The sequence below is a fragment of the Halorussus aquaticus genome (assembly GCF_024218795.1).
Taxonomy (GTDB): Archaea; Halobacteriota; Halobacteria; order Halobacteriales; family Haladaptataceae; genus Halorussus; species Halorussus aquaticus.
The window spans coordinates 112,740-224,373 of record NZ_CP100401.1 but is presented as its reverse complement, the minus strand read 5'-3'; the positions used below and the strand labels follow the sequence as shown (position 1 = coordinate 224,373).

At 66.5% G+C, this 111,634-nt stretch carries 110 protein-coding genes (2 of these 110 only partly in view); 41 read left to right on the top strand and 69 right to left on the bottom strand.

The window, feature by feature from the left end; genetic code table 11:
- Positions 1-434: the 3' portion of a 20S proteasome subunit A/B gene (locus NGM06_RS19535; protein WP_254270085.1), read on the top strand. 109 nt of this gene lie to the left of the window's left edge; only the last 434 of its 543 coding nucleotides appear in the window; its start codon lies beyond the left edge, outside the window; it ends in the stop codon at positions 432-434.
- A 104-nt stretch (positions 435-538) separates the two neighbouring features.
- Positions 539-775 (top strand): Rdx family protein, encoded by a 237-nt coding sequence (locus NGM06_RS19530; RefSeq protein WP_254270084.1) that lies wholly within the window; start codon positions 539-541, stop codon positions 773-775.
- Between the two features lie 18 nt (positions 776-793).
- Here NGM06_RS19530 and NGM06_RS19525 read toward each other — a convergent pair whose 3' ends face one another.
- Positions 794-1,615 carry a hypothetical protein gene (locus NGM06_RS19525; protein ID WP_254270083.1) on the bottom strand — a complete coding sequence of 274 codons (822 nt, stop codon included), beginning with the start codon at positions 1,613-1,615 and terminating at the stop codon, positions 794-796.
- 348 nt (positions 1,616-1,963) lie between these two features.
- On the opposite strand from NGM06_RS19525, the gene NGM06_RS19520 reads away from it, so the two are divergent.
- Positions 1,964-3,136: a tubulin/FtsZ family protein gene (locus tag NGM06_RS19520; RefSeq protein ID WP_254270082.1), complete on the top strand. Its 1,173-nt coding sequence runs from the start codon at positions 1,964-1,966 to the stop codon at positions 3,134-3,136.
- Between the two features lie 102 nt (positions 3,137-3,238).
- On the opposite strand, the gene NGM06_RS19515 is transcribed toward NGM06_RS19520, so the two are convergent.
- From NGM06_RS19515 to NGM06_RS19500, 4 genes are all read right to left on the bottom strand, one after another.
- Positions 3,239-4,903 carry a glycosyltransferase family 39 protein gene (locus NGM06_RS19515; protein ID WP_254270081.1) on the bottom strand — a complete coding sequence of 555 codons (1,665 nt, stop codon included), beginning with the start codon at positions 4,901-4,903 and terminating at the stop codon, positions 3,239-3,241.
- Positions 4,904-5,143: 240 nt separating this feature from the next.
- The gene (locus NGM06_RS19510; protein ID WP_254270080.1) at positions 5,144-6,409 is read right to left on the bottom strand and encodes an ABC transporter permease; all 1,266 of its coding nucleotides are present in this window, start codon (positions 6,407-6,409) and stop codon (positions 5,144-5,146) included.
- A 170-nt stretch (positions 6,410-6,579) separates the two neighbouring features.
- Positions 6,580-8,211 carry a potassium channel family protein gene (locus tag NGM06_RS19505; RefSeq protein ID WP_254270439.1) on the bottom strand — a complete coding sequence of 544 codons (1,632 nt, stop codon included), beginning with the start codon at positions 8,209-8,211 and terminating at the stop codon, positions 6,580-6,582.
- Positions 8,212-8,298: 87 nt separating this feature from the next.
- Positions 8,299-8,868, bottom strand: coding sequence for a GbsR/MarR family transcriptional regulator (locus NGM06_RS19500; protein ID WP_254270438.1), 570 nt, complete (start codon positions 8,866-8,868; stop codon positions 8,299-8,301).
- Positions 8,869-8,930: 62 nt separating this feature from the next.
- Here NGM06_RS19500 and NGM06_RS19495 point away from each other — a divergent pair, with 62 nt between their 5' ends.
- From NGM06_RS19495 to thiC, 4 genes are all read left to right on the top strand, one after another.
- Positions 8,931-9,722, top strand: a complete 792-nt coding sequence (locus NGM06_RS19495; RefSeq protein WP_254270437.1) for an ABC transporter ATP-binding protein — start codon at positions 8,931-8,933, stop codon at positions 9,720-9,722.
- Positions 9,715-10,503 (top strand): hypothetical protein, encoded by a 789-nt coding sequence (locus NGM06_RS19490; protein WP_254270436.1) that lies wholly within the window; start codon positions 9,715-9,717, stop codon positions 10,501-10,503. The genes NGM06_RS19495 and NGM06_RS19490 overlap by 8 nt, the downstream gene beginning before the upstream one ends.
- Positions 10,494-11,252: an ABC transporter permease gene (locus NGM06_RS19485; RefSeq protein ID WP_254270435.1), complete on the top strand. Its 759-nt coding sequence runs from the start codon at positions 10,494-10,496 to the stop codon at positions 11,250-11,252. The genes NGM06_RS19490 and NGM06_RS19485 overlap by 10 nt, the downstream gene beginning before the upstream one ends.
- Before the next feature lie 119 nt (positions 11,253-11,371).
- Positions 11,372-12,853, top strand: coding sequence for a phosphomethylpyrimidine synthase ThiC (gene thiC, locus NGM06_RS19480; protein ID WP_254270434.1), 1,482 nt, complete (start codon positions 11,372-11,374; stop codon positions 12,851-12,853).
- Between the two features lie 76 nt (positions 12,854-12,929).
- Here the strand turns inward: thiC and NGM06_RS19475 are convergent, their stop codons facing one another.
- From NGM06_RS19475 to NGM06_RS19465, 3 genes are all read right to left on the bottom strand, one after another.
- Entirely contained in the window at positions 12,930-13,535 is a 606-nt protein-coding gene (locus tag NGM06_RS19475) for a hypothetical protein (protein ID WP_254270433.1), read from the bottom strand.
- An 85-nt stretch (positions 13,536-13,620) separates the two neighbouring features.
- Positions 13,621-13,929, bottom strand: a complete 309-nt coding sequence (locus NGM06_RS19470) for a nucleoside triphosphate pyrophosphohydrolase (RefSeq protein ID WP_254270432.1) — start codon at positions 13,927-13,929, stop codon at positions 13,621-13,623.
- Between the two features lie 39 nt (positions 13,930-13,968).
- Positions 13,969-14,250 carry a winged helix-turn-helix transcriptional regulator gene (locus NGM06_RS19465; RefSeq protein WP_254270431.1) on the bottom strand — a complete coding sequence of 94 codons (282 nt, stop codon included), beginning with the start codon at positions 14,248-14,250 and terminating at the stop codon, positions 13,969-13,971.
- A gap of 182 nt (positions 14,251-14,432) precedes the next feature.
- Here NGM06_RS19465 and NGM06_RS19460 point away from each other — a divergent pair, with 182 nt between their 5' ends.
- From NGM06_RS19460 to NGM06_RS19445, 4 genes are all read left to right on the top strand, one after another.
- A complete protein-coding gene (locus NGM06_RS19460; protein ID WP_254270430.1) occupies positions 14,433-15,227 on the top strand; it encodes a creatininase family protein in 795 nt (264 codons plus the stop codon).
- A 64-nt stretch (positions 15,228-15,291) separates the two neighbouring features.
- Positions 15,292-15,573, top strand: a complete 282-nt coding sequence (locus NGM06_RS19455) for a hypothetical protein (protein ID WP_254270429.1) — start codon at positions 15,292-15,294, stop codon at positions 15,571-15,573.
- Between the two features lie 47 nt (positions 15,574-15,620).
- Positions 15,621-16,016: a hypothetical protein gene (locus NGM06_RS19450; RefSeq protein ID WP_254270428.1), complete on the top strand. Its 396-nt coding sequence runs from the start codon at positions 15,621-15,623 to the stop codon at positions 16,014-16,016.
- A gap of 154 nt (positions 16,017-16,170) precedes the next feature.
- Positions 16,171-16,953, top strand: a complete 783-nt coding sequence (locus NGM06_RS19445; RefSeq protein WP_254270427.1) for an SDR family NAD(P)-dependent oxidoreductase — start codon at positions 16,171-16,173, stop codon at positions 16,951-16,953.
- Between the two features lie 29 nt (positions 16,954-16,982).
- Here NGM06_RS19445 and NGM06_RS19440 read toward each other — a convergent pair whose 3' ends face one another.
- The 3 genes from NGM06_RS19440 to NGM06_RS19430 form a co-directional block, all read right to left on the bottom strand.
- The gene (locus NGM06_RS19440; RefSeq protein ID WP_254270426.1) at positions 16,983-17,729 is read right to left on the bottom strand and encodes a DUF7504 family protein; all 747 of its coding nucleotides are present in this window, start codon (positions 17,727-17,729) and stop codon (positions 16,983-16,985) included.
- 79 nt (positions 17,730-17,808) lie between these two features.
- Positions 17,809-18,471: an O-methyltransferase gene (locus NGM06_RS19435; RefSeq protein ID WP_254270425.1), complete on the bottom strand. Its 663-nt coding sequence runs from the start codon at positions 18,469-18,471 to the stop codon at positions 17,809-17,811.
- A 120-nt stretch (positions 18,472-18,591) separates the two neighbouring features.
- The gene (locus NGM06_RS19430; protein ID WP_254270424.1) at positions 18,592-19,167 is read right to left on the bottom strand and encodes a DUF7282 domain-containing protein; all 576 of its coding nucleotides are present in this window, start codon (positions 19,165-19,167) and stop codon (positions 18,592-18,594) included.
- 261 nt (positions 19,168-19,428) lie between these two features.
- Between NGM06_RS19430 and radA the strand changes: the two genes are divergently transcribed.
- Entirely contained in the window at positions 19,429-20,442 is a 1,014-nt protein-coding gene (gene radA, locus NGM06_RS19425; protein ID WP_254270423.1) for a DNA repair and recombination protein RadA, read from the top strand.
- Positions 20,443-20,467: 25 nt separating this feature from the next.
- Here radA and NGM06_RS19420 read toward each other — a convergent pair whose 3' ends face one another.
- The gene (locus NGM06_RS19420) at positions 20,468-20,815 is read right to left on the bottom strand and encodes a hypothetical protein (RefSeq protein ID WP_254270422.1); all 348 of its coding nucleotides are present in this window, start codon (positions 20,813-20,815) and stop codon (positions 20,468-20,470) included.
- A 74-nt stretch (positions 20,816-20,889) separates the two neighbouring features.
- Between NGM06_RS19420 and NGM06_RS19415 the strand changes: the two genes are divergently transcribed.
- The gene (locus NGM06_RS19415) at positions 20,890-21,162 is read left to right on the top strand and encodes a hypothetical protein (RefSeq protein WP_254270421.1); all 273 of its coding nucleotides are present in this window, start codon (positions 20,890-20,892) and stop codon (positions 21,160-21,162) included.
- 9 nt (positions 21,163-21,171) lie between these two features.
- On the opposite strand, the gene NGM06_RS19410 is transcribed toward NGM06_RS19415, so the two are convergent.
- The 4 genes from NGM06_RS19410 to NGM06_RS19395 form a co-directional block, all read right to left on the bottom strand.
- The gene (locus NGM06_RS19410; protein WP_254270420.1) at positions 21,172-22,422 is read right to left on the bottom strand and encodes a Zn-dependent hydrolase; all 1,251 of its coding nucleotides are present in this window, start codon (positions 22,420-22,422) and stop codon (positions 21,172-21,174) included.
- A gap of 71 nt (positions 22,423-22,493) precedes the next feature.
- Entirely contained in the window at positions 22,494-23,573 is a 1,080-nt protein-coding gene (locus NGM06_RS19405) for a CNNM domain-containing protein (RefSeq protein ID WP_254270419.1), read from the bottom strand.
- Between the two features lie 90 nt (positions 23,574-23,663).
- The gene (locus NGM06_RS19400) at positions 23,664-23,969 is read right to left on the bottom strand and encodes a HalOD1 output domain-containing protein (RefSeq protein ID WP_254270418.1); all 306 of its coding nucleotides are present in this window, start codon (positions 23,967-23,969) and stop codon (positions 23,664-23,666) included.
- 197 nt (positions 23,970-24,166) lie between these two features.
- Positions 24,167-24,661: a DUF7344 domain-containing protein gene (locus tag NGM06_RS19395; RefSeq protein ID WP_254270417.1), complete on the bottom strand. Its 495-nt coding sequence runs from the start codon at positions 24,659-24,661 to the stop codon at positions 24,167-24,169.
- Positions 24,662-24,912: 251 nt separating this feature from the next.
- Between NGM06_RS19395 and NGM06_RS19390 the strand changes: the two genes are divergently transcribed.
- A complete protein-coding gene (locus NGM06_RS19390) occupies positions 24,913-26,292 on the top strand; it encodes a tryptophanase (protein ID WP_254270416.1) in 1,380 nt (459 codons plus the stop codon).
- Positions 26,293-26,366: 74 nt separating this feature from the next.
- Here the strand turns inward: NGM06_RS19390 and NGM06_RS19385 are convergent, their stop codons facing one another.
- Positions 26,367-26,645, bottom strand: coding sequence for a DUF7553 family protein (locus NGM06_RS19385; protein WP_254270415.1), 279 nt, complete (start codon positions 26,643-26,645; stop codon positions 26,367-26,369).
- A 117-nt stretch (positions 26,646-26,762) separates the two neighbouring features.
- Between NGM06_RS19385 and NGM06_RS19380 the strand changes: the two genes are divergently transcribed.
- Complete coding sequence (locus NGM06_RS19380; protein WP_254270414.1) at positions 26,763-26,918, top strand: hypothetical protein; 156 nt, start codon at positions 26,763-26,765, stop codon at positions 26,916-26,918.
- Between the two features lie 31 nt (positions 26,919-26,949).
- On the opposite strand, the gene NGM06_RS19375 is transcribed toward NGM06_RS19380, so the two are convergent.
- The 9 genes from NGM06_RS19375 to NGM06_RS19335 all read right to left on the bottom strand — a co-directional run bounded on the left by NGM06_RS19375 (position 26,950) and on the right by NGM06_RS19335 (position 38,252).
- The gene (locus tag NGM06_RS19375) at positions 26,950-29,277 is read right to left on the bottom strand and encodes a pentapeptide repeat-containing protein (protein WP_254270413.1); all 2,328 of its coding nucleotides are present in this window, start codon (positions 29,275-29,277) and stop codon (positions 26,950-26,952) included.
- 146 nt (positions 29,278-29,423) lie between these two features.
- On the bottom strand, positions 29,424-30,380 hold the full coding sequence (locus NGM06_RS19370; RefSeq protein WP_254270412.1) for a DUF8108 domain-containing protein: 957 nt from the start codon (positions 30,378-30,380) through the stop codon (positions 29,424-29,426).
- On the bottom strand, positions 30,373-30,987 hold the full coding sequence (locus tag NGM06_RS19365) for a DUF2617 family protein (protein WP_254270411.1): 615 nt from the start codon (positions 30,985-30,987) through the stop codon (positions 30,373-30,375). The genes NGM06_RS19370 and NGM06_RS19365 overlap by 8 nt, the downstream gene beginning before the upstream one ends.
- 32 nt (positions 30,988-31,019) lie before the next feature.
- The gene (locus NGM06_RS19360) at positions 31,020-32,789 is read right to left on the bottom strand and encodes a spermidine synthase (protein WP_254270410.1); all 1,770 of its coding nucleotides are present in this window, start codon (positions 32,787-32,789) and stop codon (positions 31,020-31,022) included.
- A 20-nt stretch (positions 32,790-32,809) separates the two neighbouring features.
- Complete coding sequence (locus NGM06_RS19355; protein WP_254270409.1) at positions 32,810-33,499, bottom strand: hypothetical protein; 690 nt, start codon at positions 33,497-33,499, stop codon at positions 32,810-32,812.
- A gap of 114 nt (positions 33,500-33,613) precedes the next feature.
- Positions 33,614-34,312: a hypothetical protein gene (locus NGM06_RS19350; protein ID WP_254270408.1), complete on the bottom strand. Its 699-nt coding sequence runs from the start codon at positions 34,310-34,312 to the stop codon at positions 33,614-33,616.
- 122 nt (positions 34,313-34,434) lie between these two features.
- On the bottom strand, positions 34,435-35,604 hold the full coding sequence (locus NGM06_RS19345; RefSeq protein WP_254270407.1) for an SDR family oxidoreductase: 1,170 nt from the start codon (positions 35,602-35,604) through the stop codon (positions 34,435-34,437).
- A 1-nt stretch (position 35,605) separates the two neighbouring features.
- Positions 35,606-37,180, bottom strand: coding sequence for a succinic semialdehyde dehydrogenase (locus NGM06_RS19340; protein WP_254270406.1), 1,575 nt, complete (start codon positions 37,178-37,180; stop codon positions 35,606-35,608).
- 97 nt (positions 37,181-37,277) lie between these two features.
- Positions 37,278-38,252, bottom strand: coding sequence for an aldo/keto reductase (locus NGM06_RS19335; RefSeq protein ID WP_254270405.1), 975 nt, complete (start codon positions 38,250-38,252; stop codon positions 37,278-37,280).
- A gap of 221 nt (positions 38,253-38,473) precedes the next feature.
- Between NGM06_RS19335 and NGM06_RS19330 the strand changes: the two genes are divergently transcribed.
- Genes NGM06_RS19330 through NGM06_RS19320 form a run of 3 tightly spaced genes read left to right on the top strand, consistent with a single transcriptional unit; the run spans position 38,474 to position 40,992 of the window.
- On the top strand, positions 38,474-38,752 hold the full coding sequence (locus tag NGM06_RS19330; protein ID WP_254270404.1) for a DUF8044 family membrane protein: 279 nt from the start codon (positions 38,474-38,476) through the stop codon (positions 38,750-38,752).
- Positions 38,749-39,948, top strand: a complete 1,200-nt coding sequence (locus NGM06_RS19325) for a DUF4350 domain-containing protein (RefSeq protein ID WP_254270403.1) — start codon at positions 38,749-38,751, stop codon at positions 39,946-39,948. Before NGM06_RS19330 ends, NGM06_RS19325 begins: the two co-directional genes overlap by 4 nt.
- A gap of 51 nt (positions 39,949-39,999) precedes the next feature.
- Entirely contained in the window at positions 40,000-40,992 is a 993-nt protein-coding gene (locus NGM06_RS19320) for an AAA family ATPase (RefSeq protein WP_254270402.1), read from the top strand.
- Between the two features lie 56 nt (positions 40,993-41,048).
- On the opposite strand, the gene NGM06_RS19315 is transcribed toward NGM06_RS19320, so the two are convergent.
- Genes NGM06_RS19315 through NGM06_RS19305 form a run of 3 tightly spaced genes read right to left on the bottom strand, consistent with a single transcriptional unit; the run spans position 41,049 to position 43,948 of the window.
- Positions 41,049-42,005, bottom strand: a complete 957-nt coding sequence (locus NGM06_RS19315) for a DUF7982 domain-containing protein (protein ID WP_254270401.1) — start codon at positions 42,003-42,005, stop codon at positions 41,049-41,051.
- A complete protein-coding gene (locus tag NGM06_RS19310) occupies positions 42,002-42,490 on the bottom strand; it encodes a DUF8163 family membrane protein (protein ID WP_254270400.1) in 489 nt (162 codons plus the stop codon). The genes NGM06_RS19315 and NGM06_RS19310 overlap by 4 nt, the downstream gene beginning before the upstream one ends.
- 9 nt (positions 42,491-42,499) lie before the next feature.
- On the bottom strand, positions 42,500-43,948 hold the full coding sequence (locus NGM06_RS19305) for a DUF58 domain-containing protein (protein ID WP_254270399.1): 1,449 nt from the start codon (positions 43,946-43,948) through the stop codon (positions 42,500-42,502).
- Between the two features lie 417 nt (positions 43,949-44,365).
- Here NGM06_RS19305 and NGM06_RS19300 point away from each other — a divergent pair, with 417 nt between their 5' ends.
- Positions 44,366-46,558 carry a hypothetical protein gene (locus tag NGM06_RS19300; RefSeq protein WP_254270398.1) on the top strand — a complete coding sequence of 731 codons (2,193 nt, stop codon included), beginning with the start codon at positions 44,366-44,368 and terminating at the stop codon, positions 46,556-46,558.
- Between the two features lie 2 nt (positions 46,559-46,560).
- Positions 46,561-47,685 (top strand): DUF1616 domain-containing protein, encoded by a 1,125-nt coding sequence (locus NGM06_RS19295; RefSeq protein ID WP_254270397.1) that lies wholly within the window; start codon positions 46,561-46,563, stop codon positions 47,683-47,685.
- 12 nt (positions 47,686-47,697) lie between these two features.
- On the opposite strand, the gene NGM06_RS19290 is transcribed toward NGM06_RS19295, so the two are convergent.
- The 3 genes from NGM06_RS19290 to NGM06_RS19280 form a co-directional block, all read right to left on the bottom strand.
- Complete coding sequence (locus NGM06_RS19290) at positions 47,698-49,041, bottom strand: aminotransferase class III-fold pyridoxal phosphate-dependent enzyme (RefSeq protein ID WP_254270396.1); 1,344 nt, start codon at positions 49,039-49,041, stop codon at positions 47,698-47,700.
- 48 nt (positions 49,042-49,089) lie between these two features.
- Entirely contained in the window at positions 49,090-49,833 is a 744-nt protein-coding gene (locus tag NGM06_RS19285; RefSeq protein ID WP_254270395.1) for a cytidylyltransferase domain-containing protein, read from the bottom strand.
- A 98-nt stretch (positions 49,834-49,931) separates the two neighbouring features.
- Positions 49,932-50,948 carry a Gfo/Idh/MocA family protein gene (locus tag NGM06_RS19280; RefSeq protein WP_254270394.1) on the bottom strand — a complete coding sequence of 339 codons (1,017 nt, stop codon included), beginning with the start codon at positions 50,946-50,948 and terminating at the stop codon, positions 49,932-49,934.
- Positions 50,949-51,252: 304 nt separating this feature from the next.
- Between NGM06_RS19280 and NGM06_RS19275 the strand changes: the two genes are divergently transcribed.
- On the top strand, positions 51,253-52,185 hold the full coding sequence (locus NGM06_RS19275) for a hypothetical protein (RefSeq protein ID WP_254270393.1): 933 nt from the start codon (positions 51,253-51,255) through the stop codon (positions 52,183-52,185).
- A gap of 43 nt (positions 52,186-52,228) precedes the next feature.
- Here the strand turns inward: NGM06_RS19275 and NGM06_RS19270 are convergent, their stop codons facing one another.
- On the bottom strand, positions 52,229-52,921 hold the full coding sequence (locus NGM06_RS19270) for a class I SAM-dependent methyltransferase (RefSeq protein ID WP_254270392.1): 693 nt from the start codon (positions 52,919-52,921) through the stop codon (positions 52,229-52,231).
- 280 nt (positions 52,922-53,201) lie between these two features.
- Here NGM06_RS19270 and NGM06_RS19265 point away from each other — a divergent pair, with 280 nt between their 5' ends.
- The gene (locus tag NGM06_RS19265) at positions 53,202-54,284 is read left to right on the top strand and encodes a GNAT family N-acetyltransferase (protein WP_254270391.1); all 1,083 of its coding nucleotides are present in this window, start codon (positions 53,202-53,204) and stop codon (positions 54,282-54,284) included.
- Positions 54,285-54,350: 66 nt separating this feature from the next.
- On the opposite strand, the gene NGM06_RS19260 is transcribed toward NGM06_RS19265, so the two are convergent.
- Entirely contained in the window at positions 54,351-55,367 is a 1,017-nt protein-coding gene (locus tag NGM06_RS19260; protein WP_254270390.1) for an SDR family NAD(P)-dependent oxidoreductase, read from the bottom strand.
- Between the two features lie 228 nt (positions 55,368-55,595).
- Here NGM06_RS19260 and NGM06_RS19255 point away from each other — a divergent pair, with 228 nt between their 5' ends.
- Genes NGM06_RS19255 through NGM06_RS19245 form a run of 3 tightly spaced genes read left to right on the top strand, consistent with a single transcriptional unit; the run spans position 55,596 to position 58,828 of the window.
- On the top strand, positions 55,596-56,549 hold the full coding sequence (locus NGM06_RS19255) for a dTDP-glucose 4,6-dehydratase (RefSeq protein ID WP_254270389.1): 954 nt from the start codon (positions 55,596-55,598) through the stop codon (positions 56,547-56,549).
- Positions 56,546-57,733 carry a DegT/DnrJ/EryC1/StrS family aminotransferase gene (locus NGM06_RS19250; protein WP_254270388.1) on the top strand — a complete coding sequence of 396 codons (1,188 nt, stop codon included), beginning with the start codon at positions 56,546-56,548 and terminating at the stop codon, positions 57,731-57,733. The genes NGM06_RS19255 and NGM06_RS19250 overlap by 4 nt, the downstream gene beginning before the upstream one ends.
- Before the next feature lie 45 nt (positions 57,734-57,778).
- Positions 57,779-58,828, top strand: coding sequence for an N-acetylneuraminate synthase family protein (locus NGM06_RS19245; protein ID WP_254270387.1), 1,050 nt, complete (start codon positions 57,779-57,781; stop codon positions 58,826-58,828).
- 9 nt (positions 58,829-58,837) lie between these two features.
- Here NGM06_RS19245 and NGM06_RS19240 read toward each other — a convergent pair whose 3' ends face one another.
- From NGM06_RS19240 to NGM06_RS19230, 3 genes are all read right to left on the bottom strand, one after another.
- Positions 58,838-59,857 (bottom strand): PseG/SpsG family protein, encoded by a 1,020-nt coding sequence (locus NGM06_RS19240; protein WP_254270386.1) that lies wholly within the window; start codon positions 59,855-59,857, stop codon positions 58,838-58,840.
- A gap of 2 nt (positions 59,858-59,859) precedes the next feature.
- A complete protein-coding gene (locus NGM06_RS19235; protein WP_254270385.1) occupies positions 59,860-61,242 on the bottom strand; it encodes a DUF4910 domain-containing protein in 1,383 nt (460 codons plus the stop codon).
- Positions 61,243-61,322: 80 nt separating this feature from the next.
- Positions 61,323-62,414 carry a polysialyltransferase family glycosyltransferase gene (locus NGM06_RS19230; protein ID WP_254270384.1) on the bottom strand — a complete coding sequence of 364 codons (1,092 nt, stop codon included), beginning with the start codon at positions 62,412-62,414 and terminating at the stop codon, positions 61,323-61,325.
- Between the two features lie 613 nt (positions 62,415-63,027).
- On the opposite strand from NGM06_RS19230, the gene NGM06_RS19225 reads away from it, so the two are divergent.
- Positions 63,028-64,329: a glycosyltransferase family 2 protein gene (locus tag NGM06_RS19225; RefSeq protein ID WP_254270383.1), complete on the top strand. Its 1,302-nt coding sequence runs from the start codon at positions 63,028-63,030 to the stop codon at positions 64,327-64,329.
- On the opposite strand, the gene NGM06_RS19220 is transcribed toward NGM06_RS19225, so the two are convergent.
- Positions 64,295-66,145, bottom strand: a complete 1,851-nt coding sequence (locus NGM06_RS19220; protein ID WP_254270382.1) for a hypothetical protein — start codon at positions 66,143-66,145, stop codon at positions 64,295-64,297. The genes NGM06_RS19225 and NGM06_RS19220 overlap by 35 nt on opposite strands.
- 545 nt (positions 66,146-66,690) lie before the next feature.
- Here NGM06_RS19220 and NGM06_RS19215 point away from each other — a divergent pair.
- On the top strand, positions 66,691-68,433 hold the full coding sequence (locus NGM06_RS19215; RefSeq protein WP_254270381.1) for a glucosamine inositolphosphorylceramide transferase family protein: 1,743 nt from the start codon (positions 66,691-66,693) through the stop codon (positions 68,431-68,433).
- 28 nt (positions 68,434-68,461) lie between these two features.
- On the opposite strand, the gene NGM06_RS19210 is transcribed toward NGM06_RS19215, so the two are convergent.
- The 8 genes from NGM06_RS19210 to NGM06_RS19175 form a co-directional block, all read right to left on the bottom strand.
- Entirely contained in the window at positions 68,462-69,667 is a 1,206-nt protein-coding gene (locus NGM06_RS19210) for a glycosyltransferase (RefSeq protein ID WP_254270380.1), read from the bottom strand.
- A 44-nt stretch (positions 69,668-69,711) separates the two neighbouring features.
- A complete protein-coding gene (locus NGM06_RS19205) occupies positions 69,712-71,022 on the bottom strand; it encodes a glycosyltransferase family 2 protein (protein ID WP_254270379.1) in 1,311 nt (436 codons plus the stop codon).
- Positions 71,023-71,147: 125 nt separating this feature from the next.
- A complete protein-coding gene (locus NGM06_RS19200; protein ID WP_254270378.1) occupies positions 71,148-72,380 on the bottom strand; it encodes a polysaccharide lyase in 1,233 nt (410 codons plus the stop codon).
- Positions 72,381-72,493: 113 nt separating this feature from the next.
- Positions 72,494-74,290, bottom strand: coding sequence for an ABC transporter ATP-binding protein (locus NGM06_RS19195; RefSeq protein WP_254270377.1), 1,797 nt, complete (start codon positions 74,288-74,290; stop codon positions 72,494-72,496).
- A 162-nt stretch (positions 74,291-74,452) separates the two neighbouring features.
- Positions 74,453-75,724 (bottom strand): CDP-glycerol glycerophosphotransferase family protein, encoded by a 1,272-nt coding sequence (locus NGM06_RS19190; RefSeq protein ID WP_254270376.1) that lies wholly within the window; start codon positions 75,722-75,724, stop codon positions 74,453-74,455.
- Between the two features lie 9 nt (positions 75,725-75,733).
- Positions 75,734-76,489: an NTP transferase domain-containing protein gene (locus NGM06_RS19185; RefSeq protein WP_256568011.1), complete on the bottom strand. Its 756-nt coding sequence runs from the start codon at positions 76,487-76,489 to the stop codon at positions 75,734-75,736.
- A gap of 241 nt (positions 76,490-76,730) precedes the next feature.
- A complete protein-coding gene (locus NGM06_RS19180; protein ID WP_254270374.1) occupies positions 76,731-78,074 on the bottom strand; it encodes a glycosyltransferase family 4 protein in 1,344 nt (447 codons plus the stop codon).
- Entirely contained in the window at positions 78,071-79,045 is a 975-nt protein-coding gene (locus NGM06_RS19175; protein WP_254270373.1) for a hypothetical protein, read from the bottom strand. Before NGM06_RS19175 ends, NGM06_RS19180 begins: the two co-directional genes overlap by 4 nt.
- A gap of 148 nt (positions 79,046-79,193) precedes the next feature.
- Between NGM06_RS19175 and NGM06_RS19170 the strand changes: the two genes are divergently transcribed.
- Positions 79,194-80,684, top strand: coding sequence for a polysaccharide lyase (locus NGM06_RS19170; protein ID WP_254270372.1), 1,491 nt, complete (start codon positions 79,194-79,196; stop codon positions 80,682-80,684).
- Here NGM06_RS19170 and NGM06_RS19165 read toward each other — a convergent pair.
- The 5 genes from NGM06_RS19165 to NGM06_RS19145 all read right to left on the bottom strand — a co-directional run bounded on the left by NGM06_RS19165 (position 80,681) and on the right by NGM06_RS19145 (position 85,276).
- A complete protein-coding gene (locus tag NGM06_RS19165) occupies positions 80,681-81,331 on the bottom strand; it encodes an SIMPL domain-containing protein (RefSeq protein WP_254270371.1) in 651 nt (216 codons plus the stop codon). The two genes, NGM06_RS19170 and NGM06_RS19165, sit on opposite strands and share 4 nt — an antisense overlap.
- A 52-nt stretch (positions 81,332-81,383) precedes the next feature.
- Positions 81,384-82,595 (bottom strand): ABC transporter permease, encoded by a 1,212-nt coding sequence (locus NGM06_RS19160; RefSeq protein WP_254270370.1) that lies wholly within the window; start codon positions 82,593-82,595, stop codon positions 81,384-81,386.
- 99 nt (positions 82,596-82,694) lie between these two features.
- Positions 82,695-83,933 carry an ABC transporter permease gene (locus NGM06_RS19155; protein WP_254270369.1) on the bottom strand — a complete coding sequence of 413 codons (1,239 nt, stop codon included), beginning with the start codon at positions 83,931-83,933 and terminating at the stop codon, positions 82,695-82,697.
- Positions 83,934-83,992: 59 nt separating this feature from the next.
- Positions 83,993-84,751, bottom strand: coding sequence for an ABC transporter ATP-binding protein (locus tag NGM06_RS19150; RefSeq protein ID WP_254270368.1), 759 nt, complete (start codon positions 84,749-84,751; stop codon positions 83,993-83,995).
- 207 nt (positions 84,752-84,958) lie between these two features.
- Entirely contained in the window at positions 84,959-85,276 is a 318-nt protein-coding gene (locus tag NGM06_RS19145; RefSeq protein WP_254270367.1) for a HalOD1 output domain-containing protein, read from the bottom strand.
- A 332-nt stretch (positions 85,277-85,608) separates the two neighbouring features.
- Between NGM06_RS19145 and NGM06_RS19140 the strand changes: the two genes are divergently transcribed.
- Positions 85,609-87,345 (top strand): alpha-amylase family protein, encoded by a 1,737-nt coding sequence (locus tag NGM06_RS19140; protein WP_254270366.1) that lies wholly within the window; start codon positions 85,609-85,611, stop codon positions 87,343-87,345.
- A 102-nt stretch (positions 87,346-87,447) separates the two neighbouring features.
- Here the strand turns inward: NGM06_RS19140 and NGM06_RS19135 are convergent, their stop codons facing one another.
- Positions 87,448-87,837 carry a DUF4112 domain-containing protein gene (locus NGM06_RS19135; protein ID WP_254270365.1) on the bottom strand — a complete coding sequence of 130 codons (390 nt, stop codon included), beginning with the start codon at positions 87,835-87,837 and terminating at the stop codon, positions 87,448-87,450.
- Between the two features lie 165 nt (positions 87,838-88,002).
- On the opposite strand from NGM06_RS19135, the gene NGM06_RS19130 reads away from it, so the two are divergent.
- Positions 88,003-89,460 carry a sulfatase gene (locus NGM06_RS19130; RefSeq protein WP_254270364.1) on the top strand — a complete coding sequence of 486 codons (1,458 nt, stop codon included), beginning with the start codon at positions 88,003-88,005 and terminating at the stop codon, positions 89,458-89,460.
- Between the two features lie 141 nt (positions 89,461-89,601).
- On the opposite strand, the gene NGM06_RS19125 is transcribed toward NGM06_RS19130, so the two are convergent.
- Positions 89,602-91,410 carry a DUF7282 domain-containing protein gene (locus NGM06_RS19125; protein ID WP_254270363.1) on the bottom strand — a complete coding sequence of 603 codons (1,809 nt, stop codon included), beginning with the start codon at positions 91,408-91,410 and terminating at the stop codon, positions 89,602-89,604.
- Between the two features lie 171 nt (positions 91,411-91,581).
- Positions 91,582-92,139, bottom strand: a complete 558-nt coding sequence (locus NGM06_RS19120; RefSeq protein ID WP_254270362.1) for a metal-dependent hydrolase — start codon at positions 92,137-92,139, stop codon at positions 91,582-91,584.
- A 211-nt stretch (positions 92,140-92,350) separates the two neighbouring features.
- Between NGM06_RS19120 and aglF the strand changes: the two genes are divergently transcribed.
- Positions 92,351-93,106, top strand: coding sequence for a UTP--glucose-1-phosphate uridylyltransferase AglF (gene aglF, locus NGM06_RS19115; RefSeq protein WP_254270445.1), 756 nt, complete (start codon positions 92,351-92,353; stop codon positions 93,104-93,106).
- A gap of 39 nt (positions 93,107-93,145) precedes the next feature.
- On the opposite strand, the gene NGM06_RS24195 is transcribed toward aglF, so the two are convergent.
- Entirely contained in the window at positions 93,146-93,277 is a 132-nt protein-coding gene (locus NGM06_RS24195) for a hypothetical protein (RefSeq protein ID WP_256568010.1), read from the bottom strand.
- 140 nt (positions 93,278-93,417) lie between these two features.
- Here NGM06_RS24195 and NGM06_RS19110 point away from each other — a divergent pair, with 140 nt between their 5' ends.
- Entirely contained in the window at positions 93,418-94,116 is a 699-nt protein-coding gene (locus NGM06_RS19110) for a hypothetical protein (protein ID WP_254270361.1), read from the top strand.
- A gap of 20 nt (positions 94,117-94,136) precedes the next feature.
- Here NGM06_RS19110 and NGM06_RS19105 read toward each other — a convergent pair whose 3' ends face one another.
- Together NGM06_RS19105 and NGM06_RS19100 are read right to left on the bottom strand one after the other, a co-directional pair.
- Positions 94,137-94,703 carry a D-lyxose/D-mannose family sugar isomerase gene (locus NGM06_RS19105; RefSeq protein ID WP_303659016.1) on the bottom strand — a complete coding sequence of 189 codons (567 nt, stop codon included), beginning with the start codon at positions 94,701-94,703 and terminating at the stop codon, positions 94,137-94,139.
- Positions 94,704-94,748: 45 nt separating this feature from the next.
- Positions 94,749-95,072 carry a HalOD1 output domain-containing protein gene (locus tag NGM06_RS19100; protein ID WP_254270360.1) on the bottom strand — a complete coding sequence of 108 codons (324 nt, stop codon included), beginning with the start codon at positions 95,070-95,072 and terminating at the stop codon, positions 94,749-94,751.
- A gap of 179 nt (positions 95,073-95,251) precedes the next feature.
- Between NGM06_RS19100 and NGM06_RS19095 the strand changes: the two genes are divergently transcribed.
- The 4 genes from NGM06_RS19095 to NGM06_RS19080 all read left to right on the top strand — a co-directional run bounded on the left by NGM06_RS19095 (position 95,252) and on the right by NGM06_RS19080 (position 97,840).
- Positions 95,252-95,422 carry a hypothetical protein gene (locus NGM06_RS19095; protein ID WP_254270359.1) on the top strand — a complete coding sequence of 57 codons (171 nt, stop codon included), beginning with the start codon at positions 95,252-95,254 and terminating at the stop codon, positions 95,420-95,422.
- 259 nt (positions 95,423-95,681) lie between these two features.
- Positions 95,682-95,870, top strand: a complete 189-nt coding sequence (locus NGM06_RS19090; RefSeq protein ID WP_254270358.1) for a hypothetical protein — start codon at positions 95,682-95,684, stop codon at positions 95,868-95,870.
- Between the two features lie 63 nt (positions 95,871-95,933).
- Positions 95,934-96,557, top strand: coding sequence for a phosphoribosyltransferase (locus NGM06_RS19085; RefSeq protein ID WP_254270357.1), 624 nt, complete (start codon positions 95,934-95,936; stop codon positions 96,555-96,557).
- 284 nt (positions 96,558-96,841) lie between these two features.
- Positions 96,842-97,840: a transcription initiation factor IIB gene (locus tag NGM06_RS19080; RefSeq protein WP_254270356.1), complete on the top strand. Its 999-nt coding sequence runs from the start codon at positions 96,842-96,844 to the stop codon at positions 97,838-97,840.
- Positions 97,841-97,901: 61 nt separating this feature from the next.
- Here the strand turns inward: NGM06_RS19080 and NGM06_RS19075 are convergent, their stop codons facing one another.
- Positions 97,902-99,437: a PAS domain-containing sensor histidine kinase gene (locus NGM06_RS19075; protein ID WP_254270355.1), complete on the bottom strand. Its 1,536-nt coding sequence runs from the start codon at positions 99,435-99,437 to the stop codon at positions 97,902-97,904.
- A 190-nt stretch (positions 99,438-99,627) separates the two neighbouring features.
- On the opposite strand from NGM06_RS19075, the gene NGM06_RS19070 reads away from it, so the two are divergent.
- Both NGM06_RS19070 and NGM06_RS19065 read left to right on the top strand, forming a co-directional pair.
- Positions 99,628-100,230, top strand: coding sequence for a DJ-1/PfpI family protein (locus NGM06_RS19070; protein WP_254270354.1), 603 nt, complete (start codon positions 99,628-99,630; stop codon positions 100,228-100,230).
- Between the two features lie 74 nt (positions 100,231-100,304).
- The gene (locus NGM06_RS19065) at positions 100,305-100,700 is read left to right on the top strand and encodes a DUF2267 domain-containing protein (protein WP_254270353.1); all 396 of its coding nucleotides are present in this window, start codon (positions 100,305-100,307) and stop codon (positions 100,698-100,700) included.
- Between the two features lie 23 nt (positions 100,701-100,723).
- Here the strand turns inward: NGM06_RS19065 and NGM06_RS19060 are convergent, their stop codons facing one another.
- From NGM06_RS19060 to NGM06_RS19035, 6 genes are all read right to left on the bottom strand, one after another.
- Positions 100,724-102,094: an MFS transporter gene (locus NGM06_RS19060; RefSeq protein WP_254270352.1), complete on the bottom strand. Its 1,371-nt coding sequence runs from the start codon at positions 102,092-102,094 to the stop codon at positions 100,724-100,726.
- Between the two features lie 117 nt (positions 102,095-102,211).
- Positions 102,212-103,270, bottom strand: a complete 1,059-nt coding sequence (locus NGM06_RS19055) for an iron transporter (protein ID WP_254270351.1) — start codon at positions 103,268-103,270, stop codon at positions 102,212-102,214.
- A 74-nt stretch (positions 103,271-103,344) separates the two neighbouring features.
- On the bottom strand, positions 103,345-103,581 hold the full coding sequence (locus tag NGM06_RS19050) for a DUF7542 family protein (protein WP_254270350.1): 237 nt from the start codon (positions 103,579-103,581) through the stop codon (positions 103,345-103,347).
- 106 nt (positions 103,582-103,687) lie between these two features.
- Positions 103,688-104,419: a fumarylacetoacetate hydrolase family protein gene (locus NGM06_RS19045; protein WP_254270349.1), complete on the bottom strand. Its 732-nt coding sequence runs from the start codon at positions 104,417-104,419 to the stop codon at positions 103,688-103,690.
- A 119-nt stretch (positions 104,420-104,538) separates the two neighbouring features.
- Positions 104,539-105,264: a ferritin-like domain-containing protein gene (locus NGM06_RS19040; RefSeq protein WP_254270348.1), complete on the bottom strand. Its 726-nt coding sequence runs from the start codon at positions 105,262-105,264 to the stop codon at positions 104,539-104,541.
- A 310-nt stretch (positions 105,265-105,574) separates the two neighbouring features.
- Positions 105,575-106,930 (bottom strand): DUF7405 family protein, encoded by a 1,356-nt coding sequence (locus tag NGM06_RS19035; RefSeq protein ID WP_254270347.1) that lies wholly within the window; start codon positions 106,928-106,930, stop codon positions 105,575-105,577.
- Positions 106,931-107,129: 199 nt separating this feature from the next.
- Between NGM06_RS19035 and NGM06_RS19030 the strand changes: the two genes are divergently transcribed.
- A complete protein-coding gene (locus tag NGM06_RS19030; protein WP_254270346.1) occupies positions 107,130-107,816 on the top strand; it encodes a helix-turn-helix domain-containing protein in 687 nt (228 codons plus the stop codon).
- Positions 107,817-107,891: 75 nt separating this feature from the next.
- On the opposite strand, the gene NGM06_RS19025 is transcribed toward NGM06_RS19030, so the two are convergent.
- The 3 genes from NGM06_RS19025 to NGM06_RS19015 all read right to left on the bottom strand — a co-directional run bounded on the left by NGM06_RS19025 (position 107,892) and on the right by NGM06_RS19015 (position 109,088).
- A complete protein-coding gene (locus tag NGM06_RS19025) occupies positions 107,892-108,404 on the bottom strand; it encodes a winged helix-turn-helix transcriptional regulator (protein ID WP_254270345.1) in 513 nt (170 codons plus the stop codon).
- Complete coding sequence (locus tag NGM06_RS19020) at positions 108,401-108,805, bottom strand: DUF7471 family protein (protein WP_254270344.1); 405 nt, start codon at positions 108,803-108,805, stop codon at positions 108,401-108,403. The genes NGM06_RS19025 and NGM06_RS19020 overlap by 4 nt, the downstream gene beginning before the upstream one ends.
- A 142-nt stretch (positions 108,806-108,947) precedes the next feature.
- A complete protein-coding gene (locus NGM06_RS19015; protein ID WP_163522741.1) occupies positions 108,948-109,088 on the bottom strand; it encodes a hypothetical protein in 141 nt (46 codons plus the stop codon).
- Between the two features lie 260 nt (positions 109,089-109,348).
- On the opposite strand from NGM06_RS19015, the gene NGM06_RS19010 reads away from it, so the two are divergent.
- Positions 109,349-110,410, top strand: coding sequence for an MBL fold metallo-hydrolase (locus NGM06_RS19010; protein ID WP_254270343.1), 1,062 nt, complete (start codon positions 109,349-109,351; stop codon positions 110,408-110,410).
- A gap of 66 nt (positions 110,411-110,476) precedes the next feature.
- Positions 110,477-111,031 carry an FAD-dependent oxidoreductase gene (locus NGM06_RS19005; RefSeq protein WP_254270342.1) on the top strand — a complete coding sequence of 185 codons (555 nt, stop codon included), beginning with the start codon at positions 110,477-110,479 and terminating at the stop codon, positions 111,029-111,031.
- Between the two features lie 23 nt (positions 111,032-111,054).
- Here the strand turns inward: NGM06_RS19005 and NGM06_RS19000 are convergent, their stop codons facing one another.
- Positions 111,055-111,465: a DUF8048 family protein gene (locus NGM06_RS19000; RefSeq protein WP_254270341.1), complete on the bottom strand. Its 411-nt coding sequence runs from the start codon at positions 111,463-111,465 to the stop codon at positions 111,055-111,057.
- Positions 111,466-111,515: 50 nt separating this feature from the next.
- Positions 111,516-111,634 carry the end of a DUF2238 domain-containing protein gene (locus tag NGM06_RS18995; protein ID WP_254270340.1) on the bottom strand. The gene runs 1,201 nt beyond the window's last position, so the window shows 119 of its 1,320 coding nt (coding positions 1,202-1,320); its start codon lies off the right edge, out of view; the stop codon is at positions 111,516-111,518.

The following is a 111,634-nucleotide window of genomic DNA, read 5'->3' as shown; positions in this document are numbered from 1 at the left end:
ACTTCGGCGCGGTCGGCGCGGCGGCGGTCAGCGAGACCGGTGGTATCGACGAGTTCCGGCGCCGACTCGACTCCGAGGTCCGGTCCCACGAGACCGAGCAGGGCGACCCGATGGGTATCGACCGGTTCGCCAGCGTCGCCAGCGACGTGGCCGCCGCGGAGGGCGTCGAGGCCATCGTCGCCGCCAGCGAGGACGGAACACCCCGCGTCCGGGGAATCGGTAGCGACGGCGGCGTCGTCACCGACGCCGCAGTCGCGTTCGGGTCCGGCGCGCAGTTGGCACTCGGCGTTCTAGAGGGTCGCGAGGACCGTCTCAGTGCGGACGAGGCCGAGGAACTGGCGCGCGAGGCGGTCGAGACCGCGGCCGACCGCGACACCGACACCGGCGCGGAGATAGACACCTATCGACTGTCCGGCGACGCGGATTCGGCGTGAACCAGTGGCGCACGACGTGAATCCGACGTAGCCAGCGGGCGCTCGACGCGGTCGTCCCCTCACACGTCTCTTTAAGTCACCTCGATTCGTATCGCCGAACGACCATGACGGACGTCGAAATCGAGTACTGCGTCCCCTGCGGGATGCTCGACCGGGCACAGGACGTACAGCACGCGCTTCTCAGCGAGTACGGCGAGCGACTCGACTCGGTGGCGCTGGTGACGGGCGACAGCGGCGTGTTCGAGGTCCGCGCCGACGGCGAACAGGTGTTCGACAAGGACGAGGACGAGTTCGACGTGGACGCCATCGTGGAGTCTGTGGGCCAGCACGCGTCGGCGTAGTCGAACCGCCGAGACTGATTATCTCGTCTCGTTCGTCGTCCCGTTAGCCACTGCTTTCTCGTACCAGTCCGGGCGCTCGACCGTCGTGTTCCCGAGTCGAGTGAGGCGTACCGTCCGCGAGACGACGGCGGGCCGGTCCTCGAACGTCGTCCGGTAGGTCTGCTGGAGCGTCCGGACGACCCCCTGCGAGTCCACGATGGCGACGAGGCTGTACGACCCTCCGTACACAGACGCCAACTCCGGTCTCGGTTGTTCGGTCGAGACGACGCGGAACAGCGCGGTTCCGTCGCGCTCGAACCGCTCGACGACGGTGGTGTTCGTCGCGGCGAATGCGCTGTACAACAGTTCCCACTGGGTGTCCGGTTCGAACGGCGCACGCTCGCGACTGACTTCCCGATAGGTCGGTTCGCCGCCCCGAACCTGTCGGGCGGTCACCGCGCGGGTCTCGTTCGCCCACGTCGCGAGTTCGTACCGGCCGATTCCGAGCGGTCGGGTGGCGTTGCTCTGCGTCTGGGAGGTCACCGCGTAGAACGATTCTCCGCCCGACGAGACCCGCGTCGTCGTGATTCCCTGACTCAGCACGGTTCCGTTCGGTCGGCGGAACGCGTACGACGTCGCCACTGTGTAGGAGGTGTTACCGAGCGCCTCCCGGTGGGCGTCCGCGAGCGCGAGCGGGTCCGTCACGCCGTCCGCCGAGAGACCCGGCGGGTACTCGGTCGCGCCGTCCTGTGCGAACGACTGCGATTGCGGCGTGCCCGACGTGACCGTCGCTACCGACGAGACCGGCGGTGCGCTGCCCACCATCCCGAGGACGAACAGGACGAGGAACGTTCGCTTCATGGCTCCCAGTCCACTGACGTTCTTGAAGGATATCTAACTACCCCTTTCCGTCAGTATCTCCGGCTCTAAGTTCCGCCTCCCGAGAGGCGGAAACGCTGCTGTCGGTGCGGAGCGACTCTCGGTGTCCGTTTCGTGGGTCGTCCGACGACTGGTCGTTACGCCCGCCCTGAGACCGCCGGTTGTCGGCCGGGAGACAAAACCGTGCTGAGGATTTATCAACGTCCCCGTGGTCTACCTCGCCGGGGGTTACGGAATGTCTCACAATCAGCACCGGGCGTCTCTCGGAGTTACAGGCGTCGATGACGCCGACGACAGGCACCGATTGAACGCCGTCACGGAGGGGTCACGATGAAACTCGCGATGATCGGTTTCGGACAGGCGGGCGGGAAGATAGTGGACAAGTTCATCGAGTACGACCAGCGCACCGGCAGTCAGGCCGTGCGGTCGGCCGTGGCGGTCAACACCGCGAAGGCCGACCTCGTGGGTCTGGACTACGTGCCCGAGGAGAATCAGGTCCTCATCGGGCAGTCCCGCGTGAAGGGCCACGGCGTCGGCGCGGACAACGAACTCGGCGCGGAGATCGCCGAGGAGGACATCGACGAGGTACAGGGCGCGGTGGACAACGTCCCCATCCACGACATCGACGCCTTCCTCATCGTCGCCGGGATGGGCGGCGGGACGGGGTCGGGCGGCGCGCCGGTCCTCGCGAAGTATCTCAAGCGCATCTACACCGAACCGGTCTACGGTCTCGGTATCCTGCCGGGCCGTGACGAGGGCGGCATCTACACCCTGAACGCCGCGCGGTCGTTCCAGACGTTCGTCCGCGAGGTGGACAACCTGTTGGTGTTCGACAACGACGCGTGGCGCGAGTCCGGCGAGAGCGTCGGGTCGGGCTACGACCGCATCAACGAGGAGATAGTCCGGCGGTTCGGCATCCTCTTCGGCGCGGGCGAGGTCTCGCGGGGCGACGAAGTGGGCGAGAGCGTCGTGGACTCCAGCGAGATAATCAACACGCTCGACACCGGCGGCGTCTCCACGGTCGGGTACGCCGCCGAGGAGGTGGACAACCCGTCGGGCGGCCTGCTCTCGCGGTTCAAGAGCGACGGCACCGAGGACGTGGACTCGACCCACGCGACCAACCGAATCACGAGTCTGGTCCGGAAGGCGGCGCTGGGGCGGTTGACCCTGCCCTGCGAAATCGACAGCGCCGAGCGCTCGCTGCTGGTCGCCAGCGGCCCGCCAGAGTACCTGAACCGGAAGGGCGTCGAGAAGGGCCGCAAGTGGCTGGAGAACCAGACCGGGTCGATGGAAGTCCGGGGCGGGGACTACCCGACCGGCGACGCCGAACAGGTCGCTGGCGTCGTCCTGCTGTCTGGCGTCTCGCAGGTCCCCCGCGTCGAGGAGTTACAGGACGTCGCCGTCGAGACCCAAGACAACATCGACGAGATTCGGTCCGAGAGCCAGCAGAACACCACCGACCTCATCGAGGACGACGACGGCGAGTTGGACCCGCTGTTCTGAGACGCCTTCGTCTCGGTTCGTCGGTTGCTGTCGTTTCCCTACGTTCTGTCGGTCCGTTCGGTTTCGCCGCGTGTCGCAGGACCCGTCGTTTCACAGGTCCGGTTACCGGCCACCGGAGTTCTCACCGTCGCTGTTACCGGATTTCCTCCCGGGGCCCGTCCCGGTCTGGCTCTCGCCCTGCTCGCCGCCCATCACCTCGAAGACGATGACGCCGTCGTTCTCGAAGACGGTGCGGTACTTGGGCGAGAGGTGCATCGACATCGCCAGTTTGCTGGTGCGCTGGTACTGCATCCCGCGCACCGTGAACGTCCCCTTCGGCAGGTAGATGTAGTCCGGACTCACCCCGGCCTCGGAGAGGGTCTGGGACATGCAGTGGGCGCTGTTGCACGAGGAGATGTCTCGGAAGAGGTTCAACTGGCGGTTGTACGGTTCGTGGCCCTTCCACTCGACGCCCCACGGCCCTACCAGCATCGTTCGGTGGGTCTGCTGGGGGAACCACTCGGCGGCGTCGCCCTGCACGACGAACGTGGCGCTCGGGTCGGTGTTCGTCTCCACCCACTCCATCGCCTCCACGTCGTCGTGGGTGATGAACTGCGGGAGCGAGGGACTCCCGGCGTGGGCGTCCACGTCGCCAGTCGCGTACATCGCACCTCCGGCGAGACCGACGGTGGCTATCAACACGAGCGCGGCGGTGACGAACCCCCGTCTACCGACCGCGAGTGGCGTCTCGCGCTTCAGCCACGGGCCGACTCCTTCGAGTAGGAAGACGGCGATGATGAAGGCCCCGACGGTGACCGAGAGTCGCGGCTTGCCGAACGCCAGCATCACCGTGACGAACCAGACCGGGAGGAAGTACCGGCGCTCCTTCAGGAGGTACGCGATGCCGAACAACGGGACGACGGCCCACAACTGGCCGACCAGCGCGCCGTGGACGTCGAACTCCACGAGCGCCTGCAGCGACTGGATGCCGCCGCCGATGCCGCCGTGAGTGCCCGCCGCGCTCGTGAACACGTCCACGCCGTGGTAGGACATCACCTGTATCCACCACGGAGCGGCCAGCGTGATGCCGCCCACGCCGACCACCGCACCGCGGAGGAGACCCCACGCCGTTCGGTCGAACGCGAGGAACAGCAGGAAGTACGACAGCGCGAAGAACGCGGTGTAGAGGGGATGAGTGAGGACGGTGAGCGTGAACAGCGCGAGCGAGGGGACGACCCATCGCTGGTCCCGGTCGCGGTAGAGACGGAGTCCCGCGTAGATGCCCGTCAGCGCGAACAGGAAGGCTGGCGCGCGGACGATTCCCCCGGCCGAGATGTGCCACTGGAGCACGGGCGGACTCACCGCCGCGAGGAGACTGGTCAGCGCGGCCTCGGGTCGCGACCCGAGCAGGTCTCGGGCCAGCAGGTAGAGCGGAACGAGGTAGAGCATGGTCACCAGTCCCGGCAGCACCCGCGTGATGGTGATGGGGTCGAGTCCCGTGAGGTCCCGGATGGCCGCCACCGCGTAGAACATCAGCGGCGGGTACGCGAAGGGGACGCCGCCGTCCGTGTAGTAGGGAATCGTCTTCGGGAGCGCGTACCCCGCCTCGGAGATGCGCTCGGCGACGAGGAGGTAGAGTCCCGCCCCGAACGACGGGTAGGGGTGCGAACGCAGATAGACAGTGAACAGGACCGCCGTCGCGAGGAGCGCGGGCGAGAGCCAGAGCAACTCCCGTTTGTACTTCTGGGTGCGTACCGTCGTCTTCTGTGCGAGGTTCTGTTCCGTCATAGCGGTCTCCTGCGCTCAAAACGAGCGCACTCGGTCTCGTCTGCGGTTCGCGTCGGTCGCCCTTTGTTATCCAGTGGCTACTCCGTCCCCCGTCCCGAGTCGCGCGGACCCCGGCGTCGTTACGTCGCGGAAATCGTCGTTTACGGTCGCTGGTTACCGAACACAGTACGAAACGAGAGTTACATCTTTCGGCCGGACCGGGCGTTTCGTCGCGACGCCCGCGAGTTCCGAACGCTGCCTTCACTCGTACCTGAGCGCGTCGATGGGGTCGGTGTGGGCGGCGTCCCACGCCGGGTAGAGTCCCGCGAGGACTCCGACCACGACGCCCACGGCGACCGATGCCACGAACCAAATCGGCTGGAACGCCAGCGGGAGGCCGATGGCCTGCGCCCCGGCGTACCCGCCCGCGATACCGACGACCGCACCGAGCGCCGACCCCAGCACCCCGAGCATGACCGCCTCGACGAGGAACAACTGGAGCACGTCGCGGTTCTGCGCGCCGACCGCTTTCATGATACCGATTTCGCGGGTTCGTTCGGTCACGCTCACCAGCATGATGTTTGCGATGCCGATGGATCCCACGATGAGCGAGATGACCGCGATGCCCGTGATGTAGGCGGTGAAGGTACTGGTCAACTGCTTTATCTGGCCGATGATCTGGCCCTGCGTCGTCACCTCGAACTGGTAGGACTGGGACTTGAGTTGGCGGGCGTCGGACTGCTCGCCGAGGAAGTTGAACACCCGACCCTGCACCGCATCGACCTGTCCCGGCGACTCGGCTTTGACGAGTATCCGCCCGTAGACCAACTGGCGAGCGCGGAGGTTCGGACTCACGACCGTTCGCTCGTAGTAGGGCTGGGTGGGCGCGTATATCTTCGGTTGCGCCTCGCCCTGACCGAATCCGAGGACGCTGCCCCCGCTCTGGGTCTCGACGATGCCGACGACCGTGGCGTTCAGTTTCTCGTCGTTGGCCGCTCGCGTGAACGTGACGTTGTCGCCGACGGTGACGTTGCCGGCGAACATCTCGCTGGCCGGTCGGTTGAGTACCACCTCGCGTTCCCCCATCCGATACGGTCGTCCCGCAACGAACGAGATGTTCCGCACCCGGAAGTAGCCCGGCGACGACACCGTAATCCACTGTCTGCCCACGGTCGAGTTGTTGTACGTGACGGAGGAAGCGGCGATGCCGCTCTCGGGCGCGGCGAGTTCGACGCCCTCCAGTTGCCGTATCTGCTGGACGTCGTACTGGGTGAAGACGACCGACCCGCCGCCGCCCCCGAGCGACGGAAGCCTGCTGTCGCCCGGCGACTGGGCGGTCACGTACATCGTCGCTGCGTTGCCCCCCGCGACGGTACTGATGATGTCCTGCTGGAGACTCGCCCCGAGCGTCACGAACGTGATGACCGCCGCGACGCCGATGATGACTCCGAGCGTGGTCAGTGTCGAGCGAAGCTTGTGCTCGCGGATGTTGCGCCAACTGATTCGTGCCCCTTCGATGACGTTCATCGTGTTCCCCGGTCCCCCGTGTGGGTTCTCCGCTGGCCCGAGTACGTCGGCGAGAGACAAAAACCCCCGAACCGAAACGGGGCGTTACCGTCGGTAGGACCGGCCAAGCGCCGAGAGCGCAACTGTTCCGAACCGACTGCCGGGGAGCGCACCGCCGACCCGGGGGCGTCTCAGTTCGCCAGCGTCGTGAACCGACCGACGCTCTCGTCGGTCCCCGCGACGATGACGTCGTCGCCCCGCCGGAAGCGGAAGTCCGGTCCCAGTTCGGTGACCACCCGCCCGTCGCGTTCGACCGCCACGACCGTACACCCGGTCCGGGCGCGGATGTCGGTCTCCGCGAGGCTCTGGCCGACGAACTCCGTGGCGGTCGTCCGGACGATTTCGACCTGTTTGTCCATCGAGATGACCTCCTCGCGCTCCAGAATCGTGGACGCGAGCATCCGGCCCGAGACGGTGGCCAGCGCCAGCACGTAGTCGGCCCCGGCCCGATAGAGTTTGTTGACGTTTCCGGTCTCCTCGGCCCGAGCCAACACCTCGATGTCGGGGTTCAGGTCGCGCGCCACCAGCGTCCCGAACCCGGTCAGCGTGTCGTCGGCGACGGTGAACACCACCGTTCGGGCCTGTTCGATGCCCGCCTTCTCCAGCGTCTCGGGGTTGGTCGTGTCGCCCTGCACGTCGACGCCGGGTTTGTCCGCGACGTCCACCACGGTGTAGGAGATGTTCGCCGCGGCGAGCGCGTCGGTGACGGTCGAACCGACCTCGCCGTGACCGACGACGAGGACCGTGCCCCGTCGGGGACTCCGCGCGGTCGAACTCGCGAGGTCGTTGAGGCGTTCGAGTTGGACCTCTCGGCCCGCGACCAGCAGGACCGTTCCGGAGACGAGTTCGGTGTCGGGCGACGGCGGCGTCTCGAACTCCCCCCGAATCCACGCCCCGATGACGTTCGCCCCCGAGCGCTCCCGGATACCGCTCTCGGCGAGGGTGTGCCCGGCGAGTTCGCTCCCGCGCTGGACCGAGAGTTCAGCGATTTCGAAGTCCGAGCCGATTTCGACCGCGTCGCCGAGTTCCGTCGAGACGGCGGTGGTAATCTTGTCGGCCAGACTCTCGCCGACCAGTCGTCGCGGCGAGAGGACCTCGTCCACGCCCGCGAGTTCGTGGTAGGCCTCGTGGTCGGGTTCCTCGACGACGCTGACGATGCGCACGTCTTCGGCGGCCTCCCGCGCCGTCAGGACGATACTCACGTCCACCTCGTCACCGGCGTCGGCGACGAGCGCGGTGGCTCCGTCGAGGTTCACCCCTTCCAGCGTCTCGACCGACTCGGGGTCGCCGTGGACGACCGAGTAGCCCGACTCGTAGAGGTCTAACGCAGTCGCGCGGTCGGGTTCCACGACGACGTACTCGACGTCCCACGACTCCAACTCGGAGATGAGCGTCTCGGCCCGAGGGGTGTGCGTGCAGATGACGACGTGGTCGCTGAGGTCCTCGGCCGTCGTCGGGAGCGTGGTCGAGAGCGCGTCCTCGAACAGCGGGACGACGAACACCGGCAGGGCCGCGAAGATGAGGACCACGCCGGTCAGGTCCATGAGCATCACGAACAGGTTCATCTCGGGGGTCTCCCACGGCGCGTCAGACCCGTACCCGGTCGTGGTGAACGTCTCCACGACGACCTGCATGGACTGGTAGAACGGTTGGGTGTGGCCCTCGTAGACGGCCATCCCGTAGTCGTAAATCAGCGCGTACCCGACGAAGACGGCGACGAGCGTCGAGACGTAGTAGAGCGTTCGGCGCTTCCACGTTTCCATCGGGTGATGATTTTCGGGGGACGGTGTAATGGATTGGGGTTAGCGTCCGCCGCCCGCTTCGCCACGGTGAACTCATTGCGTGCGGCCCTACTCCCCGGACCGAAGGCGGCCGAACAGGTCCGTGATTCGGTCGAGCGACGAACTCGTCAGAACGGTAAGCGCCCTGTCGGCCTTCTCGTAGACGCCCTGCAACTTCTCGACTTTCTGCAAGTCGCGCTCGGCGCGCTCGGAGTCGGCGTCCCGAAGCGTCTCGGCCGCCTCGTCGAGCGCCCGCGTCATGATTCGGACCTCGCTCCGGACCTCCTGATTGAGCAACTGCTGGAAGACGTGCCAGAGGTCTGTCTCGGCCTCGTAGTAGGCCTTCTTCCCTTCCCCGGGTATCGACCGCCGGTGGACGAAGTGGTAGCGCTCCATCGCGGACGTCGCGGTGCTGACCGTGGACTTGGCGTAGTCGCTCTCGTCGGCGAGGCGGTCTAGCGACAGCGGTTCGTCGGCGAAGTAGAGCAGGCCGTAGAGTCGTCCGTAACTCGGCTTGATGCCGTACACCTCCGCCGCGCGGGCCATCGCCTCGATTACCTCCTCTCGGGCGCGTCGAACGGCCGGTTCGTCGGCGTCCTCGGTGGGTTCGTCTGCGGAACCCGCGTCAGGTTCGGTCATTATGGTCGCCCGAACATACGCCACCGAAACTAATAAATCGTGTTATACGGAATATTCGGTATATGGCGAATATAGAAAACAGGCGTCGAAACGACGCGACCGACGGGGCCGCCCTCGGCGACGAACTCGTCGTTCGCGGTCGGAACGTGACGAAGACGTACGACTCGCCGCTCCCGTTCACGCGCTCGGTCGAAGTGCTCCGTGGCGCGGACCTCGACGTTCGACGGGGCGAAATCGTCGGTATCGTCGGCGAGAACGGGAGCGGGAAGTCCACGCTGATGAAGATTCTCGTCGGTGCGCTCGACCCCGACGACGGCGAGGTCGTCGTGGACGGCGTGGCCGGATGGTGCCCGCAGGAACCGCTGCTGTACGACCGACTCACCGTGGCCGAGACGTTCCGGTTGTTCGGGACCGCCTACGGGATGACCGACGACGAGATTCGGGACGCCCGGGACCGTCTGGCCGACCGACTGGGCTTCGAGGAGTTCCTCGACTACCGCATCGACCAACTCAGCGGCGGTAACAGGCAGAAGGTCAACCTGAGCGTCGCGATACTGGCCGACCCGGACGTCCTGTTTCTGGACGAACCGTACACCGGGTTCGACTGGCAGACCTACCTCGCGTTCTGGGAGTTGACCGAGGAACTGACCGACCGCGGCGTCGCCATCGCGGTCATCTCGCACTTCGTGAGCGAGCGCGAGCGGTTCGACCGCATCCTCGAACTCGAAGACGGCCGACTGACCGACGTGACCGACGCCGACCTCGCGGACCGCCCGACCGACGACCCCCGGGACCCCGGCAGTTCCGGCGGGGACGCCGACCCGGCCGCGCGGGAGGTCGGGACCGATGCCTGAGAGTGCGAGACGACGGACCCCAGCGAACGGCGAACGACGAGCGGGGCGACTCCGACGCCTCCGAGTGGGCGTGAGTTCCCACGTCCGCGCGTTCGTTCGCACGCCCCTGAACGTCGCCCTGCTGGTCGTCCTCCCGGTCGTGGTCGTGGAGGGCTACGGGACGGCGATGGCGGCCTTCCCCCAGTTCCCGCACCTCGACGGCGGGACGATGGCCGAGATGGGCCGGGTCAACGGCGCTATCTACGCCGCCGCGTTCCTCGCCGGAATTCTCGGTCTGTTCCAGATGCTCGGGGCGGTGCAGGCCGACGAGCGACTCGGCGTCTGCGGCTACGACCGCGCCGAACTGTTCGCCTCGCGGTTGGTCGCGGTGGTCCTCGGGAGCGCACTGGTCGCGGGCGTCACCACTGCGGTCCTCTGGTGGCGCGTCGAACCCGAGGCCCCGCTCGCCGCGTTCGGCGCGCTGACGCTCGCGGCGCTGCTGTACGGACTGGTCGGCATGCTCGTGGGCGCGGTCCTGCCGCGAGCGCTCGAAGGGTCGCTCGTCCTCGTCTTCCTCGTGGACTTCGACGACTTCCTCTCCAGCGGCCTGCTCGACGTGGACTCACCCTTCCTCGTACTCTTGCCGCTCCACTATCCTCACGACCTGTTCCGGGCGGCGGTGTTCGACGGGACGGTGCCCATCGGGGACGCGCTCGCGGGGACCGCCTACCTCGGCGTCGCGTTCGCGGCGGCGCTGGTCGTCTACGCCCGCGTGACCGGCGACGGGGGTGTATGGGCGTGAGCCGAATCGGTCGGCGAGGTCCCACCGTCACGGCGTTCGAGATGGGCCTCCGCGAGTACGCCCGGACGCCGGTCTTGCTCGCGCTGCTGGTCTTCCTCCCGGCGTACTTCGTCGGCGTCCTCGTCTTCCTCATGCCCGATTCCCCGGTTCCCGTCGAAGTCGCCGGGAACGGGACCGTCACGCTCCCGTCATCGCAACTCTACGGCATCCTGCTCGTCCCGCTGATGTGCGCGCTCGTCGGCGGCATCGCGGGACTCTTCCTGACGCTGACCGCCCGCGACGCGGACGGTCGTCTCGCGGTCGCGGGCTACCGACCGGCCCACTTACTGCTCGCCCGTGTCGGCCTGCTCTCGGTCGCCGCGGCGGTCGCGGCCGCGGTCTCGCTCGCGGTTCTCTCCGTCGAGGTAGTCCCCGACCGACTAGGGTGGTTCGCCGTCGCGTCGGTGCTGGGGGGACTCACCTACGGACTCCTCGGAGCGCTCGCCGGACTCGTCTTCTCGCGGTTGGCGGGGGTCTACCTCTTGCTGTTCGCGCCGATGGTGGACGTGTTCTTCTTCCAGAACCCGATGGTCTCGGACCCCCACTGGCTCGCGTCGTATCTCCCCGGGCACTACGCGACGGCGGTCGCCGTGGACGCCGGACTCTCGGCGTCCGTCGCGCTCGAACCGCTCGGCAAGGCGATTCTCTACCTCGGTGCCGCGGGCGTCGTCACCGCCGTCGCGTACTACCGGACGATACGACTCGGGTAGTCGAATCCCCGCGTTCGACTCGGTCTATTTCGCGTACGACTCTCCGTTCGGTACGACCGACCCCTGCCGCAACGTCCCGACCGCGGAATTTATTACTAAGTAGTACAACCTAGTAATCCATGACGCAACTCCAGCGTGCCCGCGAGGGAACGGTCACCGACGCGATGGAACGAGTCGCCGAACGCGAACAGGTGGACCCGGAGTTCGTCCGTCAGCAGGTCGCCGACGGACGGGCGGTGATTCCGGCCAACGTCGAGCACGACCGACTCGACCCGATGATTATCGGGCGCGAGTTCGCCACGAAGGTCAACGCCAACATCGGTAACAGCGAGACCGACAGCGGTGTCGAGGAGGAGTTGGAGAAGTTGCACGCCGCGGTCCACTACGGCGCGGACACCGTGATGGACCTCAGCACCGGCGGGGACCTCGACCGGATTCGGACGGCCAACGTCGAACACTCGCCGGTCCCCCTCGGAACCGTACCGATTTACGAGGCGGTCAAGCGGGCCGAGAGCGTCGCGGACATCACACACGAACTCCTGCTCGACGTCGTCGAGAAGCAGGCGGCGCAGGGCGTCGATTACCAGACGATACACGCCGGAATCCTGATGGAACACCTGCCGCTGACCGACGGTCGCAAGACCGGCATCGTCTCGCGCGGCGGGTCCATCCTCGCCCAGTGGATGGAGGAGAACGGGATGCAGAACCCCCTCTACGCCAAGTTCGAGGACATCTGCGAAATCTTCGCGGAGTACGACGTGACGTTCAGTCTCGGCGACGGTCTCCGACCCGGGTGTCTGGCCGACGCGGGCGACGACGCCCAGTTCGCGGAGTTGGAGACGCTCGGCGAACTCACCAGTATCGCACACGACCACGGCGTGCAGGTGATGGTCGAGGGACCGGGTCACGTCCCGATGGACCAGATTTCGGGGCAGGTCGAGCGCCAGCAGGAGGTCTGCGACGGCGCGCCCTTCTACGTCCTCGGTCCCCTCGTGACCGACGTGGCACCGGGCTACGACCACATCACGAGCGCCATCGGGGCGACCGAAGCGGCCCGCGCGGGGGCCGCGATGCTCTGTTACGTCACGCCGAAGGAACACCTCGGACTCCCCGACGCCGAGGACGTTCGCGACGGACTCGCGGCCTACCGCATCGCGGCCCACGCCGCCGACGTGGCGAACGGACGCGAGGGCGCCCGCGACTGGGACGACGCCCTCTCGGAGGCCCGGTACGACTTCGACTGGCGACGCCAGTTCGACCTCGCGCTCGACCCCGAGCGCGCCCGGTCGTACCATGACCAGACGCTCCCCGGCGACAACTACAAGGAGGCGCGGTTCTGTTCGATGTGCGGCGCGGAGTTCTGCTCGATGCGCATCGACCAAGACGTTCGAGAATCACGCCGTGATTCTCGAAGCAGTCAGACGAAGTCTGACCCGCCTCGCGACGCAGACGGCGAGATGAGCGAGATAGCCGAGGAGACCGACGTGGAGGCCTCGGCCGCCGCGGAGGTCAACCGACCGCCGGTCGGTACTCACGAGGTCGACGGCGCGCCGCTGGAGGACGTGGACCTCGACCGCGAGTACCCCCCGGCGGACGACTGACGGGGCGTTCGAGCGACGTCTCTCCCGCGAACTGGGTCCTCCGACACCCGCGACCGCAAAAAAGAGAACGGCGGAGTCAGGGGTCCGTACACTGGTAGTACGAACAGCACGACGCCTGCGTCGCGACGCGGTCACCCTCGTACGTGATGGCACTCGATGCGTAACACGACCCGTCGGCCTCGGGCGGACAGGCGTACTGACTGCAACTCTGGGTCGTCGCGGTGTCCTCGGCGTCGAGCGTTCCGACCTCGGGGTTGAACACGGTCACCGAGTCACCGTCGTCGAGGAGGGCGTACGACTCGCCCGTCCCCGGTTCGACCGATATCGTGAGCGTCCCCCGCGCGACCTCAGTCACGGCGACGAGTTTGTCCGGTTGAACGTCGGCCTCCACGAACGCCGTCCCCGATTCACCCCGTAGCGGGGCGTGGGGCGATGCCGGGCGGTCGGTCGGGAGTTCGGTGACGTCGGGGGCGTCGAGGACGCCCTCTTCGGAGAGCAACGTCAGTAAGTCGCCACCGTACGATTCGAGCAACTGCTCGGACTCGTCGCGCCGCGCCGGACGACCGGGTCTCTCGGCGTCGGCCGCGGCGGCGCTTCCGGCGGCGAGACCGGTCGTCGCGCCCGCCACCGCGACTCGCTTCAGGAGCGAACGTCGGTCGATGGTCGTGTCGTTTGGTTTCATGGACGGCACCCCGATATCTATAGTTGATAAATTAATATTTTTAGCCTAAAATTTTAGGTCGGATGGGGATGTGCTCTGCCGGAATTCACTCGACACGCTCTAAAACCACGCCGTCGTCGAAGCGTCCGCGTTCCTCGGCCTTCTCCTCAAGGAGGCGCTCCAGTTCTTCCCTGTCGGACTCGGTCGCGTCTCGAATCGCCGCGACGACCTCCAGCACGTCGGCGAGTTCCTCCGGGTCGCCGTCCTCGCGGAACTCCTCGGCCTCCTCACAGAGTTTCTCGCGGAGGCGGCGTCGGTACTCCTCGCCGTCGGCGACGTGGGTCACGGGCGTCTCGTCGTTCTCTCGGACGACCTCGGGAATCCGGTCGCGGACGAGTTTGTCGTGCTCGGTCACGACGCGACGGTGCGCACGGCAGCACTGAAGTCGTTTCGGTCAGACCGCCTCGGCGCTCTCGGGACCGGCCTCTCCGGCCTGCAGACACTCCTGCACCGAGTCGGTGAGGGTGTAGAGTTGCTTGCGAGCGTCGGGGATGTAGACGCGCTCCTCGATGACGCCTTGCTCCTTGAGTCGCTTGATGGAACTGCGGACCGTTCGGGGCGAGAGGCGAGTCCGGTCGCTGATCTGTTGCTGAGTCAGGGCCTCGTCGTTGTACTCGAGTACCTTCACGACCAGTTTCGCGCTCGGCGGGGCGTCGTCGTCGAGACAATCAGTCATCGTGTTCGTAGCGTCGTACGCCAAGGGATTATACGTTTCCTAACCCCGGTGAAACGAGGTTACTGCTGGGTAACTGCCGGGTGTCCCGCAGTGCTAAATCCCACGAAACGGCGGTGAGAACCCGGCGGATACGTCGTACGAAGCGGGCAAGAACTTTACCCGCTCGCGCCCGGCCTACCGACATGTACCTCGCCGACCAGACGTGGCCGGAGTTGAGCGACTACGTGGCCGAGGAGTCGTTGGCGCTCGTGCCGCTGGGTTCGACCGAACAGCACGGACCGCACCTCCCGCTCTCCACCGACCACACGATTGCGGAGGGTCTCGCACGCGAAACCGCCGACCGAACCGGCTACCTCTGCACGCCGACCGTGAACGTCGGGGTCAGTCCCCACCACAAGCAGTTCCACGGAACGATGTGGGTAGACCCGCCGGAGTTCCGCGACTACGTCGAGAGTTTCTCCAGAAACCTCGCGTACCACGGCATCGACCGCATCGTCTTCGTCAACGCTCACGGCGGCAACCAGACCCACCTCCGGGAGGTCGGCCGCCGCCTCCGCGAAGACGAGGTGGCCTACGCCGTGGAGTGGATGTGGGACGAGTCAATCACCGACCTCGTGGACGACCTCTTCGCGGTCAACGGACCCCACGGCGGCCCGAAGGAGACTGCGATGATGATGCACCTCGACCCCGAGAACGTGCGGACGGACGAACTCGAAGCGGCGCGTGACGGCGGCGCGTCCGACTGGCCGCTCGACGACGCGTTCGTCCACGGCGCGCGCAACTTCTACGACGCCATCGACAACACCGACAACGGCGTCCTCGGCGACCAGACCGACGCGACTCCCGAGAAGGGCCGAAAGCTCTTCGAGGCCGCGAGCGACCAGTTGGCCCAACTGGCGGAGTGGCTGGACGACCGGCGATTCGAGGACCTGATGGCGAAACCCCACGTCGAACCGCGACCCGGCAGTCGCCGGTAGCGTCGTCCCCGAACCTCGACGGACGGCCCGAATTCCTAACCGGTCGCCTCTCTTACGGCCGGGCATGAGCAGGTACACGGCGGCCGACGACCCGGACGACGACGTGGACGACACCGAGCGAATCCGTATCGACGAGAGCGACGCCACCGACGACCGAGTCCGAACCGACGAACGCGCCACCGCCGACGAGGAGTCGGGCGACGGGTTCTGGGACCTCGGGGTCGCCGCGGCGCTCGCGGTGGTCGGAGTGGCGCTCGTCCTCTTCCCCGAACCCGCGACCACGGTCACGGGATTCCTACTGCTGGCGTTCGCGGTCGGTCTCGTCGTCCTCGACGCGCTGACGTGAATCGGTCGGCCACAGGCCATAACCCTGTCACGACCCTCTTTTTGGACATGGCGAACGACCCGTACACGGACGACGAGTACGACGACACGTACAGAGAAGTCCACGGCGACGAACCGACGCGTGACGAGTACACCGACGACGGCGCGACCGACGACACGTTCTTCCCGTCGGGCGTCGGCGGGTCGCTCTACCCCACCGGGTGGGGCGTCTGGCCCGGCGGCGACACCGTGGACGCCGACTACGACGGGACCGAGGGCGAGTACGACGGGCAGACCGCCCGCGCCAACGACGACGAAGGTAGCTGGTGGGACGAGGGACTCATCGGCGCGCTCCTGTTGGTGGGCGTCGTGCTGTTCCTCTTTCCCGAACCCGCGACGTCCGCCATCGGTATCGGTCTCGTCACTATCGGCGTGATAGCGTGGCTCATCGACTGGGCGATGTGAGTTTGATCGACTGGCCGATGTGAGATAGCCGCGAGCGGCGCAGCGGTGTGGCGCTGCGACGGTGCGGCAGTGCGGCGCGACGGTGCAGTGGGGTGGCGGTGCGGCGTCGTGGGCCAACGCGATTACGGTCCTTCGCTCCGACCGTGGAGACGATATGGGAACGCTGAACCCCGACTTCTCCGATTCGACGGTTATCGTCACGGGCGCGAGTGCGGGCATCGGCCGAGCGGTCGCGCTCGCGTTCGGCGAGGCGGGCGCGACCGTCGTCGTCGCCGACGTGCGTGAGGACCCGAAGGCCGACGGCGAATCGGTCCCGACCCACGAGCGAATCCGCGACGCGGGTGGCGACGCCGAGTACGTCGAGACCGACGTCTCAGACCCCGACCAGATTCGGACCCTGATAGCGGCGGCCCGCGAGTTCGGTGGTGTGGACGTGATGGTGAACAACGCCGGGGTCTACACCAAGCGCCGGTTCCGCGAGGTCACGCTCGAGGAGTTCGAGGAGGTCCACGCTGTCAACGCGCGAGGCACCTTCTTCGGGACGCAGATCGCCGCGAACGACATGATAGACCGCGGCGACCCCGGCGTCGTCATCAACACCTCCTCGGACACGCAGGGCCGGGCGGCGTGGGACCACTCTCACTACGCCGCGACCAAGGGCGCGATTCGAATGATAACGCGGAGCGCGGCCCTCGAACTCGCCGCCGAGGACGTGCGGGTCAACGCCGTCGCGCCCGGTCCCGTCGCCACCGAAATCCGCGAGGGGTGGTCCGAGGAGGCCGAGGAGATGGCCCCGACGGGCGAGACGCCCGACCTCCCCCTGCGAGCGGCCGACCCGGAGGAGTTGGCCGGAGCCTACCTCTTTCTGGCGAGCGACGCGGCGTCGTACGTGACCGGTGAGACAGTCTGGGTGGACGGCGGCGGCCACGTCTCCTGACCGACCGGATTCGAGGTGCGACGTCCGAGCTACAACCGGACCCAGTCGGTGGTCAGGTCGCGGCTCGGGACGTGCCACCGCTGTTGGGCGTCGTGGCGCCGGGTCGCCGCGTCCCCCGACCGAATTTCGATGACCGCGTCCACGTCGGCAGCGAGTGCTTGCGCGCGCTCGCCGTCGTAGTCGTCCTCCAAGAGATAGTGGGCCATCGCGTCGTGGTCGCGGACCGAATCACCGACCGTCCGGAGACACCGCCGGACCACCCCCCGACCGTGGTGGTCGAACAGCGTTCCGAGCGAGTCGATACCGACGCGTAACTCCGCGGGACGGAGACCGTCGGCGTCGCGCGCGAACTCCTCGATGGCCTCGACGAGCGCGGACTGAAGACCGTCGAGTCGAGGGTCTGTGACCCGGGTCTCTGGAATCGACGCCTTCGCGGAGTCGGTCGAACGCGTGGCCGACGTAATCGACCGCGGCGCGTCGGCGTGATTGACGATTTTCGTCGTCTCGGACACCGGTCGCGGAGTCGTCTCCGGGTCGGGGAGACGGTCGGCGATGCTCCGCGCCTCCGCGTCGGTCACCGCCAACAGTCGGTACCGGGTGGCCGCCGGGTCGCCGAACAGGTTCGCGCTCGCGCGCGTGAACAGTTCGGGTCGTGCGTCTCCGACGACCAGCAGGGTACAGCCGGTGGCCTTGAGTTCGTTCAGCAGGCCGAGGAACTCGACGAGGTCGTCGGCGGTCGCGTCGGAATCCCGACTGCCGGAACTATCTGTCGCCATCGCTAGTCTTGCGATGGAATATCACTGCACAATTTATAAATTTACCCCGCATCCGTCCCGGAATTTGCGCGCTTGACGATTACGTTCGATAACTCAGCGCGAGACCTTGACCGAGCGGAACACCGACCGTCTCGAACGCCGGGTCGTCGCGAACGGTCCGTAGGTAGTCGGCGATGCCGCGAGTCTGGTCGTCCACGTCGCCGGGGTCTCGGCCTTCGAGCAGTTCCAGAATCGCGTGGAAGTCCTGCGCTCCGCTCTCCATCGCGTTGTCGGCGACGACGACACCGCCCTCGGCAACCTTCTCGCGCACCGCGTCGAAGGCGTCGGGGTACCCGTCCTTGTGGCAATCGACCAGCACCACGTCGAAGGGTCCGTCGTAGCGTTCGACGGTTTCGAACGCGTCGCCCTCCTCGAAGACGGCACGGTCGGCGTACCCGCCGCGGGCCAGATACTCGCGGGCCTCGTCGAGTTCGTCGGGGTCGTGTTCGGTCAGGACGATCTCGCCATCTTCCGGTAGCGCCGCCGCGAACCAGTAGGCGGAGTAGCCGAACCCCGACCCGAACTCGAAGATTCGTTCGGCATCCACCATCCGCGCCACGAGGCGGAGGAAGCCGCCGACCGCCGGGCCGACCGTCGGGAAGCCGATGTCCTCGCCGTGGGTCTCCATCTCCCGCAACGTGTCGTCGCGGTCGGGTACCATCGCGCGGACGAACCGTTCGGTCTCCTCGGGCAGTAGCTCCATGCACGAACGGTTGCGAGGTGGACAGTTAATCCTTGCCGGTCGGCGAAATTCGGAGAACAGCGACTCCGAACTTCGGTCCGTCGGGACTTCACGGCGCGAGGAAACCGGTCGGGTCGGTGGTCACCGTCCCCTCACGACTCTGCTCGCCGTGGTAGTTCCTCGACGCGTCTCGTTACCGACGGTGACGAAGGCGACTGCGTTGACCGGGAGACCGGTCGGTTGGAGGTAGGGCCTGTCGGTGGCGTTCTCCCGCCCCTCCGCTTGAGCCTGAGTCACGTTGAAGTCGAACGTCTGGTTCTCGTTCGTGTCGAGGTGTGGGGTCGCGATGAGAACCTGCGAGCGACCGATGGGCATCTCCAACGAGACGGTCAGGTTCTCGTGGGTCCCGGGTTCGAGGTACGTCGTGTTACCGAGGACGGTGCCGTTCTGGGCGAAGACGACCACGTAACCGCCGGCAGAGAGGTTCGTCTCGGCCACCGTGACGGCCGACCCGTTCGAGCGCTGGTCTTCGAAAGTGACCGTCGCCGACTCGTTCGCGGTCTGGTTGGCCTGCGTCGTGGTCTCCTGTGCGAGCGGTGCGGGCGATGCGTCGGCGGCCGTTCCCGTCGCGGGTGGCCCGCCGACCGCGCCCGCCAGACCGGTCGTAACCAGCAACAGTGTGAAAACGAGCGCACCGAACGTCGCGTTTCGTGTCATTCTCCGTCGGACTCTCGGTCGCACTACGAATAAACGAGAGCGACCGTTTCGGACTGTTCACACGCGTAACGTTCTGATACGCGACTACGACGACGCGCCGAGTCCGTTACGGTCGCCGGTAGGTCCGGTTAGGTTCGACTTACGACACGACGGCCCGGTCGATTCCCCAGCGGCGACGCCTGGGTGAAGGGTCGGCGACCAGTTTCACTTTCACTCCCCAGTATACGCCACCTTATCTCCCTGCGACGCCAACGACGTTCGATGGCAGCAACAGAGAAACTCGACACGCTCCCAGGAGTAGGACCGGCGACGGCCGAGAAACTGCGCGGCGCGGGGTACGACACGTTCGTCTCCATCGCCGTGGCGAGTCCCGGCGAACTCTCGAACACCGCCGACGTCGGCGAGACCAACGCCGCCGACATCATCCGGGCGGCGCGCGACGAGGCCGACGTGGGTAGTTTCGAGACCGGCGCGGAGGTGCTGAAGCGCAGAGCCGACATCGGCAAGTCGTCGTGGAACGTCCCCGCGGTGGACGAGATGCTCGGCGGCGGCGTCGAGACCCAGTCCATCACCGAGGTGTACGGCGAGTTCGGTGCCGGGAAGTCGCAGGTAACCCACCAACTCTCGGTCAACGCCCAACTCCCGGAGGACCACGGCGGACTGGAGGGCGGCGTCCTCTTCGTGGACAGCGAGGACACGTTCCGCCCCGAACGCATCGACGACATGGTTCGCGGTCTCGAAGACGACGCCAAGCGCGCCGCCGCGGAGCGCTACGGCGTCCAGACCGAGGACGCGCTGGTCGAGGCGATGCTCGACCGGATTCACGTCGCCAAGGCGTTCAACTCCAACCACCAGATGCTCCTCGCGGAGAAGGCCGAGGAACTCATCAAGGACCGGGGCGACTCCGAGGAACCGATACGGATGGTCTGCGTCGATTCGCTGACGGCCCACTTCCGCGCGGAGTACGTCGGCCGCGGCGAACTCGCCGAGCGCCAGCAGAAACTCAACAAGCATCTCCACGACCTCGTGCGAGTGGCGAGTCTCCACGACGTGGCCGTGGTGGTGACCAATCAGGTCCAGTCGAACCCCGACTCCTACTTCGGCGACCCGACCAAGCCCATCGGCGGCAACATCCTCGGGCACGCCTCGACGTTCCGCATGTACCTCCGGAAGTCGAAGGGGAACAAGCGAATCGTCCGCCTCGTTGACGCGCCAAACCTCGCCGACGGCGAGGCCGTGATGCGGGTCACGAACGACGGCCTGAAACCCGAATAAGGCTGGCCGCCGACGCGGCGTCGGCCTACACCAGCGCTAGCACGGCCAGTACCGCACCGGTGACAGCGACCGCGACGCCTCCCGCTCTCGGCGTAACAGGTCCCTCCGGATGGGTCCCGGGGAGCGAGACCGGACGTGCGACCTGAAGCAGACCGACGGTGAGGACTGTCCCCGGAAAGGCGAATCCCGCGCCGATTCGGGGAGACGAGAAGGTGAAAAACAGCGCTCCGATGAAGACGAAGACGGCGGCTATGCCCCGAGCGCCCGGCGTCACGTCGTCGTTCGAGAACGCGACGAATATCGCGGCGGGCCACCACCACAGCAGGACGCCGACGCCGAACCAGAACGCTCCGAAGAGGAGTGCGACTGCCATGCCCGGCGTTTCGTGTCCGAAGTCAAGTAATTTCGGGCGTGAATACTTTACCGACCCCGCGACAACGCGGACCTATGGTCGACCGACGACAGGTTGAGCTAATCGGTGTGTTGGTCTTTTACTTCGCGATTTACACCGCGGTCCTGGGTCCGGCAATCGGCGGGGCGACCGGGTTCGAGAAGTCCGCGCTGGACCTCTCGGGCGACCGCGGTGCGGCGCTGCTCCGGATGTTCACTTCGGTCCGCGGATGGATACTCGTTCTCGGGTTCGGCCCGGTGGTCTACGGCTACATGCTCACGCGCGCGCGGATTGCCGGAGTCGGTCCGCGGGAGATGTGGGGGCGATGAGAGACGAGTTCACGCCCCACCGAGGTCGGCCAGCGCGCCAGCCAGCACCCGCGTGGCGGTCGCGCAGTCGTCCCAGTCGGTCCACTCCTTCGGGTTGTGGGAGATGCCGTCCCGCGAGGGCGCGAACAGGAGTCCGGCGTCCGTGACCTCGGCGACGTGCATGGTGTCGTGGGCCGCGCCCGAGTGCAGGTCGAGCGTCTCGATTCCGGCCTGTTCGCCCGCGTCGTGGGCGGCCGACCGCACGCGATCGCTCATGGGCGTCGGTTCGAGGTCGAAGGGTCGCCGGAACTCCGTCTCGACCCCGCGCTCGCGTTCGAGGCGCGCGAGGCTCCGGCGCGCTCGCCGGACCAGTTCCGTCATGACGTCTCGGTCCACGTCCCGAACGTCCACGCCAGCCGTGACTTCTCCGGGAACCACGTTAGTCGCGTTCGGACGCACGTCGAGACTACCCACGGTCCCCACCGCAGTGTCGCTCTCCTCGGCGACGACCTCGTTCGCGGCGCGTTCGACGTCGAGCACGAACTCGCTGGCCGCCGCGAGCGCGTCGGTCCGGTCGCCCATCGGGGTCGCCCCGGCGTGGTCGGCCTCGCCGCGTATCGTCACCTCGCAGTGGGTGATGCCCGTGATGGCGGTGACGACGCCCACCGGAACGCCCGCGTCCATCAGTCGCTCGCTCTGCTCGACGTGGAGTTCGAGCCACGCGTCCCAGTCGCTGGCGTCGAGGCGGCCCTCGCCCCGGAAGCCGATATCGGTCAGGGCGGTCTCCAGCGCGGTCCCGTCGTCCGCTTCGAGCGCGAGTGCGTCCTCCACGGAGCGCTCGCCCGCCGCGACCGACGACCCGAGCAGGCCCGAGGCGAAGCGCTGGCCCTCCTCCTCGGTGAACGAGACGACTTCGACCGGGCGCGTCGGTTCGACTCCCGCGTCCCGCATCGCCCGGACGGCTTCCAGCGCGGCGTAGACGCCGAGGGGTCCGTCGAAGATGCCGCCTTCGGGGACGGAGTCGAGGTGGCTTCCCGCCGCGACCGGGTCGGCGTCTGGGTCGGCGCTCTCGGGGGTCCACCGTCCCGCGACGTTCCCGACCGCGTCGATTCGCACGTCGAGTCCTGCGTCTTCCAGTCGGGAAACCAGATACTCGCGGGCCTCGCGGTTGGCTTCGGTGCCGGTCAGTACGGTGCGTCCGCGCCCTTCGTCGGACTCGACCTCGCCGAACTCGGCGGTTCGCTCGATGTCCGTCCGGAGGCGCTCGGCATCCACGTTCATGTCCGAAGCGTCGGCGGCCCCGCTAATGAGTGGTGGGATGGGGGCAGAACGCACGAGTCGCCTCGGGAGCGCTACACGCTTCCGGCCGCCGCGGAGTGTCCCCGGTCGAGGGGGTCCTCGATGTCGCCCGTGACTGCCTCCAGAGCGTCGGTAACGGTCACGAGTCCGACGACGTCGCCGTTTTCGACCACCAACGCGAGTTCCTGATTCTCGGTCTGGAACTGGTCGATGGCGTCGCTCACGTCGGCGTCCGGCGAGAGCGTCATCGGCGGCGCGGCCAACTCCGCGAAGTCGAGGTCCCCCTGCGACAACTTCTCGCGGTGGCGCACGAGCACCGGCACGTAGACGATGCCGCGGAAGTCGGTCAGGTCCTCGGCGACCAGCGGATACCGGGTCTGGGGTCTGTCAGACATGCGCCGGAAGTTCTCCTCGGTATCGACTTCGGTGGACAGCGCGACGATTTCGTCGGCGGGAATCATCACTTCGCGGACCGACTGCTCGCCGATTCGGAGCGCGTTCATCACCTCGTCCCGGCGCTCGGCCGACAGGTCGCCGCGTTCGAGGACGGACCCGAGTCGGTTGCGGAGGTCGGCCCGAGACTCGATGGCCTCCTCCTCGGTTTCGAGCCACGCTCCGGTCATCTCGATGCCGAACAGTCCGAGCGTCGCCTTCGCGACCCAGTCGCCGAGGGTGATGAGGGGGGAGATGAGGTAGTTGAACCAGTACAGCGGCGTCGCGCCGTACCGACAGACCAACCGGGAGCGCTCGACGCCGAGGTAGGTCGGGGTCTGCTCGCCGTGGGTCAGGTGGACGAGGTTGATGAGGAGGAAGGCGAGAATCGCGCCCGAACCGAACGACGCGAGCACCGTGTCCGCGAAGATGGGTTCGAAGATGGCGGCGAGGGCGGGTTCGGCCACGATACCGACCGCGATGCTGGACGCCGTAATTCCGACCTGACAGGTGGTGAGATAGATTTCGAGGTTCTGGGTCATCTCCCACGCGCGCTCCAGCGCAGGGGTTCCGTCGACGAACTCGTCCTCTGTGAACTGGCGTGCGCGCGTCAGCGCGAACTCGATGGCGACGAAGAATCCGTTCGCCAGTATGAGCAGTACGCCCGCGGCGAGACGACCCGCAATTTGGAGCGAGTCCATCGTCACGTAACTACGGCGCGAAGGACACAAAGAAGTGATGGTTTATCGACGTAATCTACACCCCGCGACCGAGACGGCAGACGGTCTGGTTCAGGAATCTCGGTCCGCGGACTCGATTTCGAGGAGTCCGCTGGAGTGGACGGTCACGTCGTAGTTCTCGTACGTGAACGACATGTGTCCCCCCACGTCGGGCAACCCGCCCGTCCCGACGAAGTCGTTCAGGGTGTCGGGTTCGACGGTCTCGAAGAGCGGTTCTAACTCCAGTGGGTCTGCGTCGGCGATGTCGGCGACGGTTACCACCAGCATCTCGCTCGGGCGGTCGTCGCTCGACGGGTCGTAGTGAACGTAGCGCGTTCGGTCTTCGGCGGCGTCGTCTCCGGTTTCGTTAGGGTCCATCATACTCGGGGGTGCAATCGCCTTTAGACGGAGGGCGAACGAGTCGGACTCCCGTCGCCCGCAGTTCGGTCTCTGGTTCCGTCTCCAGTGATGACAAACGAATAGAGTAGCGGCGTTGATATACTTATCGGATAGGCTCTCGAATTAGGACGCCTTCGTGGCGCATCGAATTCGAACGGAAGCCGTGAACAGTCGTATCAGGAGTCCTCGACCGACTGCACGAATTCGAGAAACGCCGTCACTCGCTCGTCGCCGCGGTAGCGGACGGTCTTCGAGCGAGGGTCGTAGTCGAGGACGGCGGTGCGGTCTAGTTTGGGGAGGCAGTTGTGATGGAGTGACACTGCGACGCGCTGGTGGTGTCGGTCGGAGTCGGTGTCGGTACCGGTTTCAGAGTTCGATTCCGTGTCCTCAGCGGACTCGGACCCGCCGTCGGACTGGGTCTCGCTGCAATCCTCCGTCCGCGCTCGGCCCTCGACCGGACGCTGTCGTTCGCGCTCTACTACGTGGTCGACGATGTCGTCGAGTTCGACCACGTCCACAGAGAGCGATTCCAACTGCGCGAGAACGTCTCGGGTTCGTCGGTCCGACACGATGTCGAAGAGGTCGTCGACGCGTTCCTCTTCGGCCGGTTCGTCACGGCTGAACGGGGGAGTCTCGTCGTCACCTCCGCCCTCGCAGGCGTCATCACACATGATAACTACTGTCAGAGCCACGGTAGGCTTATTTCTGACGGGCGAACGCGACGTGGTCGATAAATTCTACCTTTGGCCGACACGACGTTTACGTTTGCGTAAACGGAAACGAAGCGAGCGACTGACCGAGCTGCCCCCCCCGACAACTCCGTCGGGCAGTGTCCACAATCGGATGACAGCGGCCCCATTAGACCACGCTCGTTCAGAGCTGTCTCGCAAGCAATACGTTCGAGGGCGCCGACCGCATCGGTATGCGAGCGTACAAATCGAAGATGGTCACGCCGATTCGACTCCCCGACCGCGAGGAGCGAGAGGCGAATCTGGAGCGAGCGGGATACAACGTCTTCAACCTCGATTCGGAGGGCGTGTTCGTGGACCTGTTGACCGACAGCGGGACCGGAACGATGAGCGAGTCCCAGTGGGCCGCCATGCTGTCGGGCGACGAGGCCTACGCCGGGAGTCGGAGTTTCGACCGACTGGAGGAGGCGGTCTCGGACGTGATGGGCTTCGAACGCATCATCCCCGCCCATCAGGGCAGAGGCGCGGAGAACGTCCTCTACGGCGCGCTGGTCGAGGATGGCGACTACGTACCGAACAACACCCACTTCGACACCACCCGGGCGCACATCGCCAACAACGGGGCGAAGCCGGTCGATTGCCCCTGTGAAGGCGCGCTCGACGACGACCGACCGTTCGCGGGGGACCTCGACGTGGAGGCAGTTCGGCGTCTCGCGGACGAGGTGGGCGCGGAGAAGATTCCGGCGGTGCTGCTCACCATCACCAACAACTCGCTGGCGGGCCAACCGGTCAGCGTGGAGAACGTCCGGGCGGCCCGCGAGGTGGCCGACGAACTGGACGCCGCCTTCGTCATCGACGCCTGCCGGTTCGCCGAGAACGCCTACTTCGTCCGGGAGCGCGAGGCGGAGTTCGAAGGCGAGTCGGTCTCTGCCGTCGCGCGCGAACAGCTCTCGTACGCCGACGCGCTCGTCATGAGCGGGAAGAAGGACGGACTGGTCAACGTCGGCGGGTTCGTCGCTATTCGAGACGACGAGAAGTTCGACGACCTCTACGCCGACGCCCGCGAGCGCGGCATCCTCTACGAAGGGTTCACGACCTACGGCGGGATGGCGGGACGGGACCTCGAAGCGATGGCGGTCGGTCTCCGCGAGGCGGTCGCGGAGTCGTACGTCGCCGACCGCGTCGGGCAGGTCCAGCGACTCGGCGACCTGCTCGCCGACCGCGGCGTACCGGTCGAGCGACCCACCGGCGGACACGCGGTGTACGTCAACGCCGCCGAGTTCCTGCCCGAGATTCCGGACGACGAGTTCCCCGGACAGGCGCTCGTCTGCGAACTCTACCGCGAGGGCGCAGTCCGCGGCGTCGAACTCGGGAGTTTCGCCTTCCCCGACACGGACCGACCGGAACTGGTTCGCCTGTCGCTTCCGCGGCGGACCTACGGTGCGGACCACCTCGACCACGTGGCCGAGACGTTCGAGAAAGTGGCCGAGCGCCGCGACGCGGGCGAAATCTCGGGCCTCGAAATCGTCGCGGAACCCGAGATGGCGGAACTGCGCCACTTCAGCGCGGAACTGCGACCGGTTCGAGCGCAGGAGACGACCACGGCCGACTGACCGCGACCGAATCGGCGCGACCGCTCGCCCTTCTCTGACTGCGGTTTTCTCGTCTCGTGCGAGCAGTTCTCGACTCAGACGCCCTCTACCGTTTCGCGGTAGGCCCGAACGTCTCCGAGCGCGGACTGCACCGTCTCGGCCTGCTCGTCGTCCAGCGCCGACTGTACGTCCTGAAGGTTGTGTTCGAGGCGCGCGAGCGTCCCGTGGTCGGGACCGCGCTCGCTGTCGGCCATCGTCCGAAGTCGCTCGGCGAGGGATTCGAGTCGCTCGCCGGTCTCGTCGTCTGAACTGGCCTCTCGCGCCGAGTCGAGCCGCTCCGCTGCTTCGCGGAGTTCGGTTCTGTCGTCGGTCATATTCGACGCTACGACCGAGACCGGAAAATAATTTCCGTCGAGGTAATTTCCCGAGACGACGGGACGTTCTGACGACCGATCGCAGTCCTCATTTCGAGCGAGTCCCTATTGGAACGCATGGGTTCCAAGCTCAAACGCGGTCTGTACGGATTCGTCGGACTACTCGCGCTGGGTTTCGCGGTCCACTACGTGCTGTTCGGATCGCTCCCCGTCGGTAAGCCGGAACTGCTGAAGGACGATTCGGAACCGGAGTGGAACGAAGTCGAAGCGTAGCCGCAGTACGACGAGAACGAGGACCGCCGACTTAGCTCCCGCCCAGCACTCGTTTGAACAGCGTGAACGTGAGCAGGGTGAAGAACAACCCGTTCAGCATCCCCTGACTCGCGGCCAGAATCTTGGCCGCCCAACCCACGGGTCCGATGTCGCCGTAACCGATGGTGCTGAAGCTGATGTAACTGTAGTACAGTCCGTCGAACAGCGTCGTCGCGGGCGCGCTCGCGTCCCAGACGACTCCGGCCCCCGTCTCCAGCGGCCCGCCGAGGACGTAGAAGACGCCGAACAGCGCGGGGAGCAGGAACGTGAGCGCGGCGATGCGTGGCAGGCGGTTGCCGTAACCGCAGGTGAACTGCATGAAGAAGTTGAGTCCGACGCTGGACGCCTTCTTCGCCCGAGTCCACGCGTCGATGGAGTACTCGTGGAGGACGATGTCGATGTTCTTCCGACGGTTGTAGAAGTACCGCTTGAACTCGAACTCCCTCATCGCGGGCGTGTCGCCGACCGCGTCGGCGCTGTCCTGTGCCTTCCGGTAGGTCTCCTCTACGACTTCGTTCGACATCTCTACGTCGTAGCGGCCGGAGGTCCCGTCGCCGATGAAGTCGTGGAGGTTCCAGTCGTTGCGTTCGAGCGAGGCGTGGTGGTCGCTGAAGTCGAAGTGGTCGAAATCCGTCAGACAGAACCGGAAGTGGTCGAGCAGTTCGTGTTCGTTGGTCTCGCTCTCCAACTGCAGGTCGCCGAGCGTCGCCGTCGTCAGGTCGTAGATGACGACGTTGCCCGCGGTCACGACGATACTACCGCCCGCGAGAGTCGCACCCGACAGGTCCACGTAGGTGTCGCCTCTCCCGGTCCCGACTACCCGGAACTGGACCGCGTCGAGGAACTCCGCTTCTCGGAAGTTGGACTCGGCGTCGAACGTCACGTCCCTGAACGACCCGTTCGTGAAACTCGCGGACTCGAAGTCCGCCAGCGACTCGAACGTGACCTCGTCGAAGCAGGCGTTCTCCTCCAGATGCTTGGCCTCGCCCTCGAAAATCGCACCCCGGAAGACGGCGTCGTCCTCGAACGTCGCCTCTCGGAAACTGGCGTCCTCGCGGAACCGCGCTTCGGTGAACCGAGCACGCGACCGGAACGTCACGTCGACGAAGTCGGCGTCGCCGTGGAACTCCGTCTCGACCGCCTCCACCTCGCCAGCGAACGCGCCCTCGTCGAAGGCCACGCCGTCGCGGAACGCCGTACACTCGAAGTTGGCGCGTCCCGCCACGTCGATGCGGTGGCAGTCGGCGCGGGCGTCGAAGACGGCCCGGTCGAGGTTGAACTCGTCGTCGAAGGTGGCGTCCTTGAAGTCGGCGAACCGGAACCGCGCGAGTTTAAAGTCGGCCTCGCCCTCGAACTGCGCGCTCTCGAAGGTCACATCGTCGCTGGTGGTCCGACTCCCGCCGTTGAACTCGACGCCTCTGAACTCGGCCACGGCCTTGAACCGAGCGTTCTCGAAGCAGGCGTCGTCGTGGAACTTGGCCTCGTCGAAGTCGGCCATCCGGTCGAACACCGCCCCACCGAACTGGGTGTCGCCCTCGAACTCGACGTGTTCGAAGTCGGACTCGGCGTGGAACGCCACGTCGGTGAAGGTGACGTACTGGAAGGTCGCTTGCCGGAAACTCGCGTCGTCGCGGAACGTCGTGCCCGCGAACGAGATGTGGTCGTCGAGGACGTGACTGGTGCCGGTCGTCTCGACGTTCCGGAAGTGGGCCGGGGCGTGGAACGTCGCGTTCTCGAAACTCGTGTCGTCGCGGAACGTCGTCTCGTCGCAGTTCACCTCGCCGTGGAAACTCGCGTCGCCGAACGACACGTCCTCGCGAAACGTCGCCTCGTACGCCGAGAACGTCCCCTCGACCGAAATCTGGTCGGCTTCGAGGGCACCGCCGATGGTCGCGCCCTCGAACTTGAGCGAGCCCACCGTGGCACCGCGGAGGTTGAGTCCCTGTTCGAGATGCCCGTTCGTGATGTCGAACCCGTCGATGTCGGCGTGCTGGAAGTTGAGAACGTGGTTGTTACCGCCGCTGATGTCCTGATACGTCAGCGAGAGGTGCGGGAGGTCCGCGCCCACGTACTCGTTCGCGCGTACGTCCTCCGATTCGAGGTTCCGTTTGAGTCGCTCGACGATGTCCTCTCCGGACACGTCGTTGCTGGTCCGTTCGTCCCGCGACATGTGGAACGGGCAGTAGTCGCTGTCACCGTACGGTTCGTGGGGACACTCCCACGTCGTCTGGAGGCGCGCCTCGGTCCGTTTGGACGGGTCGAACGTGTATCGGCAGGTCGCTGTCGAGTCGGCGGTGGTCCGTTCTTCAGTTCGTGCCATGGCTGTAGTCGGGTGGTCGAGCGGCCGGAGGGCGTTTCGCGAGTGATTCGAGGGGGACTGTCACACGTACCCTCATTGTTCACCCCACCGATATATAGATTAGGTGTTTCGAAACCGACCCGGCCGTCCGCGCCGAGGGTCGGCGCTCATCGCAGCACGTCCTTGCGCTCGCTCTCGGTGAGTTCGGCGTCGAAGGCGCTCCGCGAACAGTGTTCGCACTCCTTGGCGGGGTTCGTGCTGCGCTCGTAGGTCCTGATGGGGTGGCCGAACACGAACAGCGCCTCCATCTGGTGGCGCGCTACGATGGCGTCGGCGGGTTCCCCGCAGTTCGGGCACCAGTCGTCGTCGGACGGGACCTGATAGGTCACTTTCCGGCGACCGAACCCGGCCCGGTCGAACGCTTCGGCCTTGCTCGTCTCGACGAGGTCCTCGACGGGGTAGGGTTGGGCCGCGACTTCGTTGTCGAACCCGGTGTCCGCGACCACTTCACTGTCGAGGTACGGCCCGACCGTGACGGTGTTGTCGTAGCCCAGCAGGTACACCGAGACGCCGGCGCTCCGCCCCGTAATCTCTATCTCGTGGTCGTGACCCACGACGTACACGTCGATGTCGGTGCGGGTCTTCTCGACGGTGACCTCGTGGTGCGCGCCCGTGACCCGGACGCCCGCGTCGGGGTCGCTGGAACTGCCGGACTGCTTCCACCCCGTGAGCGCCACGTCGTACTCGCCGGGGTCGCGCGGCGGTTCGACCTCGTCGGCGTAGACGTTCTCCGGGCCGACGACCGAGAGGTGGCCGCCGACCGCCCCGGCCGAGACGAACACGTCCTCCGCGTCGGCGACTGCGGCGTCGCCGGTCACGCCCTCGGGTTCGGCGTAGCCGTCCTCCAAGTCGCCTCGAACGACCGTCTCCGGGTCGTCCACGTCCGCGCCGCCGCCGGTCGGACGGTGAGTGAAGACGTACTCCGGATTCCGGAGTTCGAGGTCGCCCGCCACGGAGTCGGCCCGGAGGAACACGTCCTCGGGGTCGCGGACCGCCACGGGAGCGTCTTCGTGGCCGGTGAGCGTTACGTCACCGTCGTAGGTGTCTGCGGTTTCGTCAGTCATCGTGAGTCTCCGGAGAGAGGTCGGTCGTCAATCGTTCGAGCGGGTCGGTCGAGTCTTCGGACCGCTCGGCAGTCCGAGCGGAGTGCGGTTTCTGGGGTTCGGTGGACGTTCGCGTCCGGCGGAGCGTCGTTCCCGTGTAAACTGCGAGACCGTGTTCCGGGTACGTGTGGTAGGTCTCGTACGTCGCTGATTCGGAAGCGGACGACTGCTCGGGGTCGTCGGACGGTGTGAGTTCGATAGTCGTCCACGCGTCCGGGCCGAACCGGAAGGCGGCGTCGGCCGCCTCGGAACCGGGGAACGCTTCGATGGGTCGCACCTCGGCGCTGGTCACGACGCGGACGCGGTCGTTCTCGAAGGCGAACTCCCGTTCGACGCCGCTTCGGAGGGGCGTCTCGGCGGTCGATTCGCCGGAAATCGGCTCGCACGAGCAGACCTCGTGGAAGTTCAACTCGGGGACGCCGACGTAGTGGGACGCGCCAATGACGGTCAGCGCGGCGGGTGCGCCGAGCAACTGACTCGGGACGACGCGTTTCACGTCGAACGCCTCCAGATTCGGTTCGCTGGCGGCGTACGCGAAGTGAAGTCGGCGGGTTTCGGTGGATGACATGGTCTGATGGTGGTGGTGTTCGGTCGGGACAGTCAGGTATCGACGAGGATGTCGTAGTTGGGGTGGAACAGCGAGTTGACTCTCACGCCGCGGTAGCGCGGAATGTCGCGCCACCGCAGGTCGCGGTAGCGGTCGCTGTACGTCCGAACGTAGTCGGTCGCCTCGGCCGAATCTGGCGCGGGGAACCTCGGGCGCTCCCCGGACGCGAGGACGTAGAACTGCTCGACGCGTTCGGTCTCGCCGTCGCCGTCCACGTCCTCCCACGCCCAGTACGGGACGTACTGATCGAACCCGGCCGCCCGAACCGTGTTCACGTACGCCTTGTGATGCTCGGGGAATCCGTACTGGGAGTAGCCCCACGCGACGACCGAGCCGTCGGGTTCGAGGTGTCGCCGGAGCGACCCGTAGAACTCCTTCGAGTAGAGTTTGAGCAGGTCGTCGTCGGTCGCGCCGGGGATGTCGAGCAACACGAGGTCGTAGCTCTCGTCGGTGTTCTGGAGGTACGCGTAGCCGTCGCCGACCGTGGTGTTCAGTCGGTCGTACTCGTAGGCGTCGTCGTGCCAGCGCGAGAAGAAGGACTGGTTTCTCGCGTGGCGCATGAACTCGCCGTCGAGGTCCACGTGGTCCACGCTGACGTTGTATCGTCGGAGGTGGTCGATGGCTATCCAGTCGCCGCCGCCGACGACGAGGACGTTCGTCTCGGGCGAGTTCTCGTACATCGACATCGGCACGTCGACCAGTCCCTGATGGTAGGAGTCGGCCCAACTCTCGCAGAGTTGGACCGCGGTGCCGAGTCGCAGACACTGCTCGGTCTCGCCCGAGAAGTACGGGTTCGACCCCGACCCGGTCCACGTCCGGTCGTACCGCACGACGTGCTGGTACTGAGTGGTCCACTGGCTCGTGATTTCGGCGTCCATCGCACCCCTGTCGTACTCGGACTCTATCTGCTGTTCGAGGTAGAGTTCGGTCACGCCTCGGTCCACCTGCCGGTGGTTGGCGACTGCACCCGCGTACCCGGCGGTCAGCAGCAGACAGACCGCCAACAGCGCTCCGGACTCCCGACTCACCAGTCCGCGGCGCTCGTGGGCGAACAGCCCCCACGAGCGCTCGCTGAACCGGGCGACGAAGACCAGCGCGGCCACGCAGTTCAGCAGCGCCAGTACGAAGATGGTCGGGACCAGTCCGAGCGCGGGGTAGAGGAGCTTCGCGTAGACGATTGCACCGAACAGGCCGCCGACGTAGTCCATCGCCAGCACCACCGACAGGCCGCTCCGGTCGCCCGACGTCCGCTCGACGCTCCAGAACCAGCCGAAGACGCCGATGACGACACCGTGGACTCGACCGAAGGCGCGGACGACACTCGAAGGGAGTAGCGTCCCCGACTCGTCGGTCCGTTCGACCATCCGAGTCAGCAGGGGGAGTTCGAAGCCCGAGAGGAACCCGACCGCGACGGCGGGGAGTCGGGCGGCGACCCAGACGAGTTCGGCCGGGACGGACTCCGGGATGGCGACGCTGTTCAGGCCGACGACGAGCATGAACCCGGCGGGCGCGACGGCGGCGAGGTACACCTCGGTCCGGAAGAAGTTCGACGGCGCGTCGCCCTGCAACTCGTCGGAGAGCGCCGACCCGATACCGAGGCTGAAGAAGTAGAGTCCCACGGTGATGACGTACTGAGTCACGGTGCCGCCGTACATCACCGTCAACAGCTCGGAATAGACGAACTCGTACGCGAAGCTACAGAACGAGACCACGTACGTGATGGCCAACAGCGTGAGCGTCTGGGTTCGAGAGGGGTTCGGCATAGTTCGGTGTTGAGGAGTCCTCAGATTCGGGGCGAGACCTTCCACGGGTCGGAGACGTAGTACCCCGGCGTGCCGCGTTCGATCCGGGGTTCGGCCGTGAAATCGACGCACTCCCACCCGAGGTCGCGGCCCGACTCGGTGACGACGTGCGCGCCGACGCGGTACCGGCCCCGAGAGTCGAGGTCGTGAGTCAGCGCGTCGTCGGAGTCGGTGAGTTCACCGACCGCTTCGGGACCGAAGGTCCGGTCCCAATCGACCGGTCCCGCGCCGGGGAGGGCCGGTTGGTTGAATTTGCCCCAGTGGTTGTAGAAGAACGCGACGCCGACCTCCTCGACGGTCACGTCGCGCTTGGTCACCTCCTCGCCGTGGTCGGTGTACCACTTGGCTGCGTATTCTCCGCCGTGCCACCACGCCCGGCCGTGGCGGGTCTTGGGGGCCGCCTCGAAGTCGTCGGCGTCGCCGGTCCGACCGGTCGCGCCGGGACCGTCGTCGGCCCCGGAACCGGTTGTGCTGGGACCGCTCGCGTCCGCCCGGACTCGCACCGACGGCGCGTCCTCGATTCGGATCCGGAGCGTCTTGGCGTCGGTTTCGAGTTCGGGGAGGACGAACGACTTTCGCGGCGGGGGAGTCGGGTCTCCGCCGCCGAGACAGCCAGCAAGACCGCCGACGGCGGCGAGGCCGGTTCCGGCGAGAAACTCGCGGCGTCGCATCGCGCCTACGTATTCAGGTATCATTTGTAAGCTTCGTGGTATCGGAGGGGCGTCGGTCGAGTCCGCCGAGTGGCCGGGCGGTTCGGCCGAGTCGGGCGAGGACGCTACCGGATGTCAGATTCGAGGCGAGACCTTCCACTGCTTTTCGACTTCGTATCCGGCGTCGGAACCGATCGTCTCGTCTACCTTCAGGTCCACGCACTCCCAATCGAAGTCGTGGCCGTTCTTCCCTCGGAGTTCCGCGCCGACTCGATACCAGCCGTCGGTGCCGATTTGGCAGGCCTCCGTGTCGTCGGGGTTATCGACGCGGCAGTCCCACGGGACCGGTCCCGCGCCGGGTTTGTCGTCTTTCATCGCCGCCGAACTGCCGAGGTACGCGACGCCGATAGTGGCGACGCCCACTCCGTACTTCGACACGTCGTCTCGGTGGTCCTCGTACCAGTCGTCGGCGTAGTCGCCGCCGTGCCACCACGCCCGGCCGTGGCCGGTCTTGGGTGCGCTGGTGTAGCCGCCGGTGGCGCGACCCGTGGCTCCGCGGCCGCCGCCACCGCCTTTGCCCTTCGCGCGGGCACCGCCGACGGGACTGAGACCGCCGACATCGTCGGGGTCGGCCAGCGCGTTCTGGCCGCCACCGTCGTAGCGTGACTTGACCCACGTGTTGTCTTCGAGGGCTACTCTCAGTTTCCCGCCTTTCGTCTCGATGGTCTCGAAGACGTTCGACTTTCGAGGCGGCGGGGACTTACTTCCGGTACAGCCCGCGAGGGCGGAGGCGGCGACGATGCCGGTACCGGCGATGAATTCGCGGCGTCGCATGAGTGCTGTCTTTACGTGACCGGTTTAAAGAGTTTATTGAATTAATTGTTCGCGGTGACACCACTTCGAGGCAGTCGCGACCGTCGTTCTATCCGAGTCCAGTTCGGGTCGCCGTGTCCGGCTCAGACCATCGCTTCGGTCGAAATTCCGGGGTTCTCGCGCACGAACGCGACGAGCGCGTCCACGTAGCTCTCGAACGGCGGGCAGGCGATACCGCTCCCGTGCAGGTCCCGAACCGCGTTCTGGCTGGTGTAGCTCGTGGGATGGGCGAGATAGTCCAGTACCGCGGGTTCGACGCCGAGCGCGTCCGCGAGACTCGGAACCGCTTCGAGCGAGCGCCGAGCGAGACCGACGCCGCCCGGCAGGGGAACTCTGAGAATCCGTCTGCCGGTCGCGTCACCGAAGGCCCGCATCATGTCGGCGACGGTGGGCGGACTCGGGTCGCAGAGCTGATACACCTCCCCCGCGGAGTCCTCGCGGGCGCTCAGGTAGTCGATAGCATCGACCACGAAGTCGCGAGGGACGACGTTGACCTCGTAGCTGTGCGGGTTGCCGAACGTCGCCAATACGCCGACCCCGCGGGGTTGCCGCCGGAGCAGGTTCATGACGAAGTACGGCCCGTCGTACTTCTGGGTCCGTCCCGTCTGGCTGTCGCCGACCGCGATGCCCGGACGGTAGACCGTCGCGGGCAGTCCCTCGTCCATCCGTCGCTGGACCTCGACTTCCGCCAGAAACTTCGTCTCCTCGTAGTGATTGTTGAACGACTGGCCCACGGCGAGGTCCTCGTGGGTGAACACGCCGTCGTGACGACCGCTGACGTAACAGGTGCTGACGTACTGGAACCGCCCGAGATTCGGACACCCTTCCGCGAAGTCGAGGACGTTCCGCGTCCCCTCGACGTTGACCGCTTGACCCACCTCGCGCGACACCCCGAGGTCGTACACCGCCGCGAGGTGATACACCTCCACCGCGTCGCGCTGGAGGTCGGCGTACAGGTCTCCGTTCGCGGGTTCACCGCTCGGGTCCGCGTTCGAGTCAGCGCCCGCTTCGCCCAACCCGAGGTCGGGGTCGGTGATGTCGCCCTCGTAGAGTTCGACGCGGTCCGCCCCGTCGCGGTCGCGCCCAATCTCGGCCGCCCGTCGCTCCGCGAGGTCGCGATACTTCGACTGGACCAGACACCGTATCGGCACGCCCTCGGGATACCTGTCGAGCAGGCGCGCGACCAGTTCCGAGCCGAGAAAGCCGGGGAACCCCGTCAGGAAGACCGACCGCGACTCGCCCTCGTCCGGCACGCTACCGCACCCCCGGAATCCGGGCCATCGCCCGGAACGCCAGCGTCATCACAGTCGCGTACCACTTCCTCGGGACCCCGCGGGGCGGGGCGATAGCCGCGCCGCGCTGGTGGGCGACGGTCTGGGACTCGGTGTACTTCGCGAACCCCGCTTCGCCGTGGCGGCGGCCCAACCCGGAGTCCTTCATCCCGCCCATCGGCGCGTCCACCGAGGCCCACGCCGCGGCGTAGGCGTCGTTGACGTTGACCGTCCCGCAGTCGATGCGCCGGGCGAGGTCCCGGCCGCGCGCGCCGTCTTCGGTCCAGACGCTCGCGTTCAGTCCGTAGTCGGAGTCGTTCGCCAGTCGAATCGCCTCGGCTTCGGTGTCGAAGGGTCGGACCGCCACGACCGGGCCGAACGTCTCCTCGCACCCCGCCTCCATCTCGTCGGTCACGCTCGTCAGAATCGTGGGTTCGTAGAAGTACGGTCCGAGGTCCGGGCGCGCTCGACCCCCGGTGAGAACGTCCGCGCCCTTCTCGACGGCGTCTTCGACGTGGCGCTCGACGGTTTCGAGTTGGTCGGGTCCCACGAGCGACCCCACTTCGGGCCCGTAGTCGTAGGCGGGCCGGAGGTCGAGACCCCTCGTCCGCCGGACGAAGCGGTCGAGGAACTCGTCGTACACCTCGCGCTGTACGTAGAGGCGCTCGAAGGAGATGCAGAGCTGTCCCGCGTTGGTGAAACACCCCCGAACCGCGCCCTCGACCGCCCGGTCGATGTCGGCGTCGCCGAGGAAGACCATCGGGTTCTTGCCGCCGAGTTCGAGCGAGCAGTCGGTCAGGTTCGCGCCCGCCCGGCGGGCCACCTCGCGGCCGGTCTCGGTGCTCCCGGTGAAGCAGACGAAGTCGGTCCCGTCTACGACCGCGCCGCCCGCCTCGCTTCCGCGTCCAGTCACGACCTGAAACGCGTCGTCGGGGAGTCCGGCCTCTCGCAGCAGGTCGCGGAGGACGAGCGCGGTGTAGGGGGTCTCGCTCGCGGGCTTGCAGACCACGGCGTTGCCAGCGAGCAGCGCCGGTATCGCGTCCGACACGGCCAGCGTGAGGGGGTAGTTCCACGGCGAGACCACCCCGACCACGCCGACCGGGCGGCGGTGAACGGTGGTCCGGGTGAGCAGCGGGACCGCTCCCTTCCGGCGCGACGGTTCGAGGTAGTCCGCCGCCCGGTAGGCGTAGTAGCGCGCTGTGGTCGCCACGTCCAGCACCTCCTCGAAGGCGTCGATGCGGGACTTCCCGCTTTCCAGTTGAGTCACGTCGAGCAACTCGTCGCGCCGGTCCAACACGAGGTCGTGGAACCGCCGGACGATGGCCGCGCGTTCGGCCGCGTCTCGGTCGGCCCACGCGCTCTGGGCGGCCCGTGCGCGCTCGACCGACGCGCTCACGTCGGCGGGAGTACAGGCGGGAACCGTTCCGATTCGGTCGCCCGTGTACGGCGCTTCGACGGGAATCGCGGGTCGGTCGGCCTCGGTTCGGACCGAAGTCGCGAGCCGAGAGAACCGGTCTCGGGGGACGCCGTCCGGAACCGCGTCCGAGTAACTCGACATGGGACGACGGTACGGACGAGATTCCCATGAGTGTTCGGACACGACCGGAAACTCCACGAGAGTGGTACCGAACGTGAGCGAGGAGTTCGCCGACGGTTCAGTCGTGGCCGGACGCTTCGACCGGTTCGTACGGTTCCTCCAGATACGCCATATCGCTGGCCGAGAGGTCGATGTCGAGTGCTTCCACCGCGTCCTCCAGATGCTCGACGCTGGTGGTGCCGACGATGGGCGCGTCCACCCAGTCCTTGTGGAGGAGCCACGCGAGCGAAATCTGGGCCATCGTCACGCCCTCGTCGGCGGCGAGTTCCTGCACGCGCTCGTTTATCTCCTTTCCGCCGCCCTCCCGGTACGGATGCTCGTACATGTGTTCCTCGGACTCGCCCCGCGTCGTCGCGTCGATGTCCTCGTGCGGGCGGGTGAGGTAGCCGCGAGCGAGCGGACTCCACGGCATCACGCCGACGTTCTCCCGGTCGCAGAGCGGGAGCATCTCGCGCTCCTCCTCGCGGTAGACGAGGTTGTAGTGGTTCTGCATCGTCTGGAACCGTTCGAGTCCGAGTCGGTCGCTGGTGTGGAGCGCGTCGGCGAACTGGTAGGCCCACATCGAGGACGCGCCGACGTGGCGGACCGTCCCCCGGCGCACCGCGTCGTCCAGCGCGCGAAGGGTCTGTTCGATGGGGGTGTCGTAGTCCCACCGGTGAATCTGGTACAGGTCGACGGTGTCCATCCCCAGTCGGTCGAGGCTGTTCTCCAACTCCTGTTCGAGGGCCTTCCGCGACAGGCCGCCGGAGTTGGGGTCCTCGTCGTCCATCTGGAAGTAGGCCTTCGTCGCGACCACGCTCTCGTCGCGGCGGCCTTCGAGGGCGTCGCCCAACACGCGCTCGCTCTCGCCGTTCGAGTACATGTTGGCGGTGTCGAAGAAGTTGATGCCGAGGTCGATTGCGCGCTCGATTATCTCCTCGCCCTCCTCGGGGTCGAGGACCCACGGCCGCCAGTCGCTCGACCCGAAACTCATACAGCCGAGACAGATTCGACTGACCTCCATGCCCGTGTCGCCGAGCGTCGTGTACTCCATGCGCCGATAGTCGCTCGGCGAGCGTAAAAAGGTCCGTCAGGCGGCAGGGGGTTCGGGATTCGCGCGAGCGTCGGGACGACACTCTCCCGACAGATAAGCGGTGCCTACCTCATTCTCACGCCACACCCCGGTCAACACCGCGACGAACTCGGTTGTCGATGCCGAGAACGGCCCGAAGAACGGGCGGTAACTTCAATGGAGAAGCCGTGGAAGTGGGTCCAATGGCTACCCCGCGTCGCTGGCGGTTCGTCTACGGGCAGACGGCGTGGATGCTCGCGGCGGTCCTCGTCCTCGCAGTCGTCGATGCGCTCTCGCTTCGCGTATTTCTGGTCGCGTCGCTGGTCGGGTTCCTCGTGATGATGGAGTTCACCGCGCCGTTCGACGTGACCCCGGCGTGGCGCAGGCGACTCAAGTGGTTCGTCCTGCTCGGTCTGCTCGTCTTCGCGTACGTCCTCGGCAGGCGCATCCTCGAACTCATGCCGGAGGGAGCGATGCCGTGACCGACGACGACGCGTGGTCGTTCGACCCGTACGACATCGACTGGCCGCGCGCGCTCCTCGTCGCGCTCGTCGTCGCAGTCGCCGCCGCGGGCGTGACGGGGGCCGCCACCTCGGACGCCGCGTTCGGCGCGTACAACTACGGGTGGGACGGCGCGTCGGAACTCCGGACGCAAGCCGAGGCGGTCGGCGCGGAGGTCAGCGTCGTCCGGAACACCCGGGACTACGATTCCGTCGCGCCGAGCGACTCCGTAGCGGTGGTCCTCTCGCCCGACGACGCCTACAGCCCCGAGGAGACGGCGCGCGTCGCCGAGTTCGTGGACCGCGGCGGGACGCTCGTCGTCGCCGCAGACGTCGGTCGGAACGCCAACCCGCTGCTGGCCGCGGTGGGGACCAGCGCCCGCATCGACGGGACGCCGGTCCGCGACGAGCGACACAACTACCGGACGGCGTCGCTCCCGGTGGCGACGAACAGTTCCGACCACCCGCTCGTGGGGAACGTGTCGGCGCTCACGCTGAACTACGGGACCGTCGTGCGACCCGGCGGCGCGACCGTTCTGGTCAACACCTCCGAGTACGCCTACCTCGACCGGAACCGGAACGGGACGCTCGACTCGTCCGAGACGCCCGAGCGCCGTCCCGTGGCGACGGTCGAACGAGTCGGTGCGGGCCGGGTCGTGGTCGTGAGCGACCCCAGCGTGTTCGTCAACGCGATGCTGGACCGGTCGGACAACCGGGCGTTCGCTCGGTCGCTGTTCGCCACCGGCGACCGCGTTCTCCTCGACTACTCCCACTCGGCGGGGGTGCCGCCGCTCGTCGCGACCGTCCTCGACCTCCGGGCCTCGCCGCTCGCGCAGGTCGCGGTCGGCGCGTTCGGACTGGCGCTCGTCGGCGTCTGGACGCGGTCGGGCGAGTTGCCTTCCCGATTGACGCGGGGGAATCGGTCCCGGTCGGGACTGGCGGGTCGGCTTTCGGCCCGCATCCGCGGCGAGTCGGCGTCGGACGGTCGGTCGCCGACGCTCTCCACCGACGAGGTGGTGGCCGCGGTCGAGCGTCGCCACCCCGAGTGGAGCGACGACCGGGTGCGCCGAGTCGCCCGCCGACTCGACCGCGGTGCGGGTGACCCGAATCACTCCGGCAGAGGGTCGAGAGCCGACGAATCGAGCGACTCGCCCGAGTCCCGAGACGGCCGGAAATAGGCCGTTACTGGCAAAAGATGTATCATCGGCCGTCTCGACAGTATTCCGAGAATGACTGACCCGGCGGAACTCTATCAGGCGGTCGCCGAGGAGACCAGTCGCGTCCTCGTGGGCAACGACGACGCGGTCGAACTACTTACTATCGCGCTCCTGACCGACGGTCACGTCATCCTCGAAGGCGTTCCGGGCGTCGCCAAGACGACTATCGCGCGCCTGTTCGCCTCCGCCATCGACTTGGAGTACAACCGGATTCAGATGATGCCGGACGTCCTCCCCGCCGACGTGACGGGGACCCACGTCTACCGGGAGTCGACCGGCGAGTTCCAACTCCAACGCGGTCCCATCTTCGCCAACGTCGTGATGGTTGACGAGATAAACCGCGCGACGCCGAAGACCCAGAGCGCGCTGCTGGAGGCCATGCAGGAGGGGCAAGTCACTATCGAGGGCGACACCCACCAGCTCCCGACGCCGTTCATCGTCGTCGCGACCCAGAACCCCATCGAGATGGAGGGCACCTTCGAACTCCCGAAGGCCCAGCGCGACCGGTTCCAGTTCAAACTCGACATCGACATCCCCGACCGGGACGACGAGCGAACTATCCTCGACCGGTTCGAGCGCGACCCCGACCTCACCGCCGAGGACGTGGAGTCGGTCGTCTCGGTCGAGGACCTGTACGAAGCCACCGACGCAGTTCGAGACGTTCACGTCGCCGAGTCGGTTCGCGAGTACCTCCTCGACGTGGTGGCCGGGACCCGGTCGAACCCCCAGATAGCGTACGGCGCGTCGCCGCGCGCGACGCTGGCGTTCCTCCACGCGAGCAAGGCGCGGGCCGCCATCCGGGGCCGGGACTACGTCATCCCCGACGACGTGAAGGCGCTCGCGCGACCGACGCTGGTCCACCGACTCGTGCTGGAAGCCGACACCGAACTCGCGGACGTGTCGCCCGAGCACGTCGTGGACGACGTTCTCGACGGCGTGGAACCGCCGGGGAGCGAGACCGAGGTCGAACCCGCCCGACCGGCGAGCACCGACACCACTGACTGACGCGCCCTCCTCCGCGACCGACGCCGTCCTCTGGTATTTTGTCTACCGGGAACTCGCTACGCCTCGTCGGGCGGACGCCAGCGACACGTCACGAGGTACTCGTACCCGTCGTCACTCGCTCGAACCGCCTCGACTTCCACTGGTCGGGCGAGTCCGCGCGCGAGACCGACCGCGAGGACCGACGGAATCGGATGGTCGAAGCGGTCCGCGCGGCCGAACGCGCTCCCCGAGACGCCGAACGTGACTCGCCGCTCGTCGGCGTCGGCGCTCACGCTCTCCGCGAGTTCGAACTGCTGGACCACGCCCTCTGCGAGTTGGTCGGCCAGCGTCTCGGGGTCGTCGGCCAGCGAGGACGACAGCGCGCGCTCGAACGCATCGACCAGCGACTCGCCGGTCGGTTCGAACGCGACGCCGCGGCGGTTCCCCTCGTCGGTGACGAACGTCCGCGAGAGCGCCTCCCGGTCGGGCAGTTCGTAGTCGGCCCGTTGCGGGACGAACACGCGCGACGAGCGCGTCCGTCCTTCTGACGGAGGGACGTAGACGGTGGCGTCGGCGAGACCCAACTCCGCGCGAATCGCGGTCCGGGTCTCCGCGAGCGCGTCGTAGACGCTCTCTCCGACGTCCGCCGGGAGGAAGCGCTCGGGCGTCAGGAAGTACGTCAGCACGCCTGCGAACAGTCCCGTCCCGCCGAGCGCGAACAGCACCTCCCTGCTCGGCGGGAGCGCGAGTCCGCCGACGATTGCCACCGCCCCCACGGCGAACAGACCGAGCGCGGTGCGGCGGTGTCGCGCCCGCTTCGACCGGGCGTACTCGCGCCGGAGTCGCTCGTTCTCCTCCTCCAGTACCGCGACCCGCGCACGGAGTCGTTCGGTCTCCGACTCGTCGGCGACTGCCCCGTCGTCCGGGTCATCGTTCGGAGTGTCGGAAGGCAGCGATTCAGAACTCGGAGACCCGGCGTTCGGGGACTCGGACCCCGCCGATTCCGAGTCCCGAGAGTTCGTCCGCCCGCTCACGCGTCGGCCTCCACGAGGTCGAGTACCACGAGTTCGTAGCGGTGGAGACCGTACGCGACGAGCGCCACCGCCGCGCCGACTGCCAGCGCCGCGGGCCAGAGTTCGCCGGTCACGTCTCGGACGCCCGCACCGACGCCGACCAGACCGGCGCTGGCGACGACGAACGCCCCGACCGTCCGGAGCGGTGCCCACCGGTTCGCGGGAACCGCGAGGAAGCCGAACAGTCCGACCTGTGCGACCGCCAGTTCGAGACCGGTCGGGTCGGGGGCGAACGCCGCGAACAGAATCTGGCCGAAAGCGAAGGCGTAGACGGGTCCCGCGAGCGCCCACGCTCCGGCGACGAGTGCGCCCGCGGCGAGACCCGCGCTATCCGTCCCGATACCGGCGACCAGTGCGCCCGCCGCGAGGAGCGCGGCGACGCCGGTCGCCCTCGTTCGCGTTTCGACTTCACCCGGCCGTTCCGTCGGTGGTAGGTTCGCTGTCATGGTTGTGAACTACGGCTCGGCCCTGCGTCGGCGGTCGTCGAGAACGGCGTCCACCCGGTCGCCCGGCCCGACCTCGAAGGCGGTCACGCGGTCGAGGCGTTCGAGTCGGCGGCGGAACTCCTCGAACTCCAGATACCGGGCGTAGCCCCGCTCGAAGTCGGCCAGTCCGCCCGGTTCGAAGAGGACGCTCGGCGCGACGAACACCAGCACGTGACTCCCGCCCCGTTGCAGGAGTTTGACGGTTTCGACCGTCTCGACGGGGTCGGTATCGTCGGTGAACAGCACGTTCAGGTCCGCGGACCTGAACCGCGAGCGAGCGACCCGGACGGTCTCTGCCAGCGGGTGGTCGCCCAACTGCGAGACGTAGCGGTCGGCGGCCTCGAAGTACGGCCGGAGCGTCGTCGCGTACTCGCTCGCGTCGCCGTCGAGGTCGTCGGCCCGCCGTCGGGCGGTCGCCGGGGTCACGCTCAGGTCCGAACCGCCGACCGCCGCGGTCGCGGTCGATTCGCGTATCGCTCGCCGGACCTCCTCGTACCGCCGGTCCTCGCGCTCGGGACCGAGGAGTTCGGTCGGTCCCTCGTCGCCGACCGCGTAGAGTCCGACGGGGTCCTCGCGCTCTCGGGCGTTCCGCGCGACGGCCAGTGCCACCTGCCGGAGGTAGTCGAGTTTAGTCGCGCCGTCGGGTCCCTGCCCGAGCGAGGCCCGGTGGTCGAACACCAGCGCGGTCGCGTGTCTCGACTGGCTCTCGTACTCCCGGACGTACGGTTCGCCCATCCGAGCGGTCGTCTTCCAGTCGATGTTCCGGGCGGGGTCGCCGGTGACGTACTTACGCAGTTCCGCGAATTCGAGTCCGCTCTCGGTCCGCCGACCCGAGCGGTCGCCGTCGGTCGCCAGCACCCGCTCGCCTCGCTCGCCGCCCTCGCCGACGTGGACGTCGCGCGGTCGGCGGGGGTCCACGGAAACCGTCGCCTCGGGACCGTGCGGGAACCGCTGGCTGAACAGGCCTCCGGGGTCCGCCGCGGTTACCGTCGGCGCGTCGAACGCGTGGTCCCCGGCGACCGGCGACTCGTAGGTGTCGGTCCGCCGCGCCGAACTTTCGCCGCGCGGGAGCCTGAGAACTGGGGCGTCGGTCCGGTCGCCGCCCGCGACGCGTCGCATCGAGACCGGCGGGCGCGACTCCACGCGGAGCGAGAGCGCCGAAGGACCGGCGAGTCGCGCTCCGAGAGTGACCGGCACCGGCTGGTCCGTGAGCGTCGTCCCGCGGTCGGGGTCCTGCTCGATTCGCAGGTCCGACCGCACCGCCGCCGAGGCCCGGACGAAGTCGAACTGCCGGGAGAGCAGCCATCCGCCGATACCCGCGGCTCCCGCGAGGAGGACGGGCCGGTCGAGGGTGACGGCCGAGAGCGCGAGCAACGCGCCGACGACGGCCACCCCCCAGTAGCGTCGCTCGGCTCGCACGACGGGACCTAACTTCGCCGTCGGCATTGAATATATCGGTCGTTCGTTCGGTAACGTCCGGATACGGCGGTCTAAGCGCCGTCTGTTTCACCGACCACCCGTCGGCGTCTTCTCGCTGGCTCGGGGTCGCGGTACGGTGCTGTGTATGAAGACGCCAGTACAGTCCGACTAATTCACCGATAACGGCGGTCCCGAAGCGGGTCGCAGTGTTCGGAGCGTCCGGGAGAGCGTCCGATAGACGACGACCGGTCCCTCAGAGCCGCTCCCACCCTGCAGTTCTCTCCGCGCGGTTCCGCCGGGAGAGAAACAGTCATCTTCAATAAAACGGTCGTGGTTTTTATTCTATCTGCGGCCCGTTCGTCCGCCCAGAGCAGTCGAATACACGCCGCCATGAGAGACCTACCACAGAGACTCTGCGTGCGAGGTGACCGTATAGCGGTCGCTCTCGTCGCCGCGACGCTGGTCGTCGGTCTCCTCGCGGGTGGCGTCGCCGTCGAATCGGGGTCGGGCGGCGAAGTCGGCGAAACGGGGGCGACGGCGTCACCTCCGGGGGATTCTGCACCACCACCGGACGACGGCCAGTCGGGCAACAACTCCACGGTCCGGCAGGTGAACCCCTCGAACGTCGAGGAGAGCGAGGGTCTCGGGAGCGTGGAGGCGTGGCTCGCCGGGAAACTCGGAAGACGCTTCGAGCGCAGTTCGAAGCAGTTGGAGAAGGGCGAGTACGCGGACGCCAAGAAGGTCGTCGGCGAGCAGTATCAGGAGGAGTACGAGCGGTACTCCGATATCACCGACGAGATGGAAGGCGGGTCGGCGAACGTCAGCGCGCTCGAACGCGCCCGGAAGCAGCAACAGGCGTTCCTGACGGCGGTGAGGAAGTACGAGCGCACGTACGACCGCTATCGGGCCGTCCGCGAGAACGGGAGCGAGCGCCGTGCTCGACGACTCGCGCGGGAACTCCGGGGCATCTCGAACCGGGTCCACCGCCGCGGCGACTCGCTGCTGGCGAGTTACCGGACGGCCGCGAACGTGACCGACACCGACTTCGCGGAGAGTCGCCGCATCGTCGCCAACCGCACGGCCAACGTCACCGCCCGCCAGCAGGAGGTCGAGCGGGAGTCGTTCGTGCGGACCGAACTGACCGTCGGCGCGAACGGCGACCGGACCGCGTCGTTCACCGACCCGCTGGTCGTCACCGGCCGACTCCGGGCGGCTAACGGAACGCCGGTGGCGAACCGGACGGCGACGTTCCGCGTCGGCGAGACCAACGTCACCGCGCGCACCGACGCCACCGGCGAGTTCCGCCTCGAATACCGACCCGCGTCCCTCTCGCCGGACGCCTCCGCGGTCCGCGTCCGGTTCGTCCCCGACAACCGGTCGGTCTATCGGACTTCGAACGCGTCGGTTCCGGCGGAAATCCGACAGGTCGAACCGACCGTTCGCCTCACCCAGACCCCCGACAGCGTCGCCTCGAACCGAACCGTCACAGTGCGGGGGAACGTGACGGTGAACGGGACGCCGGTGCCGGGCGTGCCGGTCCGACTCACCGCGAGCGACGAGCATCTCGGCAACGCCATCACGGGCGAGAACGGTGCGTTCGTCGTCTCGGGCCGGTTCCCCACCGCCGTCACCGCCAACCGGAGTACGGTCGAGGTCTCGCTCCCGCTTCGGAACGCCGCGCTCGCCCCCGCGAACGCGACGACGACCGTCCCCGTCGAGCGCGTCGATACCGCGGTTTCGCTGAACGCGACTCGAAACGGGACGACGCTCCGTGCGGCGGGCAGACTCACCACCGAGGACGGCGAACCGCTCGCGGGCCGAGCGATTCACGTCGAGTTGGACGGGAACGAGGCCCTCGTGGTAGCCGAAACCGACAACGCGGGGCGCTACGACGTGCGAGTCGAGATTCCGGAGTCCGCGCGCGAGGACGGGAACGTCACCGCCGCCGCGTCGTTCGACGGGAATCGCGGGCTACGGCCGGCGCGGAGCGCCGAGACGCTCGCGGTTCCCACGCCGAGTGGACCCGATTCGACGCTGGAAGCCGCGGTCCGCGGCGTCGCGTCCGCGCCGTGGTGGGCGCTCCTGCTCGTCGGGTGCGGGGTCGCGCTGTCGGGATACGCGCTCGCGGGACGCTTCCGGCCCGGCCGCGACGAATCCGACCACGGGGACGGACGGGCCGGGACCGAGCGCGAGAACGATTCGGACGCCGACTCAGGGGCCGGGGCGGTCAGCGAGACCCGCACGGAACTCCTCTCGCTCGCCCGACAGCAACTCGACCGCGACGACCCCGACGCCGCGGTCAACACGGCGTACGCCGCGGTCCGTCGGAGGCTCACGACCGAGTTCGAGGACGACCGCCCGGTCACCCACGCCGAACTCTACGCCCGCTGTCGGGACGCCGGTCTGCCCGACGACCAACTCGACGCGCTCCGCCGCGTGACGCAGGCCTACGAGCGGGCGCGCTTCTCCTCTCGGGGACTCTCGACCGAGACCGCGGCGGCGGCGCTCAACGCGGGGTCCGCGCTGGTCGAGGAGACCGAGAGGGCAACAGACTGGCGGCAGACTGAGAGGGGCATGGACGCCGGACCGACCGGGAGGGGAACGGACTGACCATGGACCGCCGAACCCTCCGACTGCTGGTCCCGCGGCCGGTTCGACGCTTTCCCGCGGACCTCGCAGTCGTGCTCGCGCTCGACGCGGCGACCTGTCTCGTCGTCTTCCTGCCGGTCCTCGCGGACACGCCGCTCCGCATCGGTCTGGGACTGGCGTTCGCACTCCTCGCGCCCGGATACGCGCTCACGGCGGCGTTGTTCCCGGAGCGCGGCCCCGCCGACCGCGAAGACGCTGGACCGGCGAATCTCGACCGGAAGGACGCCGAGTCCACCGATTCGGAATCCCCCGAGAGCGCGACGGAGGACGGGAGGTTTCTCTCCGGCGTCCGACGCCTCCGTGCCATCGGTGGCTGGGAACGCCTCGCGCTGTCGCTGGGTCTGAGTCTCGCCGTCGTCCCGCTGCTCGGCGTGGTGCTCAACTTCACGCCGGTCGGCGTCCGACTCGTCCCCATCGTGGTCTCGGTCGGCGCGTTCACGGCAGCGGCGACGGTCGTCGCCGCCGTGCGCCGGTGGAATCTCCCGCCGCGGGACCGATTCCGCGTCCCGTACCGGGACTGGTACGACACGGCCCGGACCGGTCTCTTCGCGGGCGAGACCCGCACCGACCGCCTGCTGAACGTCGCGCTCGCGGTGTCGATGATACTGGCGCTCGGGAGCGTCGGGTACGCGGTCACGTCGGCCGAACGCGGCGAGCAGTACACCGAGTTCTACCTGCTCTCGTCCACCGGCGACGGACAACTGACCGCGGAGGAGTACCCGACCGAGTTCGTCCGCGGGGAGAGCAAGCGACTGACCGTCGGCGTCACCAACCACGAGGGCGAGCGCACCAACTACACCGTGGTCGTGGAACTCCAGCGCGTCGCGGGTAACGGGAGCGCGAACGCCACGGTGGTCGAACGGCGGGACCTCCACCGATTCCGGACCGTCCTCGGGCCGAACGAGACGTGGCAGCACCGCCACACCGTGACGCCGACGATGACCGGGCCGAACCTCCGACTCCAGTACCTGCTGTATCGGGGCGAACCACCCGCCGACCCCCGCGTGGCGAACGCCTACGAGGAGACCCACCTCTGGGTGAACGTCACCGAGTCCCGGAGCGAGGCCGTCGGGCCTGTCGGAACCTGAGTACCGGCGCGCTCAGTTCAGTCGCTCGAACTTGGTGTGGGCCACCGGCCCGTTCAGCCGTTCGCGGACGCTCCCCTCCTCAAGCGCGGCGGCCACCGACGCGAACGCGTCGTCGGCCGCGTCCAGATACGCTTCGACCATCGGTTCGGTGTGCGCGTAACTCGTGTAGACGGCGTTCCCGGCGAGGTATCCGCGGTCGAGCATCTCCTGCGTGAACAGGGTCTTGGCCGCCTGCCCCTCGTCGTGTTTCACGACGAACTTCGTGAGCGGTGCCAGTCCCTTCGTCGCTATCTCGACGCCGTGGTCCTCGGCCAAGTCCTCCCACCCGCGGGTGACCTGCTCGCCGACGCTCACGAGGTGGTCGTGGACGTTCTCCGAGCGGAACTTCCGGAGCGTGGCGAGGGCCGCGCTCGGTCCGACGCGTTCGGTCCAGTACGTGCTGCTCAGGAAACTCTCCTCGGCCTCGTCCATCACGCGCTCGCGACCGACGACCGCCGCGATGGGATAGCCGTTCCCCATCGCCTTCCCGTAGACGGCGACATCCGGTTCGAGGTCCAGCGCGGCGTGGTACCCGCCGGGAGTGGCCCGGAATCCCGAGGTAATCTCGTCCACCACGAGCGGTGCGTCTTCCTCGTCTGCGATTTCCCGGACGCGCTCCAGAAAGCCGTCACGCGGGTCCTCGTTCCGTATCGGCTCCATCACTATCGCGCCGAGGTCGTTCTCCCGCGCGATTCGCTCCAGTTCCTCGATTTCGTTGTAGTGGAACGGTTTGCTCGTCCCTTCGAGGCTCTCGGGGACGCCGTTCGGGTCGAGACCCGGCAACAAGTGGCCTTCGAGGTTCTCGTCGGTCTCCAGATTCGCCGCGAGGTACCAGTCGTGCCAGCCGTGATAGCCGCAGAAGGCGACGGTCTCCTCGCCCGAGTACGCCCGCGCCAGTCGGACCGCCATCGCCATCGCCTCCCCGCCCGGTCGGCCGAACCGGACCATGTCGGCCCACGGGTGCATCTCGACGAGTTCCTCGGCGAGTTCCACCTCCTGCGGGCAGTTCAGCGTGGCCATCACCCCTTCGTCGATGGCCCGTCTGGCGCTGGCGTCCACATCCTCGTCTCCGTATCCGAGGACGCACGCTCCGATTCCCATGAAGCTCATATCCACGTACTCGTTGCCGTCCAAGTCGGTGACGCGCGCCCCCTCGGCCTCGCTGTAGTAGGCGGGCCACTGGTCGGGAGCCATCATCTCCGCCCGCTTCGAGAGGAGTTGGGTCCCGCCGGGGATGAGTTCCTTCGCGCGTTCGTACCGCTCGTGGGTCTTCTCGCGGCGAGCGCGTCTCCCCGAGCTATCAGGCCGGTCAGACATACCGTCAGTATCGACAATGTTCGTAATAACTGTTCGTGCCGGACCGGGTCAGCGGTCCTCGTTGACGTCCCGCAGCGCCGGTTCGCGTTCGAGCAGTTCGAAGACCGACTGCTGGTCGAAGAGCCAGTGGCCGCGCTCGGTCAGGCGGTCGTACACCGCCCGGACGAACTCCAAGTCCGCCGGGTAATCGACAGTCCATCGGAGAATCGTGTCCTCGTCGGTGAACTCGTACATCGACGTGTCCACCACGTTCTCGACGTTCTGCGAACTGAACTCGTCGGACTCGCGCAGGTAGTAGGTGACGTGTTCGCGCTCCGCCGGGTCGTCGGCCTCGTTCCACGCGCGTTCGAGCGCCTCGTACCCGAACACCTCCACGTCGAGTCCGTCCGGGTGGGTGTACTCCAGCGTGTTGGTCACGTAGTCGGCCTCGCCGTTCTCGTACGTCCGGACGACCCGGTCGAGTACCGGCGGCGACAGGAACGGACAGTCGCCCGTGATGCGGACGACCACGTCGGCGTCGGTATCGGTCGCCGTCTCGTAGTAGCGGTCCAGCACGTCCTCCTCGCTCCCCCGATTGTATGTGATACCCCGCTCCTCGCAGAACTCCGCGACCGCGTCGTCCTGCGACTCGGTGGACGTGGCGACGACCACGTCGTCGACGAGCGACGCGCTCCGCGCTCGCTCGTGGACGTGCCACAGCATCGGTTCGTCGCCGATGTCCGCCAGAACCTTCTCGGGGAGGCGTGTCGAACCCATCCGGGCTTGGACGATTGCGACGGTCCTGTCTCGCATGTCGGAGCCACGACGTAGCGCCCCTTGAGTATTCACAGCGTACGGTCGCAGAATCGCGCGACCGGGCCCGCCGTAGAGGATTCGTTTCCGAAGTCACCTCACAGTCGGACGTGCCGACCGGTCTCCGCCGACTCCTTCGCCGCGAGCGCCAGTTCGAGGTCGGCACGGCCTTCGGTGAGGGGCGTCCGCGTCTCGCGGTGCTTCGCCACGCACCGGAGGAAGTGTTCCATCTCGTCGCGGTACATCCGGTTCACCTCCCAGTCGTCGCCCCACGCCGCTTCCTCGACCCACGACTCGCGTCGAGGGTCGTAGCGTCGGACCGCCGACTCCTCCCACTCCCACCTGACGGTCCCGCGCTCGCCGACGACGTGACACGACCGACTGTACGCGCGCTGGACGAAGTCGAGGTGAATCTCGCAGAGCGTCCCGTCCTCGAACCGAGCGACGATGCTCGCGGTGTCCTCGGTCTCTATCTCAAGCGAACTCTCCCGGCCGAGCATCGCCGTGACCGTCTCCACTTCGCCGAACAGCCATCGAGCGTAGTTCAGTTCGTGGACGAAATCCAGCACCGCTCCGCCGACCCCCTCCTTCGCGGAGTACAGGTCCCGGTAGTCCTCCTCGGGATGCCACTCCGGGAGGTACGACCCCGCTTCGATGCGGGCCGAGACGACGTTCCCGACGCGTCCGTCGGTCACGAGTTCCCGAATCGTCTCGACTGCCGGGTGGAACCGGAAGTTCGACCCGACCATCGTCACGAGGTCGCGGTCCCGGACCTCGTCGAGGAGTTCGCCGACTCCCTCGATGTCGTTCGACAGCGGCTTTTCCACGAACAGGTGTGAGTCCGCACGGGCGGCCGCCAGCGCGGGTTCGACGTGGTGGTTCGACGGCGTGGCGACGACGGTCACGTCCGGCCCGTCCGCCAGTGCGGCGTCCAGCGAACTCGGTGCCGACGCGTCCACCTCGGACGCGAGATGCGTCCGGCGCGCCTCGTCGAGGTCGAACACCGAGAGTTCGAGGCCCAGTTCGGACAGGTTCCGCGCGTGACGCGACCCGATGGACCCGCACCCGACTATCAGTGCCGAGACACACTCGTCCCCGGCAGGCGGTCCACTCATCGTTCGCCGTCGGCAGCAGACCTCAGCGTTCCCCTCGTGCGGACACGACCCCGTGTGCTCCCGTTCATTGCCGACGCACCGATATGCCCGCCATCAAGTAATAGCTTGCGCGGGCGAGCAGTCCGTCGATGCCCGAGACGACCGGACGACCGGTCGGATTTCGACGATTCGGACGGGAGTCTCGACACGACGACGCTTTCCGCGGCGTTTCTCCCACGGACTTCGAGTAGGCAAACGCATAATAGGAAGAAGGTCATCTACAGTAGCGGAAATGGGGATGGAGAAGTTCACTTTTTCACGATGGGTGAGGGAGAAATTCGAAAAGTACGACTTGGGGAGTCTCAAGACCGCAATCGACAAGCCGTGGGCCGTCCGTCGGGAACTCAACAGTCTCGGCGTGAACCTGAACAAACTCTACTACCAGTACGTGGACGACTCGGAGGCGCTCGACGTGATGGCCGCCGACTGGGACACCCTCGTCATCTTGGACGCCACTCGATACGACGTGTTCGCCCGGACGAACTGGCTCGACGGTGACCTGCACCGCGTGAGGTCAGGCGCTTCCCACAGCATCGAGTTCGTCCACCGGAATTTCGAGGGGCGGGAACTCCACGACACGGTGTACGTGACGGCGAACCCGTACGTCAGGGAACTGTCCGAGGGGACGTTCCACAGCGTCAACTCCCTGCTGGAGGCCTACGACACGTTCAGAGCGATACGCCCGGACAAGATGACCGAGGAGGCTATCGCCGCTCACGAGGAGTTCCCGCACAAGCGCCTCGTCGTCCACTACATGCAGCCTCACGCCCCGTTCATCGGGGAGTACGGCCAGTACCTCCAGTCCGAATACCTCGGCGGGGAGGAGGTGGCCGGGGCCAGATGGATGTACGAGGTCGTCTGGGACCCCGACCACCCCCTCGACGTCGAGATGGTGAAGAAGGCGTACCGGGAGAATCTGGAGATAGCGCTGGACGAGGCGGAGCGACTCGCGTCGAACCTCGACGGGAAGACGGTGATAACCGCGGACCACGGCGAACTGTTCGGCGAGCGAACGCGTCCGATTCCCGCCAGACTCTACGGCCACGAACCGTTCGTCTACTACGGGAATCTGGTCTCCGTGCCGTGGTTCGAGTTGCCCGCCGACGAACGACGGGAGATTCGGGCCGACCCCCCGGAGGAGCGCGACACGACGACCGAGGTGACCGACGACCAACTGGCCGCGCTCGGGTATCTCTGACCGTGCTGGCCGATGCCGCGTCTCGGTCTGACCAGTCCGGTCGTCAGGCCGACTTCTGCCCGACGAACGTGTAGTGGAAACTCTCCTCGTCGTCGTTGCGGAACCGGTAGTTGTAGAATCCGACGTGGACGGGGTCGAACACGTCGAAGGTGTCGCGCAGGTCGTCCTCGCTCTCCGTGAAGTTCACGTAGACCGGGTTCTCGGCTTCGGGAAGCGTCACTTTCCGGAGTCCGTCCGAGGCCGGTTCCGAGTGGGAGTAGAGACCGTGTCTCTCGCCGCACATCGTCGCGTAGAGGACGCCGCCGTCGTTCAGATTCCGGTACAGCGACCGGAGTCGCGTGTCCAAGTCGCTGTCGCTGTAGTAGTAGAGCGACTGGAGCGCGATTATCACGTCGAACCCGCCGCCGAAGAACTCGTCTGACTCGGTCGGTTCGGGTTCGACGGTCCGGAACCGGTCGGCGATGTCAGGATACCGCTCTCGGGCGATGTCGAGTTCGGACTCGCTCACGTCGACACCGTACGCGTCGAACCCGTGTTCGTGGAAGAAGTTCGTGGACGCCGCCTGCCCGCATCCGAAGTCGAGGAGTCGCTCGCCGTCGTCCCCCCAGTAGCCGAAGTCCGGACCGAGGACGAGACCGTAGAACCGGAACACGTCGTGGTCGACGTTCGGTCGAGTGTACTCCTTCTCCTCCCAATACTCCCGATTGGCGTCGGCGTATTCGGTCGCGTCGGACATTCAGTATCTGTACGGTCCTCTCTACGTAGTCCTTTGGGGGAAACTGGCTCACGCCGTCTCGCGGACCGACGGCGACCCCGACAGTCCACGTCGCCGGTCGAGTCTTCGTTGGTCGAGTCCCGCCCGCAAAACCGAGTGGGAGTTTTATTAGCGCCTCCGTTGAGGGGGTAACAGACGGAAGAAGTATGAGTCACACAGCATATCCTGCGGGGGGCAGTGAGGGGCGTAGCGCCGGGACGGTGGGTCAGCGGACGCGTCGCGGTGGGGGTCGCAGTCGAGTATGAACGTCAGGGACCTCTCAGCCGAGTGGCGCTCGGAGTGGGACGAGTTCTGTCGGGAGAGTCCCGACGCGTGGTTCCGACACACGACCGACTGGCTCGACTACACCTTGAACTACAAGCCCGAGTTCGAACCCGCGTCGGCGTCGTTCGTGGTGACACACAGCAAGGAGATAATCGCCGTCTGTCCGCTGATTCTGGAGACGGTGGACGGCGTGCGACAGTTCTCTTACGCCGGGGGATACGGGCCGACGCCCGCCTTCGCCGCCGACCTCTCGGAGGGCGAGCGCGACTCCATCGCGGGGATGATATTCGACGAGGTGGACGAGCGCGCCGACGAACACGGCGTGCAGCGGGTGAAGATGCAACACCCGTCGCTGGCGGGGGAGACGCCCGCCGGGACCGAGAGCTACAACTACCTCGTCCGATACGGGTTCGTGGACACCTCGATAAACACGCAACTGGTGGACCTCGACAGGGACATCGACGACATCAGGGCCGACCTCCGCAGGGACTACCGGCGGTCCATCGACGACGCCGAGGACACCTTCGAGATAACCGTCTTCGACAGCGAGACCGTCACCGAGTCGATACACGACGAGTACAAACAGTGCCACATCAAGGACGCGGGGGGACAGACCCGACCCGACGAAACGTTCGACCTGATGTACGACTGGATCACGGCGGACGAGGCGTTCCTCGTCGGAGCGAAGCACGAGGGGAAGTACGTCGGATTCTCGTACTTCCTCGCGTACGACGGCGGGGTCTACTACGCCTCGTCCGCTCGCGACCCCGACTCGGACACCTACGACCTCGGAATCGGGCACCTGCTCCAGTGGGAGGCGATGAAGTGGATGGTCGAACGGGGCCTCGACACCTACGAACCGGGGTGGCAGTTCTTCGACCGGACGTTTCCCCACCTCGCTTCGGAGAAAGAGGTCAACATCAGTCAGTTCAAGCGCGGCGTCGGCGGGACCACGCGACCGCTCTCCCGAGGAGAGAAGTACTACGACGGAGACCTGTTCAGAGACGAGTACACCGAGAAGGTCGAGCGGTACGCCGAGCATCTCGGAACCGGCGAGTAGACCGTCCGAGCAGGCGCGGATATCCGGGTCTCTCGTGCGACCAGTGCGGACGTGACCGGCCGCGAATCAGTCGCCGACCGAGTCGAGTACCATCTGCTCTATCTCCTCGCGGTCTATCTTCTCCGCTCGCTCCGAAGAGCGCACGATGCCCTCGGCGGGACTGAAATCGGGGAGACCGTCGTATTCGAGGAACCGGTTCTTCTCGGTGGTCTCGGGTTGTATCGCGTAGTACTCGTCGTTCTCCACCGTGCGTTCGACCTCGCGCTCGGTCATTATCTCCTCGTGGAGCGTCTCGCCGACTCGCCGCCCGATGAGTTCGATGTCGATGTCCTCGGGACGATGGCCGTACTTCTCCGCCAGCGTGTCTATCATGGTCTCGGCCAAGTCCTCGATGCGGACCGCGGGCATCTTTCGGACGAAGACCTCACCGCCGCCGGTCTCCTCTATCGCCGTCGTTATCAGGTCGGCCACGTCGCCGTAGGTCAGGAAGAACCGCGTCATCCGCTCGTCGGTCAGGGTCACCGGACCGCCGTTCCGAATCTGCTCCTCGAACACCGGAACGACCGACCGCGAAGAGTTGATGACGTTCCCGAAGCGGACCGACGTCAACCGGAGGTCCGACGACCCGCGGTACTTGTTCCCGGCCGTGGTGAGTTTCTCCCCGAGCAGTTTCGACGTTCCCATCGTGTTCGCCGGAGTGACCGCCTTGTCGCTGCTCGTGAAGACGACCCGGTCCACTCCCGCTTCGGTCGCCGTCTCGACGACGTTCTGGAGACCGAGAACGTTGGTCTTCACCGCCTCGAAGGGGTTGTACTCGGAGATGTCCACGTGTTTGATTCCGGCGGTGTGGATGACGACGTCGATGTCCTCCATCGCTCTGGCGAGGCGCGGCCGCTCCCGGATGTTGCCGAGGAGGTACCGCAGACGCTCGTCGTTGAACTCGTGGTCGGCCTGCACCAGCCCGCCCTCGTTGTTGTCGAACAACCGAATCACGTTCGGGTCCCTCGCGAGGAGCGGCGGCACGAGCGACCGGCCGACGGACCCCGCTCCGCCGGTTACGAGTACGTTTTGATTCTCTATCACGCGTAATCAGATGGCATAGACCGTTCGTCCGTACTTTGTTATTCGTAGGCTTTCCGCTCGCGCGTCCCGGAAATGGTCCATTATCCGCGGGGAGGACTCCCAGAGACCGCCGGAACCCGCGGTCGCAGTCCCGGCCAATCTCCGGGCGCGTCCGGAGCGTCGGCGGGGCGTATCGACCGCGAGAAACGCCCAACGTTTCATTAGCGAGGAAGTGGTGGTCGTACAGCGATGGCAACGAATACTGTCGCCGTGACCGGAGCGGCGGGGTTCATCGGGAGGTGGGTCGTCCACGGGTTGCTGGAACGGGGGTATCGCGTTCGCGGTCTCGACAATCTGTCGAACGGGTCGCGCCGGAACGTTCGGGAGTTCCGGTCGGACCCGAACTTCGAACTTATCGAAGGTGACGTTCGAGACGCCGGTGACGTGGAGACGCTCTTCGACGGCGCTATCGACGAGTGCATTCACCTCGCGGCGCTGATCGACGTGGAGGACAGCCTGCAGAACCCGGAGGCGCACTTCGACACGAACGTCGTCGGGACTCAGAACGTCCTCACGGCGTGCAAGCGGACCGAGACCCCGCTGACGCTCGTCGGGACGTGCATGGTCTACGACGTGGCGTCGTCGGACGGCGGGATAGACGAGGAGCATCCGACCGACCCGAACTCGCCGTACGCGGGGACGAAACTGGCGGCCGAGGAGATAGCCGAGTCCTACTACCACGGGTTCGACCTGCCGGTGACGGTCGTCCGGCCGTTCAACACCTACGGGCCGTACCAGAAGACGGGGATGGCGGGCGGCGTGGTCTCCATCTTCGTGGACCGGGACCTCGCGGGGGAACCGCTGAAGATTTTCGGAGACGGCACTCAGACGCGCGACCTGCTCTACTGTACGGACTGTGCGCGGTTCATCATCGAGGCCGCCCTCAGCGACGAGGCCACGGGCGAGGTCATCAACGCCGGGACCGGAACCGACATCTCCATCAACGACCTCGCGGCGGTCGTCGCCTCGGAGGGGACCGAGATAACGCACGTCGAACACCACCATCCCCAGAGCGAGGTCCAGCGACTCCGGTGCGACGCCGGGAAGGCCGAGGAGTTGCTGGGATGGACGCCGGAGGTGTCGCTGGAGGAGGGCGTCAAGCGACTCCGCGATTGGCTCAGGGAGCGCGAGGAGGCGTCATGACCGACGAGACGCCTGCGATTCGCGGCGGCCAACCGGTTCGAAGCGACCCGCTCGGGTACGGCGGACAGAGCATCGGCGACCGGGAGACGGAGGCGGTCGTCGAGGCGCTCGAATCCGACTACATCACCCGCGGGCCGAGGGTGGACGAGTTCGAGGAGTCGGTCGCGGAGTTCGTCGGGGTCGAACACGCCGTGGCGACCACCTCCGGGACGACCGCGCTCCAGTTGGCCGGACGGGCCGCGGGGTTCGGCGCGGGCGACGAGGTTATCACGACGCCCCTGACGTTCGTGGCCTCCGCGTATCCCGCGTGCCACACCGGTGCCGAGCCCGTGCTGGCGGACATCGACCCCGAACTCCGGACCCTCGACCCGGACGCGGTTCGGAACGCGATAACCGACGATACGGAGGGACTGGTTCCGATGCACTACGGCGGTCATCCCTGCGACATCGACGCGCTGCTCGACGTCGCGGACGAACACGACCTGACCGTCATCTGGGACGCCAGTCACGCGTTCGGAACGCGAGTCGGGGGGAGACCGGTCGGCGCGGAGCGCGACATGGTGGTCTTCAGTTTCCACCCGGTCAAGAACATCACGACCGGAGAGGGCGGGATGGTCGTCACGGACGACGACGCGCTGGCCCGGCGTCTCCGGTCGCTTCGCTCGTTCGACATGGACTACGAACCCGACGGGCACGACGACGAACCGTGGTATCAGGTGGCCACGGGACTGGGCTACAACTACAACGTCACCGACCTGCAGGCGGCGCTCGGCGTCGTGCAGGTGGACCGACTGGCGGAGTTCAAGCGTCGTCGGCAGGAGATTACGGCGCGCTACGACGAGGCCTTCGAAGAGATGCCGGGACTGCGGACCCCGGTCGTCCGCGAGGAGGTGGACCCGATGTTACACCTCTACGCCGTCGAAATCGGCGAGGCGTTCGGGTGTTCGCGCGAGGAGTTCGTCAACGCGATGCACGCGGAGAACGTCTACGTGCAGGTCCACTACGTGCCGCTCCACTACCACCCGTTCTTTCAGGAGGAGTACGGCTACGAGCGCGGACAGTTCCCGGAGACCGAGGCAGTCTACGAGCGACTGGTCTCGCTACCGCTGTTCCCGGGGATGGACGACGGCGACGTAGACGACGTTATTCGCGCCGTGACGCGGCTTCACCGACACTCTCGATGAGTGTCGGCGGCTAGTTTTAACCGCCGCGCCGTCGGTACGTGACCTATGGACGGGTTCAGCATCGGGGGGCGGCCCATCGGGCCGGGCGCGCCGACGTACGTAATCGCGGAAGCGGGGTCGAACCACAACGGGGACCTCGACACCGCCGAGGAGTTGATAGACGTCGCCGCCGACGCCGGGGCCGACGCCGTGAAGTTCCAGACGTTCCGGGCTGAGGACCTCTACGTCGAGGACAGTGGGGAGGTCGAGTATCTGAACGACGACGACTCCATCTACGACATCGTCGAAGCGATGGAGATGCCCTACGAGTGGATTCCCGAACTCCACGACTACTGCCGGGAGCGCGGGGTCCAGTTCCTGTCCACGCCCTTCGACGAGCGGTCCGCGGCGGAACTCGCGGAGTACGTGCCCGCGTGGAAGGTGGCCAGTTACACGAGCAGCCACCACCCGTTCCTCCGCCACCTCGCCGACACCGACAAGCCGATCATCCTGTCCACCGGGGCGCACGAACTGGAGGAGGTGCGCGAGTCGGTGGAGGTCCTGCGGGACGCGGGCGTGACCGACCTCGCGCTCCTCCAGTGCGTCGCCTCCTACCCCACGCCGATTCACGAGGCCAACGTCGGGGTGGTCGAGACGCTCGCCCGGGAGTTCGACGTTCCGACCGGTCTCTCCGACCACACGCTCGACCCCGTGGTCGCGCCGTCCGCTGCCGTCGCGCTCGGTGCGAGCGTCGTCGAGAAACACGTCACGCTCGACAAGACGATGGAAGGGCCGGACCACGAGTTCGCGCTCGAACCCGACGAACTCGGCGAGATGGTGACGGCGATTCGCGACACGGAGTTGGCGCTCGGGTCGGGAGAGAAGACCGTGTTAGCGGTCGAACGCGAACTCCACGAGAAGGCCCGGCGCGCCGTCCACGCGACGCGGGACATCGCCGCCGACGAGACCATCACCTCGGACGCCGTGAAGGTGCTTCGCCCCGGCGAACGAGAGGCGGGCGTCGAACCGAAGCACTACGACGACATCGTGGGACGCACTGCGGCCCGTGACATCTCGAAGGGCGACGGTATCCAGTGGGACGACGTGAACGAGTAGTAGTCCACCTCAGACGTCCGACACACCGTCCGCGAGCGAGAGGACTTCGCGACAGACGCGTTCGGACCCGCGGCCGTCCACGAGTTCGCGGCCGCGCTCGCGCCGTTCTCGCCGGAGGTCCGAACTCGACGCGTACTCGTCTATCGCCCGAGCGAAGCGTTCCCCGTCGGCACCGCGTCCGAGGACCGTCGCGGCGTCCCGCCGGTCGAGTTCGTCCGCTATCGACTCCTGATTGTCCGCGACGGGCGCGCAGACGATGGGCGTCCCCAGTGCGAGCAGTTCGTACGTGGTGCTACTCGCCGTACTCACCGCGAAGTCCGCCCGGAACAGTCGGTCCGCCAGGTCGTCGGGGTCTCGGCGGACCGTCACGTCGGCCGACACGTCGGCGGCGGCGTTCTCGACCGCCACCGCTTGGCTCTCGGAGAAGCCCGGTCCGACGATGGCGTCCACGCGGAGGTCGAGTCCGTCGAACGCGCGGACGACCATCGGCGTCAACTCGGCCGTGTCGCTCCCGCCCATCGTGACGACGGCGCGCTCGGGGGTCTCACGCCACGGGGGTTCGCGGCGGGCGCGTTCCGTAATCTCGCTCCGGAGCAGGACGTAGTCGGTCCCGAGACGCAGGTCGGGGGCCGAACCGACGAACGCGTACTCGCGTCCGGCGGCGTCGAGGTTCCCGTTCACGAACACGTCCGCACAGACGGCGTGTCGGTCGTCGTCCTGATTGACGACCAGCGGGACCGCCTCTCTGACCCGGCGCTGATACGCCGTGTCCACCGGATAAGCGTCGGTGAAGGCCACGTCCGGGGTCGCGGAACCGAGCCAATCGACGAACGGAGCGGGGTCGCCGCGCGCCGGGAGGTCGGCGATTTCGACGGCGTCGGGACAGACGCTCCGGACGGACTCGGGCGTGGTCGTGGCGTACGTGACCGCGTGGCCCCGAGAGAGGAGACGGTCGGCGAGCGCGCCGGTCCGAATCAGGTGTCCGTACCCGATGTTCGGGCCGCCGTCCGCGCGGATGACGAGATGCACCGTCAGAACTCCTCCGCCGGTAACTCGAAGCGGTCGGAGTGGTCGGGCGTGTAGTCGGCGGGTTCCAGCAGTCCGACCTCTCGCAGTCGGTCGATGGGACCGGCGAGCGTCTCCACGGACGCGTCGTACTGCTCGGCTATCTCGACGACCGAGTGGCTCCCGTCGCTGTAGTTGAGGAGTCGCATCATGTCGGTCACGAGGTCGCGGTCGCCGTCTGCGTACCCGTCGGGTCCGACCCCGTCGCCCTCGGCGGGGTCGTTCACGGTCGGGTAGAGGTCTCGCTTGCTCATCATCGGCTCTCCGTAGGGGTTCTGGTTGAGGTAGTAGCCGCCCCGCTCGAAGTTGCGGAGGACGCGTTCGATGGTCTCGGCGCTCTCGACGAGCGGGGCAATGCCCATGAACGACTTGGTGTCCCGGGAGTTGTGATACCCCTCGTACTCGTCGTAGACGGTCCGGGCGAACTGGCCGACCGGGAGGTCGAACCCCGGCGAACAGTACTGGCGCTCGTCGGACCCGGTCGCGTCGAACGGCCGGAACCGGAACTCGGCGTCGGTGTACTCGTCGAGGTGTCGGACGACCTCGTCGAGGAGGGCGTTCCCGCGGCGCGTCCGTTTGTACGAGAGGGTGTCGTTCGGTCCGCCGAGGCAGGTCAGGACGAGACCGCCCACCACATTCTCCCGCAAGTGCGCGCCGTACCGCGAGAGGTACGCCAGCGACCCGATTGTCTCCGGGACGACGACGAACCGGTAAGTGAACTTGCGGCGGTCCCAGTCTCGGAGCCGCCTGTAGAGCGACGTGAGGACGAGCGGTCCGCTCAGTTCGTTGTTTGCGAGCGACGGGTGACACAGGTACGTGCTGAGGAGGACTTCCCTGTCGCTCTCGCCTTCCAGAACCGCGTGGCCGTAGTTCAGTTCGCCGTCCACGAACTCGCTGTCGATGTAGGCGTGGTACTCGCCCTCCGGCAGCGACTCGTACGTCTCGTGAGGGAGACAGAATCCCCAGTCGCGTTCGTAGTAACTCGTCACGTACGGGGTGGTGTCCGGGAGTCGCGGCAACGTGTGGAGGTGCGGGTCGAGTTCGTCCAACGTGCGGCGCTCGTCCACCGATTCCGAGTAGTTCACTACCGCGAGGTTCGTCTCGTCGAAGTCGGCGTACACGTCGCCGTCCGGGCCGGTCAACCGCGCCTCGCGAATCCGCCACTCCGGGGGTATCTCCCAGTCGAAGACCTCCGTCCCGGACGGGACTCCCTCCACGTCGAGCGGAACGTCCTTCCGAAGAATCTCCAGACTCTCCCGGAACCCGGGTCCGGTGATGCTGCGCGGAATCGGCCAGAGCGCTTCGAAACGCGATTCGAGTCTCGACAGCTCCCGCTCCCCGTCACCCATGGCGTGACAAACTACGAACCCGAGTAAAAATCCGTCGCCCGCCGGGTTCGGCGGGGTTGGTGCGGTTTCAGTCCGAACACTCACCGCGGCGGCGCTGCGACTTCCGAGAGGGTATCAGTGACGCGTATCCCCAGCGATTCGAAGACCGTGAGTAGGTGTTCGAAGTCGCTGTTGAACACCCGCGCCAGCGAGAGGACCGTCACGTCCTCGCACAACCATCGCGCCGTCAGCAGCGACGTGGAGACGTTCCCGAGGACGAACCGGATACCGTCGGGGTTGGCGACGAAGATGACCTCCGCCGGGATGCCCCGCGGCAGGACCACCGCAGAACTCCCGTCGAGGTTCAGAAACTCCGTCGACTCTCGCGGGTGGTACTTGACGCCGATACGCTCACCGCGGTCGGCGAACCGCCGGATTACGGTCTCGATGGTCTCGACGTACTCGCCGTCGAAGTCCACGTCCTCAGAGAGCGCGACGAAGACGACACCGTCGAGTTCGTCGAGTCGGTCGGCGACCTCGCACACTTCCAAGTATCGCCGGAACCACGAGCGGTCGCCGAGCGACAGCACCGCCTCGCGCGGGAGCGCGGAGACCGGACGGGTTCTGAGGTCGGGGCGAACGTGGTCGGGGAACGAACCGTAGACCTCGTCCACCCACCTCGAAGAGCCGTGTTCCTCGACCTGCGTCCGCCAGCGGCCGTAGAACAGCTTCATCTTCACCGTCTCGAACCAACTCCACTCCCGACCCATGTAGGTGTACGCGCTCGTTCCGTCCTCGACGTAGACCCGCCGGACCTCGCGCAGTGAATCGTCCCGGGTGACCGCGTCGAACGCCGCTTGGTCCTCGGGACGCTGGTCGTTGAACGAGTACACCTCGTTCGTGCGGTTGTCGGCGACGTACCGCCGGACCACGAAGCAGTTGTACCGCGCTCGGAACTGCGTCAATCGGGAGGTGTGGGCGATTCTCGACGCGAAGGTGGCCGCCCCCGCCAGCGTCCGGACCTCGTCGAACGGGTTGTCGCGCGCTCCTCGTATCGACTCCAACAGCGGTTCCATGTCCGAGTCCAGAATCCCGAGCAGGTGCTGGTCGCCCCCCGATTCGTCGCGGTCCGAAGCGAGCGCGCTCGCTAAGATGACGTGATACGGCGTGTGTGCGATGTACAACGATGTCATCCGAAGTACCCCCAGTGAGTTTCCCGGACTCGGGTCAGTGACGTTGTAAAGACGCCGCGACCGTGATTCGCGCGAATCTGCCGGAGCGTGCGCGAGTCCGTACACCGAGTCCTCCGTCTCGGCCTCGCTACCAGCGAGCGACTAATAAATTGCCGGGACGGTTCGAGAGCGAGGCGAGCGATTCGTCCGTTTAGGCTCGGCCGTCCGCTCGCCGCGTTTCTCGGTGCGCTGGCTCTCGACCGGGGCCGGAGCGCCAGACGACCCAGAACAGGGTGACCGTCGCCTCGACCTCGCGCGTTCACAGAGTGGTCCGAACCAGTCGTCGTCGGGAACTGCGACGCTAGGCTTCGTTTGACAACTAGTGGCGCAGCGAAAACGGTTCGTTACGCTCCGATTCGCCGTTCAGTCGGGCGGTTTCCGTCGTGGCGACCGCGGCGTCGAACGGGCGTTCAACGGTCGGATACCGACGCTCCACGCGACGGTAACCGACGTTGCGTCGAAAAAGTCGGGATTTCTGGAACGTTACCGTCTGAAACGCCCGTTCTACGAGACACGTAACTAAGTATCTCATGCTGGTAGACGCCCAGGAGTCTAGCGGGGGAAAACGACACGTATGAGGGACTTAGAGGACCAACCAGTGTCGGTCGCGGAGACGCAGCGACCGACCGTGGCCATCGACGCCACGGAAGCGACGCCGGGGGACATCGCCCGCACGACCCTGCGGGCGAAGATACGCGACCACCCGGTCTTGGTCAGTCACGACGGGAGCGCGACTCGCGAGTCCATCCAGATCGCCGACGAGGCCGGGGCGCTCGTCCTCGACACGACCGACTCGTCGGACGAGACCCAATCGACGCTCGTGAGGGTGGCGAAGACGTACGGTTTCAGCGGACTGATATGGCACGACACGCCGTCCGAACCCATCGACTACTCCCGGACCATCGACGACTTCGAGACCTCCGAGGAGTACCTCGTGGAGGCCGCAATCGGGGCCGGAGCCTTCGAGGAACGCGCGGACCAGACCGAGGTGTTGGTCGCCATCCCCGCGTACAACGAGGCCGAGACCATCGGCGAGGTCGTCTCAGAGACCGCACAGTTCGCCGACCGCATCGTCGTCGTGGACGACGGCAGCGACGACGACACCGCCGAGCGCGCCGAGAAGGCGGGCGCGACCGTCGTCAAGCACCGGCGCAATCAGGGGTACGGCGGCGCGCTCAAGACCGCGTTCGAGGAGGCCGACCGCCTCGGCGTCGAGCATCTGGTGATACTCGACGGCGACGGGCAACACGACCCCGCTGACGTCCCGAATCTGGTCGAGACCCAGCGCGAGAGCGGCGCGGAAATCGTCATCGGGAGTCGGTTCGAGGGCGACAGCGACGTACCGCTCTACCGCCGGTTCGGACTCTTCGTCATCAACACGCTGACCAACGTCGGTCTCGGGACCATCGGGCACGGGTCGTGGATACGCGACACCCAGAGCGGGTTCCGTGCGTACGACGCCGAGGCGATTCGGAGCATCGCCCGCGACGACGCCATCGGAACCCAGATGAGCGCCAGCACGGACATCATCCACCACGCGCTCAACCAGAACTACGCCATCGAGGAGGTCGGCACTCGAATCACGTACGACGCGGAGAACTCGAACAGTCAGCATCCCCTCTCGCACGGCGTCGTCCTCATCAGGAACATCCTCACGCTCATCGAACAGGAGCGACCCATCATGCTCATCGGCGTCCCCGGGTTCCTGACGGCCACCGTCGGGTTCGGACTGGGTTACTGGGCGCTCACCAACCTGTTCCACACCGGCGACTTCCCGGTCGGACTGGCCATCGCGTCGTTGTTCTTCATCCTCTCGGGCGGACTCGCCTGCTTCTCGGCCGTCATCCTCCACTCCATCGAGGTCCACCTCGGATAGGGCCGACGCGCGTCGCGGGTGCCGCCGTCGCGTTCTGGCCGCCGGGCCTCCCGGGCGGTTCCGAACTCGCCAGATAGATTCGGAGTCCGCCGTTGGCGTATATCTTGCCGAGACGCTCGTCGCGGTCGAGTCGCCGGAAGTCCCGCGGCGTGAACTGCCAGTATTCGGGATACTCCGGGTGGAGTGCCGGATAGTACTCCTCCAGACGCTGGGTCACGAGCAGGTAGCTCCCGACCCGGTTGCGCGTGGCGAACGTCGCGTTCTCGTCGTAGCCGAAGTGGGCGGGTATCGGCCGCTCGGCGTACGCTCGCGGATTCGGACTGACGCCCTCGAACGCGTGTTCGTATCGGTAGTTGAACCCGAAGGCCAACCGGTCGGCGTCCCGGTTGTCGAGGTACCACTCCATCCCCTCGATTCGGGTCTCGGGGACGTGACTGTTCGTCTCTCGCTGGAGCGGCGAGTTGTAGGTCCCGAACACGATGAGCGTGACGAAGACGAGAACGACGCCCACGACGACGACGTCGCGCCTGCCGACCGTCCGCCGAGAGCGACCGGCGTAGACGTACGCCGCCGTCGCGACGAGGAGAACGGCGAAGAACTCGGCGAACTTCAGGACGCGCGTCCACGTGAGCATGATGGGTTTGACGAGCAGTGCGGCCGCCAGCGCGCAGAAGAGACCGAACCCGGCGACCCAGAACAGGTACTGCCAGCGCAGTTCCAAGTCGCGGTACTTGACGTGGTAGGCGAGGTAGAGGATGACGAACACGGTGCCGACCGTGAGCAGTATCTCGGTCCCCTTGCGGAAGACGACGACGGCGAGGAGGTCCGCGAGCGAGAGGGGCACGTTCTGGAGCGCGTTCGAGTACTCTCCCAACTGGGACGTGCCGATACCCAAGACGAGCGACCCGAGCATGCTCACCGTCATCGTCAGAATCTTGAGGAACGAGTAGTACCACGAGACGAAGACGACGCCGACGGCGACGGGAATCGTGACGACCGTGACCGACCGCTTGATGGGGAGTCGGTGGCCCCGTAGTCGGGCGGTCACGAGACGCGACGCCGCCACCAGCGCGATAGTCCCGAGACCGATGAGCGTCGTGACCGGATGGGTGAAGATGAAGTAACAGAAGACGAGCGCGACCAGCGTCACGAACCGATTGCGAGAGCGGCGGACGCTGAACAGCGCGTACAGCAGCAGCGGATAGAGGCTGAAACTCAGCACGTTCGGCCCGAAGTACACCTCAGAGCGCTTGAGAATCGGGAGGAGCGCGAACGGGACGAAGTAGTGGAACGCGGTCGAGTTGTCGGTCACGCGCACCGCCAGCGCCAAGATTCCGAGCCAGTACGCCACCGAGAAGACGGGTGCCAGCACGTTCTTTATCGTGTAGTAGTCCAGTCCCGTGACCTCCATCAGCATCACCGCGTGGAGATGGATTCCGGGGTAGTAGTTGCCCTCGTTCAGGTGGCCGGTTTCGAGAATCTCGATGACCCGCCCAAGATGGGTGAACATGTCGCCGCCGCCGAAGACGGCGTACCCCCGTACGACCGGCATGAGGAGGAGGAAGGCGTTGGCGACCAGCATGATACCGGTGCCGAGCGCCAAGTATCGTCGTCTGTGGACGACGTCCTTCGAGTGGAGGACGACGACGGTTCCGAGAACGAACGTGGCGACGAGTCCCCACCAGAACCACGACGGGTAGGCGGCGTAGATGGAAATTTCGTATCCTTTAGCGCTCGAAGACGCCGCTGTCAGACCCAGAACCGTGAGTAGCGTAAACGCGGCGGTGCCGAGTGCTTTGAGTGTTCGTCGTCCCACGTTCTATTCCCACATCGGTAGTCGTACCGTCACCCGTAGTCGTGCGGTCTCGCCGGTTCGCCCAGTTTCCACATCTCGCGTTCGCATTCGTCCCGCAACCCCATTCGGGTCCGCGTCCGCTCCCTTCGAACCGGTCGCTTCGTGGAACGTTCCACGACGACCGGTATAAGTATACTGACCGTGGTAGTCCGGTACAGCACGCGGTCGAAACTAGGGTCTGAGCGGCGGGTCGCCAGAAGACGCGTCCGGTCTCCGGACACGGAGAACAGTCGGCACGTCTCGGACGATAGCGGCGGGTTCACAGGTCGGACTCCTACTGCCAGCGCACGGGCAGCGAATCGGCGACTGCGCCGAGCGACCAGCGCACCCCTGACGGCGTCCGCAACCGGTAATTTTCCGCCGCCGAGGCTGTCAAACTACCGAGATCTATTTGAGCGCTCGCACCGTCGTCCCGTCGGGGTGAACATGAGAGGGGTCTTTCCAACCGTAGAGAGCAACGAGAGTCGTTTCCGCGCCGCGTCGGCGACCGACGGAGAACCCGCTCCATGAGCGAGGACGGTTCGACGCTGGACTTCGGTATCATGTGTACGGGCACGACGTTCGACCGCTGGCAGGCCGAGTGTGTTCGACACCTGCTCGACGTGGAGAACGTCCGGCCGAAACTCCTCGTCGTCGACGAACGACGGGCCAACGACGCGGCTCCGAAGTCGGGTCTCGGCCGGGTCGCGGAGATGGCACAGTCGGTGGTCGAGACGGTCGAGTCCGAGGGCGCGAGGGAGACGGTGAACAAGTCGTCGTGGCGGCTGTACAAACACCACGTCGCGGGCGACGGTGAGTCCCGAAAGCCCGTGGACCTGTCCGCGGAACTCGACGGCGTCGAGCGAATCCGCTGCGACGTGCGCGAGGAAGGGTACGCCGAGTACTTCTCGGCGTCGGACGTCGACCGAATACGGTCGTTCGACCTCGACTTCCTCCTGCGGTTCGCGTTCGGAATCATCAAGGGCGAGATTCTCGACGCGGCGCGGTACGGCGTCTGGTCGTTCCACCACGGCGACGAGCAGAAGTACAGGGGCCTGCCGCCGTGCTTCTGGGAGATATACGAGGACAACTCCGTGACCGGGGCGGTGTTACAGCGGTTGACCGAGCGCCTCGACGGCGGCGTCATCCTGCGACGGGGGTACTTCCCCACGGTGCCGTTCTCGTGGACCGCGAACCTCGACCGGACGCTGTCGGGTACCACGCGGTGGCCCGCGCAGGTCGCCACCGACATCCTGAACGGGGAGGCGGGATATCTGGAGCAGACTCCCTCGAAGACGGACGCGCCGGTCTATCGCTCGCCGAGTCCGTCCCAGATTCTGCGGTTCGACGCGCGGCGGGCCGCCGCCATGCTTCGGGAGGTGACGCGGGGCTACGAGAAGTGGAGCATCGGGGTGTCGGACGCGCCGATTCGGGACTTCGCGGACGACGAGCGGTCGCCCACCGTCCAGTGGTACTCCTCGCCGACCGACACCGAGTTCGTCGCCGACCCGTTTCCCGCGGAGATAGACGGCGACACCTACGTCTTCTTCGAGAAGTACTCCTACGAGGACGAGTCGGGAGACATCTCCTACCTGAACTACGACGATACGGAGGGCGAGGGCCACCCCGACCCCGCCGTCGGGACCGCACTCGACAGACCGTACCACCTCTCGTACCCGTACCTCTTCAGGCACGACGGCGACCTCTACGCGACGCCCGAGACGCACGAGGCGAACGAGATAGCGCTGTACCGGGTCGAGTCGCCCGAGGAGTGGGAGCGCGAGCGAACGCTGATACCGGACGTGGCGGGCGTGGACCCGACGCCGGTCCGCCGCGACGGCAGGTGGTGGCTCTTCTTCACGAAGCGCGACGACATGGTCAACACGAACCTCTACCTCTGGCACGCGCCCGAACTGACAGGGCCGTGGCGTCCCCACGCGAACAACCCGGTCAAGACCGACGTTCGCGCCGCCAGACCGGCGGGCACGCCGTGGGTGACCGACGGCGACCTCTATCGGCCGACGCAGGACTGCGCCGACTGGTACGGACGCCGAATCGTCGTCAATCGCGTGACGGAACTCACGCCGACCGCCTTCTCGGAGGAGGCGGTCGCCGAAATCGCACCGAACGAGGACGGCCCACTAGCGGCCGGGCGACACACCATCTCGTCGGGCGGCGGTCTCACGCTCCTCGACGGCCACCGGTTCGTCTGGAACGCCTACAACCTGCGGCGGACGGCCGACCAGATAGCGCGGAACTTGGGTCCGTAGCGGCGGCGAGAACGAGCGAGGACCCCACTCAGTTCGAGGCCAGCAGTTCGGCGTAGGCGTCGGCGGTTCGCTCGGCCACGTCGTCCCACGAGTATCCGACCGCGGTCTCGTAGTTGCGACGACCCATTTGCGCCACGTCTCGGGACAGCGCCTCCCGGATGGCGGTCGGCAGGCCCTCGGGGTCGTCGGAGTCGTAGAGGACGCCGCCCGACTCGCCGACCACGTCCGGGAGACACCCCGACTCGGGCGCGACGACCGCCCTCCCGAACGACATGGCGAGCAGGACGCTGCCGGACGTGAAGATGTCTCGGAAGGGGAAGACCACGGCGTCGGCCACGTTCATGTACGTCTGCACCTCGTCGTCGGGGATGAATTCGAGGACCGACCGGACCCGGTCGTCCGCGGCGGCCCGCGAGGCGACGCGCTCGCGCAACTCGTCGTCGGTCGCGTTTCCGGCGACCACGAGGCGGGCGTCGTCGGCGTCGAGTCGGCCGAACGCCTCGACCAGCGCGGGCACCTGCTTGTACGGGCGGATGCGACCGAAGTAGAGGAAGACGAACGCGTCGTCGGAGAGACCGAGTCGGTCTCGGGCCGTCTCGCGGTCGATGTCGTTCTCGTAGTCCTCGACGTAGTGGCCGTGAGGAATCGTCACGAGGTCGGCGCGCTCGTCGCCCGAGAGACCGTACTCCTCGGCGAGGCGGCGTCGCGCGCTCGGCCAGTGGACGAACACTCGGTCGAAGACCCGACGCACGAGGAGTCGCTTGCAGCGTCGCTCGAACGTCGGGTGCCTGCGCTCGTGTTCGACCAGATTGTGGGCGGTCCAGACGATTCGGACGCCGAGGAGTCGCGCGACGAACAGTCCCGCGAGGAACGCCGCGGCCTTCGCCGCGGTCCGGAGTCGCCCGTCGCCGACGAGGTACGGCGAAATCCAGTGGAGGTGGAGCACGTCCGGAATCCCCTCGGATACGACCGTCCGCAACGTCTCCAGCGGATACCCGCTCGCCAGCGTGACCGAGACGCCGCGCGCGTCGAGCGCGTCGGCCAGATTCTCCTGATACGGATTCGAGTCGAAGTGCGGCAGGTGCAACACCTGCGCGTCGGCGCTCGGTGCGTCCCCTGACGTTCGCGCGTCGTCGGCCGACGAAGCCGTCCGCTCGGACGCCTCCCGTTCGCCCCCGGTCGCCCGCGACGAAGTCACCCGCGACCCCCCGGTTCGCTCTCGGTTGTCCGGCATCGAGACGGCGTACGACGAACTGACGCTAAAACCATCCGGCTGTGTCAGTCCTGCGGGTCCACCGCGCCGGTCTCGGTCGCCTCGCCCGCGTCGGTCTCGTCGGTCCGCTCGTCGGTGTCCCACGTCACGACGTTGCGACCCCGGAGGAAGTTCGAGAGTCCGACGAGCAGACTGTAGTTGAGCAGCGCGAAGTAGTACGTCGCCTGCAGCGGAAGCGGGACCGAGCGACCGCGCTGCTTGGCCCCGGCGGTGACGCCGACCGAGAGCGCGAACGCCGCGAATCCCCCGGCAACGAGGAGGTGAATCCGCGTTGGTTCGAGGAGCGCGAGCAGGAGCGCGGACGACCCCGCGACGCCGAGGAAGACCGGCGTGAGCCACAGTAGCACCGTCCGCGACCAGAGTTTGACCGAGTACGTGCCGTACTCGGCCGGATTCAGCAGTTCGGTGAACGACGAGAGCGTGTGCCACGACCGCGTCGTGATTCGGTTCTCGGCGTCGCGCTGGGAGTCGAGGTCGTCGCGAGCGCGTTCGCGCGCCACCGCGTCGGGCGCGAAGGTCACCCGCTTGCCCAGCGACCGAATCGCCATCGGTTCGGCGAAGTCGCTCATCAGGTCGGGCGCGAGCGGCACGTAGTCGTCAGCCCGGACGGCGTAGATGGCACCGTTCCCCTTGACGATGGACCCGGTCCGGGACTCCGCGCGCTGGACGAACCGCTCGAACCGCCGGTAGACGGGGATGCCGCCGGTGTTGTCGCCGACGTTCTCGTAGTGGAGACCCCCGACCACGCACCCCACGTCGTCGTCGAATCGGGCGACGAGTCGGCGTATCGCGTCGGGTTCGTACATGCTGTTGGCGTCCGAGAAGACGAGGACGTCGCCGTCGGCCCGGTCGGCGACGACGTTCTGGCACTCGGTCTTGCCGACCCGGCCCTCGACCCGAATCAGTTCGACGCCCTCGTCTGCGTACGACCGGACGATGTCGTCGGTGGCGTCGCTCGACGCGTCCGAGAAGACGAGTATCTCCAACTGCTCGTCCGGGTAGTCGAGCGCGAGACTGTTCTCTATCTTGTCGGCGATGACGTCCTCCTCGTTGTAGGCCGCGACGACGAGCGATACGGTCGGGAGGGACGATTTCGTTTCGCCGTCAGCCGATTCGGCGCTCGCCGACGACGCGCCTGCCGGAGTTCCGTCTGCCGACTCTCCGCCGGGTGATACCCCGTCCCCCGAGTTACTGGACTCCGGTCCCCGTATCGCGCCGACCAGTGCGACCGACACCGGATAGAGGACGTTCGTGTACAGTACCGTCAACAGTGACCCCGCCAACGCGGCCCGCAGGAACGCGAGTACGGTTCTCATCCGTCGTAACAGCCAACTCGCTAGTATAAAAATCCCGGCAGATATTTGAATACCCTCCCGGCGGTTAAACGGAGTCCCTTCCGGGGGACGGTCCCCCGTTCCACTACGCGATTCGGCCGAGTCGGCTATTCGGTCGTCTGCTCGTCGGCCGTCGTGGTCTTCTCGGCCGTTTCGTCCGTCGTGTTCGTCGTTTCTCCTTCCATCTTCGTCGTCGCTTCCTTCGTCTTTTGGGTGGTCTCCCCGCCCGCAGTTTCGGTAGTCTCCGGACTCGCGGTTTCGGTAATCTCCTCGGTCGTCTCGGATCTGGGCGTCATCCCCGTCTCGGTCCCGGCCCACTCGTTCGGATGCTGGTGTTCGGAGAACAGCGTCATCCGGTCGAAGTACACCCGATTGTCGGTGGGAGAGGGCGACGACCCGCCCCAGTAGCAGTCGAACCAGTACTGATTGATTCTGAGCCAACTCACGTCGCGGAACCGAAGGTCTGTCGCGTCGAGCGCGCGCTCCCCGTTCACCCACCCCCTCAGCACGCCGTCGTTCTCGCCGGGAGTGTTCAATCGGACGTAGTTGTCGATGCGGTACCACTTCCCGAGTTCCAGACGCCCGGCCGCCGACTCGTCCCACTCGAAGGGGTCGCCGTATCGAGTGTCCATGTCGGCGTGATAGACGTAGCTCAACAACTGAATCGGGCGCTCGGGGTCGTCGGTCGAGTCGAAGTACATCCGCGCGGACCACCCGTTCGCCCCGTCCGCCCGACGGCCGCCCCATCCCGCCTGCCCGTACGTCCCCGCCGGGCCGGGTAACTTCCCGCCGCTGCCGCGTGGCAGGTCGAACGTGTCCGAGAACCGGAGGTAGTAGCGTGCGTGCAGTTCCTCGGGGTCGGCGTACCCCGCCTCGTCGAACTGGTAGTGCAGCGACGCGCCGTGGTGTCCGCCCTCGCGAAACGTCACTTGGAGCGAGTTCGACGACGGAGAGACGCCGCGCTCGTCGATTTCGAGGTTGAGCGCGAAGTCCCGTTCCGTGAACTTCGCGAGCGACTTCCACCGGTCGAACGGGAACCGGACGAATCGCTCGGGGAAGTCCACGTCGCGCTCGCTCGTCGTGTCGGTGTCCTCCTCGGCGGTCGTCTCGGCCGCGTCTTCGGTCGTCTCGGCCTCGCGCCCGCCGGTCGTCTCCGCCCCTCCTTCGGTGGTCGAGTTCGGACCGCGTCGAGTCGGTCGCCTCGTTCGCCTCGTCTTCGGTGCCCGCTCGTCAGGTTCGTCGCTCCCCGCTCGACCGTCGTCGCGCACCGCGTAGGTGAGACCCGCGCCGCCCGCGAGCGCGCCCAGACCGAGAAGGACTCGTCGTCGCGTGGATTTCATTGGCTTTACTCGGGGGACAATCGCCAGCAAGGACTGGCCCGTACGAAGCGCTAGCGCACCCGCAGTGCATAAGGACAGTGTAAATATGTGAACGAGTCGCCGCTGATTCCGAGTCAGTCGGAGTACTGACGGCTGTAGAGGTCGGCGTAGGTCCCTTCGTTGTCGAGGAGGACGTCGTGGCTCCCCTGCTCGACGATGCGGCCGTCGTCGATGGTGTTTATCTCGTCGGCGTTCCGGATGGTCGAGAGCTGGTGGGCTATCGTGATGACCGCGTACTCGCGCTCCATCGACTCGATTCCCGCCTGCACGCGCTGTTCGGTCACCGAGTCGAGGTCGCTGGTCGCCTCGTCCAACACGAGGACGTCGGCGTCCTCCTTCAGCAGCGCACGGGCCAGCGCGATTCGCTGTTTCTGCCCGCCCGAGAGCCTGACGCCCTCTTCGCCGAGTTCGGTGTCGTACCCGTCGGCCAGCGAGTCGAGGAACTCGTTGACCTGCGCGATTTCGCAGGCGCGCTCGACCTCGTCGCGCGAGGCCGACCGGTTTCCCACGGTCAGATTGTACCAGAGAGTGTCGTCGAAGACGTAGGGGTTCTGCCTGACGATGGCGAGTTTCGAGCGCCACGTTTCGAGGTCGATGTCGGCGATGGGGAGCCCGTCCACGGTTATCTCCCCGTCGTCGGGCAGGTACATCCGACTCAACAGCGAGACGATGGTGGACTTCCCGGCACCGGACTGGCCCACGAACGCGACGAACTCGCCCTTGGAGACGCTGAACGAGACGCCGTCGAGGACCGGTTCGTCGTTCGCGTACGAGAACGAGACGTCGTCGAACGCTATCTCCCGAACCTCGCCGACGTCCGTCTCGCTCCCGGTGGTCGGTTCCTGATTCTGTTCGAGTTCCTCCACGAAGTTGTTGGTCCGGATGACGTGCGGGAGGTTCCCCTCCAACTGGTAGACCCGGCGATTGAGCACGCTCAGGATGGGCGCGAGTCGGAACATGGCGAACAGGAACACGCCCAGCATCCCGAGGGTCATCGACGTGAACGTGACCGCGAGGTATATCAGCACGAATATCGAGATGGCGCTGGCGAACTGGTAGACGTTGTTGACCGCAGACTCGTTCCGGCGGAGTCGCACCGTCGAGTTCACGAACGTGTCCACGGCGCTGTGGAAGTTCTGGCGCACCTCCTCGGTGAGACCGAACAGTTTCACCTCCCGGATGCCCTGCGTCCCGGCCTGTGCCGACTCCTGAATCCGCTCGTTTGCGTCGGTGACGCGGTCACCGACCGAGTACCCCGATTCGAGTCCCTGCCGGATTCCGATGGCGACGGCGGCCAACACGGTCCCCGTCACCAGCGTCAGCACCGGCGCGAGGTAGAGCGCGATGGCCCCGTACATCAACGCGAGGAGCGTCCGCTCCAGCATCTTCACCATGTAGGAGACGCTCCGGGCCGCGTACTTCGACTGCGTGACGATGGCGTTGAGTATCTCGTCGGAGCCGTTCTGGTTGAAGTACGCGATTCGAGCGCCGAGCGCCGAGTCGAACGCCTGTCGCTTCAGGTCGCCCTCGTAGTAGCTCCGGAGCGCCTGTCCCAGCCACATCACGCCGAATCCCGAGGCGTACCGGACGCCCATCACGACGATGACGCCCGCCACGATGGTTTCGAGCGTGAACGGGATGCCGACGAACGAGTAGACGCGGGCGAACCCGCCCACGATGCCGCCCTCTGCGGCGGGTTCGCCGCCGGACTGGATGATCTCGATTATCGGGATGAGGAAGCTCAGACCGAGACCTTCGAGAACCGCCGCGACGACTCCCAGCGTCATTATCACCCCCATCAGGAGCGGCTTGTAGTAGATAATCTCTTTCAGCGCTGCTACCTTCTCCCCCCGAGATATGTCCCCGCTCATCGTCCCCCAATCACAGTCCGTTTAGAATCTCCGTTCCCTTATATTTGGACCCGACTCGTAAGCATAACGGCCTAGAGGGTGCTGCGCGACGAAACGGTCTCGACGTTCTACACCGTCGATAGGTGGAACAGTTGTGGGGGTTCCCCGTCGCGTCTGGCACTCTCACGGTGACCGTCCGGGTTCGACCGTCCGTTCGGTGGCGCGTCGCGCGTCGTCCCGGACCGAACCGGGCGTCTCTGCGGGGAGACCCAGCACCTCGCCCCGGACGTGGCGGTAGATGCGCTCGGACGCGCCACCGTCCTGATATCGGAAGAACTGGTTTCGGACTCGCGCGCGCTCGTCCTCGAACCCGTCGTCACCCTCCAAGAAGTGGCGTAGCCACTCGTGCAACTCGTCTGCGGTCTCGGGTTTCGGCCCGGGAGTCACCTCGTCGTAGTCGAAGTAGAATCCGCGGGCGTCGCGGTACGCGTCGAGGTCGTAGGCGTAGAACACCACCGGTCTATCGAGCAGGAGGTAGTCGAAGTAAATCGACGAGTAGTCGGTCACGAGCACGTCCACTAGCGGGAGCACCGGGTAGATGTCGAGGTCGGAGGGGAGCAAAACCACCCTGTCGAACTCCTCTTCGTCGAGTTCCACGTCCGACCACGGATGGGCCTTGAGCAGCAGGTACGCGTCGTGTTCGGCCAGCGTCCGGTCCAGTTCCTCGATTCCCAGTTTGGTCCCGTCGATTGTCCCTTGGTCGCCCTCGAACGCGTTTCGAGAGGTCGGCATGTACGATATCAGGGTGGCCTCCTCGCTCAACTCCCGGAGTCGGTCGTAGCCGTCGAGACCGACCGTCGCTCCCTCGACCGATTCGAAGAACACGTCGTCTCGGGGGTAGCCGGTCGGAAGCGCCTGCTCGGGGCGGACGTCGAACGCCGAGGTGAACGGCGCGAGCGCGTCGGCCGTGCCGGTCGTCACGAACCGGTCCCAGTTCCGGATGACGTGCTTCCGGTACGACCGCACGAGCAACGAGGCGTCCGACTCGATGTCGTTGCCGAGTCGCTTCAGCGCGTTCCCGTGCCACATCTGAACGACCGTCGCGCCCCCGATGTACTGCCAGAACGGAACCCCGTGGGACGTGAACACGCATCCGGCACGCAGCGCGACGTATTTGCCCGGCCAGTCGTCTACGTGGTAGGTCTCGTAGCCCCGGCCCCGCAGTTCCCTCAACACCTCGCGGTCGCGGGCCAGCCATATGGGTCGAATCTCGTCGGAGCGCTCGACGGCGTGGAGGAAGAGATACTTGCCGTTCTCCGCGAATCGACCGCTCTGGTCCGCGGTGAACGCCCAGACGCGGTCGTTACGCGGCACGAGATGCGACAGGAGGAAGACGAGCGGCCGGAGCAGGTACGAGACGACCGCCCCGACCGCGTCGGTGAGTGCGTCGCTCATCGGTGACCGTCAGAGTTCGATTTCGCTCCTGTCCGTCGGTTCGAGCGGGAGACTCCGCACGGCCTCGCGGAAGTGGGCCTCGGTGTTTATCTCGACGTGCCGCCGCGGGTCGATGGTCACCGCCTTCGACGGCACCGCCGGGAAGACGATGGGAAACCACTCCTCGACCGCGTTCGCACATAGGATTCGGCCAGCGGTCTCGAAGTGGTCGCGGTTCAGGACGAAGATGCCCGCCTCCTGATGACCCTCGATAGCGCCGTAGTCGGTGACTGTTCGGGACTCGTCCCACTGGACGGCGGTCATCTCGTCCTGCACGCCTTCGATGGCGGCGACGGTGCTGTAGCCGTCCGGGCCGTGGTCGTCGCGGAACCGCTCGACGACCGTCGAGAGGACTCCCTCTGTCGTGATGACGTCGCCGCAGAGCAACAGCGCGTCGTCGTCCACGACGTTGAGGCCCGCGAGCGCCGACGCGGCGTTCTCCACCGCGTTCCAGTACGGGAGGACGACGACCTCGAACTCGAACCGGTCGTCGATACGCACGTACTCGTCTATCTTCTCGGCGCGACTCCGACCGTCGAGCGTGTCCTCGGTGAACCCGTAGCCCAGCACGACGAAGACGCGCTCGTCCACCAGTCCCTCCTCGACCAACGGCGCGAGCGCGTCGAGTTGGCGCTCGAATATCGTCTCCCCGTCCACGTCGAGGAACAGTTTCGGATCACCGTCGGTCCGAGGATGCAAGCGAGACCCCTCTCCAGCGCCTAACATAACTGCTTTCATGAGTACGTCGGAAACCCCCAGTCACCGTACCAAATACGCATATATAGAAATACGTTGCGGCAGGGTGCGGTACGGACCGCTCTGTTCGTCTTCTCGTTCGGAACGATAAGTCTTCGACTCGAAAAACGTCAGAACGACGGAACGCCGAGAGTAGCGGGAATGTTGACGATGCCGAAACGGTCGGGAACGCCGAAGCGCCGCGGAGGGCGCGGACAACACCGTGTCCCGACTACGACCGAAGGATTCTGGCGACAGCGTCCAGCAACTCTCGACCGACGCGCTCGTTCGAGTTCCGCACCCGGACTCGCTCGGTCGCGCTCCGACCCACCCTCTCGCAAAGATTCTCGTCGGTCAGCAGTCGGTCCACCGCGTCGGCGAGCGCCGACTGGTCGGCGGCCGAGACGAGCGTCCCCGTCTCGCCGTCGGCGACCTGCTCGTCGATACCGCAGTCCGGATTCGCGACCACGGGGAGTCCGGCGGCTTGCGCCTCCAGAACAACGTTGGGGTAGCCGTCGATGTAGGACTTGTAGACGAACGCGTCGGCCGCGGCGAACACCGGCGGAACGTTCTCGACGTAGCCCGGGAGGAGGATTCGCTCGGCCACCTCCTCGGGCACGCTCGTCTCGACGTACCGGACTAATCGCTCGAAGTAGGTCCCGTCGCCCGCGACGACGTACACCGCGTCCTCGCGTTCGGCGAGGATGTCGGTGACGGCCTCGACGATTTCGACCACGCCGCGGTACTTCCCCTCGTAGTTCAGGTTCGTCACGGTCAACAGTACCCGCGTCCCGTCGAGGTCCACGCCGCAGATGGCGTCGGTCTCGTCGCTGTCGGCGAATCGTGAGGCATCGACCGGGTTGCGCGCGCTGACCGCGGGTCGGTCGGGGTAGCTCGGTTTCGATTCGAGTCGGTCGCGCAGGTCGTCCGAGACGGTGACGTAGCCGCTCGCGGCCAGATACGTCAGCCTCGTCAGGAGGTGATAGACGAGGAAGACCGCGGCCCGGCCGTACCTGTCTGTCTCCCATAGTTCGCGCACCCTGTCTGCGTGTTGCCTGTAGATATCCCCGTTTACCCGTAACAGCAGGGGGACGCCGAAGAGTCTACTGAGGACGACCGAGACCAGCCCCAACACGCCGGTTCCGTTGTAGAGCAGTATCGCATCGACGTTCGACTCCCGGAGGACGCGGACCCCGCCGACGGCCGAGCGAACGAGTTTCGCGGCCGGACCCGCCTCCGGGAACGAGAGGACGCGACTCCCCGAATCGACGGCGTCGAGCGGCCCGACCAGTTCCTCGGGGCGCAGGTCGGTGAACGCGAGGACCGTCGGGTCGCTCTCGGCCGCGTCGGCGGTCGAGACGCCGTCCGGCGCGTCGGTCGTCGTCCCGCTGTCTGACGTGTCGGTCGTGGAGGCCCTGTCGGTCTCGCCGGTCGCAGGGACGCCATCGGACGCGTCGGCCGTCGAGAAACTATCAGACATGTCGGCCGTCGGGTCCAGCGCAGACTGCTGTTTCCGAGGCGACCGGCGGTTCGGGAACCGCTCGTCGGTCGCCCGGCGGCCGTCCCGCGTCGTCACTCTGGAACATAGCCGAGGTCCCGGAGCGTCTGCTTCGCTCGCTCGCCCGCGTCGTCGGGTTGCAGGTCGGGGTAAGGCGCGCCGACCGGCGACTCCGCGACGACCTGCTTGCGGGTGTCGTGTTCGCAGACGAACCACGGCACTTCGAGGAGCGCGTCGATGTGAACGCCGGGGTGACCGTACCCCCGGACCGGGAACGGCGTCACGAGGTCGCCGAGCAGTTGGCCGTGGTCGGCCGTGATTACCGTCTTCCCTTCGAGCGCCGGGAGGAGGTCCGAGACGGCGTCGAGCGCGATGCGCAGGTTCTCGACGTACGCGTCCCAGAGGTCCTCGCGGGGGATTTCGAGTTCGCCCGACGTGAGTTCGTCCCACGGGGCGTTGTCGATTCCCTCGAAGAGTTCCTGCCCTCGCTCACCGAAGAACGGCCAGTGGGGCGGGAGGTAGTGGACGACGAGGCGCTTGTCGGGGAAGTCCTCGGCCGCGCGCTTGGCGGTCTCGGTGGTGTGTTCGGGGACGTAGCCGCCCCGAATCGCCTTCGAGACGCTCAGGTCGTAGTCGGCGAGGAACGAGTGGACCGTCGCGTGGAACTCGGCGTCGATGGGGTCGTCGTCGCTGTCGTCCAGTTCGTACAGTTGCGGGTTCGCGGTGACGTACACCGAGTCGTAGAGTTTCTGCCCGTCGAACGTCTTGCGGAGGAACTCTCTCGTGTAGGGCGCTTTCGAGCGACGCGACTCCAACTCGCCGCGAATCTCCGGATACTCCGGGACGACTCGCGAGAAGGCGTCGTACCGACACGCGTCGAGGATTATCAGGTTGTCCCAGTCCTCCGCCAGCACGTCCACCCCGTCCACCCCTCCCGAGACCCGTTCTTTGAGTTTGTAGTAGAGGAGGTTGGCCGCGAGCATCCCCTTCTTCGGATTGCGGGCGTGTTCTTCGAGCAGTTGCAGTCCAGTTCTGCACTCCGAGAGCATACAGGAGAAACCATGGACCTCTATAATAGAGTAACGGCGGTGACAGCGGCGAACGAGGGTCGGGGGAATCCCTCTCGTCACAACGGTCCAACACCAAACGCGGCGTTCCGGTAAATATTTAAAACGTCTACAGAGCATTGAAAACTGCATGGCACGCGACGAGACGGCACGCGAATCCGATTCAGAGGCGTCACTACTCGACCGGCGGAGCTACCTCCAACTCGCCGGGGCGGCCGCCGCATCCGTCGCCGGACTGAACGCGGCGAGCGCAACCGGCGCGGCGGCGGAGACGCAGGACGACCTCGTGTACGAGACGTTCAACCAGACCGGCTACGACGACATCTTCACCGACACGTGGCAGCAGGGGACCTACGACGGACGAGTGTCGGACCCGAGCAAGAGCGGGAGTCACGCGCTGGAAGTCGAGATTCCCCAAGGCAACCACTACGGCGTCGCAGCGACGTACGACCCCGTCGAGGCGGGCGACATCGACTCCGAAGCCACGGAACTGTACGCGAACACGTGGGTCCGGTTCTCCTCGAACTACGACGGGAAGAGCGGGAAACTCCCCGGCCCGGCGAACACGGAACCCGGCGGCGGGAAGGGCGGCGAACCCTCTACCGGGACCAACGGCTGGTCGGCCCGCGGCGCGTTCGACGCGTCCGTGAGCGGGGGCGTCAGAGTCGGCTACTACTGCTACCACATGGACCAAGGCGGAACGTACGGCGACCACTTCTGGGGGACGACGGTCCCGACGGGCCAGTGGGTCAAACTCAGCCAGTACATCAAACTCAACTCGGTCGACGGCGGGTCCGCGAACGCCGACGGCCAACTCAAGATGTGGATAGACGACGAACTGCTCGTCGACAAGTCCGGGATGCGGTTCACCGAGGACCTCTCCATCGGGTGCAACTACTCGTTCAACGTCTACTACGGCGGCAGTTGGACCTCGCCGCAGGACCAGTCCGTCTTCTTCGACCGCTTCGCGATAAGCGACACCCAGATGCCGGACATCTCGGGAAGCGGAACGTCCGGTAGCGGCGACCAGACGCAAGGCAAACCGCTCGAACTCGTCGCGGGGTCGGACACCTCGAACGTGCAGTACGAGTTCACCGTCGAGGGGACCGTCACCAAGAACACGACGGCGGGCGACAACGCCGCGGAGAGCAACGACTCCATCACCGACAACGGCGACGGCACGGTGACGGTGACCGGAACGTCGGGCAACGGCTACGGCGACTCCTACTACGTAGACGGGAGTTTCACGTCGATGAGCCTCGACGAGAGCAAGTGGACGATTCGATACGACGGGACCGAAGTCAGCGTGCAGGAACTCCTGCCGTCGGCCGCGCCGAGCGTCGAGCGGTTCGACGTGTCCACGAGTAACAAACTCGGCGGCGACCGGATGTTCTCGGTCAAGTGGGCCGCGGCCGACGCCGACGGCGACCTTGATACGGTCGAGGCGGTCGTCAACGACGGGTCCACCGACGTGAACTTCGCGGTGAACGACGTGAGCGGGTCCAGCGCCTCCGGGTGGGAACTGTTCCAGTTCCCCGCGGGGACCACGATGGACGTGACCCTCCGCGTGAAGGACGCGGCCGGGAGCGTCACGAAGCGGACTCAGTCCGTCTCGCTCTAGGGCGACTCGACCAGTTCGTACTCGACGGTGACGCCGACCGTCACGTCGATGGGACCGCTCGCCGGGGCGGTCCCGGACTGCTCGGCCGCCCCCGCGCCGAGCGCGGCACCGGACTGACGGGCGCGCGAGCGCTCCTCGGTCGTCAGCGAGCGCACGCCGCCGACGCCGACCCCCTCCGCCGCGGCGGCGGCCTCGGCCTTCCGCCGCGCCGTCGTCACCGCGTCTGCGACGGCCTCGCGCTCCAGTTGGCGCTTCGTCTCGGTCCGGAACGTGAACGTCACGTCGTCGATTTCGGCGTTCGCCTCGTCCACTCCGGCCGCGAGTAGGTCGCCGAGCGCGTCGAGGTCGTCCAGCGTCACGGCCACGCTCTCCATCGCCTCGAAGGGGCGAGACTCGGGGTCGCGCTCGGCGTCCCCACTGTGACCCGGTGACTGTCTCCTGACGCGGAAGCGAGTGGACCGGACGTTCTCGTCGGTCGCACCGGCCTCGACGACGACGCGACGGAGTTCGGTCGCTCGCTCGGCGACGCTCCGTCGCGCCGCGGTCACGTCAGGTTCGACTGCGCGGGTCTCGAACCCGAGTTCGACGCGGTCCGGAGGCGCTCGCGTTCGGCCGACAGCATCGGTCGTAATCGTCGGGGCCGTCATGGAAGTCGAAACGTCGGCCGCGAAGATGTAGTTTCCCCAACTGTGTTACTGATTACCGCATAAGCTGGTCCACGCCGACCGTCCGGAGCGTCCGCCACCCCGCCACCGCGGCCGCCAGCGTCCCGATGACCAGCGCGATGGCTCCGCCGAGAACGAGGACCGACCCCGGTGCCTGCACCAGTCCCTCGAAGCCGACGATTTCCGCGGCGACGTAGTTCAGGCCGACAACGAACGGCGGGGTGACCGCGACGCCGACGAGTCCGCCGACCGCGCCGAGCAGGACGCCCTGCGCGGCGACCATCCCGACCACCGTCTTCGAGGAGACGCCGAGCGCGGTCAGCGCGGCGAGTTCCTCCTTCTGCTGGAAGACGACGATGGAGAGGACGTTGAGCGTCAGCGCGAACCCCGAGACCACCGCGAGGACGACCAGCGCACCGCCGACCGCGATGACGACCGCGTTGTGCCGGAGCACCGAGCGCATCTGCTCGTCGTTCGTCCGAATCGTGTAGTCGGGGTAGGCCCGCTGAAGCTCCTGCTCCACCGCGCTCTTGTTCGCGCCCTCCTTCAGGTTGACCGTGACGAACGTCGCCTTGTCGGTGCCCGTCGTGCCCGTGACCTCCTGCAGTTCGCTGAGGTACGTCGTCACCGTCGGCGCGCCGAGGAAGCTAGAAAACGTCGAGGAGATACCCGTAATCTCGAACTCGTTTTCCCGCGCGCTCTCGACCGACCCGCCGACGTAGATGGTGTCGCCCACCCCGACGTCGAGCATCTCGGCGGTCCGGGGGTCGATGACTATCTCGTGGTACATCTTCCCCTCGTAGGTGCCGTTCTGGTAGTGGATGTCGCCGTGAGGGAGTTTGCCCTTCTCGTAGGAGACGAACGGCCCGTCCGTGGGGATGCCCACCCCGACGAGCGTCTGCATCTCGCCCGAGCCGTTGCCCACGTAGACCGCCTGAAATGCCATGGGAACCGCCGACGTTACCTCCTCTCGAGACTCGATGTCGCGCGACACGTTGTGGGCGTCGAGGATAGACGTGCCGAAGCCGCCGGGCCCCTTCGAGAGCGACCCGCCGGTGACCCAGAGGTCCCGGCCCGACGCGTCGAACTTCTGCTGGCCGGTCTCGAACACGCCGTAGCCGAGGCTGGCGAGCAGGGTGGTCGAGAGGACGGCGACGGCGATGCCGACCACCGCGAGGACGGTCCGCGCCCGGTCGTGGCGGAGTTGGGCGGCCGCGACCGAGGCGGCGACGCGGAGTCTGCTCACGCGGCCACCTCCGGAACCGAGTTCTGGCGTACCCGCGTTCGCTCGGGGCGCTCGCTCACGCGACCACCTCCGGAGTCCGGCGACGACGCGAACGGCGAGTCACCGAATCACCTCCGCGACGCCCTCGGTCCGGCGCTCCATGGCCAGCAGGTACGGCGCGACCAGCACGCCGATGAGCAACGACACGCCGAAGCCGTAGGCCACCAGCAGCGGGTGGAAGTTGGCGATGGGAACCGGAGCGATGGCGCGAACCGCGGCGTAGTTCGTGACCGCCGTCGTCAGATACGCGAGGACGATGCCGAGCGCGCCGCCGACGAGCGTGAGCGCGAGCGCCTGCACGACCAGCAGGACCGCGCGAGCGCGCCGCGAGAAGCCGATTGCGGTGAGCGTCGCCAACTGCTCGCTGTCGGCCTCGACCTGCAACCCCTGCGTGGTCGCCACGAACAGCGTCCCGACGACGATGGCGATGAGCAGGGCCGCGACCCCCATCGCCAGCGGGAGGTCGGAGTCGGTCGAGTTCTGCGCGGTGAACCCGGAGCGGGTGACGGCGTTCGCGGTCGGGAATCGGTCTTCGAGCGACGACTGGAGTCCGCCCGCGTTCGACTGGACGAGAATCTGGTCGGCCAAGTCCCCCGACTGCGCGCCGGTGATGGTCTGGAGTTCGCTCAGGTGGACCAACATCACGGGCATGCCGGAGAGGCCCGACTCTACGGCGGCGCTCTCGACGGCCGTGACCCGCAGGTCGCGGTTCGCGGACCCAGAGACGGCCCCACTGACCGAGAGGGTGGCGGTCCGGTTCACGCCGAGACTCCGGGCCGCGCCCGTAGAGAGGACCGCCTGCCCGGTCCACTCGCCGTCGTAGCTACCGTTCGCGTAGTGCGGGTCGCCCGGCGACAGCGGCGCGGTCGGGAGTCCGGCCACCCGGTCGAGTTTCGGGTCCGGGACGACGCCGACCCCGAGGACGTACTCGCTCGTCCCGCCGGATTGGACCTTCAGCACGGAAATCTGGACGGGCGTCGCGTACTCGACGCGCCCGTCGTCGTTGAGCGCGGCGCTCTTGGCGTGAACGTCGCCGAGTTGCGCCGACTCGGTGGAGACGACCATCGTGGACGCGCCGCCGCCCTCCGGGACGACCCAGTAGTCGACGGCGTCGCCCCGGACGGTCGTGCCCTGAACCAGACCGAGACCGGTCGCGGTGACCACCAGCATGAGCGCCACCGCGATTGCCACGCCGAGGACGCTGACGGCGGTCTGGCGCGGTGCGGTCCGGGTCGCCTTGGTGGCGGTCCGCCGGAGCGCGACCCCGACGAGACCGACCCAGCGCGTGAGCCTACTCATGGCTCCCCCTCACCGGCCCGGACGACCACCTCTCGCTCACCATCGCGGACGACTCCCTGTCACGCATCCTTCACCCGTCCGTCGCGGAGTCGAATCACGCGGTCGGTCCGGTCGAGCGCTCGCTCGTCGTGGGACGCCAGCACCACCGCGCGGTCCTCGGCGAGGTCCGCGAGTAGGTCGAGGATGACCGCGCCGGTGTCGGTGTCGAGTTCGCCGGTCGGTTCGTCGGCGAACACGACGAGGGGGTCCCCGGCGAGCGCGCGCGCCACCGCGACCCGCTGTTGCTCGCCGCCGGACAGTTCCCCCGGGCGGTGGCCCAGTCGGTCGCCCAGTCCGACGCGTTCGAGCAGGTCGGCGGCCTGCTCGCGGCGCTCGGCTTTGCCGATTCCCCGTTCGACCAGCGGGAGCGCGACGTTGGCCCGCGCCGACAGCGAGGGCAGGAGGTGGAACCGCTGGAAGACGATGCCGACCTGCTCCAGTCGCAGGCGGGTCAATTCCCCCTGCGAGAGCGCCGACACGTCCTCGCCCGCGAGCGTGACGGTGCCCTCTGTCGGCACGTCCAACCCCGACAGCAGGTGGATGAGCGTGGACTTGCCGCTCCCGCTCGGTCCCGACAGGCCGACGAACTCGCCGCGCTCGACGGTCAGCGACACGTCTTCGAGTGCGGTGACCGTCGGGCGGTCGTCGCGGTCGTCGCTGCCGAACGAGAACCACCCGCCGCTGCCCCCTCGTGCGTACGTCCGCGTGACTCTCGTACACTCCACCACGGCCTCTCTTCGGTCCGATTCCTCCGTCGCTGTTCGCGTACTCGCGTCCATCAGTCCCCCACCAGAACGAGAGTGTAGAACACGCCGACACACTTAGCGTTTCAGGCTGTTCGCCACCGAAGAGGGGTTGAATCAAGGTTTCGCGACGTTCCGAGACGGTTCGGTCCGAGTTGCGAATCGGTGCGACGAACGCCCACGCGAGACGGTTAGCGTTCGCTCCGTTGCCGAAGTTCGCCGGACAGCTGTCGGGTCGACCGATTACTGGAACGCCGTCTCGCGGATGACGATACGGCCGTAGCTCTTGACGGTGACCTCGTAGCCGTGGTACCGGAACGTCACGCGACACTCGCGGACGGCACCGCTGGCGGTCGGTCGGAACAGGTCGTCGAGCGCGTCCGGGTCCACCTCCGTGGCCTCGTAGAGCGGTCGCAGGTCCATCACGTCGGAGCCACTCATCTCCATGATAGCGAGCGGAACGGCGATGCTGGGCGGGTCCGACGGATAGGAGTAGGTCACGCGGTAGGTCCCGTTCTCCGGGTCCGCGGAGAGTATCGGTACGGTGATGTCCTCGTTCATGGACTCGATTGAAGAAGGATCCTATTCAATGGCCGAGTTCGTGCGAATCCTCCCACTACATAACGGTTAGATTGCGGTCGTCCGGGCGGACGTTTCGACGCGTACGTAGCCGTTAGTGCGACTCCGACGGCGGAAACTTCGCGTTGGGAAACCGGCAAGACGGCGCGGCGGAGCGACACCGGGGATTTCGACCGGCCGTTCGGTCTCCTCGGTGCCTCGTTGGGGGTTCGCCCGACTCTCCTTCCGTCGCCTCCGCACAGTCGCCGTATCACGGCCGCCACACTACTTTTTCTGCTCGAAGCCGACAGACGAGGTGAGAGGGTGTGTTCTACATGGGAACGAAGGACCACTGGTACGAGAACGCGACGTTCTACGCCATCGACGTGGAGGCGTTCGCGGACGGCGACGACGACGGCGCCGGCGACTTCGAGGGGATGACCGACCGACTCGACTACCTCGAGAGTCTCGGCATCGACTGCATCTGGCTCCTCCCGTTCTACCCGTCGCCGAACCGGGACAACGGTTACGACGTGACCGACTACTACGGCGTAGACGACCGCTACGGGACGCTCGGGGACTTCGTGGAGTTCGTCCGCGAGGCCGACCGCAGGGGACTCCGGGTCATCGTCGACCTCGTGGTCAACCACACGTCCGACCAACACCCGTGGTTCCGGAAGGCCCGCGAGGACCCCGACTCGAAGTACCGCGACTACTACGTCTGGCGGGAGGACCCGCCCGAGAACCCGGACCCACACCGCGGTCCGGTGTTCCCCGGCGAGGAGGACAACATCTGGAGTTACGACGAGGAGGCCGAGGCGTTCTACTACCACCGATTCTACCACTTCCAACCCGACCTCAACACCGCCAACCCGGACGTCCGCGAGGAGATTCGCAAGATAATGGGATTCTGGCTCGAACTCGGCGTCTCGGGGTTCCGGGTGGACGCCGCCACGCTGATGATAGACAACAAGGGCGGTCTCGAATCGACGCGACTCGACGACCCGCACGGCGTCCTCCGGGACATGCGCCACTTCGTGGAGCGCCGGGGCGACGACGCCATCCTGTTCGCCGAGGCCGACGACGCGCCCGACCGCCTCGGCGACTACTTCGGGAACAGCCACGGCCGAATCTCGCCCGACGCCGACGCGGAGTCCGGCGTCGAACTCGGCGAGGGCGACGAGATAAACGTCATGCTCAACTTCCTGCTCGACGCCTACCTCGTGCTGGCGCTGGCCGAGCGGGAGGCCGAACCGATTCGGGAGGTGCTGGACATCCTGCCCGTCCCGCCCGAGGGCGGCCAGTGGGCCAACTTCCTCCGGAACTACGACGAACTCAACATCGGCCGCCTCCCCGAGAACGACCAGCAGCGAGTGTTCGACGCGTTCGCGCCCGACGAGAACATGCGCATCTACGGCCGGGGCATCCGCCGCCGCCTCGCGCCGATGCTGGACGGCGACGCCGACCGCGTCCGACTCGCCTACAGCCTCCTGTTCTCGCTCCCCGGCGCGCCGCTGCTGTTCTACGGCGACGAGATCGGCATGGGCGACGACCTGAGTCTGCCCGGTCGAAACGCGGTCCGGACGCCGATGCAGTGGTCCGCCGGGAAGAACGGCGGGTTCTCGTCGGCCGACCCCGAGCAACTCGTGCGGCCGGTCGTCTCCGGCGGCGAGTACGGCTACGAGACCGTCAACGTCGCCGACCAGCGCGGCGACCCCGACTCGCTGTTCCAGTGGTTCTCGCGCCTCAACCGCCTCCGCGCGGAGTGTCCGGAAATCGGCCACGGCGACTGCGAGGTCCTCGACGCCGACGACCGGGCCGTCTTCGCCCACCGGATGACCAGCGACCACGGGCGGGTGGTCGCGGTCCACAATCTCGGCGAGGAACGGACCGAAGCGACGCTCGAACTGGACGCCGAACCGGTCCGCCTGTTCGGCGACGCCGCGTTCGAGCGCGTCGCCGATAGAATCGGCGTCGAGAGCGACGGAGGGGAAGATGGGAGCGCCGACGAGTGGCGCTTCGAGTTGGGTCGGTATGGGTTCTGCTGGGTACGGGTCGAGGAGTCCGTATAATCGAGGAGTCCCGACAATTCGAAGTCCGTCCGATAGCCGAGTGGGAATCGAAGTGTCCGTGAGACGGCCGAGAATAGCCACCTTCGGTTCGGCGACTCCGGCTTACACCGAGTCGCTGAACTCCTCTTCCAACAGCGCGACGTTGCGCTCGTTGGCCTTCCAGACCGCGTCCACGATGGTTCCGAGCACCGGAACCGAACCGATGACCGCGTCCACGCCGACGTTGAACAGCATCTTCAGCAGGGTTTCGCGCGACGCCCCCATCTGGGCACCCTCGGCGACGATGTACAGCGAGATGGCCGCCGACACCGCGTCGCCGCCCACCGGCAGGATGCCGAGAATCGGGTCGAGTCCGATCCTGTAGTTGACGACCGGGAGTTCGATGGCCTCGTCGAGTAGCCTCGCGACGGTTCGGACGCGCTCCATCGCGGGCGGTTCGTCCGTGACGGTGACTTCGATCGGTTGGCCTTCTTCGTCGGGTCCGAGGTCCATGACGAATCGGTGGACGCGCGGAACGAAAGGCTTGCTGGCCTCCCGAGTCGCCGCTCGGAGTTTCGTGGGTCGTCCCGAAGATAAATCGGCGTATCCGGGCTCTGGGCCGCGGTTTCGCTCGTCTAGCCGAAACAGCTATCCATCGGTCTGCCGAGTGCTGGTTGCATGAACGACGCTCCGAACGTCGTGTGGCTTACGCTGGAGAGTGTCAGGGCCGACCACACGCCGATGGGTGGGTACGAGCGGAACACGACGCCCGCGATAGCGCAGTTGGCGGCCGAGTCCGACGCGACCGCGTTCGAGAACTGCTTCGCGCACTCGATGTGGACGCCCGCCTCCAGCGCGTCGATTCTCACGGGGACGTACCTCTCGGACCACGGGGTCGGAAAGGAGGGGACCGGGATGCGGAAGCTACCGCCGAACCTGACGACGCTGCCCGCACTCCTCTCGAAGCAGGGGTATCGGACCGCCTGCCTCTCGCCGAACGGCTACCTGAGTTCCGCGAACGGTCTCGACCGCGGGTTTCAGGACTTCTACTGGCTCTCGAAGAATCTGGCCGACGGCGGCGTCACGGACCTGATGAAGTACGGTCTGAACCTCGGGTCCCACGAGGGGAGTCCGCTCAACGAGAAGACCCGCGGACTCCTGAAGTACGCGCTGAACGTCAGGTCTCACGGGCCGGGACTGACACTCGACAAGGACCGCCACAACCTCGCGTACCTCACGACCGACATCGCCAAGCAGTGGGTCTCGAACGTAACGAAGGGCGAGGACCCCTTCTTCCTCTACGCGCACGTCGGGAACCCGCACCATCCGTACTGCCCGCCGCGGCGGGCGCGGGACCGGTTCCGCGACGAACTCCCGACCTCGATGGAGGACGCGATAGACCTCTCGCTGGAGACGTACGCGGGCAGCGACGAGATACGACGACTCAACGCGAACGGAAGCCCCCTCGACGACGACCAGTGGGACGCCATCGAGACGCTGTACGACACCGAAATCACCTACGCCGACGACTGCGTTCGCGAAATCGTGAATCACGTCCGGGCGCTCGACGACGGGAACACGATTTTCGTCGTCACGGCCGACCACGGCGAACTCTTCGGGGAGTACGGACTCGTCGGCCACAACCTCGTCCTCCACGACGCGCTGACACACGTTCCGCTCGTCGTCGCCGGGGCGGACCTCGACTGCGACGGCGACGAACTCGTCCAGCACGTGGACGTGACCCGGACCGTCGCCAGCATCGCGGGAGTGGACCACGAGCAGTTCCGCGGATACGACCTCCGGACCGAGGAGCGGGAGTACTGTCTGAGCCAGCGCGGGCGCGCCGACTTCGACGAGTTCTTCGAGATAAACCCGGAGTTCGACACCGAGTTCCTCCACGAACACCCGGTCAGCGCGATTCGGACGCACGAGTTCAAGTACCTCGAAAGCGCCGCGGACTCCCACCTCTTCGCGTTGCCCGACGAGACCACGGACGTGAGCGACGACTACCCGGAGGTGATCGAGACGCTCTCGAGCGTCGCCGACGAGTGGGTCGATTGGACGGCGGCCGAGACCGACGAGGCGGAGTTCACCGACGACATGAGAGAACAGTTGGCGGACTTAGGATACCTGTAGCCCCCGTCATCGAGGTCCTGAGTCGCTCGGTCTGCTTCTCGATCAGTTCCGTTTGCTATCCCACTCCCACCGGAGTCGGACGAACTGCTGAACGCGGTCGAAAATAGCTGCCGAATCGGTCGAAAAGAGAGCGGCGTCGCGTTACGCCTCTGCGGTCGTGGTGTCCGAATCAGTCGGTCGGTCCGCCACGGTGACGTTGATGGATTTGCCGAAGTCCGTGGTGAGAACTTCGAGGAACGCCTCGCCCGGTTCGAGACCGAGGTCGGTTTTGTCCACCTTGAACTGCACCTGCAGCGACTCGCCGGGTTCGGCCTTCACGGTCTGTTCCTCGATAACCGTCCCGTCTATCCGGAGTTGGACCGTGTCGGTGACGGGTTGGTCGCTCGGGTTACTGACCTTCGCGCTCACGACCAGTTGGCCGTCGTTCAGGACCACCGTCGTCGGCGCACTGAGCGCGGGCACCCTGAGCGACGGTTCGGCAGCGGTCGTCGTCTCCGTCGTGGTCGGCGTTTCGGTCGTCGTGGTCGTCTCTGTCGTCTCCGTTTCGGTCGTCGTGGTCGTCTCTGTCGGCGTCTCCGTTGTCGTCTCCGTTTCCGTTTCCGTTTCGGTCGTGGTGGTTTCCGTCGTCGTCGTGGTTTCCGTCGGCGTCTCCGTCTCGGTAGTTGTCTCCGTCGGAGTCACCATCTCGTCGGGCAGTTGCGCTTTCACGTGCTCCGGCAGGTTCACGACGAACGTGACGTTCTGGATGGTCACGTCACGGACGACGAACTCGACGCTCTGGAGGTCGGACTTCGAGATCTCGGTCTCGTCGGCCGCCTGCTCGCCGAGACTCTCCTCGAGCGACGCACCGCTCAGGAGTTTCGTGAGGTCGAGGTGGACCGTACGGTCACTTATCGAGACGTTGTCCACGACGACCGTCCGGTCTACCTCGTCGGCGTCACCGACGACGAACGAGAACGCTTCGACGTGAACGTTGTCTATCGTGAAGGTGATTTCGCGTTCTTCGACCGGCTGTTCGACAGTCGTGGTCGTGGTCGTTTCAGTCGGCGTCTCGGTCGTAGTTGTCGTGGTTTCTGTCGGCGTCTCCGTCGTAGTTGTCGTCGTCTCAGTAGTGGTGGTCTCTGTGGTCGTCGTCTCTGTCGGCGTCTCGGTGGTCGTCGTGGTCGTTTCGGTTGGCGTCTCCGTCGTCGTGGTCGTGGTCGTCTCTGTCGGTGTTTCTGTCGTCGTTGTCGTGGTTTCGGTCGTCGTTGTCGTGGTTTCAGTCGGCGTCTCGGTCGTGGTTGTCGTCGTTTCGGTGGTTTCGGTCGTGGTCGTCTCTGTCGGTGTTTCTGTCGTGGTCGTCGTCGTTTCCGTCGGCGTTTCGGTCGTCGTTGTCGTCGTTTCGGTTGTGGTGGTTTCTGTGGCCGTGGTTGTCGTCTCCGTCGTAGTCGTAGTCGTCTCCGTCGGCGTCTCGGTAGTCGTCGTTTCGGTTGGCGTCTCCGTCGTGGTCGTCGTCGTTTCAGCAGTCTCCTCGACAGTGACGAACGCCTCGTCCACGACGACCTGATTGTCTACCGTGTACGCGCCGTCCTCCTCTCCTTGGGTCTCGACGAAGTCGAACTCCTGATTACCGTTGGTGTCCCTGTACGCCAGTGCGAGGAGGCGCTGGGACTCGTTTACCGGTTCGTCGAGTCGCACCTGCACGTTCTCGTGGGTCCCGGCGTCGAGGTACGCGGAGGTCCCGAGCACGCTGTCGAGGACAGAGCCGTTCAGGAGACTCCGGTTGTGTACCGCCACGAAACCGCCTTCCTCGAGCGTCACCTGCGAGATGGTGACGACCGTCCCGTTACTGGTCTGATTTTCGAAAGTTATCGTGGTGTTCGCCTGCGTCTGAACGTCTCGTACCGCCTCGCTCGGTGGCGACTGGGCGTCACCGGCGACGGGACCTGTGGCCCCGAGTGCGGTGGCCACGCCCCCGAAAATCGTCGCTGTCACTAACATAATCGCTAAAGATGTGTGCTTTCGGCTCATCGATTTTCTCCCCCGCCGGACAGTATACGACGATTGGGATAAATCCGCTGGCGGACGATACACGGGGTTTCAGCCTCCAGAGAGAGGAGTCGTCCGTTCGCCGGGTCCGGATTACACCGGAATTTTCCGTCCGACCCAGCGCGGAATCGCCGCGAGGACTCGGAGACCGGGGGCACCGTCCGAGAGCCACAGTGCGAAGACCACCACTCCGAACGCGACCTCGAAGACGACGAGCGACTCGAGCGACAACTGGTCGAGGTGCGCGAGGAAACTCTGGCCGGTCGAGTACTCTATCGGCGGGAGGAGCGGCCACGCGAGGAACCGTAGCGAAGAGAAACTCCCGTCGAGCGCCGGATAGAGCGCGTCGCCGAAGAGGTGCGAAACGTAGCCGACCGCGAACCCCGTCGCCACGGTACCGTGGTTGCGCCTGCGGAGCAGGAGTTCGAGGACCGTGATGAGGACGACGGCGGTAAGCAGGGAGTGGGTCAGCGACCGCCCGGTCGGAAGAACGTCGAGCGTCCACGCTAACGGCTTGTCCACGAGGTCCGGAAACTGTGTGCCGAACGCGAGCGCGACGGTCGGCGGCCCGTCGGGCGCTCGGCGATGCCGGAGGTGGACGAAAGCGGTGTACAGGAGATACCCCACCGCCAGATGCCCCCAAGGCCACATAGCGTCCCCTTCGGAGTGCGTCGGGTTATTCCTTCGGGCGATACCCCCTCCGGCGACGGTTCCGAGCGGGATTCGGCCGCTTCCGTTCCCGTGTCGGTCGCTACAGCGGTCGCCGTCAGCGCACGCCCCGGAGTAAATTTCGAGTGCCGAACCGATTCAATCGAACAGGAGATATTTCAAAGAACGGGTGGTCGTCTCGCTGGGGATGGGAATGAAAGCCGTCATCTTAGCCGCAGGAGAGGGGAGCCGCTTACGCCCGTTGACCGAGGACAAGCCGAAGGGGATGGTAGAGGTAGACGGGAGACCGATTCTGAGCCACTGCTTCGAGGAACTGTCGGCGCTGGACGCCGACGAGTTCGTCGTGGTGGTCGGCTACCGCAAGCAGGACATCATCGACCACTACGGCGACGAGTACGACGGTATCCCGATTACCTACGCTCACCAGCGCGAACAGCAGGGTCTCGCTCACGCGCTGTTGACCGTCGAAGACTACGTCGAGGACGACTTCATGCTGATGCTCGGCGACAACATCTTCGACGCAAATCTGGGCGACGTGGTCAAGCGCCAGCGGGAGGACCGGGCCGACGCCGCCTTCCTCACGGAGGAGGTGCCCTACGAAGAGGCCGGGCGATACGGGGTGTGTGACACCAACGACTACGGCGAGATTACGGACGTGATCGAGAAGCCCGAGGACCCGCCGTCGAACCTCGTGATGACCGGGTTCTACACCTTCACGCCCGCAATCTTCCACGCCTGCCACCTCGTCCAACCCTCCAATCGAGGCGAGTACGAAATCAGCGAAGCCATCGACCTCCTGATTCGGAGCGGCCGGACTATCGACGCGATTCGGATGGACGGATGGCGCGTGGACGTGGGCTATCCCGAGGACCGCGACAGGGCCGAGCGCCTGCTCGACGGTCGAGGGTCGGACGCCGAGCCGACCGAAACGTCCGCGGAGAGCGACTGATTCTTCTCCTCGGTACACCGCAGCGCTCAGTCAAGGGAGTCATCCGGGGAGAACCTCCGACTGGGTGAACTCGCGGTCGCAGTTCGAGCAGTAGTAGCGACCGAGACCGCGTTTTCTCACGCCGCGTCGTCGGCCGCAGTCCGGACACGGAATGTCGAGGAGCAGGGTCATTCGGTTCACTATGCACGAGGCGAACCGACTTCAGCGTACTCCCGGTGAGTGGTAGCGAGACCGGAGACGAACGTCGCGCGGCCGACCTGTCGGGTGGCAGTTACGCCGCCTTTATGGACGGCCCTCGGACTCCAGTACCCATGGGTCGTTGGGGTGAACTCGCACGACAGGGGCGCGCCGAGACCGGGGACGAGCGACCGCCCTCGATGGAGGCGTTCCTCGAATCGAACCACCAGTTGTTCACCGTCATCGGCATCTTCGGCGCGCTCTCGGTCTACCTGATGAAGTTCCGGCAATCGACCGCCACGAGGACCGGCGCGGTCGGCGCGGTCCTGCTGCTGTTCCTGCTCGCGTCGTTCGTGGCGGTCAAGAACTCCTACCGTTGCACCGAGCGAGCGCGACGCCACGGCGACTACCTGTTGCTATTCGGCTTCGCTGTCTTCATGTACGCGTTCGTCACCCTCGTGGTCTCGGTGGTCCTCGTCATCCTCAGCGGGTACGCGCAGGGGGCCGAGAGCGTCCTCGGGTCGAGTTTCGTCTACGCGCTCGTGTTCGTCTACGTTCCGTTCGTCTTTCGGGCCGACATCCTCCGAGAGTTCTCCGGGGGAACCCCGGCGACGTCCGGGATTCGGTACGCGCCGCACCTCGCCGCGGTCGCGCTGGCGGGATGGTACGGAACCCAGTGGCTACGGGGGTCGCCGCCGACGCTGGAACTCGACAGCGCGGCCTACTCCATCGGCATCTCACTCAGCCTCGTCGCCAACCACTTCCTCATCACCGCCGGTCTGGTCGCGGTGCTGTGGGTCGCCGAGAGAGTCCTGACGAGAGGACGGCAGTGAGGTGACACCACCGAACCCGGTCAGTAGCTACCGGCCATTCGGTCGATTTTCGGGTCGGTGAACACGTCCTTCTCGTCGTAACTCGGCGAGGAGAACTCCGAGATGACCGCGCCGTCGTCGCCCGCTTTGAACCAGTGACGGGTGTCGGGGGGAATCGTGTACTGCTCGCCGGGTTCGAGGTGAATCTCCCGCTCGGCGGTGTAGAACTCCTCGCGCCCCGGCGGTTCGACCGACCAGTCCTCGCGTCGGGTCGCGTCGTCGTCTTCGTCCGCGTCGTCGCTCTCCACGTAGAGGAACACCTCCCCGGCGCGACATCGGAACGTCTCGCGCTTGCCGGGGTAGTCGTCGAACGGCGGGTGGCGATGCTCGGGACAGGTCTGGTCGGGGAACAGCACGAGTTCCTTCGCGCAGTAGCGGTCGTCGTTGACGTAGACGACGATTTCGGTCCCGACCGATTCGAGGTCCCCGAGACCGTAGTCCACGACTTCCATCTCCGTCCGCTCCTCGTCGGTGAGAACGACGCCCGCGTCCGCGAGCATCTCGGCCGCACGCTCGCGGGCGCGCTCTCGCTCGGATTCGCTGGTCACGGACGGACTACGACGCCGCGGACCAAAACCGTTGGCGACTGGAGGTCACTCCGTGGACTCGGAGGCGGTGGCGAGTTTCATGAGCGAGACGTTACCGCTCTGGTCGAGTTCGATGCGATACCCGTAGTAGGAGAACTCGACTTCGACCTGCGCTTCGGGCGGCGGCGGACTGCTGAAGAGGTGTTCGATGAGGTGGTCTATCTGGTCGTAGAGCGGCGGTAAGTCGGTCAACTCGCAGTTCTCCAGATTCGCCACGAGACGGAGGAGACTCCGATTCGCCTCCTCGACCTCCGGCGTGACCTTGCGGTGGTATATCCGTTTCTGGCCGTCAGAGACTCCCCCTTCCCCATTTTCGTTCCCACTCGGCATCACGCAGAATGTAGACTCGAGACGTCGAAATTTTCATCGTCAGTTTCCCGACCATCCGGCCGGAATAAATCGGCCGCGAACGGGTTACGGTAGCACGCTGTGACGAGAGGGTCCCGGGCGGCGCTCGGGGCGACCCCACCGACAACCATTTGCCGGTCGGCGTTGGCGATACGCCACGGATGTTCAAGGCCCAAATCTCCGACGGCGAGCAGATAGAGTGCGACAGCTACGAGGTCGGCGAGCGAGGCGTGGAACTCTACGACGGAGACGACGAGTTCATCGCGTTCGTCCCGTTCGCGCACCTGCTGTACGTCGGAAACATTACCGAAGACGGCCAGATGGTCTGGTAACGGTCAGCGGGTCTGGTAACTGCGAGTCCGACGAGTGGTGGATACGCCGACTCGGCCGCGCTCAGACGGTTCAAGACCTCGTTGAACCCCTCCGAGTAGTTCGAGTCGCCCTCTCGGAGGACCGTCCGAGAATCGGCTGTATTCGGTCGGTTCGCGGCGTCCCACGCACCGTTACCGGTCTTAATTCGGGTTAATCGGGGTCGACTGAGAGCAAGAATCGCGACCGCCTTTTGGCGTCGAGACCGAACCGCCGCTACCGATGAGTTCCGAACTGAGCGACGACGAACGGGAGCGCATCGAGACCTACTGCGAGACGCCGCCGTACGACCGCTCGCCGGATGTGCTGCTGCCGGACGGGGAGTACGACGACGACGTTCCGCGACCGCGAGAGGGTTCCGGAGGGTCACTCTTCAGGACGGTCTGGCACCGACTCCGGCGTCGGTTCTGACCCCGGTCGGGAAGTCGCGGCTAGGTTTAAGCCGACTGCTACCGGCGCTACACTCGGGGGACCATGTTTCAGGACCGTACCGACGCCGGACGACAGTTAGCCGACCTGCTGGACGACCACGGCGCGGAGGTCGACGTGGTACTGGGGATACCGCGCGGCGGTCTGCCGGTGGCGCGGCCGGTCGCGGACGCGCTCGACGCACCGCTGGACGTCGTCGTCGCCTCGAAAATCGGCGCACCGGGCGACCCGGAACTCGCCATCGGCGCCGTGGCGAGCGACGGGTCGATTTGGCGAAACGACGACCTCGTGGACCGACTCGCCGTCGAGGAGTCGTACATCGAGCGAGAGCGCGACTCGGAGGCCGAGGCGGCCCGCCAGAAACTCGAACGCTACCGCGGGACGAGCGACCTGCCGGACCTAGATGGGAAACGCGTACTCGTCGTGGACGACGGACTCGCCACCGGCGCGACCACCATCGCGGCGCTCCGACAGGTCCGCGCCGCGGGGGCGAGTCACGTCGTCCTCGCGGTGCCGGTCGGGTCGCCGAGCGCCATCGAGCGACTCCACGCCGAGGCCGACGAGGTGGTCGCGGTCGAGACGCCGCCCCACTTCGACGCGGTCGGCCAGTTCTACCGGTCGTTCGGTCAGGTCTCGGACGAGGAGGCGATGTCGTACCTCGACCGGTGAGGTGCGTCACGGCCGACAGTAGTATTGTAAAAATTGGACACGACAATTTCCAGTTTCAATTCCGCCTATTTCTCGTAGCATCGGTATACGAGAGGTCTAAAACCTGAATTTGCCAGTCTCAGAGCGAGTCGGGTCGCGGCCTAAATTGCCGGGTTTGAGTGTGTCAGTAGCACACTTCAACGAAACGTTTAAGTACCTGACGGCCTAACTGATGGTTAGGAAGCGAGGCCCCGGAGATTATTTAGGTTTTCTCCCCTCCCCGCGCCTCACCCAACCAATCAACCATGACGAGTACACGCATCCAGAGCTACGACGAACAGACCGGCGTAACCGAACGAACGGACGAGGACGAACGAGCCGAAGAGGTCCAACGCGAGGACGAGCAGGTCTGCCCCGAGTGCGGCGGGAACGTCACCGCCGACGAGGAACACGGCGAGACAGTCTGTGCGGAGTGCGGTCTCGTCGTCGAGGAGGACAACGTGGACCGCGGGCCGGAGTGGCGCGCGTTCGACGCCAGCGAGAAGGACGAGAAGAGCCGGGTCGGTGCCCCGACGACCAAGATGATGCACGACAAGGGTCTCTCGACCAACATCGGCTGGCAGGACAAGGACGCCTACGGTCGGTCGCTCGGTAGTCGGCAGCGCCAGAAGATGCAGCGTCTCCGCAAGTGGAACGAGCGGTTCCGCACCCGCGACTCCAAGGAGCGCAACCTCAAGCAGGCGCTCGGCGAAATCGACCGCATGGGCAGCGCGCTCGGTCTCCCCGAGGAAGTCCGCGAGACCGCGTCGGTCATCTACCGCCGCGCGCTCGACGAGGACCTCCTCCCCGGACGCTCCATCGAGGGCGTCGCCACCGCGGCGGTGTACGCGGCGGCCCGCCAGACCGGGGCGCCCCGGTCCATCGACGAGGTCGCGAACGTCAGCCGAATCGACGAGATGGAGTTCAAGCGGACCTACCGCTACATCGTCCGCGAACTCAGCCTCCAGATTCAGCCCGCCGACCCCGAGCAGTACGTCGCGCGGTTCGCCAGCGAACTCGGCATCTCCGACGAGGCCGAGCGCCGCGCCCGCGAACTCCTCCGGAACGCCAAGCGGCAGGGCCTCCACAGCGGCAAGTCGCCGGTCGGTCTCGCGGCCGCCGCGGTGTACGCCGGACCGCTCCTGACCAACGAGAAGGTCACGCAGGCCGAGGTCAGCGACGTCGCGCAGGTCAGCGAGGTCACGATTCGGAACCGCTACCACGAACTGCTCGAAGCCTCCGAGAGCGGCGCGGTTCCGGCCTGAAACGTCTCTTCTTCGGCGTCGAACCGACGAGTAGCCTCGGCTACGTGACCGTCGTGAACGCTCAGACGAACTCGACGTTCTCGAACCGGAACCGAGTCCCGCCGTCGGTCCCGTCGGTGATATCGACGGTCCAGCCGTGGGCCTCGGCGATGCGGGCGACGATAGCGAGGCCGAGTCCCGTTCCGGATTCGGACGTGGTGTAACCGGGGTCGAACACCGCCTCGCGTTCGTCCTCCGGGATGCCCGGTCCGTCGTCCTCCACGTAGAAGCCGCGTCCGTCGAGTCGGCCGACCCTGACGGTCGTGACGCCGGTGTCCTCCTCGGCTAACGTCGGTCGGCGTTCACCGGTAGCGCCGCGTTCGGCGGTATTTTCGCGCGTTTCGTCACTCTCGGGAGTACCGTGTTCGATAGAATTTCGGAAGAGGTTCTCGAAGACCCGACGCAAGCGGTCGGGGGCGGCCCGGATTCGACCGGCGTCGAGGACAGTGAAATCGACCGCCTCGGACTCGACCATCCCCCAAGATTCCGTCGCGAGGTCGCCGAGAGAGACCGATGGGGGGTCCGAGACGGTGCGACCCTCGCGGGCCAGCGTCAGCGTGTCCTCTACGATGGCTTCGATTCGGCCGAGCGCGTCGGCGACGACGTGGAGGTGGTCGCTATCGTACTCCTCGCGGGCCAGCGATAGCCGCCCCTCGGCGACGTTGAGCGGATTCCGCAGGTCGTGTGAGATGACGTCCGCGAATTCCTCGAACCGGTCGCGCTGTCGGGACAGTTCGGTCTCGCGTCGCTCGCGCTCCAGTTCGTAACTGACCCAGTTACCCATCAGTTCGACGAGCGTGACCTCCCAGTCCGAGAACGGGACGCGCCGGGGTTCGTCGTCGTAGAAGCAGAACGTTCCGTACACGTCTCCGTCGACCAGTACGGGCGTCCCGACGTAACACTCGATTCCCTGCTCGGCGTAGCCCGGCCGGTCAGTGAGGTCCGGCGCGTCCTCGGCGATGTCCGAAGCGACCAGCGTCTCCTCGGTGACGATGGCCCGCTCGCAGTGAGTCTCGTCCAACGGTTGCGTGTCGCCGGGCCGGGTGTCTCCGTCGGTGGGGTGAACGAACTCGAAGACGTACTCGTCGTCCGTCACGTTCGAGAGCGCGCCGTAATCGGTGTCCAGCGCGTCGCTACCGATGGCCAGCAGCGACTCGATTTTCCCGTCGAACGACGCGGACTTGTCCGCGATGACCCGGTAGACGCGCTGGAACACCTCGTCGCGTCGGCGCAGGTCGGCTTCGAGTCGCTTCCGCTCGCTGATATCCCGGAAGTAGACCGAGAGACCCGTCTCGGAGGGGTACGCGTGAACGTCGAACCACGCGTCGAGCGGTTCGTAGTGCTCCTCGAAACTGACCGCTTGCTGGGTCGCCATCGCCTCGCAGTACTTGTCGTGGAACCGCGTATCGACCGCCTCCGGGATGGCCTCCCAGATGGACTCGCCCCGGAGGTCGTTCGCCACTTCGGACGTAGCGGCCGGACGGAGAATCCCTTCGGCGCGTTCGTTGACGTAGGTGAACCGCCACTCGTCGTCCAGTGCGAAGAAGGCGTCCGTCATTCTGTTGAGTATTTCTTCGTGTTCTTGCATCCTGTGAGATTGCTCGTTGTCCCCCTTCTCATGCCCCACCCCTTTGTGGCTTTCGCGTAGATGTAACAACCTCGCCACCTCTGACGGCCGAGAAGCGACCGGCCGACGGTCTCGGCGACACCTACTTTCCGACGCCCGTCGTAGCTCCACGGGGAGAGACATGCCCGGCAAACAACTGCTGATGATAGTCGGTGACTTCGGCGAGGACTACGAGATAATGGTACCGTTTCAGGCCCTGCAGGCAGTGGGCCACGAGGTAGACGCGGTCTGTCCCGGGAAGGAGGACGGCGACACCGTCAAGACCGCGGTCCACGACTTCCGGGGCGACCAGACCTACGTCGAGTCGCGGGGCCACGACTTCCAGTTGACCGCCTCGCTCGACGAGGTGGACCCGGCAGACTACGACGGACTCGTCCTGCCCGGCGGGCGCGCGCCGGAGTACCTCCGAACCTACGACGAGGTCCTCTCGACGGTCCGGCACTTCTTCGAGGCTGACAAACCGGTCGCGGCCATCTGTCACGCGGCCCAGATTCTGGCGGCCGCGGACGTAATCGAGGGCCGGACCTGCGCGGCGTACTCCGCGCTCGAACACGACGTGGAGGACGCGGGCGGCACGTACCACGACGGCGTGACCACCGACGGGAACCTCGTAACGGGTCGCGACTGGAGCGACCACGTGGAGTGGCTCTCGCAGTTCCTCGACGTGCTGGGGACTGACGTCCAGCACGGCGAGCCAGCGGTGACGGAACCGGCAGAGGACTGACCCACGCTCTACGTATTCGGCCCGGCCGTGACCCCGCCGTTACGTATTTTCCGGCGTCTGTGGTAGCTCCGGACATGAAGTACGACGACTTCATGGGGCAAGTCCAGAACCGACTCGAACTGCCGGACACCGGCCGGGCGGTCCGCGCGACGCGCGCGGTCCTCCAGACGCTCGGCGAGCGCTTGCAGGGAGGCGAAGCCACGGACCTCGCGGGACCCCTGCCGATGGAGGTCGATTACCACCTCGAATCGGCCGAGTCGGGCCAGCGGTTCGACTACGACGAGTTCGTCGGACGCGTCGCGGACCGGGCCGAAGTCGAGCGCTCGGACGCCGTCTACTACGGGAAGGTCGTGGTGGGACTCGTGAGCGAGTTGGTTCCGGCGAGCGAGATCGAGCAGGTCCGGGCGCAGCTCCCGGCCGACTACGACGACCTGTTCGCGTTGGTGGACGCCGAGGAAGTCGAGGAGTAGCCCAGTGGTAGCCCCACCGACTCTCAGTCGGCACCGACCGGCCCGACGACCCTCCTCCTGCGCCGAACGAGAACGAACAGCGCAACTGCCAGCAGCATCGCGCCGACCACGAACGGCGTCCAGACCGCGACGACGTAGAGCGCGGCCATGACCGGCGGACCCACGGTCCGGCCGAGACTCCCCGCGCCCTGCGTGAGACCGAAGGCACTGCCCTGCACCGACGCGCCCGCGGCCTTCGAGACGAGCGTCGTCAGCGACACCGAAAGGAGCGCGTTTCCCAGCGACAGTCCCGGCAGCACGAGGACGAGCGCGAGCAGTTCGCGCGTGAGGAACCCGGGCGAGAGGACGGGAAACAGCGCCCGACCGAGGGTCGGCGAGAACGGGAGCGCGGCGAGCGCGACGAGTAGGAGCGCCGCCCCGGCCACCGCGAGCGACGAGTCGGGGTAGCGCCGCGAGAGTCGCCCGACAAGCACGCCCTGAAAGGCGATGCCGAGGACGCCGATGTAGGTCAACAGGAGCGCCGTCCCGCTTGCCCCGAGACCGAACTCGTCTGCGGTGAAGGGGATGAACATCACCTGCACGCCCGAGAACGCGACCGACAGCAGGAAGAACGACGCGACGAGTCCCCGGAGCGCGTCGTCGGCGAGTGCGGCCCTGAAGGTCTCGACCCATCCGCCCGTGAACCGGGAGACCCATCCGCGAGCCACGCGACTCGCTTCCCCGTCCGGGGTCGCCTCGACGGATTCCCGCCCCGCGCCCGACTCTTCGAGGAACAGCGCCGCGAACGCGAAGTTCAGGAGGCTCAGTCCCGCGGCGGCGAAACTCGGGAGCGAGAACCGGGTGGCCGGAATCGCCGCCGGGAACACGTCTCCGGCCAGCGCCACGACGGGGTCGCTGGCGAAGAACCCGCCGAGCGCCGGGCCGAAGACGAAGCCGAGACCGAACGCCGCGCCCACGAGACCGAACGCGCCCGCCCGTTCGTCCGCCGGGGTCACGTCCGCGACGTACGCCTGCGCGGTCGCGAGGTTTCCGCCCATCGCACCCGCGAGCATCCGGGAGACGAACAGGACCGCGACGCTCCCGGCGAGTCCGAACACCGTCCACGCGAGGACGCTCCCGAAGATGGAGACGAGCAGGACGGGCCGCCGCCCGCGGCGGTCCGACAGCGACCCGAGTAGCGGGGCGAACACGAACTGCATCGCCGAGTACGACGCCGCGAGCAGTCCGATGTACACGTCGCTGACGCCGAAGCTCCGGACGTAGAACGGCAGGATGGGGATGATGATACCGAACCCGAGCAGGTCGAAGAAGACGACGGCGATAACGGTCGCCAGCGCGCGCCGAGGGTGGGTCAGACTCGCGCGTCCGGCCGTCCCCGCTCTGGGCGTACTCATCAGACCACCGACTGCGCCAGCACTTTCGAGGTTTCGTTCCGCCGGTGAAGCACGCACCCGGTCGGCCGGACGGCGTCGGTGACCGCTCGCATGGACGCCACTTCGGCGGCGGCGGTGTTAAATGGTCATCTCCATCTTCGGCATCCGGATGAAGGCGGTCTCGTACCCCTCGTGTCTGGCGACCTGCGGCGGCGCGTCCACCGTCACGGTCAGCGAGTCGCCCGACTGCAGGTCGTCCACGCCAGCACCGTAGTGGTAGCCGAGGTCGGGGTCGAGCGCGGGCCGGAGGATGTCGTCGTACACCGTCTGGCCGTCCCGAGTCAGTGTCGCCGACAGCGACATGAACGGGAGCGGGTAGCGGTTGTACGGCGTCCGGGCCGACACCCCGAGGTAGCTCTTCCCGTCGGCGACGAAGTGGGGGTTCTCCTCGGGCGAGAACGCCACGAAGTCGGCGTCGCCGCTGACACCGGTCGCCAACGCACCCGGCAGGTCAGTGCGCTCGGGCACCTGTGCGATTGGCATCTTCATGTCCATCGGTTCGATAGCGCCAGCGTCGCCCTTCTTGTCGGGCAACTGCTCGTAAGAGACGTTCCCGAGTTTGCTGCGGGAGTGTTCGAACTCCACGTCGATGCTCGTCTGCTCGCCGAACGCGCCCCGTAGCTCGCCCATCCGGCGGGCCTGCATCGCCCCGACGGAGAGCTTCGCGGTGTAGGTTCCGCCGCCCGAGAGTTCCACGTTGTCGCCGAAGTGGTAACCCATGTTCTGGGAGAGCATCGGCCAGAGAGTCCTCGAATCGACCTCCTCGCCGCCCTTCAGAATCTCCGCGGAGACGTTGGCGGTCGGCAGGACGGTCCCGGTCTTCTCGTCCCAAATCGACGCCATCAGGTGGGCCGTCGCCTTCTCGGGGACCTGCGAGAGGTTGGTGTCGGTGTCGGTTATCGTCCAGAACGCGTGGGGCCTGCTGTACATCAGGCCGACCTTGTAGCGCCCCGTGGCGCCCATCCCGACCATCTTCATCCCGTCGATGTGCGTGGGGTAGTAGACCTTCTCCTTCCGATTGGCGACCGTGGTGAACCGACTGGAGGCCGACGACTGAGTCTGGAAGTTGCCGATGCATCCGGCGAGACCGGCCAGTCCCAGCGGCGCACTGGCGCGGAGGAAGTCGCGTCGTCTCATTGCCGGAAGCTAGCCGGGTGGGACGAATACCGATTCTGGTTCACGCGTCGAAAAGGCCGGGGAATGCCGGGCGGTCACAGGTCGTCTCGGAAGAGCGGCGAGTCCTCGTCCGTACACTCCGGGCGGCCGCACACCCCGGCCTCGTCACCGGCCCGTTCGACCCCGGAATCGAGTCGGTGGAGTTCCCACTCGGCCTCGTGACCGGTCTCCGTCCGGTGGTCCTCGATGCGGGACCGCGCGGTTCGAAGTCGCTCGAACGTCTCGCGGAAGTCGCAGTCGGGGCAGGTCACCGTCGCGCGCTCGTCTGGCATCGTCCCGACAGAGGGTCGCGACCTGTAAAACGCTCTCGCTCCGGCCGGTGTTCGACACCGCCTCGGTCGGCCGTCGACCGCGCTCCGGTTTCACTTCGAGTATCGCTCAGTCCTCCCGAACGCCGTGTCGGAGGACGCCGACGCCCTCGACTTCGACTTCGACCTCGTCGCCGTCTTCGAGCGGGGCCACGCCCGCGGGCGTCCCGGTCGAGATTACGTCGCCGGGTTCGAGCGTGAGGTAGGTCGTTATCTCCTCCACGAGTTCCGGCACCGACCAGATGAACTCGTCGCGCGAGGACCGTTGGCGGGTCTCGCCGTTCACCCGGAGTTCGACCGACGCGTCGTCGGGCACCTCGTCGGGGGTGGCCAGCACCGGGCCGAGGGGTGCGGAGTTGTCGAACGCCTTCCCGCGGACCCAGTTCTGCTCGCGGTCCTGGTCGTCGCGGTTCGACACGTCGTCCATGCAGGTGAACCCGGCGACGTACTCCATGGCCTCGTCGGCCGAGACGTTCCGGGCCTGCTCGCCGACGACGACGGCGAGTTCGGCCTCGTGGTCCACGCGCTCCTTCCCGGCGGGGAGCGGGACGGTGTCGCCGTGGGCCGAGAGTGTATTCGGCGGCTTGAGGAACAGCAGCGGGCGCTCCGGCGGTTCCTTGTCGCGCTCGGCGGCGTGGTCGGCGTAGTTCAGCCCCACGCAGACGATTTTGGAGGGTTCGGCTGGCGGGAGGACGTCCACCTCGCTCTCGTCGTAGGTCTGTCCGGCCGCTTCGATGCCGTCGTCGGTCCACTCGCCGACTCTGGTGGAGCCTGCGGGGTCGCGGAATCGTACCTGTCGCATGGTATCGGGTGTGTCGGGAGGGGGTAAAGAGGTTCAGGAATCCGCAACTCCGTGGGGTTCTTCGGAGAATCACATCGAACTCCGCAAGAGGCGAACGTCAGTAGAACGGAACCGCCGTTCTACTGGGTCGTCGTCTCCGAGACGATGAACGGCTGGATGGCCTCCAGAACCTCCGCTGGCTTGAGCGCCTCGTCGAACGCTTCCGGGAACGGCGACTTCCCCGTGAGACCGTTGAGATACGCCGAGTGACGGCCCTCGACCGTGGCGATGGTCGCCGCCGCCGTCAGCAGTTCGTCGCTCCCGCTGAACTGACTGATCGCGCCGTCGTAGGCCGACACGCCGGTGGTTTCGAGCGTCGCCGCCGTCTCGATGAACGTCTCGGGGCTACCGAGGTCGAACTGGAACTCGATGTCGTCTTCACCGACCGGTTGGCCGCCGAGGTCCTCGATGGTCGACACGAGAGCGTCGACGTGGGCCTGTTCGTGGTCCCGAATCATCGTCAACTGGTCGTACAGGGTCGATTGCACCGGGTCGCCGAACCGCTGTATCAGGTCCGAACCCACGAGTTCGTCCTCGCTGAACTCGTCCAACCCCCGTTCGTAGAACGTCGACTCCAAGCGTTCGAGGGTGAGCGCGTAGTTGAGCGGTTCGACGTACTTGTTACCGCTGCCATCGTCGCTCCCTCCGGACGCCCCGACGGTTCCCGTCCCCGCCGAGAGACCGAGACCTGCTGTCGTCGCGACGATCCCCTTCTTCAGAAAGTTGCGGCGCGAGTCGAACGCGTGACCCAGTTCAGTTATCAATCCGCGGTTCTCCGTTTCGGCGTCGTTGTATTCGTTTGTCATTGGTAGTGTCCCAACCGTGCCCGTTGCACGTGTAGACGGTATCGCCCGTCACTCCGCGTCTTTGAAAGCGTCTATACGGGGAAAAGAGAGGGACACTGTTGCAGTCTTCTTGCAGTTGTTACTCGAAATAGACCACCACTATCGGGCTACCGTCCGCCAAACTGCGCTCTCCGGAGGACGGAACGCGATTCTTCGCGGAACAGTACTCGCACTCTGTAACAGAGCAATACGACGCAGTAGTATGTGACACTCGAAGCGTAATCAGGAAACCGTTGCTGGTTCCTCCGGTCGGTTTGTCGAGCGATTACGTTCAGTTCGCCGGGTTCGGCGCGGGAAGCGACCGGTGTTTCCGCGGCGGGAGCAGGAAGTTGCCGCGCCGGAGGACCTCCATGTACTGGAGGATGCCGTTGTTGTTCTTCTGGCCCACCGCCGAGCGCTCGGCGAGGTCCTCGCCGTTCATCGCGTCGCGGGTGTCCACGAAGTCCGAGATGGTGCGCTGGAGCGAGACGAAGTGGAGACCCGCCCGGTCGCCGTCCGTCGAGTCGAAGTCGCGCCGAATCATCAGCGGAGAGCCGTCGTCGTCACGGGCGCGCGCGGACTTCTGTGAGTGACCGACCACGCCCTTCGTGCGGGCGTGGTCCTCGGCGTGGGCGGGACAGCCGCGTTCCTCCATCTGGGCCGAGTCGCCGAGGTTGTCGCCCGCGCCCTCCACGAGGTCCTCCTCGGCGTGGACCGGACAGAACATCTTGCTCACGCGCTGGGACCTGCTGTCCTGCTCGTACCACTGCTCCAGATTCAGCGCAATCTTCGATAGCTGGTGGGTCGTCCCACCCGCGAACGGTCCGTCCCGAATCGTCACGCGGTCCTCGCTGGCCTGATTCTTCTCGAACCCGGACTTGAATCCCATGTAGAGCGGGGCGTCGTCCGAGACCGGCTTCGAGTCGGGGATTCCCTCCACGTCCTGATGGTCGGCGGGCAGACCGTCGCCGACGAACCCCGTCCGGCGGTCGGCACGCTCGAAGAGTCCCGAGAGGTCTGCCTCGACCGCGACGCCGTTCAGTTCCGACTCCTCGCCCAGCAGGGCCTGCTCGGCCGCCAGCACGACCGACGCGTGGTCGCTGGCGAGGTGGACCACCGCGTCCTGTCGGTCGAGTTCCGGGTCCTCGAACGGCGCGAGGGCCGTCGGCTGTTGCAAGTCCACCGAGTCGGGGAGCGCCTCGTCGTACCGCTCGAAGTAGGACGGCGAGTAGCCCACCGTGAACAGCAGTCCGTCGTTACCCCGGCGATACGCGCGTTCGAGACTCCGGAACGCCGACTCGGCCGTCTCGCGCTCGGCGTCGCTCGGCGTCCCCTCGCCGCGGTAGTTCAGCAGGAGGAGGACGCGGTGGCGCGGCGCGACGTGGTTCCCGTGGTCGTCGGTCGCCAGAAACTCGTTCCACGCGTGCTGGCGCGGGGGCAGCGTCGAGAGGTCGTCCGGTCCCGTCGGCACGTCGGGGTCGCCGTTTCGCCCCAGACACGCCGACAGCGCAGAGCCACCCCCGATAGCGACCGCGGCCTTGGCGAACTGGCGGCGGGAGAGTCCGCCGCCGCGTCCGACGTCGGCGGGGCCACCGTCGGCACCTTCGGCCGGTCGCCGTTCGGCGTCGCTTCGTTGGGTGTCGTCCATCGGCGGTGAGTAAGAACGGGACGCGAAAGGGGGTTCTGGTTCGGGCGTCGAAAACGAGCGCGGACCGTCTATCGGATTCGGCGATGTAGTCGTAATCCGTTCGCCAGTGAAATCGTAAATCGGTCGCTACTGGGCAGTTGTCCCCCCGTCATCCAAACACTCAACTGCGTTCACGGACTGCTCTCTACGGGAACGTCCCGTGTCCGAGCAACCGACCGACTCGGTCGTCGAAATCGAGTTTCGAATCACCGACTCCGGGTATCCGCTCGTCTCGGTACCGGAGCGGGCCGATTGTCGAGCGAGCGTCGAGGAGATAGTGCCCCGCAGAAACGACACTTATGCGGTGTTCTATCAGGTCGAGGGGGCGACTCGGGACGTCGTGGAACTCGTGAACGAACACGAGAACGTCGAGGCCAGACGCGTCGCCGGTCGGGAGGACGACGGCGTCGTCGAGGTTCTGGTGACGAGTCCCGACGAACACTTCGTGGTCGCGCTGACCGACGCCGGAGCGATACCGCGGGAGATTCGGAGCGCGGACGGCGTGGCGAAAATCGTGGCCGAGGTCCCCGCCATGTATCAGGTCTCGACGGTCGTGGACCGGTTCCTCTCGATCCACCCGACGGTCGAAGTCGTTGCGTGTCGCCAGAAGGACCGGACCAGTCCGATGTTCACTCGACGGGAGTTCGAGGCGATAGTCGAGGAGCGTCTGACGCCCCGCCAGCGCGAGGTGCTGCGGGCGGCCTTCGACGAGGGGTACTTCGACTGGCCGCGGGGGAAGTCGGGCGAAGAGATAGCCGAGGACCTCGGAATCGCCAGCACCACGTTCTCCCAGCACCTCCGGACCGCCGAGCGAAAACTGCTCGCGATTTTCTTCGACGAGGGATGACAGTCTGGACCTGTGACGATTGATGACAGTCCGGACTCTAGCCGGACCCAAAATCGGCCGCCGGAGTCGCCGAGGCTACCGCTCCTCGACCAGTCCGTCCACGAGTTTCGCGAACCGGTCCACCATGCGCTCGGGGAGCGACGGCGTTATCTCGGCCAGCAGGTCGGCGGTGGCCGCGGGGCGGGCGGGTTCGAGGTAGACGCGATTGCGCTTCCGGCGCTTGTCCACGAGGTCATAGTCGGCCAAGTTGTCGAGGTGCCACTCGACCGTGCTCCGGGCCAGACCCAGTTCGTCGGTCAGTTCGGCGGGCGTCGTCTCCCCGGCGTCGAGGAGGACGGCCAGCACGTCGCGGGCCGTCTCGCGCCGGAACATGGCGAGCGCCGAGCGCTCCCAGTCGTCGAACCGCGGCGGGTAGAGGTGGGTCCGACCCTGCACCTCGTCGGTCACGAGCGTCCCGTCGTCGCGGAGTCGCCGGAGGTGGTACTGGACCTGTCCCGGGGCCACGTCGAGCGCCCGGACGACCGCGTTGAAGTGGACGCCCGGATTGGCCCGGACGTGGTCGGCGATGGTGCGGCGGGTCGCGTTCATCGCTCTTCGCCACCTCCGTCGTCGGTGGGGACGCCCGTACGCGGGTCGCGCGAGTCGTCACTGCGGGCCGACTGGCGGACCGACCGGGCGTCGAGGACGGCCGCGACGACCAGCGCCGCCATCGCGGCGTCGAGTCCGTGTTCGAGGAGGTGGTGTGACCCCTCGGCGACCGACCCCGTGAGCGACAGCACCGCGACCCCGGTCCGGGCCAACAGGGTCGCTAACGCCAGCGTCACCAGCAGATACGACCGCGAGCGCCGCCGGACCAGCGCCGCGAGCGCGAGACCGAGGACGACCGCCGACCCCAGACCCGCGAGCGCCAGCAACGCGAGGAAGGCCGGGTCGGCGCTCCCGCCGTGACCGGCGTGGATGAGCGTCCACCCCGAAGGTGAGAGTTGCACACTCGTCCGGTACGCGCCGGGACGATTTACGGATTCGGGTTGGAGACGGCGCACCCGTCTACCGTTTCCGAGTCCCAACAGGATACCCGCGTCGGGCACCGGCGGTGTCCGAGGGAAGACAGCGGAAATAGTGGTGTGGCCGTCAGTTGAGTCGCGGGTCCGGTCGCTCGACTTCGCGGCCGCACCGCGGGCAGCGATAGCGGGCGCTCTCGCCCGCCGCGAACTTCCGCGTCGGGCCGACGTACCAGCAGTTCGGACACCGGCGAATCGGGAGGCGAATCACGTCCGGACGGACGGGCCGACGAACCAAAAGCGAGTCGGCGACCGCCCGGACGGCGGAAACCGCGGGCGTGTCCGGCGACGGACCGGCGGAAGGACAGCGGAAACGCCGGTGTTGACGGAGTCGTCGGTGAGAGAAGACAGCGGAAACCGCGGGGTTGGCACCGGTGTGGAACTCTCCCAGAGGGCGTCGTGTCGCCGTACCGGGTGTCCACCGCGTTCGGGAGCGCGAGACTGATTACCCTCCGGTCCCGAGGTCCGGCAATGGCGGTCCGACGCGACGACGGCATCCACATCGAGGTCTCCGCGAGCAGTTCTGGCGGAGACCCGTCCAAAGACGCGCGGACGTTCGTCGCCGACGCCTCCAGCGCGGTCGGCGACGTGAACGTGGTGAGTCACGCCCACGCCGACCACACCTTCCGGCGGACGCCCGAGACGGTGGTCTGTTCGGCCGCGACGGCGGCGCTGGTCGAGGCCCGGACCGGCGCGACGGTCCCCGAGTTCCGCGAGGGAACAGACGAAGTGACGCTGCTCCCGTCTGGCCACGTCGTCGGGTCGCGGGCCGCGCTGGTCGAACCCGGCGCGTGCCGAGCGAGCGACGGCAGTGAGGCGGAGGACTCCGGCGACTACCGGCGCTACCTCTACACCGGCGACTTCTCGGTCCGCGACCGCCTCTACCTCGACGGATTCGAACCCGTGGACGCCGACGTGCTGGTGATGGAGACGACGTACGGCGTGCCGGACTACCGATTCCCGCCCGAGACCGAGCTACAGGGCCGGATTCGGGACTGGCTGACGGACAACGCCGACGCGCCGCTGTTCCTGTTCGGGTACTCGCTGGGCCGCGCCCAGAAGCTCCAGCGCCTCGCCCGGCAGGCGACGAACCGACCGCTCGTCGTCCACGACGCGATTCGGACCGTCAACGACGCCGTGGAGTCGGCGACCGACCTCTCGTTTCCGGCCGAGTCGCTGGCCGACCGAGAGGACGGTGCCCTCGCGGGCGACGAAATCGTGGTCCTCCCGACTCACCTCGCGCGTACCGACTGGGTCGAGGACTTGGTGGACGACCACGACGGCCTGAAGGCCGGGTTCTCCGGGTGGGCCGTGGACGAGTCGTTCCGCTACCGGGGCGGCTACGACGCCACCTTCCCCCTGACAGACCACTGCGACTTCGACGAACTGGTCGAGACCGTCGAGGCGGTGGACCCCGACACGGTCTACACCCACCACGGGTTCGACGAGGCGTTCGCCGACCACCTCGCGACGCACCTCGGCTACGACGCCCGTCCGCTGCTGGGCGACCAGACGCGACTGGACGACTTCTGACCGGAACCGGCAGGAACGGCCGTCCGCGAAAATACTTACCCGCCAAGAGGTCGAAGAAGTGTCCGTATGCCTAAAGTCGCAATCGTCGGCGGCGGACCCGCCGGACTCAGCGCCGGACTGTTCACCGCGAAGAACGACCTCGACACGGTCGTCTTCGACACCGACGAGACGTGGATGCACAAGGCCCACGTGTACAACTACCTCGGCATCGACGAGATACGCGGGAGCGAGTTCATGGAGGACGCCCGCGAACAGGTCGAGCGCTTCGACGCCGACCTCCGCGTCGGCGAGGAGGTCACCGACGTCGAGAACGCCGGGGACGCGTTCATCCTCACCACCGACGACGACGAGTACGACGCGAAGTACGTCGTCTTCGCCACGGGGACCGACACCGAACTCCCGGAGCAGGTGGGTTGCGAGACGACCGACGACGGTCTGGTGGACGTGGACCTCAACATGCGGACCAGCGTCGAGAACGCCTACGCGGTCGGGTCGATGATTCGCGACCAGAAGTGGGAGGCCGTCATCTCGGCGGGCGACGGCGGCGCGGCCGCGCTCCAGATCATGAGCGAGGAGGCGGGCGAACCGGTCCACGACTTCGACGTGCCGGACGACGAGTAGTCGGCGAAAGCGGACCGACTCTTCTACACGTCCTGTCCGTAGAGCGGCGGTTGGCTGGCGGTATCGACCACGACCAGCGGTTCGGTTCCGTCGGCCAGCATCTCCTCGACGGACGCACGCTCGCCGCGCTCCTCGGCCGACGCCACCATCTCGCGACGGTGGACCTCCCGCGCGGCCTCGACGACCGTCTCGGACAGCGAGAGTTCCTTGCGGAGCGTCTCCCAGATGCCGTCGCCGTAGAGGTAGTACGCCTCCTCGTCGCGCCACCCGTAGTTGTGCTGGGAGGAGTACTCGTACTCGTCGTCACCGGTGTCGCGCGAGATGGCGTCCTGCACGTCGGCGAGCGCGCGGTCGAGGTCGGTCTCGTCCGCGCCGCGTTCGTCGGCGACGGCCGCGATTCGGTCGTCCGAGAACGGATGCTGAACGTCGGTCATGGGCGTCCCACGTTCTACGGCGACGGGGTATAGAGAACTACTGGCGGGACTCACTCCGACTCGCCGTCGGCGGCGAGTCGGTCGGCCAGTGACCGCGACACCCCGGCGAGGTACGCCCCGCCCCAGACCGCGACCACGACCGCCCCGAAGCAGTCGAACACGAGGTCGG

What these genes read in the sequence shown, in the direction of transcription:
- NGM06_RS19530 (WP_254270084.1), top strand. Translation starts at nt 539, where the DNA reads ATGACGGACGTCGAAATCGAGTACTGCGTCCCCTGCGGGATGCTCGAC.
- NGM06_RS19525 (WP_254270083.1), bottom strand. Translation starts at nt 1,615, where the DNA reads ATGAAGCGAACGTTCCTCGTCCTGTTCGTCCTCGGGATGGTGGGCAGC.
- NGM06_RS19520 (WP_254270082.1), top strand. Translation starts at nt 1,964, where the DNA reads ATGAAACTCGCGATGATCGGTTTCGGACAGGCGGGCGGGAAGATAGTG.
- NGM06_RS19515 (WP_254270081.1), bottom strand. Translation starts at nt 4,903, where the DNA reads ATGACGGAACAGAACCTCGCACAGAAGACGACGGTACGCACCCAGAAG.
- NGM06_RS19510 (WP_254270080.1), bottom strand. Translation starts at nt 6,409, where the DNA reads ATGAACGTCATCGAAGGGGCACGAATCAGTTGGCGCAACATCCGCGAG.
- NGM06_RS19505 (WP_254270439.1), bottom strand. Translation starts at nt 8,211, where the DNA reads ATGGAAACGTGGAAGCGCCGAACGCTCTACTACGTCTCGACGCTCGTC.
- NGM06_RS19500 (WP_254270438.1), bottom strand. Translation starts at nt 8,868, where the DNA reads ATGACCGAACCTGACGCGGGTTCCGCAGACGAACCCACCGAGGACGCC.
- NGM06_RS19495 (WP_254270437.1), top strand. Translation starts at nt 8,931, where the DNA reads ATGGCGAATATAGAAAACAGGCGTCGAAACGACGCGACCGACGGGGCC.
- NGM06_RS19490 (WP_254270436.1), top strand. Translation starts at nt 9,715, where the DNA reads ATGCCTGAGAGTGCGAGACGACGGACCCCAGCGAACGGCGAACGACGA.
- NGM06_RS19485 (WP_254270435.1), top strand. Translation starts at nt 10,494, where the DNA reads ATGGGCGTGAGCCGAATCGGTCGGCGAGGTCCCACCGTCACGGCGTTC.
- thiC (WP_254270434.1), top strand. Translation starts at nt 11,372, where the DNA reads ATGACGCAACTCCAGCGTGCCCGCGAGGGAACGGTCACCGACGCGATG.
- NGM06_RS19475 (WP_254270433.1), bottom strand. Translation starts at nt 13,535, where the DNA reads ATGAAACCAAACGACACGACCATCGACCGACGTTCGCTCCTGAAGCGA.
- NGM06_RS19465 (WP_254270431.1), bottom strand. Translation starts at nt 14,250, where the DNA reads ATGACTGATTGTCTCGACGACGACGCCCCGCCGAGCGCGAAACTGGTC.
- NGM06_RS19460 (WP_254270430.1), top strand. Translation starts at nt 14,433, where the DNA reads ATGTACCTCGCCGACCAGACGTGGCCGGAGTTGAGCGACTACGTGGCC.
- NGM06_RS19455 (WP_254270429.1), top strand. Translation starts at nt 15,292, where the DNA reads ATGAGCAGGTACACGGCGGCCGACGACCCGGACGACGACGTGGACGAC.
- NGM06_RS19450 (WP_254270428.1), top strand. Translation starts at nt 15,621, where the DNA reads ATGGCGAACGACCCGTACACGGACGACGAGTACGACGACACGTACAGA.
- NGM06_RS19445 (WP_254270427.1), top strand. Translation starts at nt 16,171, where the DNA reads ATGGGAACGCTGAACCCCGACTTCTCCGATTCGACGGTTATCGTCACG.
- NGM06_RS19440 (WP_254270426.1), bottom strand. Translation starts at nt 17,729, where the DNA reads ATGGCGACAGATAGTTCCGGCAGTCGGGATTCCGACGCGACCGCCGAC.
- NGM06_RS19435 (WP_254270425.1), bottom strand. Translation starts at nt 18,471, where the DNA reads ATGGAGCTACTGCCCGAGGAGACCGAACGGTTCGTCCGCGCGATGGTA.
- NGM06_RS19430 (WP_254270424.1), bottom strand. Translation starts at nt 19,167, where the DNA reads ATGACACGAAACGCGACGTTCGGTGCGCTCGTTTTCACACTGTTGCTG.
- radA (WP_254270423.1), top strand. Translation starts at nt 19,429, where the DNA reads ATGGCAGCAACAGAGAAACTCGACACGCTCCCAGGAGTAGGACCGGCG.
- NGM06_RS19420 (WP_254270422.1), bottom strand. Translation starts at nt 20,815, where the DNA reads ATGGCAGTCGCACTCCTCTTCGGAGCGTTCTGGTTCGGCGTCGGCGTC.
- NGM06_RS19415 (WP_254270421.1), top strand. Translation starts at nt 20,890, where the DNA reads ATGGTCGACCGACGACAGGTTGAGCTAATCGGTGTGTTGGTCTTTTAC.
- NGM06_RS19410 (WP_254270420.1), bottom strand. Translation starts at nt 22,422, where the DNA reads ATGAACGTGGATGCCGAGCGCCTCCGGACGGACATCGAGCGAACCGCC.
- NGM06_RS19405 (WP_254270419.1), bottom strand. Translation starts at nt 23,573, where the DNA reads ATGGACTCGCTCCAAATTGCGGGTCGTCTCGCCGCGGGCGTACTGCTC.
- NGM06_RS19400 (WP_254270418.1), bottom strand. Translation starts at nt 23,969, where the DNA reads ATGGACCCTAACGAAACCGGAGACGACGCCGCCGAAGACCGAACGCGC.
- NGM06_RS19395 (WP_254270417.1), bottom strand. Translation starts at nt 24,661, where the DNA reads ATGTGTGATGACGCCTGCGAGGGCGGAGGTGACGACGAGACTCCCCCG.
- NGM06_RS19390 (WP_254270416.1), top strand. Translation starts at nt 24,913, where the DNA reads ATGCGAGCGTACAAATCGAAGATGGTCACGCCGATTCGACTCCCCGAC.
- NGM06_RS19385 (WP_254270415.1), bottom strand. Translation starts at nt 26,645, where the DNA reads ATGACCGACGACAGAACCGAACTCCGCGAAGCAGCGGAGCGGCTCGAC.
- NGM06_RS19380 (WP_254270414.1), top strand. Translation starts at nt 26,763, where the DNA reads ATGGGTTCCAAGCTCAAACGCGGTCTGTACGGATTCGTCGGACTACTC.
- NGM06_RS19375 (WP_254270413.1), bottom strand. Translation starts at nt 29,277, where the DNA reads ATGGCACGAACTGAAGAACGGACCACCGCCGACTCGACAGCGACCTGC.
- NGM06_RS19370 (WP_254270412.1), bottom strand. Translation starts at nt 30,380, where the DNA reads ATGACTGACGAAACCGCAGACACCTACGACGGTGACGTAACGCTCACC.
- NGM06_RS19365 (WP_254270411.1), bottom strand. Translation starts at nt 30,987, where the DNA reads ATGTCATCCACCGAAACCCGCCGACTTCACTTCGCGTACGCCGCCAGC.
- NGM06_RS19360 (WP_254270410.1), bottom strand. Translation starts at nt 32,789, where the DNA reads ATGCCGAACCCCTCTCGAACCCAGACGCTCACGCTGTTGGCCATCACG.
- NGM06_RS19355 (WP_254270409.1), bottom strand. Translation starts at nt 33,499, where the DNA reads ATGCGACGCCGCGAGTTTCTCGCCGGAACCGGCCTCGCCGCCGTCGGC.
- NGM06_RS19350 (WP_254270408.1), bottom strand. Translation starts at nt 34,312, where the DNA reads ATGCGACGCCGCGAATTCATCGCCGGTACCGGCATCGTCGCCGCCTCC.
- NGM06_RS19340 (WP_254270406.1), bottom strand. Translation starts at nt 37,180, where the DNA reads ATGTCGAGTTACTCGGACGCGGTTCCGGACGGCGTCCCCCGAGACCGG.
- NGM06_RS19335 (WP_254270405.1), bottom strand. Translation starts at nt 38,252, where the DNA reads ATGGAGTACACGACGCTCGGCGACACGGGCATGGAGGTCAGTCGAATC.
- NGM06_RS19330 (WP_254270404.1), top strand. Translation starts at nt 38,474, where the DNA reads ATGGCTACCCCGCGTCGCTGGCGGTTCGTCTACGGGCAGACGGCGTGG.
- NGM06_RS19320 (WP_254270402.1), top strand. Translation starts at nt 40,000, where the DNA reads ATGACTGACCCGGCGGAACTCTATCAGGCGGTCGCCGAGGAGACCAGT.
- NGM06_RS19310 (WP_254270400.1), bottom strand. Translation starts at nt 42,490, where the DNA reads ATGACAGCGAACCTACCACCGACGGAACGGCCGGGTGAAGTCGAAACG.
- NGM06_RS19295 (WP_254270397.1), top strand. Translation starts at nt 46,561, where the DNA reads ATGGACCGCCGAACCCTCCGACTGCTGGTCCCGCGGCCGGTTCGACGC.
- NGM06_RS19290 (WP_254270396.1), bottom strand. Translation starts at nt 49,041, where the DNA reads ATGTCTGACCGGCCTGATAGCTCGGGGAGACGCGCTCGCCGCGAGAAG.
- NGM06_RS19285 (WP_254270395.1), bottom strand. Translation starts at nt 49,833, where the DNA reads ATGCGAGACAGGACCGTCGCAATCGTCCAAGCCCGGATGGGTTCGACA.
- NGM06_RS19280 (WP_254270394.1), bottom strand. Translation starts at nt 50,948, where the DNA reads ATGAGTGGACCGCCTGCCGGGGACGAGTGTGTCTCGGCACTGATAGTC.
- NGM06_RS19270 (WP_254270392.1), bottom strand. Translation starts at nt 52,921, where the DNA reads ATGTCCGACGCGACCGAATACGCCGACGCCAATCGGGAGTATTGGGAG.
- NGM06_RS19265 (WP_254270391.1), top strand. Translation starts at nt 53,202, where the DNA reads ATGAACGTCAGGGACCTCTCAGCCGAGTGGCGCTCGGAGTGGGACGAG.
- NGM06_RS19255 (WP_254270389.1), top strand. Translation starts at nt 55,596, where the DNA reads ATGGCAACGAATACTGTCGCCGTGACCGGAGCGGCGGGGTTCATCGGG.
- NGM06_RS19250 (WP_254270388.1), top strand. Translation starts at nt 56,546, where the DNA reads ATGACCGACGAGACGCCTGCGATTCGCGGCGGCCAACCGGTTCGAAGC.
- NGM06_RS19245 (WP_254270387.1), top strand. Translation starts at nt 57,779, where the DNA reads ATGGACGGGTTCAGCATCGGGGGGCGGCCCATCGGGCCGGGCGCGCCG.
- NGM06_RS19235 (WP_254270385.1), bottom strand. Translation starts at nt 61,242, where the DNA reads ATGGGTGACGGGGAGCGGGAGCTGTCGAGACTCGAATCGCGTTTCGAA.
- NGM06_RS19230 (WP_254270384.1), bottom strand. Translation starts at nt 62,414, where the DNA reads ATGACATCGTTGTACATCGCACACACGCCGTATCACGTCATCTTAGCG.
- NGM06_RS19225 (WP_254270383.1), top strand. Translation starts at nt 63,028, where the DNA reads ATGAGGGACTTAGAGGACCAACCAGTGTCGGTCGCGGAGACGCAGCGA.
- NGM06_RS19215 (WP_254270381.1), top strand. Translation starts at nt 66,691, where the DNA reads ATGAGCGAGGACGGTTCGACGCTGGACTTCGGTATCATGTGTACGGGC.
- NGM06_RS19210 (WP_254270380.1), bottom strand. Translation starts at nt 69,667, where the DNA reads ATGCCGGACAACCGAGAGCGAACCGGGGGGTCGCGGGTGACTTCGTCG.
- NGM06_RS19205 (WP_254270379.1), bottom strand. Translation starts at nt 71,022, where the DNA reads ATGAGAACCGTACTCGCGTTCCTGCGGGCCGCGTTGGCGGGGTCACTG.
- NGM06_RS19200 (WP_254270378.1), bottom strand. Translation starts at nt 72,380, where the DNA reads ATGAAATCCACGCGACGACGAGTCCTTCTCGGTCTGGGCGCGCTCGCG.
- NGM06_RS19195 (WP_254270377.1), bottom strand. Translation starts at nt 74,290, where the DNA reads ATGAGCGGGGACATATCTCGGGGGGAGAAGGTAGCAGCGCTGAAAGAG.
- NGM06_RS19190 (WP_254270376.1), bottom strand. Translation starts at nt 75,724, where the DNA reads ATGAGCGACGCACTCACCGACGCGGTCGGGGCGGTCGTCTCGTACCTG.
- NGM06_RS19185 (WP_256568011.1), bottom strand. Translation starts at nt 76,489, where the DNA reads ATGTTAGGCGCTGGAGAGGGGTCTCGCTTGCATCCTCGGACCGACGGT.
- NGM06_RS19175 (WP_254270373.1), bottom strand. Translation starts at nt 79,045, where the DNA reads ATGCTCTCGGAGTGCAGAACTGGACTGCAACTGCTCGAAGAACACGCC.
- NGM06_RS19170 (WP_254270372.1), top strand. Translation starts at nt 79,194, where the DNA reads ATGGCACGCGACGAGACGGCACGCGAATCCGATTCAGAGGCGTCACTA.
- NGM06_RS19165 (WP_254270371.1), bottom strand. Translation starts at nt 81,331, where the DNA reads ATGACGGCCCCGACGATTACGACCGATGCTGTCGGCCGAACGCGAGCG.
- NGM06_RS19155 (WP_254270369.1), bottom strand. Translation starts at nt 83,933, where the DNA reads ATGAGTAGGCTCACGCGCTGGGTCGGTCTCGTCGGGGTCGCGCTCCGG.
- NGM06_RS19150 (WP_254270368.1), bottom strand. Translation starts at nt 84,751, where the DNA reads ATGGACGCGAGTACGCGAACAGCGACGGAGGAATCGGACCGAAGAGAG.
- NGM06_RS19145 (WP_254270367.1), bottom strand. Translation starts at nt 85,276, where the DNA reads ATGAACGAGGACATCACCGTACCGATACTCTCCGCGGACCCGGAGAAC.
- NGM06_RS19140 (WP_254270366.1), top strand. Translation starts at nt 85,609, where the DNA reads ATGGGAACGAAGGACCACTGGTACGAGAACGCGACGTTCTACGCCATC.
- NGM06_RS19135 (WP_254270365.1), bottom strand. Translation starts at nt 87,837, where the DNA reads ATGGACCTCGGACCCGACGAAGAAGGCCAACCGATCGAAGTCACCGTC.
- NGM06_RS19130 (WP_254270364.1), top strand. Translation starts at nt 88,003, where the DNA reads ATGAACGACGCTCCGAACGTCGTGTGGCTTACGCTGGAGAGTGTCAGG.
- NGM06_RS19120 (WP_254270362.1), bottom strand. Translation starts at nt 92,139, where the DNA reads ATGTGGCCTTGGGGGCATCTGGCGGTGGGGTATCTCCTGTACACCGCT.
- aglF (WP_254270445.1), top strand. Translation starts at nt 92,351, where the DNA reads ATGAAAGCCGTCATCTTAGCCGCAGGAGAGGGGAGCCGCTTACGCCCG.
- NGM06_RS24195 (WP_256568010.1), bottom strand. Translation starts at nt 93,277, where the DNA reads ATGACCCTGCTCCTCGACATTCCGTGTCCGGACTGCGGCCGACGACGC.
- NGM06_RS19110 (WP_254270361.1), top strand. Translation starts at nt 93,418, where the DNA reads ATGGGTCGTTGGGGTGAACTCGCACGACAGGGGCGCGCCGAGACCGGG.
- NGM06_RS19100 (WP_254270360.1), bottom strand. Translation starts at nt 95,072, where the DNA reads ATGCCGAGTGGGAACGAAAATGGGGAAGGGGGAGTCTCTGACGGCCAG.
- NGM06_RS19095 (WP_254270359.1), top strand. Translation starts at nt 95,252, where the DNA reads ATGTTCAAGGCCCAAATCTCCGACGGCGAGCAGATAGAGTGCGACAGC.
- NGM06_RS19090 (WP_254270358.1), top strand. Translation starts at nt 95,682, where the DNA reads ATGAGTTCCGAACTGAGCGACGACGAACGGGAGCGCATCGAGACCTAC.
- NGM06_RS19085 (WP_254270357.1), top strand. Translation starts at nt 95,934, where the DNA reads ATGTTTCAGGACCGTACCGACGCCGGACGACAGTTAGCCGACCTGCTG.
- NGM06_RS19080 (WP_254270356.1), top strand. Translation starts at nt 96,842, where the DNA reads ATGACGAGTACACGCATCCAGAGCTACGACGAACAGACCGGCGTAACC.
- NGM06_RS19075 (WP_254270355.1), bottom strand. Translation starts at nt 99,437, where the DNA reads ATGACGGACGCCTTCTTCGCACTGGACGACGAGTGGCGGTTCACCTAC.
- NGM06_RS19070 (WP_254270354.1), top strand. Translation starts at nt 99,628, where the DNA reads ATGCCCGGCAAACAACTGCTGATGATAGTCGGTGACTTCGGCGAGGAC.
- NGM06_RS19065 (WP_254270353.1), top strand. Translation starts at nt 100,305, where the DNA reads ATGAAGTACGACGACTTCATGGGGCAAGTCCAGAACCGACTCGAACTG.
- NGM06_RS19060 (WP_254270352.1), bottom strand. Translation starts at nt 102,094, where the DNA reads ATGAGTACGCCCAGAGCGGGGACGGCCGGACGCGCGAGTCTGACCCAC.
- NGM06_RS19055 (WP_254270351.1), bottom strand. Translation starts at nt 103,270, where the DNA reads ATGAGACGACGCGACTTCCTCCGCGCCAGTGCGCCGCTGGGACTGGCC.
- NGM06_RS19050 (WP_254270350.1), bottom strand. Translation starts at nt 103,581, where the DNA reads ATGCCAGACGAGCGCGCGACGGTGACCTGCCCCGACTGCGACTTCCGC.
- NGM06_RS19045 (WP_254270349.1), bottom strand. Translation starts at nt 104,419, where the DNA reads ATGCGACAGGTACGATTCCGCGACCCCGCAGGCTCCACCAGAGTCGGC.
- NGM06_RS19040 (WP_254270348.1), bottom strand. Translation starts at nt 105,264, where the DNA reads ATGACAAACGAATACAACGACGCCGAAACGGAGAACCGCGGATTGATA.
- NGM06_RS19035 (WP_254270347.1), bottom strand. Translation starts at nt 106,930, where the DNA reads ATGGACGACACCCAACGAAGCGACGCCGAACGGCGACCGGCCGAAGGT.
- NGM06_RS19025 (WP_254270345.1), bottom strand. Translation starts at nt 108,404, where the DNA reads ATGAACGCGACCCGCCGCACCATCGCCGACCACGTCCGGGCCAATCCG.
- NGM06_RS19010 (WP_254270343.1), top strand. Translation starts at nt 109,349, where the DNA reads ATGGCGGTCCGACGCGACGACGGCATCCACATCGAGGTCTCCGCGAGC.
- NGM06_RS19005 (WP_254270342.1), top strand. Translation starts at nt 110,477, where the DNA reads ATGCCTAAAGTCGCAATCGTCGGCGGCGGACCCGCCGGACTCAGCGCC.
- NGM06_RS19000 (WP_254270341.1), bottom strand. Translation starts at nt 111,465, where the DNA reads ATGACCGACGTTCAGCATCCGTTCTCGGACGACCGAATCGCGGCCGTC.